Source organism: Roseovarius maritimus (assembly GCF_043355895.2).
GTDB lineage: Bacteria > Pseudomonadota > Alphaproteobacteria > Rhodobacterales > Rhodobacteraceae > Roseovarius > Roseovarius maritimus.
The window spans coordinates 55802-156126 of the sequence record NZ_JBHFPF020000008.1; the positions used below are offsets into that span (position 1 = coordinate 55802).

Consider the following 100325-nt stretch of genomic DNA (forward strand, 5'->3'; position numbering starts at 1 on the left):
GTTTCGACGTCGAGGGCGCCTGCAAGGCGTTCAAGGAGTGGAAAGGTCACAAGAAGCAGGACATCATGACCTTCCGCAATAACAGCTACAAATCGGTGATGACCGGAACCATGGCGCCCAAGCACCATACGCCGTGGAAAGACGCGATGGATGACAGTCTCGAGGTCTATCTGCAGAACTGACGCGAGGCGGATCTACATGACGGCAAAGCGCGGTGGTAATCCCACCGCGCTTTTTCATTTTCAAACCGGCCGCGCACCACGCAGTTGTTTTCGTGCGCCCCGCATTCTAAGAAAACTGTCACATCAGCCGGGTAGACACATGACCAACGACACCAAGCAGCATCTGCCCATCGACCTGCGGGTCGAGCATGACGACCACATCATCGGCTATCTCCCGGGCACCGGCTCGCGCCTGGTCGTCAGCTTGAGTAGCGTCGGCAAAAGGCGGTGGGCCTATCCGCCGTGGGAGTTCATCGGCACGGCGTCGGACGGGGGCCGCAACCACGTGCTGCTGGTCTCCGAGCGCGCTCGAACGTGGATGAATGCGCCCGGCCTTGCCGAGGCGATCGCCGCACAGATCGAGCATGTGGTGCGCGAGCACCGGATCAAGGAGGTGGTCGCGCTGGGCAACAGCATGGGCGGCTTCATGGCGCTGGTGCTGCCGCAATATACCAAGGTCGACCGCGTCGTGGCCACGTCAGCCCAGTTTTCGATGCATCCCGATATCGTCCCCGAGGACGGCCGCTGGGCCCTCTGGCGCACACGCATGCCAGCATTCCGTCACGAGACGATAGGCGCCATCGACGCGGGTGCGCGCGATCATTTCATTCTGCACGGTTCGACAAAGAACGAGAACCTGCATTGGGGCCGGTTTCCCTATGACCCGGCCCTGCACCACTACATCATTCAAGGCAAAGGCCATTCGGTGGTCATCGCCATGAAGGGGTCGGGGATCATGGGCGAGGTGCTGGGCCTTGCCATCGACGGGCATGCAGACGCCGCCGTGAAGGCGCTATCCACCAGATATCGCCCGATCAGACGCAGCGAATTGCCGCCCGAGCAGCGGATGCTGTGGCCAAGGTAAGCGCGGGCTTCGCGTAAAACCAGGACCCGCAGGCTCCGGCGCGTGCCTTGCTGCGTCATCGGTGAGCCTCTGGACACGGCACCCTGCCCGGTCAGATACTGGCCAGACGCTTGCTATGCTCGCCCACCACATCGCCATCGTTGACCAGGATCAGCGCCACGCGCCGCAATGTCGCGCGGATCCGCTCGACATGGGCGCCGGAATGGCCCAGATCGGCCAGCGCGCGATCCATAAGGGCCAGCCAATTCTCGGCATCCTCGGCGGTGATCGGGATATGCTCGTGGATCAGCTTCACGTTCATATGGCCGTGCAGCTCTTTGTAATATTGCCGCCCACCAAAGAACCCGCAGAGAAAATTGAACTGCTGTTCCCGCGTCGCCGCAAGCCCGTGGCCGTCCATATGCAGGCGCACGATCTGCGCGCCTTCGGGGCGCGCCTCGACCAGATCGTAGAAATGCTCGACTAGGCGTTTCAATGCGGCCTCGCCGCCCAGCTTGTCCAGCACTGTCTCGGTCATGATCGTGGACGCTCTTTCTTGGGATCATATGCGGCAAAGGGTACCACGGTGGCCGGCAGACGTTTTTGATGTCCGTCAAGTTTGCCGACTTCCACCTCGGTCCCGAAGTCCGCATGGGTCACATCCACCCGCGCCAGTGCGATGTTCTTGCCCAGAAGCGGCGAAATCATCGACGATGTCACCTCGCCGATCTGCGCGCGGCCGATATGGATGCAATCGCCGTGGCTGACCTGCACCTTGCTGTCGATCTCGAGGCCGACCATCTTGCGCACCGGATGCTCCTTGCGGCGGATCAGCGCGTCGCGCCCGATGAAATCATCCTCTTTCGACTTCAGCGGCACGGTAAAGCCGATGCCCGCCTCGAACGGATCGGTCTGGTCGGAAAAATCATAGCCCGCAAAGATCAGTCCGGCCTCGATACGCACCATGTCGAGCGCCGAGAGGCCCATCGGCTTCAGCCCGAATTCCTGACCCGCGTCCCAGATCGCCTTGAATATCTCGTCGCAATCCTTGGGATGGCACATTACCTCATAGCCCAACTCGCCGGTATAGCCGGTGCGGCTGACGACAAAGGCCGTGCCCGTCTCGTTATGCAGCCGCGCGGGGGTAAAGCGGAACCAGCCCAGCTGATCAAACTCGGGATTATGCGGCGCGGTCCAGACCAGCTTGCGCAGCAGATCGCGGCTGCTCGGCCCCTGAACGGCGACGTTCTGCAACTGGTCCGTGGAAGAGCGTACCAGCACCTTCAGGCCCAGCTTCTCGGCCTGCTCTCGGATCCACTCGCCGCCATAATCCGTGCCGCCGATCCAGCGGAAATTCTCCGGCCCGAGGCGGAAGACTGTGCCGTCGTCGATCATGCCGCCATGCTCGTAGCACATCGCGGTATAGACCACGCCGCCTACGGCCAGCGTCTTCATGTTGCGGGTAAAGACATACTGGCAGAGCTTCTCGGCATCCGGGCCGGTGATCTCGAACTTGCGCAAGGGGCTGAGATCCATGATCGCGCAGGCCTTGCGGCAGGCCCAGTATTCCTCGATCGGGCCGGTCTCGGCAAAGCAATCGGCCAGCCAATAGCCATTATACTCGATGAAATTGCGCGTCAGTTTGGCAAAATTGTCGTGGAATCCGGTTTCTTTGGTCATTTTCGCCTCTGAATCGGGTGTCGGACGGTAGGCTACCGACCGGCTGAATTTCTCGGTGCCGCTATAGGTGCGGATGTGAATATCGGTTGGATTCCAGCCATTGGCGGCGCTGGTGTCATCCGGGCAGGCCGAGCTGACGCAGACCAGATCGGTCAGCGCGCGCAAAAGCACGTAATCACCGGGGCGCGACCACGGCTCGTCCGTATACATGACGCCATGATCGTCGATGCTGGTGTTGAAAAAGAAGTTGATGGCCATCCAGCCGGGCCGCCCGCCGACATTGTAGCGCGCCAGCTCGCGGTTGAAATTATCCGAGCAGTTCACATGCCCCGGATAACCGATATCGTCGTAATACTTGGCCGAGCAGGCCAGCGCGAAGGCATCGTGCCGCCCGCATGTGTCCTGCACCACCTCGACCAGCGGCAGCATTTCCTGATCGTAGTATTTCGCATGCAGCCCCGGCATCGGGTAGGCATGGCTCATCAGGGTGCGTGTAGTGGTCACGTCCAGCGCGTGCTCGATCCCCTTGTCCAGCTTGGAGGCCGAGAAACACTCGAAATCGGTGCATTGGCGCCCGTCGACATCCTGGATCTGGATGTAGTCGCCCGCCTTGACGAAATAGGCCTCGGCGGTGGCGCTGTGCACCCGGATGCTTTGCAGCGGCTCGGCCAGCGGCTCGGGCAGCTCGAACTTGGCGACGCGCTTGATGACCGCGCGGTGGACCATCAACGTCAGCGGCGTTGTCGTGTCCTGCGCCTCGAGGTCCATGGCGCCGCCCGGCGCCGCGATGATCAAAACGCCGTCCCGCTCCACCGCGAAATCCTGAGTGGCCTTGGCCGGAGTGCCTGCATCCCAGAACCGATGCGCGCGCGCCTGCGACAGGTTCAGCCCGCGCGCTTCCAGACCCATGCGCAGACCGCGCAAGGACTGGTCGCTGGCGCTCAGCAGCGCCTTCAGCCCCGCCGCATCGCTATTGGACGCGCCGCCGATGATGCCGGGGTCGATCACCCCTTTCTCATCTGCCGCGACCACCTCGCAAGGCTGGCCGCCCTCATCATTGGTGATGGTGAAGCGGTCACCCGCCTCGATGCGAATCAGAATGGCGCCACTACCCTCGACGACGTAGCGTTCGGTGCCCGGCGGCATCGAGAACACGCGCGGTTCGATTATTTTACTGGGGCGCGGCGGACCGGGCTGGACCCTGGCGTAGATATCGTCGAGCATCGTCGCATCTCCCCAGAAGATGCAATGATTGCATCTGTGGAATATTTATTTACCTTCCAGAATATCGCGGAAGAGAGTTCCAAGCAACAAGAGCCTTCACCAATATGACCGATCATCAAATCAATTTTCTGGGGTGGATCCTGTTCCTGATCTCTGCGGTGGGCTTTTGCATCGCAAGTATCGGCCATTTCTGGGCCATGTTCGGCTCGGTGTTCTTCCTCGTCGCGTGCATCGTGTTCATGGTCCCCTTCTTTCGGCCGCCCAACTGATGGGCTCACTCGTCTTTGGCCTCATCGCGGCGCTCTGCTGGGGCATCCACGACATTTGCGTGCGCTATGTCTCGCAGCGGGTCGGCATCCTGCCTGCGCTGACAACGGTGCTGATCGTCGGTACGCTGGTGATGGCGCCCGCCGCGTTTCTGGTCGGAGACTGGGCCGCGATGAGTGGCACGGCGAGCGCTCTTGCCATGGCCAGCGGCATCACCTTCACGCTAGCCTATCTGGGGCTCTACAAGGCGTTCGAGATTGGCCCCGTGCGCCTTGTCGCGCCCATCATCGGCGCCTATCCGGTGCTCTCCGTCGGCTGGGCCGCTGCCTCGGGCCAGGCGGTCAGCGCGGATCAATGGCTCGCGGTGGGCGCGGTCATCGCCGGCGTCGCCATCGTGGGACTGCTGACAGACGAGGCGGCAAGCAGCGGAAACAAGAGTGCGGCAATCGTCTGGGCAGTCCTTGGCGGCGCGGCCTTCGCCGCGACCTTCGCGCTCGGCCAGGCGGCGGCACATGCGGGCAGCGAAGTGCCCGCGATCTTGGTCACGCGCATCATAGCTGTGGGGCTTGCGTTGATCCTTCTGGCGACATCGGGCGGCATCCGCTGGCCCGCGCGCGGCGCGCTGCCGCTTCTGGGCCTCATGGGGGTGCTCGACTGCATCGCGCTTGGCATCGTGATCGCGGCGGCCGGCATGGCGCGGCCCGAATTCGCCTCGGTCGCCGCCTCGACCTTCGGCATGATCACGGTGATCCTTGCTTGGGCCATCCTGCGCGAACGCATGACGCCCGGCCAGTGGGGCGGCGTCATGCTGACGTTCTCAGCCATTGGCTACTTGGCGCTATAGCGCCTTCACCGTTCCGAACTCACTCGCGCAGCAGGCACGCCAGCCCCCCTTGCATCATTGCGCCATCCTGTCTATCTAGCGAGGTGAGAGGTTGGCGCGGGCAGGCGCCTCGCCAACCCGGTCAGATCCGGAAGGAAGCAGCCGTAACGAGCCCCGCTTGGGTCGTTGTCCAGCCTCTCACCTTACACCGCCTTCTCCGTCCCGGTGCCCGGTCCAGCCCCTTGCAGGGCCCAGCGCATCTGCGCCTTCGTCTCGACGGCGCAGGGACGCACGCCGCGCAGCCGCGCCAGCGCGGCGCTGCCCGGCTCGCCCGCGTCGGTCATCAGGCGCAGCGCGGCCATCCCCGAGCGTCCGCAGCCGCCCCGGCAGTGGATAAGGACGCGCCCCCCTCCGCGTAGCGCGGACAGCGCGGCAGGCGCTGCCTTGCGCCATATAACCATCCCCGCCGCATCCGGCACGCCGAAGTCTGGAACTGGCACATGAACCCAGCGCGCGCCCATTCCGACGACGGAATGTCCCAGATCGCCCGCGCCAACGGCGACCATCTCGGGGAGCTCCGTCAGCGTGATCACCATTGAGGGCCGCCAGTCGTCCAGGTGAGTCATGTCGGCCTCGTATTCGCCACCCGCACCCGGCAGGGGCGCGGTGGCAAGGATACCGCGCAGCACCGGCAGGGCGTGAAGGACAAAGCCCGTCACCCGCCCCGCCCCTCAAAGCCGCTCGGCGCCGAACGTATCGCAGGCGGCCATCTGCCCGCGCTCGTATCCGCGGGCAAACCAGCGCGAGCGTTGCTCGGAGGTGCCATGGGTAAAGGTGTGGGGCTGTGGCACGCGGCCCGCCTGACGTTGCAGGTGATCATCCCCAATCCGGCGCGCCGCGTTCAGCGCCTCGTCCAGATCGCCCGGCTCCAGCAAATCGCCCACCGCCTGCGCCCAGACACCGCTGAGGCAATCTGCCTGAAGCTCCAGCCGCACGGTCAGCGCATTGGCGCGCGCCTCGCCGCTGGCTTGCCGGGCCTCATTGACCTGCCCCAGAATGCCCAGCTCGTTCTGGACGTGATGGGCGACCTCATGCGCGATGACATATGCCGCGGCGAAATCTCCGCGCGCGCCCAGCCGCTCGGCCAGCGTGGCAAAGAATTCGGTATCGAGATACGCCTTGCGATCCGCTGGGCAGTAAAATGGCCCCGTCGCGCCCGATGCGCCGCCGCAAGGGCTTTGCGTGACGCCGGAATAGAGAACCATGACCGGCGGGCGATACTCCTGCCCCGCCTGCCGGGGCATCAGATCGCTCCAGACCTCTTCGGTGGTGGCCAGCACCCGGGCGCTGAACTCGGCCGCGCGCTCTTCCTCGGCGCTAAGCTGACGCGGCTGCGACGATTGTACCGGACCGCCCTGCATTCCCTGCAGGAGCGGCGTCACGTCGATCCCTGCGAAATAGCCGATAGCCAGCACGACGATCAGGCCGACACCGCCGATGCCAGCGCCGCGCCCGCCGCCGCCCGAGCGGCGGCGATCCTCGATATTGCGGCTGCGGCGCAATCCTCTCAGCTTCATGGCACGGTCTCCGATCCTCTTGCGGCCCGCACCCAAGCTATAACGCCCCGCGCACCATGCGCCAGAAAAACCCGTCTCGCCAAATGGCCGCGCATGGCTTAGCGTCGTGGCGATGAGCGACAAGACCGAAAAAGCCGAACAGCGCACCGACTGGGCCGAGGACCGGACCATCATGGCAAATGAGCGCACGTTCAATTCCTGGATGGGTCTCGGCCTCGGCGCGGTCGGTGTCGCCATCGCGCTCAAGGCCGTCTTTGGCGAGTTCGAGCCGACATGGGCGGCCAAGAGCGTTGCCAGCCTCTTTCTGCTCACCGCCATCGTCATTTACTGGACCGCCGCGCGACAGGCTAACAAAACGCATGAGCGGCTGACATGCAACGACGCCGAAGTGACCGATTCCAAGAATTTCAGCCGCCTTGCCGCGCTCTTGACCCTCGCGACGCTCGGCACCGGCGCGGTCCTTTGGATGTTGTGACGCTCGGGCGGTGGACGCGGGCGCGCGCCGCGGCTACGTTGACCGCCTGACAGCAGACGATTCCAGCAGGCGCCCCACATGACCGACACCGCCCCTTCCGGCTACCGCGTTCTGGCCCGCAAATACCGGCCCGAAACCTTTGCCGATCTCGTCGGGCAGGATGCGATGGTGCGCACCCTCAAAAACGCGTTCGAGGCCGACCGCATCGCGCAGGCCTTCATCATGACGGGCATTCGCGGCACCGGCAAAACCACCACCGCGCGGATCATCGCCAAGGGGATGAATTGCATCGGCGCGGACGGAAACGGCGGGCCCACCACCGACCCCTGCGGCGTCTGCGAGCATTGCGTGGCCATCATGGAGGGCCGCCATGTCGACGTGATGGAAATGGACGCGGCCAGCCATACGGGCGTGCAGAACATCCGCGACGCCATCATCGAGACGGTCAGCTACCGCGCGGCCAGCGCGCGCTACAAGATCTTCATTATCGACGAGGTGCATATGCTCAGCACCTCGGCCTTCAACGCGCTATTGAAAACGCTTGAAGAGCCGCCGGCGCATGTCAAATTCATCTTCGCCACGACCGAGATCCGCAAGGTGCCGGTCACCGTTCTCAGCCGCTGCCAGCGCTTTGATCTGCGCCGCATCGAGCCTGAAGTGATGCTGAAGCTCATGCACCGCATCGCCGATAGCGAAGGCGCGCAGATCACCGACGATGCTCTGGCGCTGATCGTGCGCGCCGCCGAAGGCTCGGCCCGCGATGCCACCTCGCTCTTGGATCAGGCGATCAGCCATGGCGCGGGCGAGACGGGCGCCGATCAGGTGCGCGCCATGCTGGGTCTGGCTGACCGGGGCCGGGTGCTGGACCTTTTCGATCTTATCCTCAAGGGCGACGCGGCCGGCGCGCTGACCGAGTTGGGCGCGCAGTATTCCGATGGCGCCGATCCGCTGGCTGTCCTACGCGATCTGGCCGAGATCACGCATTGGACATCCGTGGTCAAGATCACCCCCGAGGCCGCCGACGATCCCACTATCGGCCCGGACGAGCGGGCGCGCGGCCTGCAAATGGCCGAGGCATTGCCTATGCGCGTGCTGACGCGCATGTGGCAGATGCTGCTGAAAGCGCTTGAAGAGGTTTCAGGCGCGCCCAACGCAATGATGGCCGCCGAAATGGCGGTGATCCGCCTGACCCATGTGGCCGATCTGCCCAGCCCGGAGGAACTCTTGCGCAAGCTGAAGGATACGCCGGTGCCAACGGACGCGCCCGGCGGTAACGCAGAGACCGGCGGCAGCGGTCACACGGCGCAGGCCAGTACCAGCGCCTATGGCGCACCGGCCAGTCAGCCGCCGCAAACGCACCAGTCGCATCAGCCCCGCGCCTCTGGCAGCAATGGCGCGGGCCAGACGCTCGCCCTCGCCTCGGACGCGGCCCTCGCCCATTACCCGAGCTTTCATCACGTGGTCGAGCTCATCCGCGCGAACCGCGACGTCAAGCTGCTGGTCGAGGTCGAGACCTGCGTCCAGCTGGCCGCCTATCAGCCCGGCCGGATCGAGTTCGTACCTACCGAGGGCGCACCGCACGACCTGGCCCAGCGCCTCGGCGCCGCGCTTCAACGCTGGACCGGCAACCGCTGGGCCGTGACGCTGGTCAACGAGGGCGGCGAGAAAACCATCGCCGCCAAGCGCGACGCCAAAGAGATGGCCCTGCGCAGCGAGGCCGAGGGGCACCCGCTCGTGCAGGCCGTCAAGGACGCCTTTCCCGGCGCTGAAATCATCGAAATCCGCACGGCCCGTCAGATTGAAAATGCGGCGATGGCCGATGCCCTGCCCGAAGTCGAGGATGAATGGGACCCGTTCGAAGAGGATTGATCACAGCCGCTGCGCTGCTCGTGCCCGGCGCGGCCCTGGCCGAGGTGTGTGACAAGGAACGCCCGGATTGGGACGGCGTGCCCGTCACGATGCTGGGTGAGGCGATCATCCTTTTCTCCACACCTGCCGCGCTCATCTTGCTTGCCGCCTCGGCCATCGCGGTCATGGCGCGCAGCCCTTGGGGCGCGCTCGTTCTCTGTGTGCTCTGGTCGGGCCTAACCATGATGGTGGCCGCCGCGGACCCGACGGGTTTGCGAGCTCAGGCCCTTGCCGAAGGATGCCTCGCCTCTCCCGCGCTCTTTATCGTGGCTGTCGCCGCGATTTGCGGCGCGATGATCCTGCATACCAGCCGCAAACCCAAAAGCGCGACCTGACCGCGCACGGCCCGGCCCCTTGTGCGATGCGGGTCGGCCCCGTATCTAACAACAAACACTTCAGCAATCGGAGACCGACATGTTCAAGGGACTGGGCCAGATGGGCGATATGGCCAAGATGATGAAGGCCGCGCAGGAAATGCAGAGCAAGATGGCCGAGCTGCAAGAGGAAATGCACACGCTCACCGTCACCGGCGAGAGCGGCGCGGGCCTCGTCAAGGCGGTCGCCACCTGCAAGGGCGAGCTCAAGAGCCTCGATATCGACCCCAGCATCTTTTCGGGCGACGACAAGGAAGTCGTCGAGGACCTGATTCTTGCCGCGATCAAGGACGCCCAAGGCAAGGCCAGCGACCGCGCTCAGGAAGAGATGAGCAAGCTGACCGAAGGCATGGGCCTGCCGGCCGACATGAAACTGCCGTTTTAGAGCGCGGCGCCGCTGCTTCATCTTGGGACAAATACTCTCGCCGAAGGCGCCCACCGTCATAGCCAGGACAATCTTGTGAGTTCGACCCGCGACATCGACAGCCTGATCGAGATGATGGCCCGGCTGCCGGGCCTCGGGCCGCGCTCGGCCCGGCGCGCGGTGCTGCACCTCATCGCCAAGCGCGAGATGAAGCTGATGCCGCTGGCGGACATGATGCAGACAGTCGCCGCCACCGCGCGCGAATGCGCGACCTGCGGCAATATCGGCACCTCCGAGATCTGCGATATCTGCATTGCGCCCAAACGCGCCAACGGTATGCTCTGCGTCGTCGAGAGCGTGTCGGACCTCTGGGCGATGGAGCGCGGCGGCAGTTATAAAGGGCGCTACCACGTTCTTGGCGGCACGCTCAGCGCGCTCGATCAGGTGGGGCCGGAACAACTGCGTATCCCGCAAATGATCCGGCGGATCGAGGAAGAGGAGATCGAAGAGGTTATCCTTGCCCTCGCCGCCACCATCGACGGGCAGACCACCGCGCATTACATCGCCGACCAGATCGAGGAGCGCGTGCGCCTCACATCGCTGGCCCAGGGCGTGCCCATCGGGGGCGAGCTCGATTATCTGGATGACGGCACGATCAGCGCGGCCCTGAGTGCCCGCAAGGATATCTGAGCGCCCTGCCTCACCCGTCCGGGATTTGAGTATTTTTCTAAAAAGATGCAGGCGGCCGCCCCTATCGGAGGACCTGATCCTCGGGCCACTGCATGCCGTATTCCAGTAGCAGATCGCGGGTCGCGCCCGGTTCAAGGTCGAACTCCCACGCCAGCACACCGGTCTGGCCGTCCACATCCACTTCGGTCGGGCGCGGCTCGGCCTGCCAGTCGATCTGCAGATCCTCCTGCTCGGAATAGGGCACCCGGTCGAGCACACGCAGCGGCCATGCTTCATCCGTCAGGTTCTCGACCTCGATCCGGGCGGTTTCGGTCAGATCGCTGGATTTGCGGATAAGGCCGCTGCCGCCCTCTTCGCGGTCCAGCGTCGTGCGCGTCAGGCGCAGGCCATCAATGGGGCCAAAAGATGCTTCGCTCGTTGCGCCCGCCGCGATCAGTTCGCCCCGCGTCTGGCCGATATAGGTGCTGCCCAAATAGTGATGCGTCTCGCCGGGCAGGATCAGCTCGCCCGTGTCATTGGTGAATTCGGCCATCAGGAACGCGCTGCTGTCATAGAGCGGCACGGCGCGCGCCTCGATCGTCGCCTCGGTTTCAAGCGTGCCGAGCGCGATGCGCAAGGCGTCCGCCCCGGATGCGACCGAGACGGGCGGCGCGTAATCATAGGTGACCGACAGACCATCGAACTCGGCGGAGGCAGTGACGATGGACGGCGCTTCGGAGGGCATCGGGGCCGCCTCGGCCATCACCATGCTGTCCATCTGGGCGCCCAGCGCCTCCTTGCGCAGCACCGGCTGGGGCGGGCCGATGCGGCGCAGGAGGGGGCCGATCTCGCTGGGCCGGGTCTGCTGGCTGGGCCGCACGGTCGACAGGGTCAGCGAAACGTCCTGCCAATTCTCGCCCGTGCTTTGGCTGAGATAAGCGCCGCGCTCGATGGTCAGCGCTCCGGTGTCGCGCGTAAGGGTCATGTCATAGACCGGCGCCCAGCCCGCATTCCAAGTCTGATATGTGACGGTCAGTGTGCCGCTGGTCTGGTCCGCCGCGGTGATCGAGACGGCCAGCATCGCGCGATCCTCATCTTCGGGCACCAGCGCGGCGAGGGCTTGGCGCGCCTCCTCCAGCGCCTCGATCTGGTCCTTGAGATCCCGCTCGGCGGCGGCGGCGGCACGGGTGGCATCATGCGCAGCCTCGCGCGCGGCCAGCGTCTGCTCACCAATCATCTGCGCCATGTCGCGCAGGGTGCCCACGTCCTGCGCCGCGATGCCGTCCCCCTGCCCCAGCTGAGCGAGGAAAGCGGTTTGCGCATTGGCCGCATCCACCGCCAGGCGCAGGCGGGCAATCTCGGCGCGCGCCGCCTCCAAGGCAATCTCGCGGCGCTCGACCTCGTCGCGGGCAGCTTCGATGGCGGCGCTTTGCGTGTCGCTGCGCGGAGGCTGGGCGGTGCGGCGCGTCGTGACGCTGCCCATCTCGGCACCCGAAACTTCAGCGCGGACGGTGGCGAGGTTGGTGTCCTGCGGCAGGTCGACAAGGATCAGCTCATGCTGACCGGCGGGCGCATCGAAGGGCACCGCGCGCCGCACCGTCGCGCCCTGCGGGTAGAGCGTGATTGCCGAGACACGGCTGGTCAGGGGAATGTCATCGGCCATCACCGTGCCCGGCAGGGCCAAAGCAAAGGTCAGGGACATAAGGGGGGCTGTCGCGCGCATGGGGCACCTCTTCGGCAATATGGCGCCAGTCTTTGGTGCGCGTGAATGGATTGCAAGCGGATCTGCCCAAGACTGCGCGGATTTACGCTATATTAAACTGTTCAGCGCCAAATAGCTGCATGATGTGGATTTATTGCTTAATGGCACTGGTGTTGCCAGCAATCACGCGCCGGGAGGCGGGATGGCCTGACATGCGGCGAACGCCAGGGGTTGCCCCCTCCCCGCGCGCTGCGATGCGCCGGGAAGGGGCTGGGCCTGTCAGCCCTTTTTCAGCACGCGCTGGCCCAGCGTCTCGGCGATCTGGACCGCGTTGAGGGCCGCGCCCTTGCGCAGGTTGTCGCTGACGCACCAGAGGTTCAGACCGTTCTCGATGGTGCTGTCCTGGCGGATGCGGCTGATGAAGGTGGCAAAATCGCCGACGCATTCGACGGGAGTGACGTAGCCGCCGTTCTCGCGCTTGTCGATCACCATGATGCCGGGCGCCTCGCGCAGGATGTCACGCGCCTCGTCCTCGTCGAGAAATTCCTCGAACTCGATGTTGATCGCCTCGGAATGGCCGACAAAAACCGGAACGCGCACGCAGGTCGCGGTGACCTTGATCGAAGGATCGACGATTTTCTTCGTCTCGGCGACCATCTTCCACTCTTCCTTGGTGTCGCCCGAGTCCATGAAGACGTCGATATGCGGGATCACGTTGAAGGCGATCTGCTTGGTAAATTTCTTGGCCGGCTTGTCGTCGGTGGGGTTGTAAATCGACTTGGTCTGATCCCAGAGCTCGTCGATGCCTTCCTTGCCGGCGCCGCTGACCGACTGGTAAGTCGAAACGACCACGCGCTTGATCCGGGCGCGGTCATGCAGCGGCTTGAGCGCCACGACCATCTGCGCGGTCGAGCAGTTGGGATTGGCGATGATGTTGCGCTTGTGCACCTGCTCGACCGCTTCGGGATTGACTTCGGGAACGACCAGCGGGATGTCGGCGTCGTAGCGATAGAGCGACGAGTTGTCGATCACGATGCAGCCGGCCTTGGCGGCCTTCGGGGCATAGATCTTGGTGGCGTCCGAGCCGATGGCGAAGAGCGCGATGTCCCAGCCGGTGAAATCGAACGCATCAAGATCCTTTGTCTTCAGCGTCTTGTCACCATAGCTGACCTCGCTGCCGATGGATTTTCGGCTGGCAAGCGCGACGACCTCGTCGGCGGGAAACTGGCGCTCGGCCAGGATGTTCAGCATTTCGCGGCCCACGTTGCCCGTGGCGCCTACGACGGCGACCCTGTAGCCCATCTGTGATAACTCCTGATGAAAATGCGATTTGGCTGGGCGCCTCATAGCCCGCATCGCCGCCATAGGAAAGGGGTCAGGCTGGCGCGTCGCGGCTGAAAAGGTAGGCAGCGGCGCCGATCAGCGACGCCGAGGCGAAGAAGGCGAAGAGCACCTGATAGGAGATGAGCGCGCCTGAGGCAGCAGTAACCTGCGCATGGATGCCGCCCGAAACCAGCTGCATGACACCGACACCCCCGATGCCGAAAAGGTTCATCAGCGTCACGCCTCGCCCCGCCAGATGCGGCGGGAAAAACCCGCGCGCATGGGCGATCATCACCGGGAAAGTGCCCCCAAAGAGGCCGATCGCCGCGCAAAGCGCGATGCCAAGCGCGGCGCTGTGACCGGCCAGCGCCGCCAGCGCCAGCGCCGACAGGCCGCACATGACGTTGCCGATCAGGATCACCCATTTATGCGTGCCGAACACACGGTCGAGCGGACCATAGACCAGCGTGCCGCAGATCATCGCGATACCCATCACCAGCGACGCCTGCCCCAGCTGCGAGGTGGTGAGGCCGAAAACATCGCTCAGATACGGCCCGATCCAGAGGCCGCGCACCGCGGCCGCCGGGGCGTAGCACGCGAACATCATCGGGATGATCGGCCAGAGCGCGCGCGTCTTGAGCAGGTCCAGAATAGACCCGCGCTGACCGCCCAGCGGCGCCTCGGGGTCGCGAACCACCAAAAACAGCGCCGCCGCGGCCCCAGCTGTCAGCGCTGCCAAGAGGACCATCGCGGCGCGCCAGCCAACGGTTTCAACCGCGAAGGCCATGGGCCAGGATGCACCAAGGTTGCCGATCGACCCGATGCCCAGCAGCAACGCGGCCATGGTGGCGAATTGGGCCGGGCTGCCTTGCCGCGCAAGGATGTAATAGGCCGAAACCAGCACCGGTGCGCAGCCTGCGCCGATCAAGGTCATCGCAATCTTGATGTGAAGGGCGCTGGCCGCCGCCGCGAAGAGCAGCGCCCCGCCAGCCCCGCCGAGCAGCAGCACAGCCGAAACCGTGCGCCGCGGGCCCAGCCGGTCCAGCGCCCAGCCGACGGGCAGTTGCGCGGCGGCAAAGGCAAGGAACCAAAGGCCGGATGCGATCGCGAGATCATCCGGCCCCGCGCCCACATCGCGCTCCAGCACGCTGCCGAGCACCGCGAGGAAAGCGCGGTAGAATTGGCTGAGCACATAGGTAAGGCACAAGAGCGAAAGACCGGCGCGCATAAGGATCCTCCGCGGCGAAGTTTGGCCTTTGGTGACATGCTGCGAAAGATGAAGCAAGCAGTGGGAAAGGAGAATGTGAGCATTTTAGAACCAACGAAGAGCGCCCGTTCAGGGCACTCAGCCGCGCGCGATCAGCACATCGACATGGGCCGCGGCGCTTGCTGCAAGAGACTCCAGATCATAACCGCCCTCAAGGCAGGAAATCTGACGGCCACCGCAATGCCTGTCGGCAAGGTCGCAAAGCTTTTCGGTGATCCAGGCAAAATCGTCGGTGCCAAGCTGAATGCTCGCCAGCGGGTCGTCCCGATGTGCGTCAAAACCGGCGGAAACGATCAGCAGCTCGGGCGCAAAGGCATCGGCCGCCGACAGGATGATGTCGGACATGGCCGCGCGGAACGCCGCGCTGCCATCGCCGGCATGCAGCGGCACGTTGACGACGTTGCCGTCCGTGCCCGTTTCGGACGGATAACCGGTGCCGGGGAAGAGCGGCATTTCGTGCGACGAAAGGTAAAGGATGCGCGGATCATCCTGAACCAGCGCCTGCGTGCCATTGCCGTGATGCACGTCGAAATCGACGATGGCGACGCGGCCCAGCCCGTGGTGGTCAATCGCGTGGCGCGCCGCCGCCGCGACATTGCCGAAGAAGCAAAAACCCATTGCTTGCTCCGCTTCGGCATGATGTCCGGGGGGACGCGTGGCGACAAAGGCGTTTCGGGCCGTGCCCTCGATCACCATGTCGACCGCGCGGATCGCTCCGCCCACACCGCGCCGCGCCGCGCGCATCGAGCCCGGCGAGACCCATGTATCGCCATCGATCGGAACGAGGCCCCGGGCCGGGATCAGCGCCTCGAGCGCGTCGATATGGCTCTGCGGATGCACGAGCCGCAGCTGGGTATCCGTGGCCAGGGGCGCCTCGAGCTGCATCAGTGCCTTTCCCTCCAGCGCGCGCAGAACGGCCTCAAGCCGCGCCACGCGTTCAGGGTGGCCGTCGGGCGTTACATGGTCGCGGCAATCGGGATGCGTGATCAGGGCGGTGGTCATACCCGCCATCATGGCCGGGCGCGCCCTTCGATGTAAACAGTATCATGAAGCGGAAAATCGGATGGCGTCATAGAGTGCGCTTGCCCGGTGATCCGGCGCATGCAAATCTGTGCGTCATGGCCACGGACCCCACCCTTCCCCCTGTCGAGCAGGCGCAGGACATCGCGCTGAGCCTCTGGTCGCAGGTGAACACATTCCTGATCGCGCTACTGCGACCGTGGAACGCCTATCAGATCGGTATCATCTTCGGTTTGATAGTGGCCGCGCATATCCTCCGTGCCGTTCTGGGGCCTCGCCTGCACGGCTGGATGCGCACGCGCGAGGGCTGGCCAAAATGGCAGATGCGCCTGCTGGTGATGACGCACAGGCGGCTACGTCTGATCTTTTTCGTCATATTGGCCGGGCTGACCTACAGCATCATGAAGGAGGTGACCTGGCCCAGCCGGTCCTACCTGATCGGCATCGCGGCCAGTCTGGGCCTTGCCTGGCTGATCATCGCCTTTGTCACACGCCTGATCGTGAACGGATTTCTGCGCGGTATCGTCCGCTACGTCGGCTGGATCTGGGCCACTTTGATCATCCTTGGCCTGACGGACGAGGCGCAGCGGCTGATGGAGAGCCTGGCCGTCAATCTGGGCGAGACACGCATCTCGGCCTGGATCGTAGCGCAGGCGATTGTCATCCTTGGCGCATTGTTTTTCGTGGCGCGCTTCGTCTCGCGCACGACCTCGGCCCGTATCGCCCGCAATGAAGAGATCTCGCCCTCGATGCAGGTGCTGGCGGTCAAGTTCCTGCAGGTGCTGCTCTACGGGGCCGCGTTCTTTATCGGGCTGCGCACCGTTGGCTTCGATCTCACCGGCCTTGCCTTCCTTTCGGGCGCGATCGGTGTCGGCCTCGGCTTTGGCCTGCAAAAGGTGGTCTCGAACCTCGTCTCGGGCATCATCATCCTGCTCGACAAGTCGATCAAGCCGGGCGATGTCATCAGCCTCGGCGAGACCTTTGGCTGGATCAATTCGCTGGGTGCGCGCTATGTCAGCGTGGTCACGCGCGACGGCAAGGAATACCTCATTCCGAACGAGGACCTGATCACCAGCCAGGTGGTCAACTGGTCGCATTCCAACGAATTCGTGCGGCTCGATATCTATTTCGGCACCGCCTATGGCGATGATCCGCACCAAGTGCGCAAGATCGCCATCGCCGCCGCCGCCTCTGTGCCCCGCGTCCTTAGCATGAAGTCGCCCGTTTGCCACATCGTCGGCTTTGGCGACAGCAGCGTCGACTATATCCTGCGCTTCTGGATCCGCGACCCCACCGAGGGGCTGACCAATATCCGCGGCAACGTCTATCTGGCCCTCTGGGACGCGTTCAAGGACAACGACATCTCGATTCCCTTCCCGCAGCGCGAGGTGCGGATGCTGAAGCAACCAGGCGAAGGCGCTGACAATCCAAGCCTAGCCGCGCTGGACTGACGGCGCATACCAGGCGCGCAGAGCATAAATTTGCGCTCAATCCGGTTGGCCCCGCATGCTTTGTTGAAACTTCGCCTCCGGATGGCTATTTTTAGGATAGGCCCGGCACCGGGGCAGGATCAGGTGCGCAGCCAGGAGGACGACGTTCTGTCCATTTCCGCCCAAGCGGCCAATGCCGCGACTACAACAACCGCAGGGACGCAGCCCGCACGATCGGACACTGCGACCAGCCAAGAGCAGCTTCAGCACATTCTCGCCTCGCTGGAGGCCGACAAGGCCGAAGATGTCGTGCAGATCGACCTGCGCGGCAAGTCCGCGATTGGCGATTACATGGTCATCTGTTCGGGCCGCTCGTCCCGCCAGGTCAGTGCCATCGCCGAGAAGCTGGTCGACAAGCTCAAGCATGATCTGGGCCGCGCCAGCCGGGTCGAAGGCCGCGAAACAGGCGACTGGGTGCTGATCGACACGGGCGATGTGATCGTTCATGTCTTTCGCCCCGAAGTGCGCGAGTTCTACCAGCTTGAGAAGATGTGGGTGCCCGCCGGCGGGCCCTCGTCCGAAGTGGCTTCGCCCACCAGCCCCGGCTGATGCGTCTGCATATCTGCGCGGTGGGCCGCATGCGTGCCGGCCCCGAGCGCGATCTTTTTGACGACTACATCACTCGCGCCGATCGCACCGGCCGCGCCTTGGGCCTTGGCCCCACAACCCTGCATGAGGTGGAGGACAAGAAAGGCGGCGGCCCCGCCGCCGAGGCCGCCCTGCTGGAGCGCGCCCTCCCCCAAGGCACCGTGCGCGTCGCGTTGGATGAGCGGGGGCAGATCGCCACTTCGCCCAAATTCGCGCGCAAACTGGCCGATTGGCGCGATGCGGGGCGCGGCGATCTGGCCTTTATCATCGGCGGCGCCGACGGGATTGACCCTGCCCTTCGCGCAACGGCGGATTTCAGCCTTTCGTTCGGCGCTATGGTCTGGCCCCATATGCTGGCCCGTGTGATGCTGGCCGAGCAGATTTACCGCGCCACGACAATCCTTGCGGGCGGGCCCTACCACCGGGCCTAGATGCTGCCTCTTTCATCCCGCGAAGCACCAATTATTCGCGCCAAAGACGCGCGGAAACGCAGGTTTAGCGCCAACACCGCGTGCAGCACTGTTCCAACCCGCCGCCATCTTGGATAGAACCCCATCAAGCGGCGCATTCCCGGAGCATGACATGACGATCCCCAAACCTGTGGTTCTGTGCATCCTCGACGGCTGGGGTCTGTCGGGTACCCAGGTCGGCAATGCCCCCGCCCTGGCGCAGACGCCCAATTTCGATGCCGCGATGGCAAGCTGCCCCCATGCGCAGTTGATCACCCATGGCCTTGATGTGGGTCTGCCCGAGGGGCAGATGGGCAATTCCGAGGTGGGCCACCTCAATATCGGCGCGGGCCGCGTGATCGAGATGGATCTGCGCCGCATCGACCGCGCGGTCGAGACAGGCACCTTCGCGGCCTTGCCCGCAGTGCGCCGTTTTGTCGAAGCGATGCGCGCCTCGGGCGGTACGGCGCATCTGATGGGCGTGCTCTCCGATGGGGGCGTCCATTCCCATATCAGCCACATGATCGCCGCCGCCAAGGCGCTGGCCGATGAGGGCATTCCAGTGGCGATCCACGCCTTTACCGACGGGCGCGACGTCGCGCAGATCTCGGCCAAATCCTATCTGGACGCGCTGCAGGAGGCCCTGCCGCCCGGCGCACGCATTGCCACAGTCTCGGGGCGCTATTATGCCATGGACCGCGACAACCGGTGGGAGCGCGTGTCGCTGGCCTATGACGCCATCGCCAAGGGTGAAGGCTACGAGGCCGAAACCGCCGCCGAGGCCATCGACAACGCCTATGGCAAGGGCCGAACCGACGAGTTCATCAAGCCGCGCGTTCTGGGCGATTACGCGGGCATGTGCGACGGCGACGGGCTGATGTGTCTCAACTTCCGCGCCGACCGCGCGCGCGAGATCCTCGCCGCCTTCGCCGATCCCGAGTTCGACAGGTTCGAAACCGGACCGCGGCCGAAATTCGCCATCGTCAGCGGCTTTACCGACTATTCCGCCCGCCACAAGACCTACATGGACTGCATCTTTCCCGACGAGACGCCGGAGAACACGCTGAGTATCTGGGTGGCCAAGCAGGGTCTGCGACAGTTCCACATCGCGGAGACCGAGAAATACCCCCATGTCACCTTCTTCCTGAACGGGGGACGCGAGGCGCCCGAGCCGGGCGAGGAGCGCTACATGGCCCCCTCGCCGCGCGTCGCCACCTACGATCTGCAGCCCGAAATGTCGGCCCCCGAGGTGACCGATCACCTGACCCGCGCAATCGAAGACGGGTATGACCTGATCATCGCCAATTACGCCAATCCCGACATGGTCGGCCATACCGGCGATCTGCCGGCCGCCATGGCCGCCTGCGAGGCCGTGGATGCCGGGCTGGGCCGTGTGATGGCGGCGCTGGAAAAGGCGGGCGGCGCGATGATCGTCACCGCCGATCACGGCAATTGCGAGACGATGATCGATCCGGCGACCGGCGCGCCGCATACCTCGCACACCACCAATCCGGTCCCCGTCATCCTGGTCGGTGGCCCAGAGGGCGCGGCGCTACGAAACGGGCGGCTCAGCGATCTGGCCCCGACTCTTCTGGCACTGATGGGCCTCGCCCCCCCGCCTGAGATGACGGGGCAATCCCTGATCGTCCCCGCGCCCGAGATGGTCCCCGAATGAGGCGCTGGGCGCTTGCTGCCGCGCTTGCGCTTGCGCCCCTCGCGGGTCTTGGGCAAAGCGGCGCCCCTTCTCCGGGGGACGAGGCGCGTGCGGCCTCCGAAATGCTGGCCGAAGCGACCCGCGCGCTGGACGACGCTGACGGCGCCGCCAGCCGGGTCAAGGCCCTCACCAAGACCGTGCGCGCCTTCGAGGCGGGTCTGCGCGCCATGCGCGTCGGCATGCGGCAGGCCGCCATCCGCACCCAGACGCTGGAGCGTGATCTGGCCTCGCGCGAGGATGAGATCGCGCAGCTTCTGGGCGTTCTCGGCTCAATCAACGCAACGCCCGCGCCTGTGACCCTGCTGCACCCATCGGGGCCGGTTGGCACGGCACGCTCCGGCATGCTTCTGGCCGATGTGACGCCCGCACTGAACGCGCGCGCCGCCGTGCTGCGCGCCGATCTTGAAGAGCTGGCTGCGCTCCGCGCGCTGCAGCAAAGCGCGGCCGACAAGCTGGAGACTGGCCTTGCCACGGCGCAGGAGGCGCGCACGCAGCTGAGCCAGGCGATTGCCGACCGGCAGGACCTGCCCCGCCGCTTTACCGAGGATCCAGTCAAGACCGCGCTGCTGATCGCCTCGGCCGAGTCGCTGAATGGCTTTGCCAGCGGGCTCAGCCAGATCGCCATGGACGAGGCGCCAGGCAGCCTGCCGGGCATCACGGACCGCAAGGGCCAGCTGCCCCTGCCTGTCGAGGGCCGCATTCTGCGGCGCGCGGGCGAAGCGGACGCGGCGGGCATCACCCGCCCCGGCATTGTGATGGCCGCCCCGCCCCGCGCGCTGGTCACCACACCCGCCGCCGCGACGCTGCGCTATCGCGGCCCCTTGCTGGACTACGGAAATGTTGCCATTCTGGAGCCGCAATCGGGAATTTTGCTGGTCTTTGCCGGAATGGACGTGGTCTATGGCGAGACGGGCCAGGTTCTGCCGGGCGGCAGCCCCGTCGGCCTGATGGGCGGTCTCGGCGCCCCGGGCGTCGCGGCCGATGACGAAATCGTGCCCGCCGAGCTGCTTGACGCAGCTACCGAGTGGACGCAAACCCTCTATATTGAGGTCAGGCAAGATGACACCGCCGTGGATCCCGCGCTGTGGTTCAAGACAGACAAGGATGAGTGATCTATGAAGAAATTCCTGATGGCCGCTGGTGCCGGCACCCTCGCCGGTGTGATCGTGACCACCCAGGTCGCGGCCCCGTTGATGGCCCAAGAGTCCGCGCGCAACACCAATGTCTATGAGCAGCTGGACCTGTTTGGCGACATTTTCGAGCGGATCCGCGCGCAATATGTCGAAGAGGTCGATGAGGGCGATCTGATTGAGGCGGCCATCAACGGCATGCTCACCTCGCTCGACCCGCATAGCAGCTATCTGCCCCCCGAGGATGCCGAGGACATGCAGGTGCAGACGCGGGGCGAGTTCGGCGGCCTCGGAATCGAGGTCACGCAGGAAGAGGGCTTCGTCAAGGTCGTCTCGCCGATCGACGGCACACCCGCCGCCAATGCAGGCGTCGAGTCGGGCGATTACATCACCCATGTCGATGGCGAGAGCGTTCTGGGCCTCAGCCTCGACGAGGCGGTGGACATGATGCGCGGCCCGGTGGGGAGTGAGATCGTCATCACTGTCGTGCGTGAGGGCGAGGCCGAGCCGTTCGACCTGTCCATCATCCGCGACACGATCAAGGTTACCGCCGTGCGCGCCCGGACCGAGCAGAAGGCTGTGGTGCTGCGCGTATCCAGCTTTAGCGACCAGACCTATCAAAACCTCGAAGACGGCCTTGCCGAAGAGATCGAGAAGGCGGGCGGCATCGACAAAATCAACGGCATCGTCATCGACCTGCGGAACAATCCCGGCGGCCTGCTGAACCAGGCGATCAAGGTATCGGACGCATTCCTCGAGAAAGGCGAAATCGTCAGCACTCGTGGCCGCGACCCGCAGGATGGCGAGCGGTTCAACGCCACCCCCGGCGATCTGGCCCAAGGCAAGCCCATCGTCGTGCTGATCAATGGCGGCTCGGCCTCGGCGTCCGAAATCGTTGCGGGCGCGCTGCAGGATCACAACCGTGCCGTTGTGGTGGGCACCAAGAGTTTTGGCAAGGGGTCGGTCCAGACGGTCATGCCCCTGCGCGGTGATGGCGCGATGCGCCTGACCACCTCGCGCTATTACACGCCCTCGGGTCGCTCGATTCAGGCGTTGGGCGTTTCGCCTGATATTCTGGTCGCCCAGCCGCGCCGCACTCCCGAGAGCGAGGACGAGGCCGAGAATGGCGCGCCGCCGCTGCTGCGGTCCGAGGCGGATCTGCGCGGTAGCCTCGACAATGACAGCCTCACCGAGGACGAGATCAAGCATATCGAGGAGACGCGCGAGCGGGCCGAGGAAAGCGCCAAGCTGCGCGAAGAGGATTACCAACTGGCCTATGCCGTTGATATTCTCAAGGGCCTGACCACGCTTAACGGCGCCAAATAATCGCGCTGACCCGGCGGCCCTCACGGAGCCGCCGGGCGCATCCGATCATCTGCCCTTCTGCACAGGAGCGCGCCCATGACCCCCGATCAGATCGCCGCCCTGCCATATCGCCCCTGCGTCGGCGTGATGCTGGCCAATGCAAGGGGCGAGGTCTTTGTCGGGCAGCGCATCGACAATGACGCGCCTGCTTGGCAGATGCCGCAAGGCGGGATCGATCCCGGCGAGGATGCCAGGGTTGCGGCCCTGCGCGAGTTGGTCGAGGAAACCGGCGTGACGCCCGATCTGGTCCGGATCGAGGCCGAAACCGCTACCATGGTGCGCTATGACCTACCCCATGATCTGGTGCCGCATATCTGGAAGGGCCGGTATCGCGGGCAGGAACAGAAATGGTTTCTCATGCGCTTTCATGGCCGGGACGACCAGATCGACATCGCTACAGATCACCCGGAATTCTCCGAGTGGCGCTGGTTGCCAGCCGCCGATCTGGCCGGTCACATCGTGCCTTTCAAACGGGCCGCCTATGCTGCGGTCCTCGATGAATTCGGGGATATCCTGTGATCCGCGCCACCTCTCTTCTCACAGTGGTGGGCCTCGCCCTTGCCGGCCCGGCCGCAGCCCTATCCTGCCTGCCCCATGATCTTGCTACGACGTTTCAGCGGATCGATGCCGCCCCCGAGACATACTTCGCGCTGCACGGCACTCTGGAGTTCGACGCGTCCCTCCTGCCCGAGGTCGACATGGCCAATCAGCAGGCCACCCCGCCCGAGACGAGGATCCCCGCGCGGATATCCGGCGAGGCGCTGGGGCGGGTCGGCTTCAACCGCCGGTTCGAGGGGCCCGTGACCCTGATCGCCAAATGCTTTGGCCCGTGGTGCGCACAGCCGCCTGCGGACGGCGATGTTCTGGCCTTCATCCGGCAGGATGACGAGAGTTTCACCCTTACCGTCGATCCCTGCGGCGGTGACGCGTTCTTCAACCCCGCGCCCCAAATGCTGGACAAGGCGCATCGCTGCTTTACCGGCGGCGACTGCGAGGCCGAGCAGCCCCAGTAACCCCATGATGAAAACCCCTCTCATGGGGACTCGGCATAAGAACAAAAAGTGAATATAACGTGACTCGCCATGCGAGATCACATCCCCTTCGCCGAGCTTTCGGCCCTCAGCAACTTCACTTTTCTCACCGGGGCCTCGCACCCCGAGGAGTATATGCAGCGCGCTGCCCTGCTGGGCCTGCCCGCCCTTGCCATCGCGGATGAGAACACCGTCGCCGGCATCGTGCGCGCCTATTCGGCGGCACGCGAGATTGCCCGCCACGTGGCCGAGCGGCGCGCGCTCGAGGCGCGAGACGGCCCCATCGGCCCGCCCGCACCGCAGCCGCGCGCGCCCGATTGGGCCAATGTGCCGCGCCTGATCCCCGCCGCCCGGCTGGTGCTGGAGGACGGACTGACCCTGACCGCCCTGCCGCAAAACCGCACCGGCTGGGCCAGCCTTTGCCGCCTGTTGACCACAGGGCGCCGGCGTGCGCCCAAGGGCGAATGCGATCTGCGTCTGGACGATCTGATTGAGGGCGCCGAGGGGCTGACGCTGCTGCTTCATGCGCCCGAGGCGGATCACACAGCATGGCGCAGGCACGCGCGCCGAATCGTGCGAGCCTTGGGAAAACATAGCTTTCTCATGATGGCGCCGCGCTATGACGGGCGCGATGCCCCGCGCTTTGACGCACAGGCGCGGCTGGCAGAGGCGCTTGGCCTAAAAACCATCGCCAGCGCCCAGCCGCGCATGCATCACGGGCGCCGCCGTCGTCTGGCCGACGTATTGACGGCGGTGCGCACGAATTGCCGCGTCGATGACCTGGGCCGCGCCGCGCTGGCCAACGGTGAATGCCGCCTACGCAGCGAGGCGGAGATGCGCCGCCTCTTCAAGGGCCATGAAGGCGCGGTGGAGCGCGCCGGCGCGCTGGCCACATCGCTGACCTTCTGCCTCAGCAGCCTGCGCTATGAATATCCCAGCGAGATCGCGGAGGGCGAGACGCCTACCGCCCGCCTGCGCCGGCTGGCCGAGGAGGGGCTGAAATGGCGCTATCCGTATGGGGCCAGCAAGCGGGTGCGCGGCCTCTTGGAGCATGAACTCGCCTTGATCGCCAAGCTGAAATACGAGCCCTATTTCCTGACCGTGCGCGATATCGTCGCCTTTGCCCGTTCGCGCGGCATCCTTTGCCAGGGGCGCGGCTCGGCGGCCAATTCGGTGGTCTGCTACTGCCTTGGCGTGACCTCGGTCAGCCCCGAGATCGGCACGATGGTCTTTGAACGCTTCGTTTCCGAGGCGAGAGACGAGCCGCCCGATATCGATGTCGATTTCGAGCATGAGCGCCGCGAGGAAGTGATCCAGCATATCTACGAGCGCTATGGCCGCCACCGCGCGGGCCTCTGCGCCACCGTGATCCATTATCGCGGCAAGCGCGCGATCCGCGAGGTGGGCCGCGCGATGGGACTGTCTCAGGACACGATCGGCGCGCTCTCCTCGCAGCTGTGGGGGTTCTTCTCGACCGGGGCGGTGGAACGCGAGAGAATGCAGGAGATCGGCCTCGACCCCGATGATGCGCGCCTCAAGCAGACCATGGCGCTGGTGCATGAGATCGAAGGCTTCCCGAGGCATCTGAGCCAGCATGTCGGCGGCTTTGTCGTGACCGAGGGCCGCCTCGATGAATTGGTGCCGGTCGAGAATGCCTCGATGGAGGGGCGCACGGTGATCTGCTGGGACAAGGACGATATCGAGGCGCTGGGCATCCTCAAGGTCGATGTGCTGGCGCTGGGCATGCTGACCTGCATCCGCAAGGCATTTGGCCTGCTTGCCCAGCATCACGGGCAGACATACGATCTGGCGACGCTGCCGCCCGAGGACAGCCGCGTCTATGACATGCTCTGCCGCGCCGACAGTATCGGCGTCTTTCAGGTGGAAAGCCGCGCGCAGATGAATTTCCTGCCGCGCATGCGCCCGCGCTGTTTCTACGATCTGGTGATCGAGGTCGCCATCATCCGCCCCGGCCCCATTCAGGGCGACATGGTGCATCCCTATATCCGCCGCCGGAACGGCGAGGAGAAGGTGACCTTTCCCTCGGACGAATTGGGCGCGGTGCTGGGCAAGACGCTGGGCGTGCCGCTCTTTCAGGAGCAGGCGATGCAGATCGCCATCGTCGGTGCTGGCTTTACCCCCGATCAGGCCGACCGGCTGCGCCGGGCGCTGGCCACCTTCAAGAAGCTGGGCAATATCAGCGAGTTTCGCACGCTATTTTTGCACGGCATGAAGACGAATGGCTACGAGGATGATTTCGCGCAGCGATGTTTTGCCCAGATCGAAGGCTTTGGCAGCTACGGTTTTCCCGAAAGCCACGCGGCCAGCTTCGCGCTGCTGGTCTACGCCTCGGCCTGGATCAAATGCCATCACCCGGCGATCTTTGCCTGCTCGCTGCTGAACGCGCAGCCGATGGGCTTCTACGCCCCCGCCCAGATCGTGCGCGACGCGCGCGAGCATGGGGTGGTGGTGCGGCCCGTCTGCATCAATTCCAGCTTCTGGGACAACACGGTCGAGCCGGATGGGATGGGCGGGCTGGCGCTGCGTCTTGGCTATCGCCAGATCAAGGGCATTGATGAGGAAAACGCCACATGGCTGAGCGCAGCGCGTGGCAACGGCTATGCCGCGCCCGGCGATGTCTGGCGGCGCGCGGGGTTGCCACCAAGCGTAATCACGCGGCTGGCCGAGGCCGATTGCTTTGCCGGCGAGGGGCTGACGCGGCGCGAGGCGCTCTGGCAGGCCAAGGCGCTGACGGCGGACCGGCCCCTGCCGCTCTTTGCCGGGGATCTGGGCGAGGAGATCCTGAACGAGCCTGCCGCCCATCTGCCTGCCATGACGCAGGGCGAGGAAATGGTGGAGGATTACGTGACCACGCGCCTCAGCCTCAAGACGCATCCGCTGGCATTGCTGAGGGCGCTATTGACGCCGGGTATGGAGATGGTGGGCGCAGACATGGCAGCCCCTGCGGGCCTTTCTGGCGGCGGAGCCTCCGGCGGGGATATTTCCAGCCAGAAGATGCACACGGGCGCGCCCCGTGCGGCGCGCACCTAGTCGAATTTGCGCAGGCGGGCGACGTAGCGGGCCATCGTGTCGATCTCGAGGTTCACGGCATCGCCCACGGCGGCGCGGCCCCAGGTCGTGACTTCCTTGGTGTGCGGGATGAAATTGATGCCGAAATTGCAGCCATCCACCTCGTTCACCGTCAGCGATGTGCCGTTCAGCGCGACCGAGCCCTTGGGCGCGATGAAGCGGGCCAACTCTTCGGGCGCGGCGAGCATGACGCGGGTGCTGTCGCCTTCGTCCTGCATGGCCGTGATGCGTGCGATCCCGTCGACATGGCCAGACACGATGTGACCGCCCAGTTCATCCCCGACCTTGAGCGCGCGCTCGAGATTGACGATGCGGTCCTCGCCCCAGTCGGACAGGTTCGTCTTGGACACTGTCTCGGCCGAGATTTCGACGTCGAACCAGTCATCCCCGGTCTCGATCACCGTCAGGCAGACACCGTCGCAGGCGATGGAGGCGCCAAGCGCGACAGTGCTCATGTCATAGCCGCAGCCGATACGGGCGCGCAGATCGCCGCGCTGCTCAAGTGCGCGAATGGTGCCTTGATCCGTGATGATGCCGGTGAACATATGCTGTCATCCCTGTCCCTGCTGCGCCCGACGTAGCCGCCCGGCGCGTATCCGGCAAGGTGGCACAGGGCATTTGTCTTATTTTCGTCCCGTTTGCAGCGTAGACTGCGACAAAAGACGAGATTTCGGTAAGTTTTTTCGAGTATGACGGATTCATGAGCAATATCACCGGCGCACGCCACGTCTTTTTGTTCCTGCAGGGGCCTCACGGGCCCTTCTTTATGCGACTGGGGCATATGTTGCGCCGCGCGGGGGCAGAGGTGTGGCGCGTCGGCTTCAACGCGGGCGACAGCGCATTCTGGCGCGACCGGGCCAGCTACCTGCCATATCGGGGCGCACCCGAAGCCTGGGGCGAAACACTGGACCGGATCCTGACCGACAAGGGGATAACCGATATCGTCCTTTATGGCGACACCCGGCCCATCCACGCCGAGGCGGTGCGGCAGGCGGGCGCGCGCGGGCTGCGCATCCATGTCTTTGAAGAAGGCTATATGCGTCCCTACTGGGTGACCTATGAGCGCGGCGGCGCCAATGGCCATTCGCGCCTGATGGAGCTAAGCGTCGAGCAGATGCGCGCGGATCTGGAGCAATCGGACATGGACACCGCCCTGCCCCCGGCCAGCTGGGGCGACATGCGCCACCACATCTTCTACGGTGCGCTCTATCATTTCTATGTGCTGCTGATGAATTCACGCTATCGCGATTTCAGGCCGCATCGCGCGCTGAGCGTGCGCAAGGAGTTCGGCCTCTACCTGAGACGTCTGCTGCTGATGCCTTTTCAAGCGATTGAGCGGCGCGTCGCGACCTGGCGCATCCGGCATGGCGGATTTCCCTATCATCTCGCGCTCTTGCAGCTGGAACATGACAGCAGCTTCCAGATGCATTCGCCCTTCGGCACAATGGCCGATTTCCTTGAAACGGTGATCACGGGTTTCGCACGCGGGGCGCCGGGCCATCATCACCTCGTCGTCAAGGCGCATCCGCTGGAGGACGGGCGCGTGCCCGTGCGCCGCGATTTGCGCCGCCTTGCCCGCGCACACGGCGTGGCAGACCGCGTCCATTATGTGCGCGGCGGCAAGCTGGCGCAGCTCTTGGACGAGGCGCGCAGTGCCGTGACGGTCAATTCCACCGCAGCGCAGCAAGTGCTTTGGCGCGGGATCCCGCTCAAGACCTTCGGTGCCGCCGTCTACGCCAAGCCCGAATTCGTCTCAACCAAACCTCTGGCCGATTTCTTTGCCGGGGCCGAGCGACCGGATCGCAAAGCCTATAATGACTACCGGCGATACCTGCTGGAAACCAGCCAGATTGCAGGCGGTTTCTATTCAGCACGGGGGCGGCGGCAACTCTTGCGACAGGCGGTCGACATGATGCTGAGCGATGACGATCCCTATGATGCGCTGCACAGCGGGACCGCGGCGCCGAGGCAACAGTTGCGCGCGGTGACATAGGCGCGCAGTGCCGTAGCGCTTTATTTTTATTTCCAATTCGTCTACCGTCCACTCAATCTACGCCGCGCAGACGGCGAAAAAAGACGATCGAGGCAGAAAATAGGTCGAGGAGACCGAGCAGTGAACATCCAGACAAGCCGATGGGCGCGGTCCATTGCCGCTGTGGCCCTTTCGATGATCGTGGCATCTTGTGGCGTTCTTCCCCAGGTGGGCCCGAATAAACGCCAGATTTACTCCGGCTCGGTGCAGCGCTCGGGCGACGCCTTTGTCGTCTCGGTCAATGACCGCGTGACCCGCGCCACCGCGTTCCAACCGGCCCTTGGCTTCAGCGAGCAGTTCCGCAATGCAGGGCAACTCGGCTCGGACACGATCCGTCCTGGCGATACGCTTGGCCTGACGATCTGGGAAAACGTCGATGACGGCCTGCTCGCGGGTGAGGCCGCGAACCAGACCATCCTCGAAGAGGTCCAGGTGGACGGTAGCGGCTTCATCTTCGTGCCCTATGCGGGCCGCATCCGCGCAGCGGGCAACACACCCGAGGCGATCCGCCGCATCATCACTTCCAAGCTGGACGAGCAGACGCCGGACCCGCAGGTGCAGGTGCGCCGCCTTGCCGGTGACGGCGCAACAGTGTCGCTGGTCGGCTCGGTCGGCGCGCAAGGCGTCTACCCGATCGAGCGGCCGACGCGTACCCTTTCGGCCATGCTTTCGGCGGCCGGCGGTATTGTGATCCCCGCAGAGGTCGCGCAGATCACCGTCCTTCGCGGCGGCCAGCGTAGCAAGGTCTGGTTTCAGGACCTCTACAAGCATCCCGAATTCGACATCGCCCTGCGCGGCGGCGATCGTATCCTGGTCGAACAGGATACACGGTCATTCACCGCGCTTGGCGCCACCGGCGCGCAATCGCGCGTGACCTTCGAGACGCAAACGCTGAGCGCGATCGAGGCGATCGCCACGGTTGGCGGTCTTCAGGCATCGGCGGCGGATCCTACCGGGGTTTTTATCCTGCGCAATGAGCCCGCCGAGATCGCCAATCAGGTGCTGGGCCGCAACGACCTCGTGGGCGAGCAGCGGATGGTCTATGTGCTGGACCTGACCAAGCCCAACGGCATGTTCATGGCCCGCGATTTCTCGGTTCGCGATCAGGATACGCTTTATGTGACCGAAGCGCCGTTCGCTCAGTGGAGCAGGGTCATCAGCGCGATCACCGGCGGCCTCGGTGTCATCGACACGGTGGATTCGGCCTCTTCGGTCCTCGGCGGCGGCAGCTAATGCGCCAAAGCTGCGGGAATGATCCCGCCGGGGCCGAGAGGCCCCGGCGGGTTTTCTATTTCAACGGCGGCTTCCTGCGCCAGCCCCGGCTGCGGAGCATCATGGCGCTGGCAGGCTATGACATGCGCGTCGGCTGGCCGCGCGCCGGGGACCACGTCGCCGTCTGGGGGCACAGCCCTTATGCAAGGCGTGGTGAGGCTGTGGCGAAGCGGACAGGAGCACGCCTCATACGGATTGAGGATGCGTGGCTCCGCTCGGTCCATTCCGGCCGCAGCGGCGGAGCGCCCCTGGGCCTCCTGATCGACACGCGCGGCGCGCATTTCGACCCGTCGCAGCCCTCGGACCTGGAAGTGCTGCTGGCCGCGCATCCGCTGGACGACACGGCCCTGATGGACCGCGCCCGCGCTGCCATTGCGCGCCTGCAAGAGGCGCATCTGAGCAAATACAACGCGCATGACCCCGCGCTGCCCTGCCCCGATCCGGGCTATGTGCTGGTCATCGACCAGACGGTGGGCGATGCTGCCGTGCGGGTCGGCGGAGCCGATGCCAACACGTTCCGCGAGATGCTGTATTACGCGCAGGAGGACAATCCCGGCGCGCGCATCATCATAAAGACCCATCCCGAAACCGCCAAGGGCCACCGTCCCGGCTATTTCGGGCCAGACGATACCGGACCGAATGTCAACCTGCTGGACTCCCCGGTCAGTCCCTGGTCGCTGCTGGAAGGGGCCATCGCCGTCTACACCGTCTCCAGCCAGCTGGGCTTCGAGGCGATCTTTGCCGGGCATCGCCCCCGCGTTTTCGGGCGTCCCTTCTATGCGGGCTGGGGCCTGACCGATGATCGCAGCCCCCTGGCCCTGCCCCGCCGGGGGCGCACCCTCAGCCGCGCTCAGATCTTTGCCGCCGCGATGATCCTCTATCCCAAATGGTATGATCCCTCCACCGATACGCTCTGCGAGATCGAGCAGGCTATCGCCACACTCGAGGCCGCAGCGCGCGAGTGGCGCGAGGACCGGCATGGCTGGCGCGCCTACGGTATGCGGCTGTGGAAACGCGCGCCCCTCCGGGCGGTGTTTGGCCGGCACGCACCGGTCAGTTTCCACGGCGCGGGCGGCAAAGCCCGCGATATGGTCTGGGCCGGCAAGGCCGAGCTTGCACCGCCGGATGCCGTCCGGGTTGAGGACGGGTTCCTGCGCTCGCGCGGGCTGGGCGCGGAACTGGTGCCGCCCCTCAGCCTCGTCCTGGACGCGCGCGGCATCTATTACGATCCGACCCGCCCCAGTGATCTTGAGGACTGGATCGCGCGCCGCGCCCAAATGCGCCCCGATCAGACCCACCGCGCCGAGGCGCTGATGGCCCGCATCACGGCGCTTGGCGTGACCAAGTACAATCTGGGCGGCACCTTGCCCGGTCTGCCCAAAGGGCACCGCATCCTAGTTCCCGGCCAAGTCGAGGATGATGCGTCGATCCGCACCGGCGCCGGACATATCTGCACCAATCTTGCCCTGCTCGCCGCGGCGCGCGCGGCAAATCCGGACGCCATCCTGCTCTACAAACCCCACCCCGATGTCGAGGCAGGGCTGCGCGCGGGCGCCATCCCGCCCGAAGAGGCGCTGAAGCTGGCCGATCTGGTCCTGCCTCACAGCGATCCCGCCGCCCTCATGGGTGCCGTAAACGAGGTCTGGACCATGACGTCGCTTCTGGGGTTCGAGGCGTTGATGCGCGGCGCGGCGGTCACCACCACGGGCGCACCGTTCTACGCAGGCTGGGGTCTGACGACCGATCTTGGCACCATCCCCGCGCGCAGGCGCGCGCGGCCCGGCCTGGCTGGCCTGGTCCATGCCGCGCTCATCGACTATCCGCGCTATTTCGACCCCAAGACCGGACTGCCCTGCCCACCCGAAGTGGCACTGGACCGCCTGGCCACTGGCAGCGTCCCGCACCCCGGCCCGGCCAATCGCCTTCTGTCAAAGCTGCAGGGTCTGTTGGCCTCGCGCGCGACGCTCTGGCGCTGAATGCAAAAGCGCCGCAGCCCCCAAGGGTCACTGCGGCGCTTTCATCGTTCTTCAAATACTGGAAATACCCGCCCGCCTCAGGCGCGCTCGGCATATTCCATCGTCTCGGTGTTGACGATGATTGCCTCGTCCTGCCCCACGAACGGGGGCACCATCACCTTGACGCCGTTGTCCAGAACTGCCGGCTTGAAGCTATTGGCCGCCGTCTGACCCTTCACCACCGGCTCCGTCTCGACCACGGTGCAGGTCACTTTCTGCGGCAGCGTCGCGTTCAGCGCCTCGGACTCGTGATACTCGATATGCACGGTCATGCCGTCCTGCAGGAACGGGCGGCGCTCGCCCAGGATTTCAGCGGGCAGTTCGATCTGCTCGTAAGTTTCGCTGTCCATGAAGACCAGCATCCCGTCCACTTCATAGAGGAACTGCTGATCCTTCTGCTCCAGCCGCACGCGCTCGACCTTGTCCGCCGAGCGGAACCGCTCGTTCAGTTTCGATCCATTGCGCAGGTTGCGCATTTCGACCTGGGCAAAGGCGCCACCCTTGCCCGGCTTGACGTGATCGACTTTCACGGCCGACCAGAGGCCGCCGTTATGCTCCAGCACGTTACCGGGGCGGATCTCGTTTCCGTTGATCTTGGGCATTGTGTCAAAATCCTGACAAAAGGTTGATAGAATTCCGACGAACTCTATATATGGCGATACACAAGGGGGCAAGCCAACGATATGTCGTATGCAGCGAGCAGAAGACATGCACCAGGCGCATAAGAGGTATGCATATCTGCTCTATCCGAATCGCATAAACTCAGCCATAAACAGCGACAACCCAAAAACACAAGACTAATAAAGGACGAACCATGAAGGATTTCGTTGACGGTGCCGCCTTCAATAACGAGCAAGGCAACCGGGCACGCAAACTTTTCGCAGCTGTCGTACTGGCTGCACTCGATGATGCAATTTCAGACGACAAGAAATATGGCAACGGCCCCGATCAGATCGCCCGCTGGGCGCGTTCGCGCGATGGCCGTGAGGTGTTGTCCTGCGCAGGTATCGACCCGAACGAGCGTGTCGTGTCGGGCCTGATGGATTTCGTCTCCAAGGGTGTGCGCACGTCGGTCGCGCTGTCGCGCGAAGAGAGCGAGCGCCGTCACGCGGCCGCCGCCGCGCAGGCCGAAGCCGCCTGAGGCCACGCCTTTTTCGTTTCGCATCCCGCATGAGGATGTACCAAGCCCTGCCGGATCCGGCAGGGCTTTGGTCGTTTTTGAGCCCAAAGGCGCTTTCGCGGCTTTCCTTGCGGCTGGTTAATGTCCTACATCTGGTCAGGCAATCAGCATAGGACAGGGAATGGCGCGCGCCATCATGATTCAGGGCACCGGCTCGAATGTCGGGAAATCCATGCTGGTCGCGGGGCTGGCACGCGCCTGCACGCGGCGCGGGCTGAACGTGGCGCCGTTCAAGCCGCAGAACATGTCGAACAACGCCGCCGTGACCGCGGATGGCGGCGAGATCGGGCGGGCGCAGGCGCTGCAGGCCCGCGCCGCCGGCAAGGCGCCGCATACCGACATGAACCCCGTCCTGCTGAAACCCGAGAGCGAGACGGGCGCGCAGGTCATCGTGCAGGGCCGCGTGCAAGGCCGTTGGCAGGCCCGCGCCTATCCCGAACGCAAGCAAAGCCTGATGCACGCCGTGCAGGAAAGCTTCTCCCGCCTATGTGCCGGAGCTGATCTGGTACTAGTCGAGGGGGCGGGCAGCCCCGCCGAGATCAACCTGCGGCAGGGCGACATCGCCAATATGGGCTTTGCCATCGCCGCAGGCGTGCCTGTTGTTCTTGTCGGCGATATCGACCGGGGCGGCGTCATCGCGCAGATCGTCGGCACGCAGGCAGTGCTGGCGCCCAAAGATGCCGCACAGATAAAGGCCTTTGCGATCAACAAATTTCGCGGCGATGCGCGCCTTTTCGATGACGGGCTGTCTGAGATTGAAACGCGCACCAAATGGCCGTCCCTTGGCGTGATCCCATGGTTCACGGATGCGTGGCGCCTGCCCGCAGAGGACGCGCAGGAGATTATCCAGCGACCGGGTGGTGATTTCATCATCGCCGTGCCCCGGCTTGGCCGGATCGCCAATTTCGATGACCTCGACCCGCTCAGCGCCGAGCCCGATGTAACCGTCCGCATCATTTCCCCCGGCCAGCCCCTGCCCGGTGATGCCGGGCTGATCGTGATCCCCGGCAGCAAATCCACCATCGCGGATCTGGCAGAGTTTCGCGCCAATGGTTGGGATATCGATCTGGCCGCCCATATCCGGCGGGGCGGTGCGGTGCTGGGTCTTTGCGGCGGGTATCAGATGCTGGGCCGCACACTTTCGGACCCCGGCGGGGTCGAGGGGCCGCAATGCACCGTGCCCGGCCTCGGCCATCTGGCGGTGGATACAGTGATGGAGCCGCACAAACGGTTATCACTCGGCACCGGGCATCATCCGGGCAGCGGGACGGGTATCACCGGCTACGAGATCCACATGGGCCAGACCACCGGTCCGGACCGCGCGCGCGCATGGCTGTCCATGTCGGGCGCGGCGGAAGGCGCCAGCAGCCGCGATGGGATGATCCGAGGCAGCTACGTGCACGGCCTGCTATCATCCGACGCCTTCCGCGCGGCCTACCTGGCTGAACTGGGCTGTGCGTCCGACCTGCAATTCGAAAGCGGCGTAGACGCAGCCCTGGACGCACTCGCCGACCATCTGGAGACGCATATGGATCTCGACCGCCTGCTATCGCTGGCCGCCGAGGTCCGATAGCTACTGCAGTTCCTGACTGGTCAATGCGCGGTGAATTTCGCGGCGAACCAGCTTGCGCACGTTGCGGGTGATCCGCTCGCCCAGCGCGCCCTGCAATTCCTGGCGCACGATATCGGCAACCAGATCGCGCAGCGCGTCTTCGTCCAGATACTCGTCACTTCCGGCGAACAGATCCGCATCCTCGTCGTCTCGCGGCGCATGGGAGCCACGCGGCGCATCAGCCTCATCGGGCTCGGCTGCGGCGAAGTTGTCGGGGATTTCTTCGGCGTCACCGTCATCTGCGTCGGCGCCGCCAGTTTCGGGGCTATCCGCTACAGGCTTGGCCGGAGTCTCTGCCGCCTTGGTTATCGCCTCTTCGATGACCCGCTTGGCATCTTTGTTTTCGGCCTCGGCGTCGTCACCGCCGGGAGCGTAATCCTCCCAAGGAAGAGGCGAGACAGGGCTGCCAGAGTTTTCATCCGACCCTGCGCCGTCGGGATCCCACTGGTCGGCCTGCCGCGCGACGACCTCTTCGAGCTCGGCGACCCGCGCCTTTAGAGCGCCCGCACGATCTTTTCTCTCGTTGTCTTTTTGATCGTTCGCGCGGTCATCTTCATCAGGATCGAGCGCTGGCACGGACCCTCCGATGCCCGCCTCATCGTCGCTTTCCACTTCGTCCGTAGCATCGTCGAGCGCGGTCAGTTCGCTGTCGAAGTCATCCACGGTCTCCGTCCGCAGCATATCGGCATCATGGGCGCCGGGCGCGTCGATCTGGTCGGTCCAGTCGTCTTCATCATCCGGCTCGGCGTGATCATCCACATCGTCGAGGCTACCTTCACCAAACAGCATATGGGCATTATCACCGGCGCCCTCATCCTTCGGCGTCGCGGGTGTCTGCGCGGCATCATCGATTCGCAAGGACGGCGTCAGGACAAGCCGTTCCGGCTCGGCAGGTTCCACGACTGGCGCCTCCGCGGCCTTCGGCGGGCGCCCATCGCTCGATACCAAGCGCCGGATCGAAGACAGCACATCCTCAATTTCAACATTCGTGACGGGATCGGACATGGTTCTATCGCCCTCGGTTCTTGCCTCACCGCTCAGCTTACCGGCGCGGCGGCTGTCGCACAACAGATAGGCGCAGTTTTACTGGTTTCCGATCTTGCGCAGCACCCGATCCAACGACTTGCCGCGCTCGCTGAGCGCGGCAGGGGCATCCTTGACGAGGTTGTAATAGGCCGACGGATCGTAGGTCTGCACAGCCAGATTGAGATCGCGCACTGTCAGCTCACCAGTAGATTCCAACACCGCATAGGCAGCAATGATCACATCGGCCTCCGCTGAAATCTGATTGGCCTGCGCGTCGAGGTACTCCTGCTCGGCATCAAGCACGTCCAGCGTCGTGCGGGCGCCCAGATTGGCCTCCTCGTTGACACCTTCGAAGGCCACGCGCCCGGCACGCACCTGCTCGATGGACGCCACGGCAGAGGCGCGCGCGGCCTCGAGCACCGCATATGCGATGCCGACGTTCTGGCGAATCCGATCGCGCGTCTGGTGGAGCACGCCCAGTTGCGCGTCGCGCTGCGCATAGGCGCTGCGCTTGTTCGAGGACAGCGCACCGCCCTGATAGATCGGCCCGCTGACCCCAATGCTGAGACTATTGCTATCTGTTTCGGTACTGCCATCCAGACGCTCGGAGACACCCACACTGGCGCCCAGCGATACGCTGGGCTTCATCGCGGCCTCGGCCACCAGCACATTCAGCTTGGCAGCCGCCACGTTGTATTGTGCGGCCAGCATGTCTGGATGATTGCGCAGTGCAACCACCTTGGCGGTATCTTCGCTGCGGGTGAGCGTCGGCACGCGCGGCGAGGTCGTCAGGTTACCGGGCTGGCGTCCGGTCACGGCGACATACTCCTCGATCGCGCGCTTCAGATCGCCCCGCGCGGTCGCCAGATTGCTGCGAGCCTGCGACAAGCGCGCCTCAGCTTGCGCAACGTCGGTACGCGTCACCTCGCCCACCTCGAAGCGGTCTTGAGCCGCCCGCAGGGATTCGCCGATCACGCGGACGTTGTTGCGGCGCAGAGCGACAAAGCGCGTGTTGCGCACCACATTCATATAGGCCTGAACCGCACGGAAAAGCACGTCCTGTTCGATGCCGACAAGAGACTGGCGCGTCGCCAGCACCAGTTCCTTGGCGGACGCGGCTCTTAGTGACGAGCGACCGAAATCATAGATCAGCCACTCGGCCGTGATCGCGGCCGTCAGACTGGTGGTGTCGGAACTGCCGTTGTTGAATGCGTCGAGCCCGGTCCCGCCCCTCACGCGGCTATAGTTTCGGGTGACGTCGGTGGACCAGGAGATGATCGGACGCAACAGCGTCACCGCAGCGGCAACATCCTCATCCGCAGCGCGCAGCAGAGCACGGTTCTGTTCCAGAAGGCCGCTGGTGTTGTAGGCCGCGGCGAGGGCGTCGGCCAGCGTCTCGGACATGGCGGCGGGCGCCGTCAGCGACAAGGCTGCCGCGATCAGCCAACCACGGACAGCGCCGCTGATCGGACCGCGCCGCTTGCGCGCTTCGGGCCGCGCCGTTTTCAGAAGGGTCATCATCGCTATCGTCCTTTCGGCCACGCCGGAGGCGCATCGCATGCGCCGAGTCGTCCAGTTAATTCGATTACAGGGTAAAGGCCGCGCGCCGCTCGAATCCCGGCAGCACGGGCGCACCCGCATTGAAGGCAAAGCGCCAGTTCATCACTCCGTTCAGCTTGTAGCCGATGCGCACCACGCCCAGCGCGCCTTCGACAAACATACAGGCTATGCGCCCGCCTTCTTTCAACTGTTCAATCAGCGTGTCAGGCAGATGTTCCACCGCGCCTTCCACGATGATCACGTCATAGGGCCCATGCTCGGAGGCGCCGCCGGCAAGCGGCGCCGCATGGGTGATGACATTGTCGGCACCATGTTCCAGCAGCAGGGCCTGCGCCTCGCCGCCCAGTGCCTCATCCTCCTCCAACGCAACGACCGCCTCCGCCATGCGCGAAATCACAGCCGAGGAATAACCGAGCGCACTGCCCACATCGAGCACCAGTTCGTCGCCACGAATGTCGAGGAAATCCAGCATCTTGGCCAGTGTGCGCGGCTCCAGAACGACGCGGGCGCCGCCCAGGTCCACGTTCTCGCCCACATAGGCGGCCTCGCGCAGGGCGCGGGGCACAAAGGCCTCGCGCGGCACACTGAGCATGGCGTCGATGATCGGAAACTTGGTCACGTCGGCTGGGCGGATCTGCGTGTCGACCATCATGGTGCGACGCGTGGCATAGTCGGTCATGGCTAAACTCTTCCGTTCAATCTGTTGCCCGGAGTTTTTGCACAGATACCCGCCTTGGGCAACGGCGCTGGGACGCGCAGGCGTTATAAAATTGGCGGATCACGCCCCTATGCAACACTTCGCAAACCGGCGCGGGCCGCATGGATCACTCCGCCGCCTCGCGCGCCCAAAGATCATCATCGCTGCTCAGAAGGTCTGCGGCTGGCCCCGACGGGGTATATTCGACCGGCGCGGCGGAAATCAGATCGCGCAATGCGGTGATATCCTGCATCTTGCAAGCGTTCAGCAATTTGTCCAACAGCAGATCCAACGCCTCGGGCGAGAGACATGTCTCGTTCGCGGTCATGATGCGCGGATGCAGGGTGCATCCCGACGCCTCCCCGATGAGCAGTTCTTCGAACAGCTTTTCGCCCGGTCGCAACCCGGTGAACTGGATGGCGATATCGCCCTCGACATGTGCCGCCCCGCCATTGCTGCCCGGCAGCACATGGTAGGGCGTCAGCCCGCTCAGACGGATGATGCTGTCGGCCAGATCGACGATCTTGATCGGCTCGCCCATGTCCAGAACAAAGACATCGCCGCCAGTCGCCATGGCGCCAGCCTGAATGACCAGTTGCGCGGCCTCGGGAATGGTCATGAAATAGCGGGTGATCTCGGGATCTGTCACCGTGACCGGCCCGCCCCGCTCAACCTGGCTTCGAAAGCGCGGAATGACCGACCCGGACGAGCCCAGCACATTGCCGAACCGCACCATCGAGAAGGTCGTGCGGTTCTGGCGACGCGCGGCGGCCTGGAATATCAGCTCGGCCAGACGTTTGGAGGCGCCCATTACGTTGGTCGGGCGCACCGCCTTGTCGGACGAGATCAGGATAACCGACTCGACCCCGGCGTCGATGGCGCTCTGCGCGACGGCGTTTGTGCCGAAAACGTTGTTGCGCACCCCTTCGACCACGTTCTGCTCGACCAGAGGCACATGCTTGTAGGCCGCCGCATGATAGATCGTTTGCACCGCGAAGCGTGCCAACGTGGCGGTCAGGCGACGAGGGTTCTGCACCGACCCCATCAACGGCACCAGCCGCACGTCCAGCTTACGCGCCTCGATGGCGTCGGTCAGCTCGTTGTTGAGGTTATAGAGCGCGAGTTCTGACAGCTCCCACAGGATCAGGACGCTGGGGCTCTGCTGGATGATCTGACGGCAAAGCTCGGACCCGATCGAGCCTCCGGCCCCGGTCACCATCACCACTTTGCCCTCGATATCGCCTTTCATCAAAGGCTCCATCGGCGGAACGGGGTCACGGCCCAGCAGATCCTCGATGGCAATGTCGTGCAGATCGCTCATCCGGGCCTTGCCCGTCACGATGTCCGACATGCCGGGAATGGTTTGCACGCGCACCGGATAAGGCTCGAGCCGCTCGACGATTTCACGGCGCTCGGCACGCGAGGCGCTAGGAAGCGCCAGCAGCACCACCTTGACCCCGTAAAGATGGATCAAACGGCCAAGACGCGCGGGATCGTGGATGCGGATGCCCCCGACCTCGGAATCGTGAAGTTCCGTGGCATCGTCCAAGAAGGCGACCACCACGAATTCGGATTGCTCACGCAGCGAGCTGAGCAGTTGGCGACCGGATTTTCCCGCGCCATAGATCAGCACCGGCTTGCGCCCCTCGGACGCGTGGCGCTGCAGCAACTCGCGCAGGGCCATACGCAAACCGCCCAGCACACACATGGCAATCAGCCCGTAGATAGGCACGGTGGTCAATGGCAACGGCACATCCAGCATCCGCAGCGATGACAGAAGCAGCGCAGCCGAAGCAAGCACCCCAAAGAGAATGGTCATCAGCAACTGGATTGACAGATATCGAACGACCGCCCGGTAAAACCCCAGCCGGATAAATACCAGAAGGCTTATAGGTACAAAGATCAGCGCCGCGAGCCACGCCCCTCCGGTGGCAATCACCGTGCCCCCGCCGGCCAGCCCGGCTGCAGCTACATAGCTGAGCGTCAGCAAAACAGCGTCCGTGATCAGCTGCAGGACCCGCTTGTGCGTGCGCTTGAGTTCCAAGAGGTGAGTTAGGGCACCGTTCAACATTCTGGGCGCAATTTCCTTGGATCGATCAGACGGCCGGGCGATCGTCAGCCTTGTTGAAGTTCGGGCGTCAACGACATGGTCTGACACGAAAAATATACTGCGCCAAATTGTCTTGTTCTTCAACCCTTGGCTGCTTTATGGGCCGGTACTTGCCTATCGAAGGGCGCTGCGCCGGCAGGACATGTCTTGCCATGCGAGAACCACGGTCTGCGCGGCCTCTGCGCGGCCTGTGAAACAGCGCAGGCAATAATCCCCGTTCGCCGCGCGCACCCACTTTTGCCCAAGCCTTCGATACCCTAAGATCACCCGCAAAAGCACAAACAAGAGCGAGGCAGGCATGACAAATTCCAACACATCGGCAGGACGCGCAGCTGCACCGGCCAGCCGCGCCGCACGCGGTCCCACGCGGCGGCACTTTGCTATCGGCCTTGGCGCGCTGGCGCTCTCGGCCTGCGGCGATATGCGCGGCCTTGGTATGGCGGGCGCCGCCGAAGCCAGCGCGCCTGATGGGCTGCCAGACGATCTGCGTCCGGTGCCCAATGCAGCCTATGATGCATGGGTCGCGGGTTTTCGCAGCCGTGCCGGGGGCTACGGCATCTCGGACACGACACTGGCCAGCGCCTTTCGTGGCACCGGCTATCTGCCTGGCGTGGTCAAGCGAGATCGCAACCAGACGGAATTCACCCGCACGCTGGAGGACTACCTTGCCATCGCCGCGTCGGATGAGCGGGTGACCAAGGGCCGCGCCGCCTTTGCACGCCACCGGGCCACGCTGAACGCGCTCGAACAGCGCTATGGCGTCGATGCCGAGATCATCACAGCGGTCTGGGGGCTTGAGAGCTTTTACGGAGAGCGACGCGGCGATGTGCCGGTGATCTCTGCCACCTCGACGCTGGCTTTTGACGGGCGGCGCGGCGCCTTCTTTGAAAAACAGTTGGTTGCGGCGCTCAAGATCATCCAGAACGGCGATATTACCGCAGACCGCATGACCGGCTCTTGGGCGGGCGCGATGGGGCATACCCAGTTCATTCCCACCTCGTATGAGGCTTTCGCGGTGGATTATACAGGCGACGGGCGGCGCGACATCTGGTCCGAGGATCCCAGCGACGCGCTGGCCTCCACCGCGGCCTACCTCGCCAAGAGCGGATGGACACGCGGCACCCCTTGGGGGCGCGAGGTCATGCCCGGCGAGACGGCATCAGGCACGGTGCTTCAGCCCCAGCCTGGCGGGCCTCGCTTTGCGGTGACCGGCAATTTCCGCGCCATAAAACGCTATAACAACTCGGATTCCTATGCGATCGGCGTCGGCCATCTGGCCGACCGGATCGGCGGCGCCGGCCCCTTGCGCAGCGCCTTTCCGCCCGATGCGAACGGCCTGACCAAGGACGATCGCGTCGCGCTGCAACAACGCCTGACCGCGCGCGGCTTTGACACGGGCGGCACCGATGGCGTGATCGGCCCCAATACCCGCAGCGCCATCAGCGCCTATCAGTCCAGCCAAGGCCTGCCCGCCACGGGCGAGCCGTCGGCAGAACTGCTGCGCAGCCTGCGCTGACGCTTCAGTACTGCGGGATCTCGCTTGGCCCGCCCGGCGGCGTTTCGCTGGGCGGCTCGAACGGATCCTCGGGCGGCAGATCCTGCGGCGTCTCCTGCGGCGGCTCGGGCCCTTTTTCGGGCGGCAGATCGTTCGGCACCTCCGACGGCGGGCGCTGCGGGTCCGGGCGGCCCGGATTGGCCGGGCCGGGATCGGGAATGCCCGGATTGCCTGGACGCGGGCCGGGGGATGCGGCGAATTGGTGTAGCATGAATGCCTCCTCGATCTCGGGCGCCGCAGGATGCGGCACGCATTTGAAAAACCCTGGCGCAGGCGGGCGGGTTCCCTGTGGTCCAGCGCCGCAAAGCGGAATCCCGCTGGCGCGCGGGATGTTGTGACTGTGCCCCCGCGACTTTGCTTGAAAGTCTGCCATCTGAAACCCCTGATCTGCCACCCAGCCTGCGCTAGTATCCCGACACGCGCCCCGGTATTCGCCGAAGACGCTGCCGGCGTGGTTTTTCATACCTCAATGATGACGGCACGCGCATTGACGCCGCGCAAGAGCGAACCCGGATCGAATCCCTGGCCGTCCCGCCGACATGGGAGGATGTCTGGATCTCGCCACTGCAGAACGGTCATCTGGTGGCCACAGCGCAGGACGCCCGCGCGCGCAAGCAATATCGCCATCGTCCCGAATGGACCGCGCTTCAGGCGGCGCAGAAATTCTCGGCCCTGCCGAATTTCGCCGAAGTCTTGTCCGCAATCCGCCGGCGCATACGCCGCGACCTGGCCGAAGAGCCGGGCAAAGAGGCCTTTGCAATCGCCGCCGCCGCGATGCTCGACCGGCTGTCGCTGCGCGTGGGCAACCCGGAATACGCGCGCAAGAATGGCAGTTACGGTGCGCTGACCCTCAAGGGGCACCATGTGCGGCTGCGGGACGGGCGGCTGAACATCTCGCATACCGGCAAGGGTGCCAAGCGGGTGCGGCGGCAACTGGCCAGCTCGCGGCTGATGAAGGCGCTTGAGGGTATTCGCGATCTGCCGGGGGCCGAGCTTCTGACCTGGCTCGACGGTGAGGGCACGCCGCGCCGCGTCACTTCGGCCTGCCCCAACAGCTATCTGGCCGAGGCGGGCGGGATCGAGACCTTGACGGCGAAGACGTTTCGCACCTGGGCGGGCACGGTCGCTGCCTTCGAGGTCGCGCTGCAGGACGAGCGTCCAACAATCAAGGCCATGGCCGAAGCCGCCGCCGAGCGTCTGCACAACACCCCCGCCATCGCGCGCAAGAGCTATATCCACCCGGACGTTCTGGACCTTGCCAAGACCGCACGCGACATGCCGCCCCGCAGCGGCACGCGCGAGCTGACCGTGACCGAACAGCGCCTTCAGGCCTTTCTGACAAGCTGGCACATCGTGCATACCGCACTGCCGCCCGAGAAAAAGGGCGCGGCCCGGTCGGCACCGCACCCCTATCGTCGGACCATCGCCCTGCCCGGCTGCCTACATCGTCACGACGACCTTCTGGTCATGCTCAGGGGCATCCAGCGTCAGGTGGTTCTCCTCAAGGATCAGGATATTCTCCTTGGCGATCACGTCGCTCTTGGTCTTGTAGCCGATGACGTCCTCGACAGGCATGTCGATATGGCGCGCCATCAACATGGTTTCCTCTGATGAGAAATTGGTCAGGCCGCGAGCGATTTCCGTACCGGAATCGTCGTAGATATGCAGAACGTCGCCCTTGGTGAAATCGCCCTGGATCGACGTCACATCGGCCCGACTGATCCCGCATTCACCCGCGACCAGCGCTTCGGCGACGGCATCCGTCACGACAAGCGAGCCCGCGACCTGCAACCTGTTGCTGAGCCAGATCTTGAGCGGCGACGCCGTCTCGCCCGAGACGAGGCAGCGGGTATGGCGCCGCTCGTTCTTGAGCGCGGAGGAAATCGGGCGCTCGATGATGCCGTCGGCGATGATCGTCTCGACCCCGGCATTCTGCGCCATGTTGGCGGCGTGCATCTTGGTCAGCATCCCGCCACTGCCCAGCTCGCTGATGCCGGTGGTGGATTCCAGATGCTCACTCACATCCTCGACCTCGTGAATGAACTCGGCATCCGGGTCTGCCGGATCGCGGTCATAAAGCCCCTCGACGCTGGTCAGGATGATCAGCGTATCGGCCTCGACCATCTGGGCGACCTTGGCGGAGAGGCGGTCATTATCGCCCACCCGAAGGTCGCGCGTTGCGATGGAATCGTTCTCATTCACGATGGGCAGGATGTTGCTTTCCAGCAGGCGCAGCATCGTGTTCTTGATGTTCAGGAAACGGCGGCGCTCTTCCATGTCGCCGACCGTGACCAGCATCTGGGCCACGTCCATGTCATGCTCGGACGCGACTTGCCGGTAGGCATTCATCAGCAGGGGTTGGCCACAGGCGGCGGCGGCCTGCTTGTCCATGATACCGGCCTCCTCGGGGCGTTTGCCAATCATGTTGAGACCCAGCGCGACCGATCCCGAAGACGTCAGGATGATGTCATGGCCCTCAGATTGAAGCTGCGCGAGGTCGCTCATCAAGCCGTTAATGAATGCATATCTCAGCGTCAGCTTCTCACTATTGGCCAACAGGCTGGATCCGATCTTGACCACGATCTTTTTTCTCTTGGACACAAGTGATCTCCAGTATTCTTTTATATTCAACGGAATAAACACCTTCCGGTGGCGCCCAAGGACGCCAACAGACAGCATTACCCCTTTCAGTGATTCGCCGTTTTATAGCACGCCCCGGATATCGGAATGCAAACAGGTCTCGGCTCGGCTCCGGGTTTCGGGCTACCTGCCGCCAGTGGAAGCGCTGCCGAAAGGCGCACCCGCATCCGTTTGGCGAAACAAACCGGGCGCGATCCAAAAGCGACGTATAAATAGCTGTAAACGGCATGATTTTGCGTTATGGAGCATCCCGAACACACAAGACGCGCTAAGGCAGACCCCTTGCGGCATGGGCCGCAACGGACCATGTCATGCGGCCCCGAGCACAAACCCCGCCGGGGTATCTCGCAGGCCTCACTGCGCGCGGCACCATGATGCGGCCCAAAAGGCCGTCGAAAGGAGACAAGATTATGAACGACATGAGCACGGACCAGACGCAGCCCAATCCCGAGATCGCCGCGCTGGTCGCGGACCTGGGACAACGCGCCAAGACTGCGGCACAGGGGCTGGCCGCCACCACGGCCGAGCAGCGCAACCAGGCGCTGACCGAGGCAGCCAAGGCGCTGCGTGCACGCGCGTCCGAACTGCTGGAGGCGAACGCCAAGGATTGTGCCAGCGTCCGGGACAGCGGAAAGGACGCCGCCTTCATCGACCGCCTGACCCTGACCGAAGAGCGTGTCGAGGGCATGGCCGATGCCATAGACGCCATCGCGGCGCAGGAGGACCCGCTTGGCCGCGTGCTTGCGACGTTCGACCGGCCCAACGGGCTGAAGATCAACCGCGTCAGCGTGCCCATCGGCGTCATCGCCATGATCTATGAATCGCGCCCCAATGTCGGATCGGATGCGGGCGCGCTCTGCGTCAAATCCGGCAATGCCGTGATCCTGCGCGGTGGCTCCGAGAGCCTGCATTCCTCGCGCGTGATCGTTTCGTGCCTGGCCGAGGGGCTGCGCGCCGCCGGACTGCCCGAGGACGCGGTGCAACTGGTCGACACGCGCGACCGCGAGGCCGTCAAGCTGCTATTGCACAGCACCGAGGCCGTCGATCTGGTCATCCCGCGCGGCGGGCGCGGATTGGTGTCGCTGGTCCAGAAGGAGGCCCGCGTGCCGACCCTTCTGCATCTGGACGGCAACAACCACACCTATGTCCATGAGAGTGCCGATATCGAAAAGGCCGTGGGCATCGTCCAGAACGCCAAGATGCGTCGGACGGGTATTTGCGGCGCCACTGAATGTGTCGTGGTCGACCGCAAGATCGCGGGAGAATTTCTGCCCCGCCTGGCCCAAACGCTCGACGATTGCGAGCTGCGCGGCGATGCCGAGGCGCAGCAGATCGTGCCGGGCATGACCGCCGCGACGGACGAGGATTGGGGCACCGAATATCTCAGCAACATCATGTCGGTGAAGGTCGTGGCCGATCTGCAGGAGGCGATCGGCTTTGTTCAGACCCATTCATCGGGCCATACGGACGCCATCGTGGCCGAGGATATGGATGTGGTGACACCCTTCATGACGGCGGTGGATTCCGCCGTTGTGATGCACAACGCATCGACCCAGTTCTCGGACGGGGGCGAGTTTGGCATGGGTGCCGAGATCGGCATCGCGACGGGCAAGATGCATGCGCGTGGCCCCGTCGGGGCCGAGCAGTTGACCAGCTTCAAATATCTGGTTTTCGGCAACGGGCAAAAGCGCCCCTGAGGCCGCTGGCCTCTGCGCGGCGCCTGCCCGGCGCCGCGCCAGTGACAGATATCAAAGGGGCCGTTTCAGCCAGCGCGCCAGAACGCCCACGATCCCTTCGCGGAACATCAGAACGCCGATGACAAAGATTACGCCCTGAATGATCGTGACCCACGCCCCGAAGGTCGCCAGGTAGTTCTGCATCGTCACGATGATGCCCGCGCCCAGCAGCGGGCCAAACACCGTGCCCATGCCGCCCAGCAAGGTCATCAGGACGACCTCGCCCGACATGGACCAGTGCACATCCGTCAGAGACGCCAGCTGGAACACCTGCGACTTGGTCGCTCCGGCCACACCGGCCATCGTCGCTGACAGCGTGAACACGATCAGCTTGTAACGGTTGACGTCATAGCCGAGTGACACGGCGCGCGGCTCGTTCTCGCGGATCGCCTTCAAGACCTGTCCGAAGGGCGAATGCACGATCCGGTAGAGCATCAGGATGCCGCCGAAGGTCACCACCAGCACGAAGAAATAAAGCGCCAGATTATCGGCCAGAGGGATCATTCCGAAGAGATCGTTACGCGGCACGCTCTGGATGCCATCCTCGCCGCCGGTGAATTCCGCCTGCAGCGCGATGAAATAGACCATCTGCGCGAAGGCCAGCGTGACCATGGCGAAATAGATGCCCTGCCTGCGGATCGCCAGCGAGCCGATCACGAATCCCAAGACGCCAGCAGCGGCAGCGCCGCAAAGCACTGACAATTCCGGCGTCAACCCCCAGACCTTGGCGGCATGGGCGGCGACGTAACTTGCCCCACCGAAATAGGCCGCATGCCCGAAGGACAGCAGTCCCCCGAAGCCCAGCAGAAGGTTGAACGCCGCCGCGAAGAGCGCAAAGCACATCACCTTCATCGCAAAGATGGGGTAGACGAAGAAGGGCAGGATGATCAGCACCGCCAGAAGGACGGCAAAGATGATCTTGTGGAGTCTCGGCATTCCGGCGGTCTGCGGCACCACATCCGCCGCTTTGGTATTGTCTGCCATCGCCATTATGCGGGCCTCCCAAACAGTCCTTCGGGTTTGATCATCAGGACGATCGCCATGATGACAAAGATCACGACAGCCGATCCCTCGGGGTAGAACACCCGCGTCAGCCCCTCGACGATGCCCAGCAAATATCCCGTCAGGATCGCCCCCATGATCGAGCCCATGCCGCCGATCACGACAACGGCGAAGACCACGATGATAAGCTGCTCACCCATCGTGGGGTTGACCGAATAGATCGGCGCGGCCAGCACGCCGGCAAAGCCCGCCAACGCCACGCCGAACCCATAGGTCAGCATGATCATCAGCGGCACGTTGACGCCGAACGCGCCCACCAGCACCGGGTTTTCAGTGGCGGCGCGCAGATAGGCGCCCAGCCGGGTCTTTTCGATCATGAACCAGGTGCCGAAGCACACCAGAACCGACGCCAAGACCACCCAGGCGCGATAGTTTGGCAGGAACATGAAGCCGAGATTCTGACCGCCCGACAGGATATCGGGAATCTGGTACGGCAATCCGGAGATGCCATAGTAATTGCGGAAAAGGCCCTGAATGATCAGCGCAAGGCCGAAGGTCAGCAGAAGGCCATAGAGGTGGTCGAGGTGATAGAGCCGCGACAGCATGGTCCGCTCCAGCAGGATGCCGAAGGCGCCCACGATCAGCGGCGCCAGAAACAGGGCGGGCCAATAGCCGATGCCCAGGTAGTTCAGCAGCATCCACGCCACGAAAGCACCCGCCATGTAAAGCGCGCCATGGGCGAAGTTGATGATGTTGAGCAGGCCAAAGATCACGGCCAGCCCCAGCGACAGCACCGCGTAGAACGAGCCGTTGATCAGGCCCAGCAAAAGCTGACCCATCAGAACCTGCGGCGGTATTCCCAGAAGTTCGAACATGATGCGGTCCCGTTGATCGGAATATTCAAGGCGAGTCCGCCCGGCGAGAACAGCCGGGCGGACGTCAGCAGTGTCTTACTGCTTGGTGAAGTCGCACTCGTCCAGCATCGGCAGGAACGCATCCTCGCCGCTGATCGAGGAGACCTGATTGTAGAGGTCCCATTCGCCTTCGGAATCGCCCGGCGCCTTGACCTCAAAGAGATACATGTCGTGGATCGCACGGCCATCACCGCGCACGGTGGTCATGCCGAAGAGCGGATCGTCAAACTCCATTTCCTTCATCTTGGAGACAACGGCCTTACCGTCCTCGGCGCTGCCTACGGCCTCAACCGCCGCAAGGTAGGCCATCGTGGCGGAATAGGCGCCCGCATGGACCATCGTCGGCTTGGAGCCCATCTCTTCCTCGAAGCGGGCCGACCATTCACGCGTGGCATCGTTCTGATCCCAGTAGAACGCCTCGGTCAGGTTGAGGCCCTGCGCGGTCTCGGTGCCCAGCGAATGCACGTCCGTGACGAACATCAAGAGCGCGGCCAGCGACTGGCCCGCCTGGGTGATGCCGAATTCCGACGCCTGTTTGATGGCGTTGACGGTATCGCCGCCGGCATTGGCGAGGCCGATCACGTCAGCGCCGCTGCCCTGAGCCTGAAGCAGGAAGGACGAGAAATCCTGCGACGGGAAGGGATGCCGCACGTTGCCGACGACTTCGCCGCCGTTTTCCTTGACGACGGCCATCGTGTTTTCTTCCAGCGAGTGACCAAAGGCGTAGTCAGCCGTCAGGAAGAACCACTTCTTGCCGCCCGCATTGGTCACGGCGCCGCCCGTGCCGTTGGCCAGCGCGGCGGTGTCGTAGGTCCAATGCACGGTTGTCGGCTGGCACTGGTCGCGTGTCAGGCTGGTCGAGCCGGCACCCGAGTCCAGCAGAACGCCGTTGGCTTCGGCGGTGATGTCGGCCACGGCCAGCGCCACGGACGACGTGGGCACATCGACGATGGCGTTCACGCCATCCACATCATACCACTGGCGCGCGATGTTCGAACCGACGTCGGGCTTGTTCTGGTGATCGGCCGAGATCACCTCGACAGTCATGCCCTTGTCAGCGGCACCGAAATCCTCGACCGCCATGCGCGTGGCCACGGCCGAACCTTCGCCCGACAGGTCCGCATAGGTGCCCGAGCGGTCATTGAGCACGCCGAGCTTGACGTTGATATCCTGCGCCAGCGCGGGCGCACCGAGCATCGCGGCCAGTGCCGCGGAGCTGATAGCTAGTTTCCTGAACATGGATTTCCTCCCTGGTTTCGGCGCTGCTTGCGCCCTTGATTGTTCTAGACGCCGAGATACTCGTGCAGTTTCTCGGTGTTCTCCTCAAGCTCGTCGTTCGCGATCATATCGACGACCTTGCCCTGATCCACCACGTAATGCCGATCCGCGACCGACGCGGCAAACCGGAAATTCTGCTCCACCAGAACGATGGTAAATCCCTCGTCTTTGAGTGCCTCGATCGTGTGACCGATCTGCTGAACGATGACCGGTGCCAGACCTTCGGTCGGCTCGTCCAGCAGCAGGAACTTGGCGCCTGTGCGAAGGATGCGGGCAATCGCCAGCATCTGCTGCTCACCGCCCGACAGCTTGGTGCCCTGACTGCTGGTGCGCCGCTCGCGCAGGTTCGGGAACAGATCATAGATCCTCTCGATGCTGAGCCCGCCATCGGCGATGCGCGGCGGCAGCATCAGGTTTTCCTCGACGCTCAGCGACGAGAAGATGCCGCGCTCTTCTGGGCAGAGCGCGAGGCCCAGCCGGGCGATATGGCGCGGCTGCATTTCGATCAACTCGGTGCCCTCGAAGGTGACCGAGCCGGTGCGCTTGCCCAGGATTCCCATGATCGCCAGCAGGGTCGATGTCTTGCCCGCCCCGTTGCGGCCCAGCAGCGTGACGACCTCGCCGCGGCGCACTTCGAAGTCGATGCCGTGCAGGACATGGCTCTCGCCATACCAGCCGTTGAGGTCGCTGACTTTCAAAAGCACATCTGCCGGATCAGTCATGGCTCGCTCCGATATAGGCTTCGATCACTTCGGGGGCTTTCGATATCTCGTCATAGGTGCCTTCGGCCAGAATTTCGCCCCGCGCCAGCACGGTAATGCGGTCCGACAGGTCGGCAACAACCGACAGGTTATGCTCGACCATCAGCACCGTGCGGTTCTGGGCGATGCGCCGGATCAGCTGCGAGATCCGCTCGACATCCTCGCGGCCCATGCCCGCCATCGGCTCGTCCAGCAACAGCATGTCGGGGCTGAGCGCCAAAGTTGTCGCAATCTCGAGCGCACGCTTGCGACCGTAGGGCAACGCGGCGGCGCGCTCATTGGTGAACTCGCTCAACCCGACCTCGTCGATATAGCCGCGCGCCTGATCGTCGAACTTCGACAGGATCTTGTCCGAGCGCCAGAAATCATAGCTTTCGCCGCGCGCCCGCTGCAACGCCACCCGCACATTCTGAAGTACCGTCAGATCCGGAAAGATCGCCGAAATCTGAAACGACCGCACCATGCCCAGCCGAGCAATCTCCGCGGGTTTCATCCTGGTGATATCGCGGCCCTCATAGACAATCGTTCCGCGGGTTGGTTGAAGAAATTTCGTCAGAAGGTTGAAAAACGTCGTCTTGCCGGCGCCATTCGGGCCAATCAACGCATGGATGGTTCCCTTTTCGACCGACAGATCGACGTTATTTACGGCAACGAAGCCTTTGAACTCCTTTGTCAATCCTTTCGCCTCAAGTGCGACTGCCATTCCACCCTCACGTCATCTTTTTATACCTCAGCCGCGTATGCATGTACGAGACTTGGCTGTTCCAGTAATGAATTGCTAACGTCTGCGGCCCAAATGTAAACCAGATTGTGCGCTCATGGGTAACGTCAGACTGTTCCCGGTGCGATGTACCTTCGCCGCCGCCGCGCCCGCTGATGCCGAGGTGAGTTGCGTGAAACTCTTGCGGTACTCATGGAAGTGACCGGCCCAAGAAACCGGATCGCGTTGCCTCCGATAATCGTGTTTGAGTCGTAACCTACGATGAACCCTTCAATCAGCGTTCCTGCAACTCTGTGGGGCGGCAAGGACACACCGCCGGTGAATGCCGCTTGGGTCTGTTCGACAACCCGATCTAAATCCCGCTCCCGAGACATTACATTGCGAAAATCCCGCTAGGCAACGCACGATATGACGCGGTTGGTTGAGATCAGTTATCTGTCAAATTTCCGCAGTAGGCCGTCTGCCTCCAAACTATAGAGGAGAAGCGTATACAGATGCATAAATACATCTAAGTGATGATTTGCAATCCGGCCGTACGAGCCTGCAAGCAATCGGAGCGTACATCGAAACCAGCAAGGCATCTGCTTTCGGCGACCGCAGCTGACAACAATACTGCAAACTATTGCACTTCGAAAAGAACACAGAAATCGCCCGGCCAATCACCGTTCAAATCAGATGTATCCTGCGCCCCCGCAGTTTCTGCACCGCATGGTTTTCAAACCAACGCAGCCACTGCACCGAACGACTTTGGGATTTCCATAGGTGTCCCGGCCAACGATGACTTCCCCCTTACCGCCGCATGTCTCACAAGGGAGGCGGCCGGTCGCATGACAACGGGCGCACCTTTGCTTCTCGGATTTGCTTCTCGGATTTCCCCTGTTTGACATTGCGGCGCTCGCTCATTGAGACATGTTCCCAAGCTGAACACGCTTCTCTGAAACCAGCATAGATTGACGCGCATGTCAGTCAAACCAAAGATGACCTTTCGTAAACTTGACTTGCTGGCCACGACAGAGATGAGGCACGTGATTTATCGGCCCTTGACCCGTGGAGGCCGCGAAACCCTCGCCTTGCCGCCAGTCGATGCGCAGCGCGCTGCCTTGCCTTAACAATGCAATGAGAAAAGCCAGAGTATCCACGTCTGGTTTTACGCAAACAACCGCCAGGGCGGGTTCGCCGAGATCTCGGCCGGCCGCAGGTCAGAATGAAGATTTCAAATATTTCAGAGCAATGACCATTAAGGCCGAGGGTGACCTCGTCAGGGATGAAGAAACCCTGGCGGCACATTCAACCAGGCCAGAGGAACTGTTGCGTGCCGGCAGCATGAGCTTTGCCGGACTGCGCACGTAAGAGGATGTGGCGAACGTGATGCCCTCTCGGACCAGAGCCGAATAATCTCTCTCGTTACGTCCGACCGCGAATGTTTGCTCCCGGAAAACCCTTCGCTCGAAAGTTGGCCCGGTGCTACCTTTCAGGATCAGGCGGCCTATTTCTCGGACGGATGCGCAAAGACACCGCAGATCCCATCCGCCATCAGGCGCCTGACGCCTGGCAAAAGCCCGACAGGCTTCATGCATGGGCCGGAGAACCCGGACGCTTGAAGGGCATCCCGAATGTCCTCCTGCACATGCCCGCCCTCGGCCGCAAAAAAGGGCAGGCAGATGGAGCGTGGCGGACAAAGGACCGTCACATCGTCCAGATACGGTGGCTGTTCCACATATCCGATATGGGTCGTGCCAAATTTGATCTCCTTCGCCAGCCGGTCCACGAACTGACATGTGTCGCGCGCCGAATTAGCGCTGCGCCCCGATCCATGAGCGGCGACGAAGAGCGTTGTCTCGGTCGCGCTCCATCTGCGGTGCTCCAGCTCGGCGCGCATTGCCTGTGCGGCGACCTTGGGCAGCTTCGGGTCCACCCCGAGCGGCGGCAGAATGACTGCAGAGGGAACATGGCTGACCCGATCGCGCAAAGCGGACTGAACGAACCAGCCGTCGGTCATGAACATCGGAAATATAACCGGATCAGGCCCCGCATCAGCGAGGGCCGATTCCAGTGCGCCGGGCTTGGCCAAGGTGGCGGTTTGAACGCACCACCCCGGCAGGTCCGGGGCCATACGCGCCAAAGCGGCCTCTGCCGGATCGGGATCGGAGGGTTGACCGTGGCTGACGATGATCGCGCAACGCTTGGTGGCTCGTGCCTTTCGAAAGGGTGATCTTGTTCTATTCATTATATTTTCCGGATGATTTGCGCATAGGCAGGTGCGTGATTTCTTCCAGTATCTTGGCGTCGCAAACGATCACTGCGCCTTCTTCCTGCCAGGTTGAGACGAGGGCACGGGCGCCGTCACGGGTGAACTCGACATGCGCCATAGTAGCGCCGGGTTCAGGGCGCATGGTCCTGACAGTCTCGAGGCTGGTATCGTCGATCACATGCATGACGCCCGTTTTCGGGCAATAGAACACGGCCGCACAAACTTAGGGTGAACTTTCATGACTTCCCAGAAAAAATCCCCTGCCCTCCCGTGACGGTGGTTTTTCAGCACGCTCCTGTCGGTCACGTCGATGACCGATGGCTTGCCTTCCCGAGGCCATGAAAGCTGTGACTGAAACGGCATCACAGTCGGTGAACGCTGTGGCACAACAAAACGGTTAGCCTCAGGCCAGCGACGACACCGGAGCGAGGGCCCTGATGGATGGCTTGCCTGAGGCGGAGTGGCTGCAGGGAGATCGGGGTTGTGATCCGGATCGGTTCCGCGATGCGCTTGTGGAAACGGCAATAACGCCCCGCATTCCAGGACGAAAGTCCCGCGATAAGCCCGTCAAACATGACAAGCGTCGCTACAGACGACGCAACCCGTATCGAGATCTTGTTTGTGGTCTGGAAGAAGGTCGAAAGCTTTCGGAGCGTTCGCGATATCATATCGTCTTGTGGTGTCCATCTGAACAGCTCGAGGATGATCGATCCGGTCATCTTGGCGAATCTTTCAGGCCCCACCGCCGCAAGTGGGTGAGAAGGCGATGCACCGATTTCCTCAGGTGCGCATCCGCGCCCCTTCGGGGTCGTAAAGCGGCTGGCCCAGCACTTCGGCATCGTAGAATGCGCCAAGGATTTCTACCTGCAGCGCCGTGCCGGGCGCCGCGTTTTCGGCCGAGACGTAGCCCATGGCGATGGACTTGCCCGTGCGGTGCCCGAACCCGCCGGACGAGACATAGCCGACGGCCTCGCCATCCTTCAGGATCGCCTCGTCATTGCTGACATCGATGCCGTCCACGTCGATGGTCATCGTGACCAATCGCTGCTGCGGCCCCGCGTCCTGTATGGCCTTTGTCGCCTGCTTGCCGACAAAGTCACGCCGCCAGTCGATGAAGCTGTCCATGCCCGACGCCACCGCATCGAAATCGGGGCGGAATTCCAGCGTCCACGCGCCCCAGCCCTTTTCCAGCCGCATCGACATGAGTGCCCGCGCGCCATACCAGCGATAGCCCAGATCAGCGCCCGCCTCCTCGATTGCCGTGGCCAGTCGCAGCAAATATTGCGGCTTGCAGTAGATTTCATATCCCAATTCACCGGAAAAACTGATGCGGTTCAGGATCACCGGTACGTCGCCGACAACTGTCTGGCGCAGATCGCGGAACTTGAACGCCTCGGCCGAGACATCCTCGCGCGTAAGGCGCGACAGCAACTCGCGCGAGCGCGGACCCGAGAGCGCGACGCCGTGCCAGTCGTCGCTCACGTTGCGGTAGCTGACATCCTCCGGCAGATCCGCCTCGAACCATCGCCGGTGCGCCTCCTGCATGGCGCCCGAGCCGAAGAGCATGAAATGCCCCTCATCGAGGCAGGCAACGGTCAGATCGCCATAGAGCTTGCCCTTGGGTGTCAGCATGGGCGTCAGGGTCAGCCGGCCCGGCTTTGGGATGTATCCGGCCAACGTCCGCTCCAGATAGGCGCGCGCGCCAGCTCCCCTGAATTCGTGCTTGGCGAAATTGGCGATCTCGATGCCGCCGACGGCCTCCTGCACTGCCTTGACCTCGCGCGCGACATAGTCGTGCGAGCGGTTGCGCTCGAACGTAGGCGTCTCATGCGCATCGTCGGGACCATCGGCGAACCACAATGCGTGCTCCAGCCCGAAACCTTGGCCCATCCGCGCGCCCCTGGCGATCAGGCGGTCATGGAGCGCGGTGGTTTTCTGCATCCGGCCCTTTGGCAGCGTCTCGTTCGGGAAGGTCATCACGAAGCGGCGCTCGTAATTCTCGGTCGATTTGATGGTGCCCCAGTCCGGTGTGGCAAACTCGCCAAAGCGCGCCACGTCCATCGCCCAGACATCGATCGACGGCTCGCCGTCGATCATCCACTCGGCCATGGTCAGGCCCACGCCGCCGCCCTGGCAGAAGCCGGCCATGACACCGACTGCGACCCAGTAATTCTTCATGCCCGGCACCGGGCCGATCATCGGGTTGCCATCGGGGCCAAAGGTGAATGGGCCGTTGATCATGTCCTTGATGCCGGCCTCGCCGATGGCGGGGATGCGCTCGAACGACATCTCCAGCCGGTCGGCGATGCGGTCAAGGTCGGGCTGCAAAAGCTCATGACCGAAATCCCAGGGGGTGCCGCCCACCTTCCACGGTGTGCCCTTCGGCTCGTAAGTGCCCAGAAGCATACCCTGCCGCTCCTGCCGGAAATAGATGTTGGCCTCGTAATCGATGCCCGCGGGCAGGCGTCCGGCCTCGCCCATGCTCTCCATCCGCTCGGCGATGAGGGGGATCTTGTCGGTGATGAGGTAGTGATGCTCCATCGGCTGCACGGGCAGGTTCAGCCCGCCCATCCGGCCCAGCTCGCGCGCCCAGAGGCCGCCGCAATTGACGACCTGCTCGGCGTTGATCTGGCCCTTGGGCGTGGTCAGATCCCACGATCCATCGGCACGCTGTGCCATCGCCGTCACCCCGCAATGGGTGAAATACTGCGCGCCATGGACGCGGGCGGCCTTGGCAAAGGCATAGGTCGCACCCGAGGGGTCGAGATCGCCGTCCTGATCGTCCCAGAGGGCGGCGTGATAATGCTTGGGGTCGATCAGCGGATGCCGCTCGGCCAGCTCTTTGGGGCTGATGAATTCCTGATTGAGCCCCATATAGCGCGCCTTCGAACGTTCGCGCTTGAGATAATCATACCACTCCTTCGTCGAGGCCGCATAGAACCCGCCGGTGATGTGCAGCCCGACGGAATGGCCCGACAGCTCTTCGATCTCTTTATAAAGATCAATGGTATAGCTTTGCAGGCGCGAGATGTTCGGATCGGACGAGATCGTGTGGATCTGCCCCGCCGCGTGCCAGCTCGACCCGGAGGTCAGCTCGCCGCGTTCCAGCAGCACCGCATCCTTCCAGCCGAATTTCGCCAGATGGAAGAGGATCGAACAGCCGACGACGCCGCCACCGATGACGACGACCTTGGCATGGGACGGCAGCGATTTGCCGGTCGCGGTTTCGTCTTTTTGGATCTCGGGCATGGGGGCCTCCTCAGTTCAGCGGCAATCGGCGGAAACGGCCGGGCATTGCGGGGTCATGGAAATGGTCAAGCGGGCCATTGTCGGCCAGATGCCGGTGCCAATGGTCCAGCGCGCCGCGGTCAAGCGTCACGCCGAGGCCGGGGCCTTCGGGCACCGCGATCACGTTGTTCTTCTGCCGGAACGGGCCGCCCTCGATCACGTCGCCGACCTGCCAGCGAAAGAGCGATTGCGACGGCTCGGTGATCCAGGGCATGGCGGCCGACATGTGCAGATAGGCGGCGGTGGCGATGCCAGCATCGCCCGAATAGCACCAGAAGCCGACATTCATTGCCTCGCAGGCTCCGATAAAACGGACAGTCCGCGCGATGCCGCCCAACACGGCAAAGTTCGTGACGATGTAATCCGGGCAGCCGAGGGCAACGGCGCGGCGAATGTCCGGCATATGCGTCGACATGCGGATCGAGGAATGTTTTCGAAGCTCTGCCATCTCCTCGAACGTCGCGACCGGGTCTTCGTAATTGCGGATGTCGTAGGGCTCGATCTCGCGAAAGATGCGGATCGCGGTGGGCAAGGACCATTGCATGTTGCTGTCCAGCCGCAGCATCGCATCCGGACCGAGAGCCGCGCGGAGCGCCTTGACCGTGTCGATTTCCAGCTTGGGATCGCCAAGGATCAGCTTGCCCTCGAACATCGTCGCGCCATGCGTCTCGCGCATCTGGGCGCAATAGTCGGCGACCGCCTCGGGCGTCATCTCGCCGCCCGCGCGAAAGCCGAAATATTCGGTAAAGGGGATCTCCTTGCGCACCGCGCCGCCGAGAAGCCGATAGAGCGGCTCGTCCGCAACTTTGCCGCGCAGATCCCAGAGGGCGATCTCGATCGCCCCGAAAGCTTTGACAACCGAGCTGTCATCGGTGTTCTGCACGATCTGCCATGGCGGCACACAAAGGCTCTCGCAGGCGGCGATGTCGAGCGGATCCGCGCCGATGAGTCGCTCGCCCATCGCGCGAATATGATGCAGCACGTCGATTGAAGGCGCCTCGCCGAGGCCGACCAGCCCCTGATCCGTCTCGACCTCGATAATGGTCTTTGACGTGCCGGGATAATGCCCGCCGGTCCACCACATCGGCTTTTCCAGCGGGATGTTGATGGGCGTGGCACGCAGGCCGGTGATCTTAATACCACGCATCCGGCAGCGCCTCCTTTCGCTTGGCAACGAAGGTCTCCAGTTCCTCGCGCAAGGCAGGCTCCATCGTCGGCGGCTCGTAGTTGCGCAGCATCTGCCGCCAGCGCCGATTGGCTCTGTCACGCATGTCTAAACTACCGCCTTCCTCCCAGCTTTCGACATTCTCGCTGTCGCTCAGTGCGGGCTCGTAGAACGCATCCTGATAATTGCGCATCGTATGCGCGCAGCCGAGAAAGTGACCGCCCGGCGCAACCTCGCCGTAAGCGTCGCGCGCCATCGCCTCGTCCGAGGTATCAAGCCCTTGGCCCAGTACCTTCTGATAGCTGCCGAGGCGGTCCGCATCCATGATCAGCTTCTCAAAGCCGGTGCAGAGACCGCCCTCAAGCCAGCCCGCGGCATGAAGGACGAAATTTGCGCCCGCCAGCATGGTGGAGTGCATTGAATCCGCGCTTTCATAGGCGGCCTGCGCATCTTCGATCTTGGAAGCGGTGAGCGAGCCGCCGCAGCGCAGCGGCAGGCTGGCCCGGCGGGCAAGCTGGCCGATCGCATAGTTCGACAGGACCGGCTCGGGCATCCCGAAGGTCGGCGCGCCGGATTTCAGCGACATCGACGACAGGAAGTTGCCCAGCACGAAGGGCGCACCGGGGTGCAGAAGCTGGACATAGGCACAGACGATCATCGCCTCGGCCATGGCCTGCGCCACCGACGCGGCGGTCGAGACCGGGCCCATCGCACCCGACAGGATGAACGGCACGACGATCAGGCCCTGACCGCGACCGCAATAGGCCCGTGCTGCCTCGGTCACGACGCGGTCGACAAGTAGCGGCGAGTTGGTGTTCACATTGCCCATTATGACGCAGTTTTCGGCCATCACATCCGCGCCAAAGACGATTTCAGCCATGGCGACGCTGTCCTCGGCGCGGCTCTTTTCGGTAATCGCGCCCAAATGCGGCTTGTCGCTGAGGGTCATGTGGGCCATCAGCATGTCGAGATGCCGCTTGCTCACCGGCTGATCGCACGGCTCGCAGGTGACAAAGCCGCCATGGTGCAGGTTGGGGTGCAGATAGGTCAGCCGCACCAGATCCTCGAAAGCCGCAAGATCGCCATAGCGCCGCCCGCCCTGCAGATCACGCACGAAGGGCGCGCCGTAGATCGGGGCGAAGACCTGATTGTTGCCGCCGATCACCACCGAGCGTTCGGGGTTGCGCGCAAGCTGGGTGAATTCGGACGGCGCCTTGGCGCACAGGGCACGGATCCAGTCCGCGGGCGCGCGCACGATGTCGCCATCAACATTTGCGCCCTCGCGCCTCCACAGCTCGAGCGCCTCGGGATCGTCGCGAAAGGCGATGCCGACATCCTGCAGGATCCAGTCGACCTGCCCCTCAAGTCGCTCGATTTGTTCGGGCGCCAGAAGGTCGAAATGCTGGATGCGGCGCCGGATATACGGCGAAGCCTGACCGCTTGCCGAGGTATCTTCCCTGTTGCGCGAGGCGCGGGTCCGACGTGACATGCAGATTTCTCCCTTCATCCTCTGGGGCAAGGATACCTACGCAGCCCGCTTCTGTGACGCTTGAAAAAAACGATGCTTTGGATAATCTGAAATTATGCAAAACCTCTGGTCCGATTTGTCCTCCCCGCGCCATCTGGTGGTCTTCGAGGCCGCCGCTCGCAGCGGATCCTTCACGCTGGCCGCGCGGGAGTTGAACGTGCAGCAACCCTCGGTGAGCGCGTCGATCAAACAACTCGAGGCCTCCCTCGGCGTGCAGCTCTTCGAGCGCAGTCATCGCAAGATAACACTGACAAATGCTGGAAGCCGTCTGTTTGCCGATGTCACGCGCGCCTTTCAGCAGCTTGCGCAGTCGGCCACGGCGATCCGGCAATTCACCAGCAATGACCATGTAACGCTCAGCGCCTCCTCGGCCTTTAACAATTACTGGCTTCTGCCGCGGCTTGCATCGTTTCAGCGGGGCAATCCCGATATCGACCTGCGCCTGCAATCCACCGACCGTGAGCCGGATCTGAATGTCGAGACGATCAGCCTCGCCGTGCGTCTGGGAGCCGGAGACTGGACGGATTGCGATTGCTGTCTGATCGCCGAGGAAGTGATCTATCCCATCGCGGCGCCGAGGGTCATGGCAGCGGCTGTGAACCTGCGCAACGTGCCAAGCCTTTTGCACCAGCGTCTGATCCATCTCGAAGAACCGATCCGCGAGCGCCCCTCGTGGCAGCAATGGTTCGAGGAATTCGGTGTCTGCGAACGCACGCCGCAAAGCGGCCTGCGTCTGAACGATTATGCGCTCGTTCTGCAGGCAGCGATGGCAGGCGAGGGGTTCGCCTTCGGCTGGCATCATCTTGTCGATCCACTGGTGAAGCAGGGGATGCTCGCGGCATGCCCTGAGTGGACGTGGAGGACAGGCAACGGATTCTATCTCGTCTGGTCGAAGTCTCGCACGCTGACACCCAAAGCAGAGATAGTGCGTGATTGGATCGCATGTGAAACCCAAATCCAGTGAACGATGCACGGCTGAATACGTTAAGCATCAACCTGCGGATTCTCCGTAAATCCGCAGGAGAGGTGGTTTAGGTCACAGCCATCGGGCGATCTCAACTGTCAGGGTTACGATAGGATGGAAAGTGTGAATTTGCCACGGCCGCAAACTGGCAAGTCAGCAGCGACGGAAGCTGACCTCGGCTTGGCGCAACATTCAAACTACCTTCGGCATCGCCTCAACACAGCATTCGCCCCTTGCTGACGGCGCTGACGTCCGAATTGCGACTTCATTCACATGGCTCATGACCCAAGCTGGGGAGTGAGGCCAGAACACCAGATGCCCACCTTGCATGCTGAAAACGGTTGCCCGACTGACAACCCTGGCCTTCGTCCTACGCGTTCCAGGCGACCGTGCCCAAGGCGCTGATCTCGTAGCCGCCATAAGCGTCGGCGCGTGCCTGGAAGGGCTTCGACGCGCAAAAGGCCATCAGGGTCTGAATTGGCGGCTCGAACCAGGCCTTCCTGTCGACGAGCAAAGCGAATTCCTCCTCGAGGATCGGCACGAAGTCGAGACCGAAGCTCCGGGCCACCGCTTCGAGACCGAAGGCCGCGTCGGCTTCGCCGCGGCGCACCGTCTCGACGGCTTCGTCTTCGGTACGCGCCACCTCGGCCATGTCGAGGCCGGACAGGCCCAGGCCCTCGCGCGCGGCCAGGTGTCGGAACAGGGTGTCGGTCCCGGACCCGGCTTGCCGGGGCACGATGCGACGGCCGGCAAGATCGCATATGCCGGCAGGCGCCGGGAGGCCCGGACGGACAACAAGACCCCGTCGCCGGGTCGCAAAGTTTACCAGCACGGCATTTTGACCGGCTGCTGATTTCGAGACTGCGGGAACGTTCCATTTTTCCGAAAGTGCGTCGTGGATATGCAGCCCCGCCGCGACGCCCTCGCCCCGCCGGAACCTCTCGAGCCCGTCGAGCGAGCCGTCATGAAATGTTGCCAGCCCGCAGCGCGACTGTCGGATCGCCCAATCGAGGAGCGGGTCGTGGCTGCCGAGCATGATGGGCGGACGCGCTGCCCTATCGGCCAATGCGTCGCCCGGGCCACCCGACTTGGCACGCTCTATCCAGGCACGGATATCGTCTGCGGGGAACAGCAGCTTTCCGGTCGCGCGAGAACACGGCACCGCGCCCGAGGCAGCAAGATCATAGACCTTGCGCTCTTTCAGGCGCAGCAGTTCAGCCAGTTCCTTGACTGTCAGGTATTCGTGGTCTGGGAGGGCGGTGTCGGTCATGGGACGGCCTCAGAGAATGTCGCGGAACACCGATACCCGCTTTTTCGCATCCGGAACATGCCTTTTCATCCTTCGGACACCGGGGCGGCCCTGGATGGCCGCCCCGGTCTGCCAGTCAGTTCGCCGGTGCGTTGGGGAAAAACAACTGCTGGTCTGCGACCATATAGCCACCAATCGCCTCTTGGCCTTCGCCAGAAATCAACCAGTCAGCAAAGGTTTGGGCCGCCTCGATATTTACGCTGGGGCAGTGGTCGGGGCTGACCGGGATCACGCCATACTGGTTGAACATGTCCTCGTCGCCCTGCACCTGGATTGTGAAGTCCTGCTTGTTGTCGAAGCTGATCCAGGTGGCGCGATCGGTCATGACATATGCGCCCATACCAATGCCCGCATTGAGGGTGGCGCCCATTCCGGACCCGGTTTCGCGATACCAGTCGCCTGACCCCTCGGTCGGTTCGACGCCGGCATCGGACCAGAGCGCGACCTCTTTCTTGTGGGTGCCCGAGTCGTCCCCGCGCGAGGCGAAAAGCGCGCCTTCTTCGGCGATCTTCGACAGCGCCTCCTGTACATCCTCCATGCCGCCGACGCCTGCCGGGTCGGCCTCGGGGCCGACGATGATGAAGTCATTATACATCAGGTCGGTCCGGCTCGTGCCGTAGCCAGCCTCAACGAAGGCCTCTTCGGCGGGCTTTGCGTGAACGAGCAGGACGTCACCGTCGCAATTCTCGGCATTCTTGATGGCCTGGCCCGTGCCCACGGCAACGACGTTGACCCGGATACCGGTCTCTTCCTCGAACATCGGCAGCAGGTAATCGTAGAGGCCGGAATTCGCGGTCGAGGTAGTCGACTGGACGATGATCGACTGGTCCTGCGCCCAGGCGACGCCCGCCAAGAGCGTGGCGATCGTGGCTGCGCCAAGTGTCTTCATCTGCATGTGGTCTCTCCCTTGGTTGGTCTGTCAGACGACGATTTTGCCGTCCAGGTAATCCCGGGCCGCCTGGCTTTGCGGCTCGGGGAAGAAGTCGGCTGCAGGGCTGTGTTCGGCGATGCGGCCCCGTTGCAAGAACAGGACGTCGTCGGCCATGCGCCGCGCCTGTCCCACGTCGTGAGTGACAAATACGATGCGTACACCGCGGTCGCGCGCGTCGCTGACGATAGCCTCGATGGCCAGCACCGAAGCCGGGTCAAGGCTGGCTGTAGGCTCGTCGAGAAACAGCACCTCAGGATCAGTCGCCAGAGCGCGGGCCAGCGCCAGCCGCTGGGCCTCGCCCCCGGACAACAAGCGCGCAGGCTGCGATGCCTTGTGACCAAGGCCGACGTGGTCGAGCAGCACGTCACGGCGGCCCACATCCTTACCGCGGGCCTTCAAAACGAAGTCGATGTTGGCCGCCACCGAGCGGCGCAGCAGCACAGGCTTCTGGAAGACCAGCGCTTGCCGCAACGTCACGGCAGTCGCGGGATGACCACCCCAATCGACCTGGCCTGCGCTTGGCTGCATCAGGCCGTGCAACAGCTTCAGTAGCAGGCTTTTTCCCGAACCATTGGGACCCATGATCATGGTGCAGCCGGTCGAGGTAAGATCGAAACTGACCCCATTCAGGACCGTCGTCTCGCCGAAACGCAGGGCGAGATCGCGCACCGCGAGAGGCAGTATCGCCGCGCTTGGCCTCCGCTGCGCCAAGGCTGGTGCCAGGCTGGTCAGCGCATCAGACATAGGCTTGCCTCGCGGCTGTCATCCGCACCGATTGCACGGCCGCGTTCACGCCAAGCGCTATGGCCAGCAGGATGATGCCAAGCGCCATTGCGAGCGCGAGGTCACCCTTCGACGTCTCCAGCGCGATTGCCGTAGTCATCACCCGCGTCAGATGATCGATGTTGCCGCCCACGATGATCACGGCGCCCACCTCGGCCACCGCGCGGCCAAAGCCGGCCAGTCCCACGGTCAGCAGCGAATATCGTGCATCCCACAGAAGCGCCTGCACGGTTTGCAGCTTCGTCAGGCAAAGTGAGAGGAACTGCTCGGAATATTCGACATGCAGGTCCTCGAGCACTTGCCGCGACAGCGCCGCGATGATGGGCGCAATCAGGATGGTCTGCGCGATGATCATCGCCGTGGGGGTGTAGAGAAGCCCAAGAAAACCCAGCGGCCCCGAGCGTGACAGCTGAAGGTAAACCAGCAGGCCCACCACCACCGGCGGCAGCCCCATCAGCGCGTTCATTACGATCAGCACGGCATTGCGACCCGAAAAGCGCCCGATGGCAACCAATGCGCCGATCGGCAAGCCGATTAGGCATGCCAGCGCCGTAGCTGTCAGGCTTACCCGCAAGGACAACAGCACGATCTCCAGCAGATCGGCATCGCCAGCGAAGACCAACTGAAGGGCAAGGCCGAATGCGTTTTCCATGCTTTGCAGAATCTCCTACAAATGCATATTTTTCAGAACAGATGCACACTAGACCTTTGATTGGTCGCAGATCAAGGCTGGTCAGTGCTGAAAAATTATTCAATATTGGATTGCTTTATGGCTGGACGGATTATTCATGCAAAATAAGACTGCAAAATTTCCTGACATTGGGATGGGTGGCGAGAATCTGCGCCAGAACGAGACGGCTGTTGAGCTCGATCCGCCGTCTGACGCCGTGCTGCGGTTCATCGGCGTGATCCGCACACCTTGGACCCAGCGCAAGGATTGTCCCCGTCAGGGCCGGCATGATGGACCCGAATGCCGGATCGAGCTGGCCCCGGCGTGGCACGCGGCGCTGAAAGGGCTCGAGGATTACGACATGATCGAAGTGCTTTACTGGCTCGACCGCAGTCGTCGCGACTTGACCCTCCAGAGCCCACGCAGCGACGGGAGCACGGTAGGCACGTTCGCCCTGCGTTCGCCAGTGCGGCCAAATCCGATCGGCACCGCGCTCGTCCAGCTGCTGCGGATCGACGCCGGCACGCTCGTGGTGCGCGGGCTCGATTGTCTCGACGGCACCCCTCTGATCGATATCAAGCCCAGCCGCTGTGCCTTCACCCCGAAAGCATCACCCAACCAGGGCGAAGGCCAAACTAACTGAGTTATCGGAGAGCTCTGTTGCACAAATCGCGTGAGGGATTCATCTCGTGAATTCAGCATGGTAGCTGGGTTTCATGCGCAGACCGATACCCCCAAGCTACAAGACCAGGAACTGGTCGGCCTCCTGCAGCGAAGCGAGGCAGCGCGCGACGAAGGCCACATCACGGGCGGTGCTTCCGAGCTGCAGCACGCGGGCCTGCTCGGCGACCTCGCGGCCAAGCCTGATCGCGGTCGCGGCAAGATCGTCGATGTTGGTGGAAAGCTGGGTGGTGTTCATAATCGGATCTCCGGAAATCGGCCCGCCGGGACGGCGAACCTTCCAGACGGCCGAACCTCCGGGGATCCGGCCGTTCGCAACTGCGGTGTCTGCTATGCGGCGTTTCCGAGCGTTAGCTTGCAACCTGCGCGACCGTCCGGTGCATCATTGATCTCAATACTGGTCAACAAGGCCGCAAGGCGATCAGCCAGCAGACAACATTCGATCACAAAGGGCGAGTCTGGCTCGATTTCGGCGAAGCGGGCCGTCTCGATGCGATCGGGGTCGCCGACATCTTGCAGCGTCAGCAGCCTGTGCAGCGCGATCAACTGACGGCGCTGTGCGCCGGTCAGGCGCCGCGCCTCGCGCACCGCTTCGATCAGCAGAAAGACCCTTGCGCTCGCCGCGGCGACACCTAGGGTAACCGCATCAGTTCACGCCCTTGTCGATCTTGTCTTGATCGCGACCCCAGCGACAGCACGATGAACCTGTGACGTGACCTGGCGCTACCTCGTCAAACCATCAGAAAAATTCCATAGAAACGTTTTGGTCTGGCTTGTCCGGGACCCATATCCCGTGGGACAGAGTCGAACCTTCGTTCGCACTCAATCGGCTGAAATATCGACGGAATCGGGCGTTTTCGCCCGATTGACCCTTTTTGCTTGCAAAATAGACATTTCAGCCCGGCCAGTGGCAAATAATTGGTAGTCAGATCATTGTCGCGACCAGCATTACTTGGCCATCGCAAATAGCTAAGTCATTGATTTTACGAGAAGCGGAACTTGGTGCGGCCACCGATTTAGCCATTTTTGAGGCATAAGACGTCCATTGTATCTGTCCGAGCATGATGACGCGCTTGGCCATGCTGCAGTCCTGTTGGCGGGTCAGCGCGGTGCACGGCTGGGCGTGTAATAGAACGACGACCGGGAGATCGACAGCAGCTTGCATTGCCTGCGGATCGACAGATCGGGATTGTCCGGCTCGATCATTTCCCGCCTCACTTGCCGGCCCACGGCTTGAGCTTTCTGGACAAAAAATCATTGGCTACAGCCAACTCCCCAATCTTGGCGTGCAGTTCCTCGACCTGCTCATCGTCAATCTCGGGTTATCGACAACGATCATTACATCGATGCAAGCTAAAGCAGATTTCTATCTCGTATCGTTCGGCGCATGTCCGAAGCGCAGGCGGAAAGACCGGGCAAAGGTGGTCGGAGAAGAAAAGCCGCAGGCCTCCGATATTTCGGTGACGGCCAGATCCGTGTCATGCAAGAGAGCCCTGCCGTGGTCTAGCCTTAGGTTTCGATAATATCTTGACGGGCCTACCTGGAACCGGGCCTTGAAAAGCCGCTCAAGTTGACGCTTGGAAGTACCTACGCGGCGCGCAATTTCCTCAGCGTCGAGAGGAGCTTCCATGAAGTCTCGCATCACTTGGATCGCCCTCATCAGGTGCCGATTTCTCGACCCGAGGAAATGGCTGATTGAGGCCCGCTGGCGGGTTTCGGGAGGTCTCGGTGCCCCGCTCAGACACATGTCGGCGACCATTCCCGCGAATGCCGGCCCATGATCCCGTGTCAGAAAACTCAGCATCATATCAGCGGCTGCCGAGCCACCTCCGCAGGTCACGATCTTTCGATCCTCCTCGAAAAGGGCGGGCGTGACATTTATTTCCGGGTAGATTTCGGAAAAGGCTGGCTGGTTTTCCCAATGCAGCGTGACTTTATGACCATGTAGCAGGCCCGCCCGCGCTAGGCTGAATGCGCCTGTGCAAATCCCTCCACAAATCCCACCGAACCGTGCATGGCGGCGCATACTCGCAAGCGTTTCGGCGCCGGCGTGAGCCGTTGGAACCAGACCGGAGCAAATGAATAATACGGAGGACAGACGTATATCACTCAGTTTGCCATCCACATTCAAAGATATTCCGCACGAGCTTTCGACAGGCTCTCCAGCCTCAGAGTACACCGACCATCGGTAAAGCGGCCTTTGAGCCAGCTGGTTGGCGATGCGCAACGGGTCGATTGCCGCCGCAAAGGCAAGAAACGTGAACCCCGGGACTAACAGGAACACGAATTCCCGTGCCTCCCGAGCGGCGCTAATCTCACAATATGCCGCGCCATTCGGGACGATGGCAGGCCGCTCAATCTTGGGTCTATTCGCCTGGTAGGACATGGCAGCTTTCCGAAGCCCAATGGACGACCAGCTTGCTTCCGGGATGCGATTCGAGCTGGGTCAACTCGTCATGGCTCTTTTGGACCTTCAATTCCTGCCCTGCCTCGGTTTCGAGAAAGACCATCGCTGTCGCACCCACGAACTCCTCGCCCACGACGGTGGCAAGGACACCCTCTTGCCCGCTATCCGCCGGGCTCAGATGCATGTTCTCGGCGCTGACGATGAAGGTCACGGCGTCGCCTTGCCCCTTGCCGTTCAACTCGGCCTCGGAAATGACGGTTGACCCGCCCTCGAAATGGACCTGCCGGCCTGCACTATCCGATGCCGCACCCTCGATGACGCCGTCAAAGATATTTGCCGAGCCCAGGAATTCGGCGACGAAGCGGTTGTGCGGCTCGCGGTAAATCTCGACCGGTGTGCCGATCTGCTCAATCCGGCCACGGCTCATGATCACCACGCGGTCGGCCATGGAAAACGCTTCGGACATCGAATGCGTGACGTAGACGAATGTGATACCCAGATCCTTTTGCAGATTGGACAGCACGGCCTGCATGCGCACTTTCAGATGCGCGTCCAGCGCCGAAAGAGGCTCGTCCAGCAGCAGGATCTTGGGCTCGGTCACCAGGGCGCGGGCAAGTGCGACGCGCTGGCGCTGGCCGCCCGAAAGCTGCGCGATGTTGCGATTGGCGAATTCCGTGATCTGCATTTTTTCCAGCCACTTATCCGCCCGCTCGGCCCGCTCGGCGCGGCCCACGCCGCGCATCTTGAGCGAGAACTCGACATTTTCGCGCACGGTCAGAAACGGGAAGAGCGCCAGGCTTTGCCACACCATCGGCGTGTCGCGGTCCCAGGTCGCCTTGCCGTTGACGCGCTCACCATCGAGATAGATGTTGCCCTGCGTCGGATCCTCGAGCCCGGCCAACATGCGCAGCGTCGTCGTCTTGCCGCAGCCTGACGATCCCATGATCGCCAGAAATTCACCGCGCCCGATTTCGAAATCGACCTTCTCGACGGCGGTGAATTCACCAAACTTCTTGATTACATTGTCGAACTTGACGATTGCTTGCGCGGTCATCGGATTATCCATTTCTCAAGACTTGTCGGAGGGCGGGCTGCGCAGCAGCAATTGCGCAAGGATGATCAGCGTCATCGAGCTGACAAAGGCAAGTGATCCGATGGCATTGATCCGCGGGCTGACCTGCCCCTGGAGAAAGCCGAGGATCTTGACCGGGAGCGTCTCATTCAGGCCCGAGACGAACCAGGCCACCGCGAATTCGTCGAAGGACACGGCCATCGTGATGAAGAGCGCAGCAAAGATGGCGGGCTTGGTAAAGGGGATGATGACGTGGCGCAGGGTGGCCCATTCATTGCCGCCAAGGTTCCAGGATGCCGCCTCCAGATCCGGGTCCATTTGCGACAGACGCAAGCGGATGATGGCCATGGCGAAGGGGCTACACATCACGCCATGCGCGATGATGACCGAGATCGTGCTGCCCGAAAGGTTGATCCGCGACAGGAAGGCCAGCATCGCAAGGCCCATGATGACGACGGGGATCGTCGGCGGTAGAAGAGCCAGAGCGACGTAGAAGGACTTGCCGATGAAGTTGAACCGAAAATCCGTGTAAGCGCCGCCAAAGCCAAGCAGCGTGGCGATCACGGCCACGCAAAGCCCGACGATCAGCGTGTTGAAGAACCCCGCCCAGACCAAGGGATCCTCCCAGATCAGGCGATACCATTCGAGCGAGAATTCCCCCAGCGGCAAGGACGGAAAGCGATCCGAGTTGAGCGAGAAGACAAAGCTGCCCGCAATCGGCGCAAAGATGAAAATCAGAAGGATCGCGATATGCAGCTTGAGCAGCGCGTTTATGATGAGATTATCCTTGCCCATTATTTTCCGCGCTCCTTGTAGGCATAGCTGATGGCGGCGAAGGCGACGCTGAGAAGGGTCACGATCATCATGATCGCCACCACAGCGGCCCGTGGCCATTGCTGCCCGGATTTGGTGATGTCGGTGATCATGATCGACAGTGTGGGCGGGTTGCCCCCGCCGAGGTAAAGCGGGCTCACGAAATCACCGAAGCTGAGAATGAATGCGAAGAGCGCGGCAATGACGAGCCCCACTTTGGCCGATGGCGCGATGACCGCAAAGACCGTGCGCAGGCGCCCGCATCGCAGGTTATGCGCCGCTTCGACCAGGTCGCGATTCACGAAATTCAGACTGAAGGTTTGAAGCAAGACCACAAGCGGCAGGCAAAGGGTGATCATCCCGACCAGCGTGCCAAAGCTGTTGTTCAGCATCGGATAGGGCCCAAGTCCGATTTGCGCCAAGGCGGCGTTGATGATGCCCGCATCAGACAAAAACACCTGAAGCGAATAGACCCGAACCAGATAGCTTGTGAAAAACGGGATGATCAGAACGAAGATCATCCAGCGCTTGGCCCGCTCGGACAGTTTGAACGATATCGCGTAGGAGGCCGGAAAGGCGATGGCGCTGGTCAGCACCGCGCTCGCTGTAGCGAGAAAGAGCGTCTGGGCGTAGGCATCCCAAAAGACGCCGCGCGTCAGGATGCGCTGCCAGTTGCCGAAATTCAAGTCGGGTTGCATTTGGAAATTCCGCACGGTCCAGAAGCTCATGGCCGTGAGGAAGAGAAGCGGCACGAGAAAAAAGGCCAGCTGCCAGATCAGAAGCGGCAAGGACATCACGAGCGAAAAGAGGCTGGGACGGTTGGTCATTTTCAGATCCGCCTGCGAGGATAATGGAGCAACCGGAGCGCAGGGAGACGCGCCCCGATTGCAAGAAAGACGCTATCAGGCGCCTTTGTAATCAGACCAGAAGTCGTTCCAGTCCTCGAGGCTCTGTTGCACCGGCAGCTGCCGGAACTGGATGCGCCCTTCGCGGATCATGTCCATCGCGTTGCGCTCACCAAGAACCATGTTCTGACGCTTTGCTTCGGCGGCATTGGTGTCGTTGAGCACCTGCCAGCCCGCCTTGGACGGAATGATCGCGGGATAGGCCGCCATGGCCGCAGATTTCGCCTGCCCCTCGGGCGAGGTGATGTACTGGATCCACTTGCGCGCCATCTCCTGATTTTGCGAGCCCTTGCCGATCGAGAAGGATTCGGTCCATTGCAACCCGCCCTCTTCGGGAATGACGCTGCGCACCGGGGCGCCGTTGCGCTCCAGCACGCCGGTGATCCAGTCGCCGATCCCTGCGAAGGCCAGCATCTGACCGCTTTCGAGCGACGAGAACGTGCCGCCATAGTCGAAAAAGCCGCCGACCTGGCCGCGCAGACCCATCGTCTTTTCCTGCACCGCATCCCACGCCGCCGCGTCGATATCATAGGGCGAGGCATTGCCAGCATAGAGGCTGATCTGGCCCAGGTTAGGCAGGTGCCAGTCGAAATGCCCCAATTTGCCGGTCACGCGCTCATCAGCATACAGGCCATAGGTCGAGGCTTCCTTCTCGGTGAACGCATCCGTATTGTAGGCGACGCCCAGAAAACCGAAGCGCGTGATGACCGAATAGAGCTTGTCGTCACTCCAATGGCCCGGAAACTTCTGGAACTCCGGGAAGAAGTCGTCGAATGCGTAATCCGCCGGATCAAGCTCTTCGATGTAACCGGCGGCGTTCAGCTGCTGCACATATTCGCCATCCGACAGGATCACGTCATAGGTGCCCGGAGGCGACTGGGCGATGAGGCCCAGCATGTTGTCACCGCCTGTGTAGTATTTCGGCGTGAATTTGACGTTGTTGGCCTCTTCGAACGCGCCGACGACATCGGGCTCGGCATGGCCGTACCATGCCAGCATCGACAGGTTCGTCGTCTGGGCCGCGGCCCGGATCGACAAAAAGGGTGTCGCAAGCGCAGCGGCGCCCGTCATTTTGAGCAGTTTGCGGCGGCTCGGCCGTGTCAGATCATGCGTCATGTCATCAATCTCCGTGTTGGAACAATCTGTGTGCGCCCGGTTGATCCGGACGCTTTTCATCATTGAGCGGCTGCAAGCGCGCCGCCTGGGTCAAATTCGGTCCTCAACGCCTCGACGATCCCGCGCGTGCAAACCTCGAGCAGAATGTCGCCCTTTTCCGCCGTCGCGTCCTTCGGAGATGACAGCGTGCCGCTGGCAGGAGTCCATTCGGGTTTGGGCGGATAGACGTCATAGGGCGGGAATGTCGCTGGCGCATGCTCGACAGCGTCCTGAAGCGACACCAGATCGGGATGGAGGCGCAGCATCAAGGAAGTTTCCAGCACGCCGCCATGTTCGATATCCCAGCCCAGAAACCCGTCCGGATAGAGCCGCTCGATCGATGCCTGGTCGACGAAATCCCAATAGGACAGGACGATGACCTTCACGTCATCAACGCCGCCCCAGCTCAGCTCGCGCAAGGCAAGGTCGATGGCTTCTGTGATAAACCATGAATTCTCGAAATGTCCGTTGACGATACACAGATTGCGCACGCCATGCCGGGCAAATTCCTTGACGACATCCTTGAGGGCGGAAACAAGGCTGGCCCCGTCGAGGCTGGTCGTGCCGGGAAAGAAGTTGCCACCGCCCGATTTTTGGTGCGATTTATAGCCGTAGGTGAAGGGCGGCGCGACCAGCGCACCGGCCTCGGCGGCAGCGCGGCGGGCAAACTCGGTCGGCAGCAGAACATCGACATGCATCGGCATGTGATGGCCATGCTGTTCCATGGACCCCAGAGGAATAAGTATCGGCACGTCCCCGTCCGCCACGCGTGACTGGTAGGCAGGCCAAGGCAGCTCGGCGGCGAAAACGGTATTTCGGTGCATCCAGTCCCTCATCGGCTCGTGAAGTTTATCTTGACCCAACGTTAGACGCCTGCGTTCAATGCAAGAAATTTATTGTAGCAATGCCAGCATAAGGATTACTCATGGCAAGCCGTTTCACGAACCTCCAGACAGACCTTCTGCGCACCTTCGTGACGGTGGTGGATCTGCGGAATTTCACGGCAACGGGCGTCGCTTTGGGGCGCACTCAGCCGGCGATCTCTTTGCAGATCAAGCGTCTCGAAGAGATGACCGAAACCAAGCTGCTGAGCTACAAGGGCAAGAAAATCAAGTTGACGCAGGACGGGCAGACTCTTCTGGGCTACGCGCGCGAGATCCTGCGCCTGAACGACCGCGCGGCAGCAAGCCTGAAGCGCGCCCGCCTCTTGGGCACGCTCAGGATCGGTCTTCCGATCGACTATTCAATCGAATACTTTCAGCACATCATCGCCCAATTCACACAAGCCAATCCGCAGATGCTCATTGATGTGCGGTGCGACCGCAGCCGCGATCTACTGACTGCCCTACATACCGATAACCTCGACATGGTGATCGCTATCACCGACATGATGCCGGCGCCGCACGTCTCGCTTTATTGGGCCGAGCGGCCGGTCTGGGCCTGTGGGCGCGACTATCAGATCGACCCCGACCGCCCCGTCAAGCTGATAGCACATCCGGAGGGGTGCTTTTACCGCAAGCGCATGCTCGACTCGCTGAACATCGAGGGGCGCGAATGGCATATCGCATTCGAAAGCCCCGGCATTTCGGCCCTGCAAAACGCAGTGATCGACGGGATGGGAGTAACCGCGCTGACGAAGAAAACACTGCTGCCGGGTATGCGGATCCTGCACCCGAAAGAAGGCTTTTCGAAATTGGCCAATATCCATGTCGGGCTGTTCTACAAGCACATCAAGATGTCGGATGCTGCGCTGAACTTGATCGAGCAGATCACCATAGGGGTGGATGCGTTTCAAAAGACGACCCGCGCGTCTCTCAGGGTTTAGCAACACCAATTCAGCATTTCCAATTCTTATAATTAGATGATACCTATTAATTTCTGAAAACCCTGATTTGCTGGTAGCGCAGAAGGTATCGCAACCAGATTGAAGGGGTATCCCAGTGCTTGATGAAATGCTGCAAGTGACCGAATGGCACAATGGCGAGAAGGAGTACTCCCCTTTCTCGGACAACGAAATGGCGCGCCGCCAGAACGAGTTGCGCGATTGGATGGGCAAGAATGATGTCGATGCGACTCTGCTCACATCGTATCACTGCATCAACTATTACTCGGGCTGGCTCTACTGCTATTTTGGCCGCAAATACGGCATGGTTATCGACCAGAAAAACGCGACGACCATCTCGGCCGGCATCGATGGTGGTCAGCCGTGGCGCCGCAGCTTCGGCAGCAACATCACCTATACCGATTGGCGCCGCGACAATTTTTACCGCGCAATCCAACAACTGACGCCGGGCGCGAAGCGGATCGGGATCGAGTTCGATCATGTCTCGCTCGACTATCGCGCGCAGCTTCAGGATGCGTTGCCGGGCGTCGAACTTGTCGATGTGAGCGGACCCTCGATGTGGATGCGCACGATTAAGTCGGCCGAAGAGATCAAGCTGATCACCGAAGGGGCCCGGATCTGCGACGTCGGCGGCTGGGCCGTGGCCGGCGCGATCAAGGCGGGCGAGCCCGAGCACGAGATCGCCATCGCCGGCACCAACGCCATGATCCGCGAGATCGCCAAATCCTTTCCGTTCGTCGAGCTGATGGATACCTGGACCTGGTTCCAATCCGGCATCAACACGGATGGCGCACATAACCCGGTCACAAATCGCAAGGTTCAATCGGGCGATATCCTAAGCCTGAACACGTTCCCCATGATCTTCGGCTATTATACGGCACTCGAGCGCACATTATTTTGCGATCACGTGGACGATGCCAGCCTCGATATCTGGGAAAAGAACGTCAAGGTGCATGAGCGAGGGCTCGAGCTGCTGAAACCTGGCGCGCGCTGCATGGATATCGCGACTGAGCTGAACGAAATGTACCGCGAGTGGGATCTGCTGAAATACCGCTCGTTCGGATATGGCCACAGCTTCGGCGTGCTGAGCCACTATTATGGGCGCGAGGCTGGCGTCGAGCTGCGCGAGGACATCGACACGGTTCTCAAGCCCGGGATGGTCGTTTCGATGGAGCCGATGGTCATGCTCCCTGAGGGCCAGCCCGGAGCCGGAGGCTACCGCGAACATGATATTCATGTCATCGAAGAGGATGGCGCACAGAATATCACGGGCTTCCCTTTCGGCCCGGAGCACAACATAATTAAGAATTGATGATCCTACCAAGCAAGAAAGGCCGGCACGTCGATGCCGGCCTTTCGCGTTTTAGTCCCTTGCGACGTAGATCCCTGCTTCAATGCCCATCTAAATGTCCACTTTTACTGTCTTGGCATCAAGAGCGAAGATCTGCAGCGAACTTCCGCTTCCCTGAAGGTTTTTCGATGCGGGCCGTGGCGCGCCGGCGGCCATCCTGCGGTGGTGGCCCGCGTTGACAAACCTCGGAAGGAGGAAGCCGCGGGGGTCTTGGATCAGGCTATGGGGAAAGTGCGCGGATGTCTGGGTCGACCGTCGGATCTGGGTGGAACTGGAGGCGTGGCTGGCGTCTGATCCATTCCCTGATTGCCCCAACGGCGTGGATAGATTGTGGGCAAATGGACCCGCGCGGTCGGGCCGGTGACGGCAGGCGCAATCCGGGTTGGCCGGGTCTGCAGGGAGCATCCGGTGCCATTCTGTAAAAGAGGGTCGCTGGCAGGAGATTTATCATGCGGCCTGCTCCCTGGGTGGGACGCGCGACATCGGTTTTTGCCCGCGTCGGAAGATCTCGATGATGCGCATGGGGCCGCCGCAGCAGGGGCATGGCTCGCGCAGGGTTAGCGGGGTTGCCTCGGCTTCTGGTTCAGGCGTGGTGGCTTGTTCGGGGCATTGGATGCAAAGCAACGCGCGGATCTTCGTGAGGTTGGCCTTGCGGGTCGAGCTGGCCAGCAGGCCGTAGTGCCGGATGCGGTGGAAGCCGTCAGGGAGGACGTGGATCAGGAAGCGGCGGATAAACTCGGGGGTGGCCAGCCGCATCACCTTCTGGCGATCCCCGTGCTTGATGCGGTAGTCCTTCCAGCGGAAGGCCACGGTATTGGCATCGGCGCTGACCAGGCGGGCGTTCGAGATCGCCACCCGGTGGGTATAGCGGCTCAGGTAGGCCAGCACCGCTTCGGGGCCACCGAAGGGCGGCTTGGCATAAACCACCCATTCGGATTTGCGGAACGGGGCGAGCCAGGCCAAAAAGGCATCGGCCTCAGCCAGATCTTCGAGATCGCCGAAGAGGGCGAGTTTGCCCGCGCGGTGCAGGTCCATCAGCCCCTCCAGAAAGAGGCGCCGGAACAGCCGTGACAGCACCCGCACATGCAGGAAGAAGCCGGGGCGGCAGGCGATCCAGCGACGCCCGCCCGGCGACAGGCCGCCACCGGGAACGATCATGTGGACATGCGGGTGGTGGGTCAGCGCCGATCCCCAGGTGTGCAGGACGCCGGTCATGCCGACCCGCGCGCCCATGCGCTTGGGATCGGCGGCGATGGTCATCACCGTTTGCGCCGAAGATTTGAACAATAGCCCATAGACGGCCCGCTTGTTCCAATAGGCGATCCGGGCAATCTCTGCTGGCAGCGTGAAGACGACATGGAAGTATTCAACCGGCAACAGATCCTCGGCGCGCGCCTCCATCCAGTCGCGTGCCGCTGGCCCCTGACACTTCGGGCAGTGCCGGTTCTTGCAGGAATTATAGGCGATGTGGTGGTGGCCGCATTTGGTGCAGCCCGCCACATGCCCGCCGAGCGCTTCGGTCCGACAGGCTTCGATTGCCGACATCACCTTGAGCTGGGCAAGGCTGACATGCCCCGCATTGTCCCGCCGCCACGCGGGGCCGTGGGCGCGAAAGATGTCAGCGATCTCCAGCTTGGGCCGAGCCACGGCCTCCGAGCGTTATGCCAACCCTCGTCGGAGGGTCTCGTCTTGCAACAGCTTGATCTGCTCATAGGGACTGACCGTGCTGCGGATCGTCTTGGTGGCCACGTGGGCGTAGCGCGCCGTCGTGGTCAGCTTGGCATGCCCGAGCAAAACCTGGATGACCCGGACATCCGTGTTTGCCTCCAAAAGATGCGTCGCGAAGCTGTGGCGGAGCGTGTGCAGCGTTGCAGCCTTCTTGATGCCGGCCATGCGTCGCCCGGCAGGGTATTGCGCAGCAATGTCCCGAGAGGGAGCTTGGCCGAGGTGAACGCCCGGTTCAACTGTCGCGGCGACAGCGGGTTGATCTTGGGTTTGCCCGGGAAAAGCCAGCCTTCAGGGCTGACTCGCGCCAATACTCGCGCAACAACGCAAGCAGGTTGGGCGACAGCATCGCCTTGCGATCTCGCCCGCCCTTGCCGTCATCGACGTGGATCAGCATCCGATCGCTGTCGATGTCGGTGACCTTGAGGTGGCATACCTCCGAGGCGCGCAGACCCGCGCCATAGCTGATGCCGAGAGCCGCGCGATATTTGAGCCCTGGGCCCGGGACGGCGGACAACAGATCGGCGACCTCCTCGACGCTGAGGATTATGGGCAATTTGCGGGGCTTGCGGTGAAACTGCATGAACCGCTTCATGTCTTCGCGTCCGCAGGTGACACCGAAAAAGAAGCGAAGCGAGATAATACGCACATTGAACGTGCTGGCCGACACCCCGTCCTCGGTCATCTTGAGCTGATACGAGCGCAATTCCTCTGGCGTGGCCGTGTCAGGCGGCCGCCCTAGAAACGCCGCGAAATGCTTCACGTTGCGGATATGGGCCTTCTGGGTCTTCTCGGCCAAACCCCGAATGTTCATATCCTCGATCATCCGCTGGCGCAGCGGTGTTACTCTCTCCTCTGTCATGGAAGCCTCCTGTCTATCGATTGAGAAGGCCCCAATCGTCAGGCAGGTCAGGAAGATCGCAAAATGCGTATCGTTACGGGCGGTTCACACCATCAGCCAAGAACGCCAATGCCGCGGAGCGGCTTAGTCCTCCCGCCGATTCTGTGGAAAAAGCGACTATTCGCGAGCGCAGGAATCCGACGCTCAAGAGATGCGCGCACGCCTTTCATCTCAGGCTTTGCGCGTTTGCTGTGGTGCAGGAAAGATCTTCGCCAGCTCCTGAGGTTCTGGGCGTTGGCGGCGAGGGGGAATTCGTCGTTTGCGCCGCATGGGCCGCGCAATCGGAGCCTTCCGAGGCCGAGGATGCGCTTGAGGTGCGCGAAGAGCATCTCAACCTTCCCCCGGAGCCTCATCGAGGCCTCATATTGCCTGGTCTTCGCGATATCGCGGGCGACCTGGCGAGCGTCTTCGTGTTCTTCGCACGTGATCGATCTGACATCTGCATTCGGGCAGCATTTCTGTTTCGATGGGCATGCCTGACAGGTAAGTCGCAAGGCGTGGTATTTGGCGCGCCCTTTGCCGGTTGGCCCCCGCGTCAGGTCGGGGCAGTTCCGGCGGAATTGCTTCAGTGTTTGGCCTTCGGGGCAAATGTATTGATCGTTCTCGGCGTTCCATTCGAAGTCCCCCCGGCTCCGGGTGCCGTCGATACGGTTGGATTTGTCGAAGACGGGAATATGCGGGCGATCTTGCGATCGACCAGCCAGCCCAGCATCGGTCCGGTGCCGTAGGCGGTATTTGCGATCAGGCGCTCGGGATGCAGGTCGAACCTGGCATTCACCCGATCCAGCATGGTTTTGGTCGATCCGACTTCGGCCTGCCGGATCGAAAGGGTCGCCTCATCTGCTGGTCGACGATCTGCGCACGCAGGTCTATCAGCCAGAGGTTTTCGAACAGATGGGCATCCGTCTGGCCGAGAAGCGACTGGTCGTCGTCAAACCCACTTTTCATTTCTACGCCCCATTCCGCGCGATTGCATCGCGTGTGATTTAGGCGGCCACACCGGGTGCCGCCTCGCCATATTTCCGGAACTTCGAGTATCGTCGAGGGGGCGCAGGACTTTACCCGTTTGCGGGAGACCCTGTCGGCTATCCGCAAGGTATGCTTGCGAATGGCGCGGCCTGACCGGTGCACGAGGAATTATCCCTTGCCCGTAAGGTAGTGATACTCGGCAAGCGACAGGTCATGGTGTATATCCGCGGATTGATGAAATCGACCGACCGAGGATCTTACGGGCCGGATTTGACATCGTGGAGGTGAGATTCAAAGAGGCCGGGATCCGTTGGGCACCTTCCACAATCCAATGCCAAGTGACGGTCCCCATCTACGCCGTAATCAACTTTATCACCGGCAATCGAAGAGAGCGCCAGGAGAAGAATGTGCGCAGCAGATATCTTTCTCCCGCTCAGCTCGAGGCTTTGATCCAAGTCGCAATGGCGCCAGAAGCGGCGCATGTCTATGACAATGACCATCGTCTCTTGAAGATCATCGTCTTCATGGGCGCAACGGGTTGCGGGCCCGGGGAAACCTCTGCAGTCAAGGTCGCGGACTTCAACTGGTCAACAAACGAGGTCTGGATTCCGGCCATAGAGGATGGTGCGAGCAAGACACTCTCTCGGGCCCGGTGGGTCTACCTGCCGGATAGGGCCATCGAGTTGATCGGCGAGATACCGAAGACTGGGCACGCGTTCCTGTCGTCTCGCGGCAACCCGTTCAAACTGAGGGACCATGGCGGCGGGCAGATCGCGAAGCAATTCCGCAAGCTCTGTAAGGCGGCTGGTTTACCCAAAAACGTGGTCTGCTACACGCTTCGTCACACTTGGGCGACGTTCCATTCGGCCCAGGTCGCCCACCACGACCTTCTTCTCGACCGGGGCGGATCGGCGAAGGCCGACACCGCCCGCGACTACCGCCAAGCTCATCCGGCAGACCTGGTCGAGCAACTCTACGCCTGTGGCTGGGGACTATGGGCAAGATCCGGTCAACACGCAAAAATTCATGCAGAAAGCGTGAGGAAATAAATATGTTACGGGAAATGTCCGCTCTCTTAGCAGGGGAGCGCCTTCGACCACTTGGCCACGTCTCCGCTGGCCCGCTTAGGGATGTCTTCCCGCAGAAACAAGGTGACACTTCAGGGAAATCGAACCGGCTGGGCCTTGCCTGGTTTTTGCGCTTAGAGGGATCAGTCGAACTGGAAAAGTTGCTTACTTTCAGCGAGACGCAGTGCCAATCCGGTGAAACCTTGAACAGTTTAGAGCATCATTCCGACTCTGGGGCGGCGCCGATGACGCCGCTGATAAGATTGGTGGCCAGCAGGCTATGAGAGGTCAGTTTATCGGGATCAAGACGAAGGGGCTGGATTGTGGCGGGGGCCTTGGCCATTGCGGCAGCACGGGCGCAATGGGATATCCTGCGCCTCTTCCACCGATAAGGCCGCAAAGCGCAGTCCGGCACCCGGGTAATGCGGCCCAACGCCGGCAGGTCGGCCGCGATGACGCCGGCGATCTTGGAGTAACCACCCGTCGTTTGGTGATCGGCCAGAAGGACGATGGGCTACCCGTCGCTGGGTGACGGTATGGCGCCCGTTGCAACGCCGTCCGAGACGATGTCTTATCCGTTCGGTGGGACAGACCCGAGCCGCTCAGGCGCTGGCCCATTCGGTCGGCCTTGGCGGTCACGCAGAACTCTGCCTGCAGAAACTCGGCTACGGCATCGTGGGTGAAATGATCGCCTTGCGGGCCGGGAACGACGCGAATGGTTTCCGGCACACCCACCGCACAGGCCATCGTCTGAATCGCGCCGATCTGGTAGATCAGCAGCTTTTCGATCTCATCGGGGTCGTCCTCGGCAGACCGGCTTCGGCCGAACCACCACCGTTCCAGATAAACGGGATGCGCGCCTGCACTCACGCTGTTGGCTTTGGCAAGTCTGAGCCTGCGGTGCATGACAAGCGGATCGCCAGCGTGGAATCCGCAGGCAATATTGGCCGATGTGACGATGTCGAACATCGCCGCATCATGGCCGATCGTCCAGGCCCCCAAGCTTTCGCCAAGACGGCAAACAAATCCATCTGCCGCATGATCCCCTGTCTACGCCGCCTACCCAATTACGATAAGGGGCTACAGGCCTCAGGGCCAAAGAAAAGGCCCGCAGTCTGGCTCACGTCCCCGACCGTTCTTCTGCCGGTCCCGGCCAATGGCCGAATACTGCGAAACGCACCTGCTTCGCGCAACAAACAAACGCTTTTGGTTGACTGATAAGACACTTCGCTGTTTAAGGCCGGGACCCGTGCGGCCGACGTGGATTGCACGAGCCTTGCAGGGGAGAGCACACCGAAATGATGCGATTCATCGCCGGAATTGCCGCGCTGATATGCTGGATCAACTGGCTTGTCGGGCAGGTCTTTGCCTGGCTGAGCCTGGGCATCGTGCTGGTCTGCTTTACCGTGGTCGTGCAGCGCTATGTCTTTGCCATCAGCTATGTCTGGATGCAGGATCTATATATCTGGCTGAGCGGCGCGATGTTCACCGCCGTCGCGGGATTCGCGCTGATGCGGGACGACCATGTGCGCGTCGACATCTTCTACCGTCCGGCATCGGTGCGCAAACGCGCGATGGTCGATCTGATTGGCGCACTTATCTTTCTGCTGCCCTTCACCGGCATTGTCTATGTTTACTCCATGCCCTTCGTGCTGCGCGCCTGGTCCTATACCGAGGCGTCGGCGAATGTGGGCGGCATGCCCGGCCTTTACATCCTCAAGTCGTTCATCATCGCCTTTGCGGTCCTTCTGGCACTGCAGGGCATCGCGATGATCTGCCGGTCGATCCTGGTGCTGGGCGGGCGGCGCGATCTGGTGCCAAGCGTCATTCAATACCCCGTCGGCGCGGATGACGCAGCCGCTGCTGCAATCGAGGGATCGCACTGATGGACCCCATCCTGATCGGCGAAATCCTCGCCGGCCTCATGTTCTTCGGCATCATCGGATTTCTGCTGATGGGCTTTCCGGTGGCCTTCACGCTGGCGGGCGTGTCGCTGATGTTCGGCGGCGTCGGCTATATGCTGGGCGTGTTCGACCCCTCTAATTTCGGCGCGCTGCCGAACCGCTATATCGGCTTCATGACCAACGAAGTGCTGGTCGCCGTGCCCCTCTTCATCTTCATGGGCGTCATGCTTGAGCGATCGCGCATCGCCGAGCAGCTTCTGATGACCATGGGCAAGCTTTTCGGCAATCTGCGGGGCGGGCTTGGCATTTCGGTCATCCTGGTCGGCGCGATGCTGGCGGCCTCGACCGGTGTCGTGGGCGCCACGGTGGTGACGATGGGCCTCATCTCGCTGCCCGCGATGCTGCGCGCGGGGTACGACCCCAAGCTGTCGACCGGTGTCATCTGCGCGTCCGGCACGCTGGGCCAGATCGTGCCGCCCTCGACCGTCCTCATCTTCATGGGCGACATGCTGTCGGGCATCAACAGCCAGGTCCAGATGGCCAAGGGCAATTACGCGCCCATGCCCGTCTCGGTGGGCGATCTCTTTGCCGGCGCGCTGCTGCCAGGCTTCCTGCTGGTGGGACTCTACCTCGCCTACACGATCTTCAAGGCGATCACTGATCCCGCCTCCTGCCCCGCGACGCCCGTCCCCGAGGCCGAGCGCGGCGATCTCATGCGCGAGGTTCTTTCGGCCCTCCTGCCCCCGATGCTGCTGATCCTGGCTGTCCTAGGCTCGATCCTCGGCGGCATCGCCACCCCGACCGAGGCCGCATCGGTGGGCGCCGTAGGCGCGATGGTGCTGGCGGCGCTGCGCTGGCGCCTGTCGCTGACCATCCTGCGCGAGACGGTCATCGCCACGGCGACGATCACCTCGATGGTCTTCGTCGTCCTTCTGGGCGCGTCGGTCTTCTCGGTCGTTTTCCGTCTGATGGGCGGCGACAACCTGGTGCATGAATTCCTCAGCACCTTGCCCGGCGGCACCCTGACCGCAGTGGCGATGGTCATGGCCATCATGTTCCTGCTGGGTTTCATCCTCGACACGTTCGAGATCATCTTCATCGTGATCCCGATCACCGCGCCGGTGCTGCTGATGATGGACGTGGACCCCGTCTGGCTTGGCGTGATCGTGGGCGTGAACTTGCAAACCTCGTTCCTGACCCCGCCCTTCGGCTTTGCACTTTTCTACCTGCGCGGGGTGTCCCCGCCCGAGCTGCCCACCTCGGCCATCTACAAGGGCATCCTGCCCTTTGTGGTGCTGCAAATCCTGGCCATCGCGATCCTTTTTGCCTTCCCCGGCATCGTCACATGGCTGCCCAAGCTGATTGCGGGCTAGACAGGCCAGACCGCACATGAGCAACATCTGAAAAGACCCAGCATCTTTACCGGGTCTTTTTTGACTCCTACGGTGAAGGGCTGGTTTGAGTCCAGAATCACCGATGCTGCGCAACGTTTGAATGTCTGATTCTGACGCGAGTAGAGTTTGTTGCGAACGGTGGTCTTATCTTTTCTTTACCAATTGTGAATAGAACCTGTCTCGCACGCACTCGGAGGCTCCATGCAACACAGTTTCAGCGATTTCCTCCGGCATGGTGGCGACAGCCAGTACAGAATAGCGCAGCGACATGGTCGTCTGGTTGGCTTTCGCTTGGGATTGTCGCTCAAATCCACTTTCCCAAACTATTCCGCTTTGCGGGTCGATTTCAGCGAACGCGTCGATCAGGTGACTGCTGAAAACACCCTGATGCTGCTGAACGCGCTGACGCCGCCTGACTCGGTGCCAACTTTTTCGGCATCCGATTTGCGAGATGTGTCCGATGCAAAGACGGAAGCGCTCAACGCATGGGACGCTCGGCTTGAGAACATATACAGCGAATATCAAAATCATCCGCAACGGCTTAGGCCGCTTCGAACGGCCATGGAAGAACGCCTTGTGCGCGCCTTTGCAGGACTGATCAATCAACTCCGGCAGGACGACCTTGGTATTGAGAGGTATGTTTGGCGCTCGCAGGGCGATCCCAAGGTGCGCGATAGCCATGCAGAATATGACGACCAGGTGTTTCGTTGGGATGATCCCCCGGCGGGCGGGCATCCTGGCGAGGCGCATAACTGTAGGTGTTATGCGGAACCGATTGCGTCAGCACCTCAAAACAACGTAATTCCAGCCGGCTCCGATCGCGGCGTTCCCCCGCAAGACCTTTCAATTCATGAAATAGGCGGGGGCCATACCATTGCCCTGCATGTCGGGAAGAGCGAAGCCTTCCTAATCGGATCGGTCAGCACTCCACGTGGAAGAACACTTTTCGTCAGCCAGTATCGTTGGCGGCACGGGCCTTTCCCGTCACTTGAAGCGGCCGAAAAGTTGACGAACTCTAATCTTGCGAGAAACTTGGACGTTGTGAACGAAGTGGCCAGTGGGAGCGTGCGTCGAGCCTTCATAACAAGTGATTTTGGATCAATAACAGGCTTTGAAGCATACAGAACCACTCAACGTGCTTCATCCCCGATACGGCTCCGGCGAACATTTGGAGTGGGAACCGTTATCGAGCACGCCCCAGACATGCCGGATGGGTTTATCATTATCACATCCTATCCAAGGATTGACTGACATGACGCCTCCGAAATCATTCTACGACTTCACCCTGCAATTTCATCAAGACCTAGATGTCGTCCATCCTGGTTGGGCCGAAACCCCAGACGGGCGCAACCAAATCTATGAAGACTTTCGGCAAGGTTACGGTGATCAAGCCGTACGGGAGCTGGCCACATTCTGCGAAAAACTCTTAGCTGACAACGAGATTGATCTTGGCTCGCTTTGGTTCAAAGAATCCAAGGCCGATTGGGTTATTCAAGATGAGGGCGTTCGTTTCCTATTTCGAGACTTTTTGGGCTGGGCGGCTTCACTATCTTAGGCCGCTTTTCAACGCGGAAACTCTCATAGCCGACATTGGGGCAAACGCAGCGAATTCACACTTTGTCCCGCTTAGCCGCCACCCATCGGGTAAGCGCCAGCACCTCCACGAGCAATTTGCAGTTGGGCAGGGCCTCAGCCCTGATACCTGTCTCCTACCCCAGCAAAAAAAAGGCCCGGCATCGCTGCCGAGCCTTGCGTTTTTGTTAGGCGATCACAGGTCGAAATAGCTCTTGCGGGCCTGCTGATACGGCATGTCGATCTGCTCGGTCCGCGAGCGCACCAGCGCAAGCGCGCTTAGGAAGCTCTCGGTGGTTTTCTTGACGAGGGGGTCGTCGCTCGCCCGCAGGTCTTCGATCACTTCCTTGGCGGCGTTGGCGCCCGCCTCCATGATGTCGTCGGGGAACTGGTGCACCTGCACGCCATGTTCGTCGATCAGCGTTTTCAGCGCGCGCGGGTCGTTGGCGATGAAATCGGACGAGACCATCTCGTATTCCGCCTGCGCCACATCGCGCACCAGCGCCTGCAGGTCTTCGGGCAGCTCTTGGTATTTGGCCTTGTCGACGACCACCTCCGTGGCAAGCCCCGGCTCGACAAAGCTGGAGAGGTAGTAGTGCTTGGCCACCTGGTGAAAGCCGAGCGCCAGATCGTTGTAGGGTCCGACAAATTCAGCGGCATCGAGCGTGCCCGACTGCAACGCCTGAAAAATTTCGCCAGCGGCCATGTTGGTCACGGTCGCGCCCAGTTTCTCCCAGACGCGGCCGCCCAGGCCCGGCGTGCGGAAACGCTTGCCTTTGATCGAATCGAGGCCGGTCAGCTCTTCGCGGAACCAACCGCCGGTCTGGTTGCCGGTATTGCCCGACAAGAAGCCCTGAACGCCGAACTGGTCATAGATCTCGTCCCAGATTTCCTGCCCGCCCATGAAACGGACCCAAGCGGTCAGCTCGGCCGTGGTCATGCCGTAGGGCACACCGGTAAAGAAGCTGAGCGCGGGCGATTTGTTCTGCCAGTAATAGGCGGCGCCGTGGCTCATCTCGGCGGTGCCGTCGATGACGGCGTCAAGGCTCTGAAGGGGCGGGACCAGCTCGCCGGCGGAATAGACCTGAACGGTCAGGCGGCCACCCGACGCGGCGGTGATACGGTCGGCAAGACGCTGTGCCCCAACGCCCAGACCGGGAAAATTCTTGGGCCATGTGGTGACCATGCGCCACGTGATATTGCCCTGTGCGATGGCCGGTGCGGCCAGTGCGGTCGCGGCGGTGCCAAGTGCACCAGCGCGGATAAACGAACGACGATCCATTAAGGTAACCTCCCAGTTATGTAGGATCCTGCAACGCGGACTGCTCGAACGCCCCCCGCCCCGCTATGGTGCCGCGAATTAAGCAGCGCCCGCCGGTAATGTCCATGATTACATGGGACGCGAAAGTGCATCTGCCTTCTCGCTCGCCGGGTCAGGCGCGCGTCAGCACCGCACGCGGCCGCGCCCGGTAGAGCGCCGAGGTGATCAGCCCCGCCAGCACCGCCTTGATCGCGTCGCCCGGGATGAAAGCCGTGACCAATAGCGCCGCCTCGCCCAGCGTCTTGCCCAGCACCTGCGCCAGTCCGATGATGCCGAACGCGTAAAGGACAAGTCCGCCCACCGCCGCCGCGACGCCTGCCGAGACGGCAAGCGGCACGCTACGCCAGCTTTGTGTGATCAGGCCCGCAAAGAACGCCGCGACCGGGAAGGCGATGAAAAAGCCCCCCGTGGGCGATACGATCACGCCAAGGCCGCCCCGTCCGCCTGACAGAAGCGGCAGACCAAGGCAGACCAACAGCATGAAAAGCAGCACCGCCAGCGTGCCTCGCTTTGCGCCCAGAACCGTGCCGCACAGCATCACGCCCAGAGACTGCGCCGTGATCGGCACGCCGAAGGGCAGCGTCACTTGCGGGATGATCCCCAGCGCGGCGATCAGTGCGGAGAAGAGGGCGACGAGGGCGATGTTGCGTTCCATGGGCTTGGCTCCTGATGGGCGGTTCGGGCATAGCTGCGCCAGAATGACGCGGCGTGGCAACCAAAAACTTGCGTCGCCCCAACTCGGGCTAGACGCCGCCGCGTGCCTTCAGCGCATCGGCAACCCGCTCGGCATCGTCGATGGCGCAGAGGGCAAAGGGCGTCACGATGCGCCATCCCGGCCTGCGAGCCGAGCGCGCGCGCCATGCAAGCCGTAATGCCGCGCCCTTGTCGGCCAGCATGGGCGTGAAACGGATGACCAGCGCGATACCCAGCTCCAGCGCGCGGGTCTCAACCCCGAACCGGCGCAGCGGTGCGGCCAGCCAGCGCACCACGGCGATCATGTCCGACAGCCGCGTCGTTATGGTCACAAGGTTGGCCAGGCCTACGGCGGTCAGCAGACGAAGCGCGATCACCGCGCCCTGCACCGGCGTCGCTGTCACCGCGTGCCAGATCAGGATGATGGCGAGGAAGGGCCAGAGCACCCGTAGCCGCACCATGCCGCTGCGGAAAAACACCGCGCCCGGCGCAGCATAAAGCGCCAGCATCCCAACAAAGGCCGCCGCGTGGCCCGGCGCGCTGCCCATCGCGAAAAGCACCATCGTTGCCGCGCAAAGCGCCGCCAGCTTGGCCCCCGCGGGCCAATGATGCGCGCGGGTCTCAACCGGCGAGGTCAGCGATATCATCCAGACCTCCCAAACGCTTCATCTCAGCGCGGAACTGGGCAAGCACGGCCTCCGGCGCACCGTCCTGCGCGATCCGCCCCTCGGCGATCCATAGCACGCGGTCATAGTCTGCCAGCACCTCGGGGTCGTGCGAGATATGGATCAGCTGCGCCTCGGCGCGGTCCAGATAACGCATCAGCTGTATCCGCGTGGGGATGTCGAGGCCGGACAGAGGCTCGTCCAGCACGATCAGCGCAGGGCGCATGGCGAGGATCGACATGAGGCAGACCAGCTGCTTTTGCCCCTGGCTGAGCGGATGAATGGCCGCGCCCGCCCAATGCGCCTTGCCGAACTCGGCGAGGATGGCGCGCACACCCTTGGCCGCGTCGGCCTTGGACTGGCCCAGCTGGCGCAGGCCGAAGGCGATCTCCTCATCCACAGTCGGAAAGATGATCTGGTGATCGGGGTTCTGAAAAAGGATGCCGACCGTGCGGATGGCCGCGCGCCGATCGCGCGCCACATCGACGCCGTAGATGCGCAGCGTGCCTTCATCCTGAGCCTCCAGCCCGGCAATCACCCGCGCCAGCGTGCTCTTGCCCGATCCGTTCCGCCCGACAATGCCGATCCGCGCCTCATCGGCGCGCAGGCTGATCCCGTGCAGGATGGTCCGCCCCTCCAGCGTCAGTGAAACGTTCTGCATGTCGAGCGAAGGGGTCACCGCGCGGCCTTTCCTGCTAAGCGCATGACTTAGCCGGGCCGGGACCGGGAAAACAAGGCTTGAGGTGCGCGCGGGGCACGGGCAAGGTGCGCGCCAGATCACCACCGCCGACAGGAGTGCCCAATGGACCGCGCCGATATCGTGCATGAAAACTTTCGCGCGCGCGCTGCGTCGGGCGATCTGCCCGAGGGCAGAGACCCCGCCGCAGCGCTGGAGCCCGCCGAGGCCATTCGCCTTTTCCGTGCGCAATGCCTCTCCCGCGCTCTCGACCGCACCAGTCGCGCGATGCAGAAGGCGGGCCAAGGGTTTTACACAATCGGATCAAGCGGGCATGAAGGGATGGCGGCGGTCGCCCACGCTCTGCGGCCCGATGACATCGCCTTTCTGCACTACCGGGATGCCGCGTTTCAGATCGCGCGCGCGGACCAGGTGCCCGGCCAGTCGATCCTCTGGGACATGCTGCTGAGTTTTGCCTGCTCGTCCGAGGATCCGGTATCGGGCGGGCGCCACAAGGTGCTGGGATCACGCGCGCTGATGATCCCGCCGCAGACCTCGACCATCGCATCGCACCTGCCCAAAGCGCTCGGTGCGGCCTATGGAATCGCTCTTGCCCGCCGGCGCCCGCCCGAGCACCGCACCCTGCCGCAGGACGGCATCGCGGTGGCGACATTCGGGGATGCCTCGCTGAACCATTCGACCGCGCAGGGCGCGATCAACACCGCAGGATGGACCAGCGTGCAGTCGGTGCCCCTGCCCCTCCTCATGGTGTGCGAGGATAACGGCATCGGCATCTCGACCCCGACGCCCAAAGGCTGGGTCGCGGCCAGTATGCGGCATCGCCCCGGCATCAAGTATTTCACCGCCAACGCGCTCGATCTCTACGAAACGGCACAGGTCGCCGCCGAGGCCGCGCACTATGTCCGCCGCCACCGCAAGCCCGCGTTCCTGCACCTGACCATGGTGCGCCTTTACGGCCATGCAGGGGCGGACCTGCCCACCACCTATATGCTAAAGGAGCGCGTCGAGGCCGAGGAGGCGAACGATCCGCTGCTGCATTCCGTGCGCCTGCTGGATGCCGCTGGTGCGCTGGCGCGCGAGGACGCGCTGGCGATCTATGACGAAACCTGCGAGCGCGTGTCGCGCGTCGCGGATGAGGTGACGACGCGCCCGCATCTGAAGACGGCCAAGGACGTGATGGCCAGCATCATCCCGCCCCGCCGTCTCTGCAAGCCCACCAACGGGCCCAGCCCGGAGGAGCGCGAGACCGCCTTCGGCAGTGACATGAAACAGATGGACCAGCCCCAACCGATGAGTCGCCTGATCAACTGGGCGCTGACGGATCTCATGGCCACCCATGGCGAGATCGCCGTGATGGGCGAGGATGTGGGCCGCAAGGGCGGCGTTTACGGCGTCACACAGCGCCTGCAACAACGCTTTGGCACCGACCGCGTGATCGACACTATTCTGGACGAGCAGAGCATCCTCGGCCTTGCCATCGGCATGGCGCATAACGGTTTTGTTCCCATCCCCGAGATCCAGTTCCTGGCCTATCTGCATAATGCCGAGGACCAGCTGAGGGGAGAGGCCGCGACGCTGCCCTTCTTCAGCTGCGGCCAGTTCACCAACCCGATGGTGCTGCGCATCGCCGGGCTTGGCTATCAAAAGGGGTTTGGCGGGCATTTCCACAACGACAACTCGCTGGCCGTGCTGCGCGACATCCCGGGCCTGATCGTCGCCTGTCCGTCGAACGGGCCGGATGCGGCAAAGATGCTGCGCGAATGCGTGCGGCTGGCGCGCGAGGAACAGCGCGTTGTGGTCTTTGTCGAGCCCATCGCGCTCTACCCAATGCGCGATCTTCATGGGCAGGGCGATGGCGGCTGGATGGGCACCTATCCCGCCCCGGACGAGCGCATCCGGCTGGGCGAGGTCGGCGTGCATGGCGAGGGCCGCGATCTGGCCATCGTGACCTATGGCAACGGGTATTATCTGTCGCGGCAGGCACAAGCCGCGCTGGAGGCCGAGGGGATCAACGCGCGCGTCATCGACATGCGTTGGATCGCACCCTTGCCCGAGAAAGCGCTGCTCGAGGCAGTGCGCGGGTGCCAATCGGTGCTGGTCGTCGATGAGTGCCGCCGCACTGGCGGGCAGGCCGAGGCATTGATGGCGCTCATGGTCGAGCGGGCCGAACTGCCCGTGACGCGCCTGACAGCCGAGGACAGCTTTATCGCCACCGGGCCGGCTTATGGGGCCACCATGCCCTCGGTCGATAGTATCATTGCCGCCGCCAAGGAGGCCTGCGAATGAGTTGCCGTGCCGTTCTGATCTGTCCCGGCCGGGGCACCTACAACAAATCCGAACTGGGCTATCTGGCCCGCCACCATGCGGGCGCGCCTTTGCTGGAGACCTTCGACGATCTGCGCCGCGCCGAGGGCCAGACATCCCTGAGCGAACTGGACGGCGCGGAGCGGTTCTCGACCGAGACGCACGGTACGGGTGATGTCGCGTCACCGCTGATCTTCGCCTGCTCCTACCTTGATCGCGCCGCGCTGGCCGAGGATATCGAGCTGGTCGCCGTCACCGGCAATTCGATGGGCTGGTATACCGCGCTGGCCGCTGCGGGTGCGCTGGATGCCGAGGGTGGATTGCAGGTGGTCAGCACGATGGGCCGCCTCATGCACGAGGCCGCAATCGGCGGGCAGCTAGTTTATCCTTGCACCGGCCCAGACTGGCGCCCCGATCCCGCGCGGCGCGCGGGCCTGATGCAGACCGTGCGCCAGATCGACGGTCATGCCGGGGTGCTGCGCCTTTCGATCGACCTTGGCGGGATGCTGGTGCTGGCGGGCGACGAGGCCGGGCTGGCCGAGTTCGAGGCCTCGGTGCCGAAACTCGACAACCTCTTTCCCATGCGCCTGCCGCATCACGCGGCGTTCCATACCGATCTGCAGGCCCCTGTCGCCGAGGCCGGGCGCGATGCGCTGCCCGCCGCGCTCTTTGGTCAACCCGAATTGCCGATGGTCGACGGGCGCGGCGGCATTTGGTGGCCGGGCGCCAGCGATCTGGGCGCGCTTTATGATTACACGCTGGGTGCGCAAGTCACCGAGACCTACGACTTCGCCCGCGCCATCCGCACCGCCGCACGCGAATTCGCGCCCGAGATGTTCATCGTCACCGGACCGGGCAACACCCTTGGCGGGTCAGTCGCGCAGTCGCTGATCGCTTGCGACTGGCAGGGAATGGCGGACAAGGCCGCGTTTCAGCAGCGGCAGGAGGATACCCCCTTGCTGGTCTCGATGGGGCTGGACGACCAGCGCGCCATCGTCACCGGGTAGGCACGGCTCAGGCCAAAGATGGCAGCCATAACACGATGGCCGGGAACGCGACCAGGAGGGCGATGGTGATGCCATCGGCTATGAAGAAGGGCGTCACGCCCTTGAAGACGTCCTGCACGCTGAGATCCGGCCGCACGCCCGCCACGACAAAGCAGTTCAGCCCGATGGGCGGCGTAATCAGGCAGAACTCGGCCATCTTGACCACGAGGATCCCGAACCAGATCGCGCACATTGGTCCCGACATGCCGAATGTGCTCTCCGCCGCGCTGACGAACTCGCCCCCGTTGAGGGCCATGACCGCCGGATAGACCACCGGCAGCGTCAGGAGCAGCATCCCGATGGCGTCCATGAACATGCCCAGAACGGCATAGGCCAGAAGGATGCAGACAAGGATCAGCATGGGCGACACGGTCAGCGAGGTGATCCAGTCCGAAAACGCGCCCGGCAGATCGGCAAAGCCGAGGAAGCGCACATAGATCAGCACGCCCCAGATGATGGTAAAGATCATCACGCTCAGCTTGGCGGTTTCCAGAAGGGCCGATTTCAGCTCGGCCCAGCGCATCCCACGCCAGAGCGCCATCAGGAAGACGACGAAGGCGCCGATGGCTCCGCCCTCGGTCGGGGTGCCCCAGGCGTCGCCGCCGAAGGGATTATAGACGAATAGGACGATGGTCGCGACGACGAAGAGGATGGGCAGCGCGGGCGGCAGGCTCTCGAACCTCTGGCGCCAGGTAAAGCCGCGCACCGGTGGGCCAAACCCCTTGATGCTGAGCGCCATGCCGACGATCAGCACCGCATAAACGATGGCCGAAAAGACGCCGGGAAGGAAGCCGGCAAGCAACAGCTTGCCCACATCCTGCTCGACGATGATGGCATAGATGACAAGGATGGCCGAGGGCGGGATCAGCGAGGCCAGCGTGCCGCCTGCCGCCACGACGCCAGCGGCAAAGCGTTTGTCATAGCCGATCTTCAGCATCTCGGGAATGGCGATGCGCGCGAACACGGCCGCCGTGGCCACCGATGCGCCGCTGACGGCGGCAAAGCCCGCAGTGGCAAAGATAGTCGAGACGGCAAGGCCGCCCGGCACCCATGCGATCCAGCGCTTGGCCGCCTCGAACAGCGCCTTGGTCAGGCCCGCGTAATAGGCCAGATAGCCGATGAGGATAAAGGTAGGGATCAAGCTGAGCGCCTGATTGGCGACCTTGGAATGCGGCACCTGCCCCGCCGTCTTGACGCCGACGGTCAGCGCCCAGAGAAATTCGTCGCCCGCGTAGCCTTTCTTCGACCAGAATATCCAGACGAGACCGACAAGCCCGGCCATCGCCGCAGCAAAGGCAACGCGCATACCCAAGACGACCAGCACCAGCATCATACCGGAAACGATCAGGCCAATATCAATCGGCTCCATCAGACGGCCCCTCTCGCATGGCGCGCGCTCATGCGTCGCGCCCGGTCAATTGCTCGGCTTCCATGCGGGCCTGGGTGGCGGCGTCGATCACCAGCGGCACGGCGACAGGCGCATCGGTGCCCGAGATCAGCGCGCGCAGGTACCCTATCGCCTGCAGCACCAGCCGCACAGCCAGCACCGAAAACGCGACGGGCGCCAGCAGCTTGGCCGGCCAGAGCGGTAGCGCGATATCCATGCTGCTGTCGCGGCTCCAAAGAGGCGCGCCAAAATCGAAGCTGCGCGAGAAATGGGCCCAACTGCCCCAGATCAGCAGCACGACCAGCGCGAGGATGACAAGCGTCGTGATCAACTCGACCAGCCACAGCACGCGGCCCCCGAGGGCGCCGACGACAATATCCATGCGGATATGCCCACCGTCGCGCTGCGCATAGGAGATGCCCATGAAGGCGATCAACGGCATCGCCTGCTCGATCCAGTCGACATAACCGGGCAGCGGCTGGTTCAGGAAATTGCGGCCCGAGACCGAGACAACGGCCAGCAGCATCAGCGAGAAGACGGCCAGACCGCTGATCAGCGCCAGCACCCTTTCCACGCGGTAAAGCCCGCGATCGAGGCGGCTGAGTAGACTGTCATCGGTCAGAACCGAGGCGGCACCGGCCATAGCTGTCTCCTGTCATGACTTGGGCTGTGGCAAAACCGGGGCGGCGGGCCCGCCGCCCCGGTGGGTGTCACGCTTGAAGGCTCAGTTGCCCTTCAACTCTTCCAGCTTGCCGGTGGTGAAGTCATAAAGCTCCTGCGCGGGCAGACCGCGGGCGCTCATATCCTCGACCCACGCGGTGGCGGCGGGGCCTGCGACGGCCTCGCGGAAAGACGCGATCCCCTCATCCGAGAAGGTGACCCGCTCGATCCCGCGCTCATCCAAGGCAGGGCCCCATTTGCCCATCGTGTTGGTTTCGTAGTTCTCGACGTAGTAATCCAGCGCCTCGTCGATCGAGCCCAACAGCGCCTCACGCTCTTCGTCGGTCAGATCGTTCAGGGCGTCGGTATTGGCGACGACAGGGCAGTTGACGGTGCCGGGGTTCAGGTTGGTGGTCCACCATTTGCCATTCTCGATGGTGCCGAAGGACATATGCGCGTGCGGCGCAAAGGCGACGGCGGTAACAACGCCGCTATCCATCGCCTGACGCACTTCGCTGGCCGACATCGAGGCGGGCACAGCGCCCACCGCCTCCATGGCCTCGCCGATGCCGCCCGTGGCGCGCACGGCGAGACCCTCGAAATCGTCAAGGCTCTGCGGCGCATCGCCAAGGCCGACGAGGTTGTATTGCGGCATGGGGGACGGCATCAGCAGCGTCGCGTTCCAGCGCGCCAGATCCTCCTGCACGGCGGGCTGGTCATAGAGTGCCATCGACAACTCGCGCTCCTGCTCCAGCGTCTCGACGCCGAGGAAGGGCAGTTCCAGTACGGTCAGGGTGGGGTTCTTGTCGCGGTGATAGCCTGCGCAGAACTGGGCCATCTCGAACGCGCCGATGGAGATGCCGTCAAGGTTTTCGCGGTTCTTGCTGAGACCGCCATAGCTGATGTTCAGGGTGAACTCGCCACCCGTCTTTTCGCTGACCAGCTCGGCCAGCTTCTCGACATGCTCGGTAAAGGCGCGGCGCTTGCCCCAGAGCGAAACGTTCCACTCGGTCGCAGCGGCCTGGCTGGCGAAACTCGCCGCGATGCCTGCCACGACGGCGCTTTTCAAAAAGGTCTGCATATGTCTTCTCCCTGTCGTTTCTTGTTTGGCCGGCGGCCATTCATTCTTTGGAATGTCGGACGACATTATAGAAATCGCCCGCGCGATCAACCGGCGCGCGCCGATTGCCCCCTCACACCCCCGATTGGTCAAAGGCGCGGCATGCGAAAGGTAAAGACCGTGCCGCTTTCGTCCGAGTTCATGGTAAGATCGCCGCCATGCCCGCGAGCGATCTCGCGCGCGATAAAGAGGCCGAGACCCAGCCCCTGCTGCGACTGTTTGACATTGCCCCGCGCGAAGGGCTGAAACAGCATCCGCCTGACCTCCTTCGGAATGGGCGCGCCCAGATTGGTAACCCACAAGTAGAACGAGCCGTCGCGATCCTGCGCCGAGACGGTGACGGACGCGCCCTCCTCCCCATGCGTGACGGCATTGGCCAGTAGGTTCGAGATCAACTGGGCGATGCGGCCCACATCGCATCGGATCGGATCGCAGAAATCATACTCGGTCACGATCCGCGTATCTGGATAGGCCAACTGAATTTCCTGCACCACCTGCTCGAGGATGGGCTGCACATCGTAGTCCTTGATCCGTTCGATATTCAGACCGCCGCCCAGCCGCGCGCGGGCGAAGTCCATCACGTCGTCGATCAGGCGTGCGATACGGTTGCTCGACCCCTTGATCGATTCGGTCATCTCCCGCACCTGCGGGTCCTCAGAACAGCGATCGATCGCCCGCGCCGCCGCGTTGATCGCCGCCAGCGGATTGCGCACATCATGGCCCAGAACGGCGATGAACTGCTCGCGCAGCGCCGCCTCATCCTCGCGCGTTTTCAGCGCCGCCTCGTTTTCTTTTTCGGTCGTGATACAGCGCCCCGAGCACAAGATATGCTCTCCTTCGGGCACGGCATTCCATGAAATCCAGTGATAGGAGCCATCCTTGCCCCTATATCGATTGACAAAATTCAGCGCGACCTCGCCGCGCATCAATTTATCGAAAACACCGTTCGTGTGGTCCAGATCCTCGGGGTGGATAAAATAGGAATACTTCTGCTCAGCGATGTCCTTCCGTGTGTAGCCAAGCAAGCGCAACCACGCGGGGTTGGTATCGATGAAGTGCCCCCGGTTATCGACGACCCCAAGCAGATCAGGTGTCACAAGCCAAGTTCGGCTACCGCTTTCTCTATGTGTCACGCCGCAGATATTTCCCGGTAAGGTTTAGTCGATGATAGCCTGCGGGGGGCAGGCTGTCATCACTCTTGACCCGGCGCTGCTTTGCGGCGGCTCAGCGCCCTTTCCAGACCGGATCACGCTTTTCCGCGAAGGCGCGCGCGCCTTCCAGCTGATCCTCCGACGAATAGAGACGGTCGACAGTGGGATATTGCCGCCGCGCGATCTTGTTCATCACGGTCTGAAAATCACTGCCTTCCGCGTCGCGCACGATCTCTTTCAGGGCGGCATAGACCAGCGGCGGCCCGCCCGCCAGACGGTCGGCCAGCGCGCGCGCCTCTACCATCAGGTCGGCTGCCGGGTGAACGTGATTGATCAGCCCCCAGCGCGCCGCCTCTTCGGCGTCGATCCAACGCCCGGTCAGCAGCATCTCCATCGCGATATGATAGGGAATGCGCTTGGGAAGCTTGGCACTGGCAGCGTCCGCCACTGTACCGGAATTGATTTCCGGCAGCGCGAATTGCGCATGATCGGCGGCCAGAATGATATCGGCGCCCAGCGCCAGCTCAAGCCCGCCGCCACAGCAGATGCCGTTGACCGCTGCGACGATCGGCTTGTTCAGATCCCGCAGCTCCTGGATGCCGCCAAAGCCGCCGACGCCGTAATCGCCATCGACCGCATCGCCATCCGCGGCCGCTTTGAGGTCCCAGCCAGGGCAAAAGAACTTTTCTCCACCGCCAGTGATGATCGCGACGCGCAAGTTGTCATCATCGCGGAAATCGCGAAACACCTCGCCCATGAGGCGGCTGGTTTGCAGGTCGATCGCGTTGGCCTTGGGCCGGTCCAGCGTCACTTCCAGGACATGGCCTCTTGTTTCGGTCTTTATCGGGCTATCGGTCATGGCTTGTCTCCTGTTCTGATGAGCGCATCCGCCGCAACGGCGCGCGTAGGGGTGCAGATCAGCGGGTTGATCTCGACTTCCTGCACCCGGCTTGCATTCTCCTTGACATAATCCTGCACCGCGCGCACGGCGGCGACAATCGCGGCGCGCGATGCCGCAGGCTGTCCGCGATACCCCGCCAAGAGCGGCGCGATGCGCAGACTGTCAATCGCGTCGGTGATGTCGGCCTCGCTGACCGGCAGGATCAGCGAGGCGCTATCCTGCAGGATTTCGGTCAGCACGCCGCCCGCCGCCAAGGTCAGGACAAAGCCATGCGCTGGATCGCGGACAACCCCGATGAGCAGTTCGGCAACGCCGCCGGTGATCATCTCTTCCAGCAAGTAGGCGGGCGCACTCATGCGCTCCGCCGCATCAATGACAGCCTCTGACGAGGCTAGGTTCAGCGCCACGGCGCCCGCCTCCGTCTTGTGCGCAAACCCCTCGCCCTTGAGTACTAGGGGCAACGCCATGGAATGCGCCGCTCGCTCCAGATCCGCCGCCAGGGCGCGCATCGACTGCGGCACATCCGCCCCATGTGCGGCCAGCGCAGCCTTGCTCTCCGCCTCGCTCAGGACCCGGGCTTCGCCCTCTGGTCCGGGCACCAGAATTGGCGCAGAAGGCGCTCGATAGCGGCCCAATCTGGCGGCTGTCTCGATCGCGGTCATTGCCTCGTCGATCCCCAGCAGCGGGATCATTCCCGCCTCGATGATGCGCTGCGCCATGCGCTCGCTCAGATTCTCTGGCAGGCTTGCGACAATGGCCAAAGGCTTGCCGGATGCGCGCACGGCAGCGCCGCCCGCGGCAATGGTGCAGTCCCAGGCCGCATCGCTGCACCTGTCGGTGCGCGGGTAGTCGACGACAAGACAGCCGAGGGCAATATCGCCCGACAGCGCCGCGCTAAACGCCTCGGTCATCCTGGGCACGTCATCCCAGATGAAGGTGTGGTAGTCCAGCGGATTGGCCAGTGCCACCATCGGCCCCAAAGCGGCGCGCAGCGCGCTACGCTGCTCCGCGTCCAGCGGCGGATAGATGACGCCCCGGCCCACGGCGGCATCCGCCATCAGGCTTGCCTCACCGCCAGAACAGGACATCGAAATCACTCGGTCCGACTCCAGCGGCCCGGCCAGATGAAGGAGTTTCAGCGTCTCGACCAGCGCAGGCAGCGTTGCCACCTGTGCCACGCCGAGCCGCGCCAGCAGGGCGCGGGCGCCCGCGTCGCTGCCTGCCAGCGAGGCGGTATGCGATACAGCCGCCGCTCGAGCCTGCTCGGACTTGCCGGCTTTCAGCGCGACGATCGGCTTGCCGAGCGCGCGGGCGCGATCCGTCAGCGCCTCGAAGGCACGCAAATCGCCGACACCCTCGATATGCAGGCCCAGCGCCGTGACGCGGCTATCCTCCAGCAGCGCCGTTCCAATCTCTGCCAGCCCCGTCTGTGCCTGGTTTCCAGCAGTCGCGACATAGGCGAGCGGCAGTCCGCGCGCCTGCATGGTCAGGTTGATCGCGATGTTCGAGCTTTGGGTGATCAGCGCGACACCCCGCTCGCACCGCTGGCCGCCATGCTGGTCCGGCCAGAGAAGCGCTCCGTCGAGATAATTGATGAAGCCGTAGCAATTCGGGCCGATGATCGGCATGGCGCCCGCCGCCTGCAAAAGCTGATCCTGCAGCGCATCACCATCACCGGTCTCGGCCTGCGCCTCGCGAAAGCCGCTGGCAAAACACACCGCTCCGCCCGCGCCCATCGCGGCGAGGCTTGCTACCGTGTCAATCGTCGCGCCCCGATTGACACCGATAAAAGTCGCATCAGGCGCTTTCGGCAGATCGTCGACCGCCGAATAGGCGTGCAGGCCGCCGACCTCAGCGCGTTTTGGATGTACCGGCCAGATCGGGCCGTCAAACCCCATGCGGCGGCATTGTTCAATGACGGATGCGCACCACACCCCGCCACCAACGACGGCGATGGATCTGGGGCGAATAAGACGGGAAAGGTCGCGCGTCATGTTGCCTGCTACTCCAAAAAAGATTTTGTGCCTCCGGCGGGGATATTGTCAACGAGATTTTCTTTGGCTGGAGCAGATGGTTACGGGAAAATGCGTTACTTGCATCTACCAACCGATCCACCAACAAAATGGCCAATTTTTTCAGGGCACGACACAGCTCAGGTTTCGTGTGAGAGCTTGTGGACGCCGACTGTGGTAGCATCTCAAAGACTATCTTCTGACTTTGCAAAGGTCCAGAGGTCCTAGCCTAAGGTCGACGTGTTGTTCGGCCTCGGTGCACCGGGGGAGTGCCGCCAACGCATCTTCAGGCAACGAGAGATTGCGGCTGGAACTTGAACGCCACCGGACCCGAAGCGGCTGGCCAGATAACATTGCAACAGCCGCCAACAGTCACAGGAGGCGTGAGTGGTCGATAGATCTGTTAGCCTTTTACTGTTCGGACGCAGCATTGTTTGAAGCCGGCCCCGGAAAAAAACGCGTTTACGCTGCTTAAATTCTTGCCGCTCACCTTCCCTGAACCTGAAGGAGAGTGAAGCGATGCGAAACACAGACTACACCAATCTTGGGCAGAAAGATCGGGATAACACAAAGGACCAAATCGCACGTCTCTCGCTCGCGGGATTGCAAAGATCGACATACGCAGGTGTCTTCGAGGCGGTGCCGTCGCAGAGGCAGACTTGCTGGACCTGCGATCTCATCTTGGATGGTTACAATCGTCGGTTAAACATCACCATCAATCGCAAGGCGGACCCAACACCTGCCGGCGACGCAGTGTGGCGCTACCGAGGTCGGTTGACCGGATTGCACCCCTTATTCCAGCGCCGTGCCTTCGACCTGACGGCCCAACCGGGAACCGGCTCCGCTCTTCGATTGATTGGCCGGCTGGACCTTCGTGTTGCCGTCCTGTGCGTCAGCGTTCTGCCCTGCGTGGGGGCGGATGGAGAGAGGCGAATATTATGCCTCTTGGAGGTTCAGCGCACATCTCTCGGTCATTAGACGTAGCAATACTCACCCTCAAACTCGGGGTGATCACTACACCCCCCGGTCGACAATCGAGGTTCGCAACCGCCAGAAGCTGGTTCTGCCATCACTCGAACGGGATACTGAAGTTTTCAACGCAATTTTTCAAAAATGAGACCATTTCCATGACGCTTTCTGACCGCCACCCGTCCCATGCGGACGACCTCATTCCAATGAACTGCAAAGGTAGTCCATCCGGTCATGAGGATGCCCCCATCTCCATTCAAATGAGCATCCATGCCTTCAAACTTGCGTCCCATTCGAATGCCGCGTTCAGCATCGAAGATCTGATTGAAAGCGGAACCTGGCAAAAATACGAGCGCCGGGCTGCTGCTCTCGCGCGCGCCCATCCCAGAGGGGATCCCTTCAAGGTCTTCCTCTCGCGCCTTGAAGTTGACGATTGGGCCACCTCCAACGCCAGGCAAGCCGATCGCTCTGCGCTGGTTCGCCTTGCCGCCCGCGACGTTCTGGAACTGATGCCAATTTATTGGCGGGAGACCTTGAACCGGATCGAGAGCGCAGAAGAGCAGAAAGAGTGTCTAGGCAGTCTGCGTCCTCATCTGTTCCCCTCGGTCAAACAGCAGATGAAGGACGCAGTCCGGCCGCTCTCTGGGGTGGAGAGAGCTCAGTTGGCGTCCGCGGTTCACTTTTTGATCGAAGTGCCTCCAGATCCGTTCCATGACCAAGCCCGCACCCGAAAACGAGAGGACAAGACCGCGCCAGACACCAGGCGCCGGCGGGATCGGTCGGCTCAGTCAACTTTATCGGCGCTCGGCCATCACGAACGCCGGAAGCGTGACGCTTTTCCCAATTATGATTGGCGCAGCCACTTGTGGACCTCTTCAATCGCAAGGGACCGACATCTGGACATCACGCGGCAGGCGATCTTGGCGACCATGATGCTCACTGGTGCGCGGCCGGCAGAGTTTTCGGAGGATTACGGCGTCGATATTCGTCTTATTGAAGTGGAAGGTGCGGACCGGCTGATCTTCCTGATAAAAGGTGCAAAGTGCATGACACAGCTTCATGAGGCTTTGCCAGCCAAGGGGCAATCGGTCCGTGAGATTGAGATCGCATGCGAGGCGCCTGAGGCAAGATGGCTTCGAGAAACGCTTCGAGATAAAGGCAATCTGCACCTGACCGTGTCGAGCCCGGGCAAGGACGCCAATGGAATTCCGCTGCCGGCGTCGGAAAGGCATCGCCGGGTTTCGGTCAGCCTTGGGAAACTTGTGACCCGATTGGGCAAACTGGCGTTCCCCAGCCTTCGGCATAACCTGACACCTTACGTGTTCCGGCATGCGGTGGCCGCCGACATGAAGAACTCAGACCGGTTCGATTCCGAGATGATCGCCAGCGCCCTCGGCCACCAAACTACTCGAACGCAACGGTCATATGGTCTCAAGAGCAGTGGCCGCAATCTATCTCTGGATCGGATAGAAGCCATAACCCGTGTCTCTGCGGTGAGCCCTGTTCGGGACTGTGGAAGATTGGAAGAGCGGTTTGGATCTGACGCAGGGTAATCACCCATGTTGGGCAGCTATCACCCAACCGAGCTCATCGGGTAAAAGGGCGGAGAGCGGACTTCCTCTGCGGCTGCGCTATTCCTGCTTTTCACCTTGAAGAGCTGACCTTCGACCATTCGACTCCTTATGCATAAATTGGAGGGGGCGCCAAGCGGCTCTGCCATCTCAACGCAATGACGGTGACAGCTTTCTCGCACTACGGTTTTGAGTGATCGGCTTCATTCTCTCCCTCTACTTCGATGGTCCCTTCGTCTGCCTTGGGCTTAACGTCGCGGCGCTCTCGTGGTAACGATGCAACGAAATCTTTGGAAAGGTATTCCTTCATATGGTCGCGCAGCATATCCATCTTGAGGCGTGTGCGGAGCGCATAGATTTCCTCGTCGGGTAGGTCTTCTAGCCCTTCCTCGGATGCCTTAGGCTCCAGACTCATTGATTTTCATAGCCAGAAGATGACGGTTGCGGCGAGAGCGACAGCGGACAGGAAGACCT

90 protein-coding genes, 1 other RNA gene and 4 pseudogenes (1 of these 95 cut by a window edge) are annotated in these 100325 nt (G+C 62.8%); 40 read left to right on the forward strand and 55 right to left on the reverse strand.

From position 1 onward, the window contains the following. On the forward strand, window positions 1–182 hold the final stretch of the coding sequence (locus ACEWPM_RS14370) for an NAD(P)-binding domain-containing protein (protein WP_393962988.1). It extends 1153 nt beyond the left edge of the window; 182 of the gene's 1335 nt are visible here — the last part of the coding sequence; its start codon lies off the left edge, out of view; the stop codon is at window positions 180–182. 139 nt (window positions 183–321) lie between these two features. Next, window positions 322–1086: an alpha/beta fold hydrolase domain-containing protein gene (locus tag ACEWPM_RS14375; RefSeq protein ID WP_393962989.1), complete on the forward strand. Its 765-nt coding sequence runs from the start codon at window positions 322–324 to the stop codon at window positions 1084–1086. Between the two features lie 91 nt (window positions 1087–1177). Here the strand turns inward: ACEWPM_RS14375 and ACEWPM_RS14380 are convergent, their stop codons facing one another. Next, window positions 1178–1603 (reverse strand): group II truncated hemoglobin, encoded by a 426-nt coding sequence (locus ACEWPM_RS14380; protein ID WP_393962990.1) that lies wholly within the window; start codon window positions 1601–1603, stop codon window positions 1178–1180. Continuing rightward, complete coding sequence (locus ACEWPM_RS14385) at window positions 1600–3969, reverse strand: trimethylamine N-oxide demethylase (protein ID WP_393962991.1); 2370 nt, start codon at window positions 3967–3969, stop codon at window positions 1600–1602. Before ACEWPM_RS14385 ends, ACEWPM_RS14380 begins: the two co-directional genes overlap by 4 nt. 104 nt (window positions 3970–4073) lie before the next feature. On the opposite strand from ACEWPM_RS14385, the gene ACEWPM_RS14390 reads away from it, so the two are divergent. The 3 genes from ACEWPM_RS14390 to ffs all read left to right on the forward strand — a co-directional run bounded on the left by ACEWPM_RS14390 (window position 4074) and on the right by ffs (window position 5263). Next, a complete protein-coding gene (locus ACEWPM_RS14390) occupies window positions 4074–4238 on the forward strand; it encodes a cytochrome oxidase subunit III (protein ID WP_393962992.1) in 165 nt (54 codons plus the stop codon). Continuing rightward, window positions 4238–5080, forward strand: coding sequence for an EamA family transporter (locus tag ACEWPM_RS14395; protein WP_393962993.1), 843 nt, complete (start codon window positions 4238–4240; stop codon window positions 5078–5080). The genes ACEWPM_RS14390 and ACEWPM_RS14395 overlap by 1 nt, the downstream gene beginning before the upstream one ends. An 84-nt stretch (window positions 5081–5164) precedes the next feature. Next, window positions 5165–5263, forward strand: an RNA gene (gene ffs / locus ACEWPM_RS14400) — signal recognition particle sRNA small type. Here the strand turns inward: ffs and ACEWPM_RS14405 are convergent. Together ACEWPM_RS14405 and ypfJ are read right to left on the reverse strand one after the other, a co-directional pair. Next, complete coding sequence (locus ACEWPM_RS14405) at window positions 5263–5778, reverse strand: protein-tyrosine phosphatase family protein (protein ID WP_393962994.1); 516 nt, start codon at window positions 5776–5778, stop codon at window positions 5263–5265. The two genes, ffs and ACEWPM_RS14405, sit on opposite strands and share 1 nt — an antisense overlap. A gap of 12 nt (window positions 5779–5790) precedes the next feature. Continuing rightward, window positions 5791–6636 (reverse strand): KPN_02809 family neutral zinc metallopeptidase, encoded by an 846-nt coding sequence (gene ypfJ / locus ACEWPM_RS14410; protein ID WP_393962995.1) that lies wholly within the window; start codon window positions 6634–6636, stop codon window positions 5791–5793. Window positions 6637–6748: 112 nt separating this feature from the next. On the opposite strand from ypfJ, the gene ACEWPM_RS14415 reads away from it, so the two are divergent. The 5 genes from ACEWPM_RS14415 to recR all read left to right on the forward strand — a co-directional run bounded on the left by ACEWPM_RS14415 (window position 6749) and on the right by recR (window position 10447). Next, window positions 6749–7111, forward strand: coding sequence for a DUF202 domain-containing protein (locus ACEWPM_RS14415; RefSeq protein WP_393962996.1), 363 nt, complete (start codon window positions 6749–6751; stop codon window positions 7109–7111). A gap of 78 nt (window positions 7112–7189) precedes the next feature. Then, a complete protein-coding gene (locus tag ACEWPM_RS14420) occupies window positions 7190–8980 on the forward strand; it encodes a DNA polymerase III subunit gamma/tau (RefSeq protein ID WP_393962997.1) in 1791 nt (596 codons plus the stop codon). Next, window positions 8977–9354 carry a hypothetical protein gene (locus ACEWPM_RS14425; protein WP_393962998.1) on the forward strand — a complete coding sequence of 126 codons (378 nt, stop codon included), beginning with the start codon at window positions 8977–8979 and terminating at the stop codon, window positions 9352–9354. The genes ACEWPM_RS14420 and ACEWPM_RS14425 overlap by 4 nt, the downstream gene beginning before the upstream one ends. A gap of 79 nt (window positions 9355–9433) precedes the next feature. Further along, complete coding sequence (locus ACEWPM_RS14430) at window positions 9434–9778, forward strand: YbaB/EbfC family nucleoid-associated protein (RefSeq protein ID WP_393962999.1); 345 nt, start codon at window positions 9434–9436, stop codon at window positions 9776–9778. Window positions 9779–9853: 75 nt separating this feature from the next. Next, entirely contained in the window at window positions 9854–10447 is a 594-nt protein-coding gene (gene recR, locus ACEWPM_RS14435) for a recombination mediator RecR (RefSeq protein WP_393963000.1), read from the forward strand. Between the two features lie 61 nt (window positions 10448–10508). Here recR and ACEWPM_RS14440 read toward each other — a convergent pair whose 3' ends face one another. The 4 genes from ACEWPM_RS14440 to ACEWPM_RS14455 form a co-directional block, all read right to left on the reverse strand. Further along, entirely contained in the window at window positions 10509–12149 is a 1641-nt protein-coding gene (locus ACEWPM_RS14440; RefSeq protein ID WP_393963001.1) for a DUF4139 domain-containing protein, read from the reverse strand. Between the two features lie 258 nt (window positions 12150–12407). Next, the gene (locus ACEWPM_RS14445) at window positions 12408–13430 is read right to left on the reverse strand and encodes an aspartate-semialdehyde dehydrogenase (protein ID WP_393963002.1); all 1023 of its coding nucleotides are present in this window, start codon (window positions 13428–13430) and stop codon (window positions 12408–12410) included. Window positions 13431–13503: 73 nt separating this feature from the next. Further along, entirely contained in the window at window positions 13504–14679 is a 1176-nt protein-coding gene (locus ACEWPM_RS14450; protein WP_393963003.1) for an MFS transporter, read from the reverse strand. Between the two features lie 117 nt (window positions 14680–14796). Continuing rightward, complete coding sequence (locus tag ACEWPM_RS14455) at window positions 14797–15720, reverse strand: histone deacetylase family protein (protein ID WP_393963004.1); 924 nt, start codon at window positions 15718–15720, stop codon at window positions 14797–14799. Window positions 15721–15836: 116 nt separating this feature from the next. Between ACEWPM_RS14455 and ACEWPM_RS14460 the strand changes: the two genes are divergently transcribed. The 9 genes from ACEWPM_RS14460 to ACEWPM_RS14500 all read left to right on the forward strand — a co-directional run bounded on the left by ACEWPM_RS14460 (window position 15837) and on the right by ACEWPM_RS14500 (window position 26556). Further along, window positions 15837–17189 (forward strand): mechanosensitive ion channel family protein, encoded by a 1353-nt coding sequence (locus ACEWPM_RS14460; protein WP_393963005.1) that lies wholly within the window; start codon window positions 15837–15839, stop codon window positions 17187–17189. A 123-nt stretch (window positions 17190–17312) separates the two neighbouring features. Next, window positions 17313–17777, forward strand: coding sequence for a ribosome silencing factor (gene rsfS, locus ACEWPM_RS14465; protein WP_393963006.1), 465 nt, complete (start codon window positions 17313–17315; stop codon window positions 17775–17777). Next, a complete protein-coding gene (rlmH, locus tag ACEWPM_RS14470) occupies window positions 17777–18247 on the forward strand; it encodes a 23S rRNA (pseudouridine(1915)-N(3))-methyltransferase RlmH (RefSeq protein ID WP_393963007.1) in 471 nt (156 codons plus the stop codon). Before rsfS ends, rlmH begins: the two co-directional genes overlap by 1 nt. A 151-nt stretch (window positions 18248–18398) precedes the next feature. Continuing rightward, on the forward strand, window positions 18399–19940 hold the full coding sequence (gpmI, locus tag ACEWPM_RS14475) for a 2,3-bisphosphoglycerate-independent phosphoglycerate mutase (RefSeq protein ID WP_393963008.1): 1542 nt from the start codon (window positions 18399–18401) through the stop codon (window positions 19938–19940). Beyond that, window positions 19937–21091, forward strand: a complete 1155-nt coding sequence (locus ACEWPM_RS14480) for a murein hydrolase activator EnvC family protein (RefSeq protein WP_393963009.1) — start codon at window positions 19937–19939, stop codon at window positions 21089–21091. The genes gpmI and ACEWPM_RS14480 overlap by 4 nt, the downstream gene beginning before the upstream one ends. A gap of 3 nt (window positions 21092–21094) precedes the next feature. Beyond that, window positions 21095–22435, forward strand: a complete 1341-nt coding sequence (locus ACEWPM_RS14485) for a S41 family peptidase (protein ID WP_393963010.1) — start codon at window positions 21095–21097, stop codon at window positions 22433–22435. A 75-nt stretch (window positions 22436–22510) separates the two neighbouring features. Beyond that, window positions 22511–22993 carry an RNA pyrophosphohydrolase gene (locus tag ACEWPM_RS14490; RefSeq protein ID WP_393963011.1) on the forward strand — a complete coding sequence of 161 codons (483 nt, stop codon included), beginning with the start codon at window positions 22511–22513 and terminating at the stop codon, window positions 22991–22993. After that, window positions 22990–23487 carry a hypothetical protein gene (locus ACEWPM_RS14495; RefSeq protein ID WP_393963012.1) on the forward strand — a complete coding sequence of 166 codons (498 nt, stop codon included), beginning with the start codon at window positions 22990–22992 and terminating at the stop codon, window positions 23485–23487. Before ACEWPM_RS14490 ends, ACEWPM_RS14495 begins: the two co-directional genes overlap by 4 nt. 69 nt (window positions 23488–23556) lie before the next feature. After that, entirely contained in the window at window positions 23557–26556 is a 3000-nt protein-coding gene (locus tag ACEWPM_RS14500; RefSeq protein ID WP_393963013.1) for an error-prone DNA polymerase, read from the forward strand. Here ACEWPM_RS14500 and ACEWPM_RS14505 read toward each other — a convergent pair. Continuing rightward, window positions 26553–27140 (reverse strand): riboflavin synthase, encoded by a 588-nt coding sequence (locus ACEWPM_RS14505; RefSeq protein ID WP_393963014.1) that lies wholly within the window; start codon window positions 27138–27140, stop codon window positions 26553–26555. The two genes, ACEWPM_RS14500 and ACEWPM_RS14505, sit on opposite strands and share 4 nt — an antisense overlap. A 155-nt stretch (window positions 27141–27295) precedes the next feature. Here ACEWPM_RS14505 and ACEWPM_RS14510 point away from each other — a divergent pair, with 155 nt between their 5' ends. From ACEWPM_RS14510 to ACEWPM_RS14520, 3 genes are all read left to right on the forward strand, one after another. Further along, the gene (locus ACEWPM_RS14510; protein ID WP_393963015.1) at window positions 27296–28588 is read left to right on the forward strand and encodes a capsule biosynthesis protein; all 1293 of its coding nucleotides are present in this window, start codon (window positions 27296–27298) and stop codon (window positions 28586–28588) included. 174 nt (window positions 28589–28762) lie between these two features. Continuing rightward, window positions 28763–29860, forward strand: coding sequence for a polysaccharide biosynthesis/export family protein (locus ACEWPM_RS14515; RefSeq protein ID WP_393963072.1), 1098 nt, complete (start codon window positions 28763–28765; stop codon window positions 29858–29860). Then, entirely contained in the window at window positions 29860–31875 is a 2016-nt protein-coding gene (locus ACEWPM_RS14520; RefSeq protein WP_393963016.1) for a capsular polysaccharide biosynthesis protein, read from the forward strand. The genes ACEWPM_RS14515 and ACEWPM_RS14520 overlap by 1 nt, the downstream gene beginning before the upstream one ends. Window positions 31876–31952: 77 nt before the next feature. Here the strand turns inward: ACEWPM_RS14520 and efp are convergent, their stop codons facing one another. Continuing rightward, the gene (gene efp, locus ACEWPM_RS14525; RefSeq protein ID WP_393963017.1) at window positions 31953–32516 is read right to left on the reverse strand and encodes an elongation factor P; all 564 of its coding nucleotides are present in this window, start codon (window positions 32514–32516) and stop codon (window positions 31953–31955) included. 212 nt (window positions 32517–32728) lie between these two features. Between efp and ACEWPM_RS14530 the strand changes: the two genes are divergently transcribed. Both ACEWPM_RS14530 and ACEWPM_RS14535 read left to right on the forward strand, forming a co-directional pair. Then, a complete protein-coding gene (locus ACEWPM_RS14530; RefSeq protein WP_393963018.1) occupies window positions 32729–33055 on the forward strand; it encodes a DUF6280 family protein in 327 nt (108 codons plus the stop codon). A 160-nt stretch (window positions 33056–33215) separates the two neighbouring features. Continuing rightward, window positions 33216–34667 carry a cobyric acid synthase gene (locus ACEWPM_RS14535; protein WP_393963019.1) on the forward strand — a complete coding sequence of 484 codons (1452 nt, stop codon included), beginning with the start codon at window positions 33216–33218 and terminating at the stop codon, window positions 34665–34667. Here ACEWPM_RS14535 and ACEWPM_RS14540 read toward each other — a convergent pair whose 3' ends face one another. The 4 genes from ACEWPM_RS14540 to ACEWPM_RS14555 all read right to left on the reverse strand — a co-directional run bounded on the left by ACEWPM_RS14540 (window position 34668) and on the right by ACEWPM_RS14555 (window position 40060). Next, the gene (locus ACEWPM_RS14540; protein ID WP_393963020.1) at window positions 34668–35711 is read right to left on the reverse strand and encodes a hypothetical protein; all 1044 of its coding nucleotides are present in this window, start codon (window positions 35709–35711) and stop codon (window positions 34668–34670) included. Between the two features lie 78 nt (window positions 35712–35789). Then, the gene (locus ACEWPM_RS14545) at window positions 35790–37253 is read right to left on the reverse strand and encodes a TolC family outer membrane protein (RefSeq protein ID WP_393963021.1); all 1464 of its coding nucleotides are present in this window, start codon (window positions 37251–37253) and stop codon (window positions 35790–35792) included. A gap of 64 nt (window positions 37254–37317) precedes the next feature. After that, entirely contained in the window at window positions 37318–37971 is a 654-nt protein-coding gene (locus tag ACEWPM_RS14550; RefSeq protein ID WP_393963022.1) for a protein-L-isoaspartate O-methyltransferase family protein, read from the reverse strand. Between the two features lie 145 nt (window positions 37972–38116). Beyond that, window positions 38117–40060, reverse strand: coding sequence for a polysaccharide biosynthesis protein (locus tag ACEWPM_RS14555; RefSeq protein WP_393963023.1), 1944 nt, complete (start codon window positions 40058–40060; stop codon window positions 38117–38119). Window positions 40061–40520: 460 nt separating this feature from the next. Here ACEWPM_RS14555 and ACEWPM_RS14560 point away from each other — a divergent pair, with 460 nt between their 5' ends. Beyond that, window positions 40521–41615 (forward strand): lytic murein transglycosylase, encoded by a 1095-nt coding sequence (locus tag ACEWPM_RS14560; protein WP_393963073.1) that lies wholly within the window; start codon window positions 40521–40523, stop codon window positions 41613–41615. 4 nt (window positions 41616–41619) lie between these two features. On the opposite strand, the gene ACEWPM_RS14565 is transcribed toward ACEWPM_RS14560, so the two are convergent. Next, window positions 41620–41865: a hypothetical protein gene (locus tag ACEWPM_RS14565; protein WP_393963024.1), complete on the reverse strand. Its 246-nt coding sequence runs from the start codon at window positions 41863–41865 to the stop codon at window positions 41620–41622. Window positions 41866–42083: 218 nt separating this feature from the next. Between ACEWPM_RS14565 and ACEWPM_RS14570 the strand changes: the two are divergent. Continuing rightward, window positions 42084–42797 (forward strand): annotated as a pseudogene (locus ACEWPM_RS14570) (DNA topoisomerase IB); the annotation flags it as partial. A gap of 297 nt (window positions 42798–43094) precedes the next feature. Here the strand turns inward: ACEWPM_RS14570 and proB are convergent. Then, window positions 43095–44255 carry a glutamate 5-kinase gene (gene proB / locus ACEWPM_RS14575; RefSeq protein ID WP_393963025.1) on the reverse strand — a complete coding sequence of 387 codons (1161 nt, stop codon included), beginning with the start codon at window positions 44253–44255 and terminating at the stop codon, window positions 43095–43097. A 449-nt stretch (window positions 44256–44704) separates the two neighbouring features. On the opposite strand from proB, the gene ACEWPM_RS14580 reads away from it, so the two are divergent. Continuing rightward, entirely contained in the window at window positions 44705–45991 is a 1287-nt protein-coding gene (locus tag ACEWPM_RS14580; RefSeq protein WP_393963026.1) for a glutamate-5-semialdehyde dehydrogenase, read from the forward strand. Window positions 45992–46042: 51 nt separating this feature from the next. On the opposite strand, the gene ACEWPM_RS14585 is transcribed toward ACEWPM_RS14580, so the two are convergent. The 10 genes from ACEWPM_RS14585 to ACEWPM_RS14630 all read right to left on the reverse strand — a co-directional run bounded on the left by ACEWPM_RS14585 (window position 46043) and on the right by ACEWPM_RS14630 (window position 58899). Then, window positions 46043–47020, reverse strand: coding sequence for a branched-chain amino acid ABC transporter permease (locus tag ACEWPM_RS14585; protein ID WP_393963027.1), 978 nt, complete (start codon window positions 47018–47020; stop codon window positions 46043–46045). Continuing rightward, the gene (locus tag ACEWPM_RS14590; RefSeq protein ID WP_393963028.1) at window positions 47020–47907 is read right to left on the reverse strand and encodes a branched-chain amino acid ABC transporter permease; all 888 of its coding nucleotides are present in this window, start codon (window positions 47905–47907) and stop codon (window positions 47020–47022) included. Before ACEWPM_RS14590 ends, ACEWPM_RS14585 begins: the two co-directional genes overlap by 1 nt. Before the next feature lie 75 nt (window positions 47908–47982). Then, the gene (locus tag ACEWPM_RS14595) at window positions 47983–49185 is read right to left on the reverse strand and encodes an ABC transporter substrate-binding protein (protein ID WP_393963029.1); all 1203 of its coding nucleotides are present in this window, start codon (window positions 49183–49185) and stop codon (window positions 47983–47985) included. 44 nt (window positions 49186–49229) lie between these two features. Further along, window positions 49230–49946, reverse strand: coding sequence for an ABC transporter ATP-binding protein (locus tag ACEWPM_RS14600; RefSeq protein ID WP_393963030.1), 717 nt, complete (start codon window positions 49944–49946; stop codon window positions 49230–49232). Next, on the reverse strand, window positions 49939–50688 hold the full coding sequence (locus tag ACEWPM_RS14605) for an ABC transporter ATP-binding protein (protein ID WP_393963031.1): 750 nt from the start codon (window positions 50686–50688) through the stop codon (window positions 49939–49941). The genes ACEWPM_RS14600 and ACEWPM_RS14605 overlap by 8 nt, the downstream gene beginning before the upstream one ends. Before the next feature lie 1504 nt (window positions 50689–52192). Further along, window positions 52193–52933, reverse strand: coding sequence for a CbiX/SirB N-terminal domain-containing protein (locus ACEWPM_RS14610; protein ID WP_393963032.1), 741 nt, complete (start codon window positions 52931–52933; stop codon window positions 52193–52195). After that, on the reverse strand, window positions 52926–53135 hold the full coding sequence (locus ACEWPM_RS14615) for a cytochrome D1 domain-containing protein (protein ID WP_393963033.1): 210 nt from the start codon (window positions 53133–53135) through the stop codon (window positions 52926–52928). Before ACEWPM_RS14615 ends, ACEWPM_RS14610 begins: the two co-directional genes overlap by 8 nt. A gap of 602 nt (window positions 53136–53737) precedes the next feature. Continuing rightward, window positions 53738–56206, reverse strand: coding sequence for a GcvT family protein (locus ACEWPM_RS14620; protein WP_393963034.1), 2469 nt, complete (start codon window positions 56204–56206; stop codon window positions 53738–53740). A gap of 10 nt (window positions 56207–56216) precedes the next feature. Beyond that, window positions 56217–57392: a mandelate racemase/muconate lactonizing enzyme family protein gene (locus ACEWPM_RS14625; RefSeq protein ID WP_393963035.1), complete on the reverse strand. Its 1176-nt coding sequence runs from the start codon at window positions 57390–57392 to the stop codon at window positions 56217–56219. Next, window positions 57379–58899 carry a trimethylamine methyltransferase family protein gene (locus tag ACEWPM_RS14630; RefSeq protein ID WP_393963036.1) on the reverse strand — a complete coding sequence of 507 codons (1521 nt, stop codon included), beginning with the start codon at window positions 58897–58899 and terminating at the stop codon, window positions 57379–57381. Before ACEWPM_RS14630 ends, ACEWPM_RS14625 begins: the two co-directional genes overlap by 14 nt. Window positions 58900–58993: 94 nt before the next feature. Here ACEWPM_RS14630 and ACEWPM_RS14635 point away from each other — a divergent pair, with 94 nt between their 5' ends. Continuing rightward, a complete protein-coding gene (locus ACEWPM_RS14635; RefSeq protein WP_393963037.1) occupies window positions 58994–59902 on the forward strand; it encodes a LysR substrate-binding domain-containing protein in 909 nt (302 codons plus the stop codon). Between the two features lie 370 nt (window positions 59903–60272). Here ACEWPM_RS14635 and ACEWPM_RS14640 read toward each other — a convergent pair whose 3' ends face one another. The 4 genes from ACEWPM_RS14640 to ACEWPM_RS14655 all read right to left on the reverse strand — a co-directional run bounded on the left by ACEWPM_RS14640 (window position 60273) and on the right by ACEWPM_RS14655 (window position 63577). Further along, window positions 60273–61172, reverse strand: a complete 900-nt coding sequence (locus tag ACEWPM_RS14640; protein ID WP_393963038.1) for a substrate-binding domain-containing protein — start codon at window positions 61170–61172, stop codon at window positions 60273–60275. A 115-nt stretch (window positions 61173–61287) separates the two neighbouring features. Continuing rightward, entirely contained in the window at window positions 61288–62100 is an 813-nt protein-coding gene (locus tag ACEWPM_RS14645; protein ID WP_393963074.1) for an ABC transporter substrate-binding protein, read from the reverse strand. Between the two features lie 30 nt (window positions 62101–62130). After that, window positions 62131–62886, reverse strand: coding sequence for an ATP-binding cassette domain-containing protein (locus ACEWPM_RS14650; RefSeq protein ID WP_393963039.1), 756 nt, complete (start codon window positions 62884–62886; stop codon window positions 62131–62133). Next, on the reverse strand, window positions 62879–63577 hold the full coding sequence (locus ACEWPM_RS14655; protein WP_393963040.1) for an ABC transporter permease: 699 nt from the start codon (window positions 63575–63577) through the stop codon (window positions 62879–62881). The genes ACEWPM_RS14650 and ACEWPM_RS14655 overlap by 8 nt, the downstream gene beginning before the upstream one ends. Window positions 63578–63713: 136 nt before the next feature. On the opposite strand from ACEWPM_RS14655, the gene tsaA reads away from it, so the two are divergent. Then, window positions 63714–64238 (forward strand): tRNA (N6-threonylcarbamoyladenosine(37)-N6)-methyltransferase TrmO, encoded by a 525-nt coding sequence (gene tsaA, locus ACEWPM_RS14660; RefSeq protein ID WP_393963041.1) that lies wholly within the window; start codon window positions 63714–63716, stop codon window positions 64236–64238. A 96-nt stretch (window positions 64239–64334) separates the two neighbouring features. On the opposite strand, the gene ACEWPM_RS14665 is transcribed toward tsaA, so the two are convergent. The 9 genes from ACEWPM_RS14665 to ACEWPM_RS14705 all read right to left on the reverse strand — a co-directional run bounded on the left by ACEWPM_RS14665 (window position 64335) and on the right by ACEWPM_RS14705 (window position 71452). Further along, window positions 64335–64514, reverse strand: coding sequence for a hypothetical protein (locus ACEWPM_RS14665; protein WP_393963042.1), 180 nt, complete (start codon window positions 64512–64514; stop codon window positions 64335–64337). A 92-nt stretch (window positions 64515–64606) separates the two neighbouring features. After that, a complete protein-coding gene (locus ACEWPM_RS14670; protein WP_393963043.1) occupies window positions 64607–64864 on the reverse strand; it encodes a hypothetical protein in 258 nt (85 codons plus the stop codon). 337 nt (window positions 64865–65201) lie between these two features. Beyond that, complete coding sequence (locus ACEWPM_RS14675) at window positions 65202–65357, reverse strand: hypothetical protein (RefSeq protein ID WP_393963044.1); 156 nt, start codon at window positions 65355–65357, stop codon at window positions 65202–65204. 285 nt (window positions 65358–65642) lie between these two features. Further along, window positions 65643–66662, reverse strand: a complete 1020-nt coding sequence (locus ACEWPM_RS14680) for a GlxA family transcriptional regulator (RefSeq protein WP_393963045.1) — start codon at window positions 66660–66662, stop codon at window positions 65643–65645. Beyond that, entirely contained in the window at window positions 66643–67737 is a 1095-nt protein-coding gene (locus ACEWPM_RS14685) for an ABC transporter ATP-binding protein (RefSeq protein ID WP_393963046.1), read from the reverse strand. The genes ACEWPM_RS14680 and ACEWPM_RS14685 overlap by 20 nt, the downstream gene beginning before the upstream one ends. A 15-nt stretch (window positions 67738–67752) precedes the next feature. Further along, the gene (locus tag ACEWPM_RS14690; RefSeq protein ID WP_393963047.1) at window positions 67753–68550 is read right to left on the reverse strand and encodes an ABC transporter permease; all 798 of its coding nucleotides are present in this window, start codon (window positions 68548–68550) and stop codon (window positions 67753–67755) included. After that, window positions 68550–69395 (reverse strand): ABC transporter permease, encoded by an 846-nt coding sequence (locus ACEWPM_RS14695; protein WP_393963048.1) that lies wholly within the window; start codon window positions 69393–69395, stop codon window positions 68550–68552. The genes ACEWPM_RS14690 and ACEWPM_RS14695 overlap by 1 nt, the downstream gene beginning before the upstream one ends. Window positions 69396–69470: 75 nt before the next feature. Then, on the reverse strand, window positions 69471–70589 hold the full coding sequence (locus tag ACEWPM_RS14700) for a polyamine ABC transporter substrate-binding protein (RefSeq protein ID WP_393963049.1): 1119 nt from the start codon (window positions 70587–70589) through the stop codon (window positions 69471–69473). Between the two features lie 59 nt (window positions 70590–70648). Further along, window positions 70649–71452 (reverse strand): creatininase, encoded by an 804-nt coding sequence (locus tag ACEWPM_RS14705; RefSeq protein ID WP_393963050.1) that lies wholly within the window; start codon window positions 71450–71452, stop codon window positions 70649–70651. A gap of 101 nt (window positions 71453–71553) precedes the next feature. Between ACEWPM_RS14705 and ACEWPM_RS14710 the strand changes: the two genes are divergently transcribed. Together ACEWPM_RS14710 and ACEWPM_RS14715 are read left to right on the forward strand one after the other, a co-directional pair. Next, window positions 71554–72453: a LysR substrate-binding domain-containing protein gene (locus ACEWPM_RS14710; protein ID WP_393963051.1), complete on the forward strand. Its 900-nt coding sequence runs from the start codon at window positions 71554–71556 to the stop codon at window positions 72451–72453. Window positions 72454–72568: 115 nt separating this feature from the next. Beyond that, window positions 72569–73783: a M24 family metallopeptidase gene (locus ACEWPM_RS14715; RefSeq protein WP_393963052.1), complete on the forward strand. Its 1215-nt coding sequence runs from the start codon at window positions 72569–72571 to the stop codon at window positions 73781–73783. Between the two features lie 486 nt (window positions 73784–74269). Here ACEWPM_RS14715 and ACEWPM_RS14720 read toward each other — a convergent pair whose 3' ends face one another. The 3 genes and pseudogenes from ACEWPM_RS14720 to ACEWPM_RS14730 form a co-directional block, all read right to left on the reverse strand. Further along, window positions 74270–75469: an IS91 family transposase gene (locus tag ACEWPM_RS14720; protein ID WP_393963053.1), complete on the reverse strand. Its 1200-nt coding sequence runs from the start codon at window positions 75467–75469 to the stop codon at window positions 74270–74272. 12 nt (window positions 75470–75481) lie between these two features. Further along, window positions 75482–76409: pseudogene (locus ACEWPM_RS14725) on the reverse strand (tyrosine-type recombinase/integrase). Window positions 76410–76619: 210 nt separating this feature from the next. Then, window positions 76620–77286: pseudogene (locus tag ACEWPM_RS14730) on the reverse strand (transposase); the annotation flags it as partial. Between ACEWPM_RS14730 and ACEWPM_RS14735 the strand changes: the two are divergent. Beyond that, window positions 77184–77438, forward strand: a complete 255-nt coding sequence (locus ACEWPM_RS14735) for an MlrC C-terminal domain-containing protein (protein ID WP_393963054.1) — start codon at window positions 77184–77186, stop codon at window positions 77436–77438. The pseudogene ACEWPM_RS14730 and the gene ACEWPM_RS14735 overlap by 103 nt on opposite strands. A 257-nt stretch (window positions 77439–77695) precedes the next feature. Then, window positions 77696–78466, forward strand: a complete 771-nt coding sequence (locus tag ACEWPM_RS14740) for a tyrosine-type recombinase/integrase (protein ID WP_393963055.1) — start codon at window positions 77696–77698, stop codon at window positions 78464–78466. Window positions 78467–78704: 238 nt separating this feature from the next. On the opposite strand, the gene ACEWPM_RS14745 is transcribed toward ACEWPM_RS14740, so the two are convergent. Next, a complete protein-coding gene (locus ACEWPM_RS14745) occupies window positions 78705–78995 on the reverse strand; it encodes a hypothetical protein (protein WP_393963075.1) in 291 nt (96 codons plus the stop codon). A 68-nt stretch (window positions 78996–79063) separates the two neighbouring features. Then, a pseudogene (locus tag ACEWPM_RS14750) lies at window positions 79064–79492 on the reverse strand (LamB/YcsF family protein); the annotation flags it as partial. A gap of 293 nt (window positions 79493–79785) precedes the next feature. Here ACEWPM_RS14750 and ACEWPM_RS14755 point away from each other — a divergent pair. From ACEWPM_RS14755 to ACEWPM_RS14770, 4 genes are all read left to right on the forward strand, one after another. After that, window positions 79786–80370 (forward strand): TRAP transporter small permease subunit, encoded by a 585-nt coding sequence (locus ACEWPM_RS14755; protein ID WP_393963076.1) that lies wholly within the window; start codon window positions 79786–79788, stop codon window positions 80368–80370. After that, a complete protein-coding gene (locus ACEWPM_RS14760) occupies window positions 80370–81761 on the forward strand; it encodes a TRAP transporter large permease (RefSeq protein ID WP_393963056.1) in 1392 nt (463 codons plus the stop codon). The genes ACEWPM_RS14755 and ACEWPM_RS14760 overlap by 1 nt, the downstream gene beginning before the upstream one ends. A 222-nt stretch (window positions 81762–81983) precedes the next feature. Next, complete coding sequence (locus ACEWPM_RS14765; protein WP_393963057.1) at window positions 81984–83033, forward strand: phage minor head protein; 1050 nt, start codon at window positions 81984–81986, stop codon at window positions 83031–83033. A gap of 1 nt (window position 83034) precedes the next feature. Then, window positions 83035–83337: a hypothetical protein gene (locus ACEWPM_RS14770; protein ID WP_393963058.1), complete on the forward strand. Its 303-nt coding sequence runs from the start codon at window positions 83035–83037 to the stop codon at window positions 83335–83337. Between the two features lie 213 nt (window positions 83338–83550). On the opposite strand, the gene ACEWPM_RS14775 is transcribed toward ACEWPM_RS14770, so the two are convergent. The 4 genes from ACEWPM_RS14775 to ACEWPM_RS14790 form a co-directional block, all read right to left on the reverse strand. Beyond that, the gene (locus ACEWPM_RS14775) at window positions 83551–84636 is read right to left on the reverse strand and encodes a TRAP transporter substrate-binding protein (protein ID WP_393963059.1); all 1086 of its coding nucleotides are present in this window, start codon (window positions 84634–84636) and stop codon (window positions 83551–83553) included. A 151-nt stretch (window positions 84637–84787) separates the two neighbouring features. Continuing rightward, a complete protein-coding gene (locus ACEWPM_RS14780; protein ID WP_393963060.1) occupies window positions 84788–85330 on the reverse strand; it encodes a biotin transporter BioY in 543 nt (180 codons plus the stop codon). Window positions 85331–85418: 88 nt separating this feature from the next. Next, on the reverse strand, window positions 85419–86015 hold the full coding sequence (locus ACEWPM_RS14785; protein ID WP_393963061.1) for an energy-coupling factor transporter transmembrane component T family protein: 597 nt from the start codon (window positions 86013–86015) through the stop codon (window positions 85419–85421). Beyond that, entirely contained in the window at window positions 85990–86694 is a 705-nt protein-coding gene (locus tag ACEWPM_RS14790) for an energy-coupling factor ABC transporter ATP-binding protein (RefSeq protein WP_393963077.1), read from the reverse strand. Before ACEWPM_RS14790 ends, ACEWPM_RS14785 begins: the two co-directional genes overlap by 26 nt. Before the next feature lie 141 nt (window positions 86695–86835). Here ACEWPM_RS14790 and ACEWPM_RS14795 point away from each other — a divergent pair, with 141 nt between their 5' ends. Then, window positions 86836–89016: a thiamine pyrophosphate-dependent enzyme gene (locus tag ACEWPM_RS14795; protein WP_393963062.1), complete on the forward strand. Its 2181-nt coding sequence runs from the start codon at window positions 86836–86838 to the stop codon at window positions 89014–89016. Next, complete coding sequence (locus ACEWPM_RS14800) at window positions 89013–90041, forward strand: ACP S-malonyltransferase (RefSeq protein WP_393963063.1); 1029 nt, start codon at window positions 89013–89015, stop codon at window positions 90039–90041. The genes ACEWPM_RS14795 and ACEWPM_RS14800 overlap by 4 nt, the downstream gene beginning before the upstream one ends. 7 nt (window positions 90042–90048) lie before the next feature. On the opposite strand, the gene ACEWPM_RS14805 is transcribed toward ACEWPM_RS14800, so the two are convergent. The 6 genes from ACEWPM_RS14805 to ACEWPM_RS14830 form a co-directional block, all read right to left on the reverse strand. Next, entirely contained in the window at window positions 90049–91449 is a 1401-nt protein-coding gene (locus tag ACEWPM_RS14805) for a TRAP transporter large permease (RefSeq protein WP_393963064.1), read from the reverse strand. Window positions 91450–91477: 28 nt separating this feature from the next. Further along, window positions 91478–92110, reverse strand: a complete 633-nt coding sequence (locus ACEWPM_RS14810; RefSeq protein ID WP_393963065.1) for a TRAP transporter small permease subunit — start codon at window positions 92108–92110, stop codon at window positions 91478–91480. A gap of 81 nt (window positions 92111–92191) precedes the next feature. After that, a complete protein-coding gene (locus ACEWPM_RS14815) occupies window positions 92192–93208 on the reverse strand; it encodes a C4-dicarboxylate TRAP transporter substrate-binding protein (RefSeq protein WP_393963066.1) in 1017 nt (338 codons plus the stop codon). A gap of 128 nt (window positions 93209–93336) precedes the next feature. Then, on the reverse strand, window positions 93337–94344 hold the full coding sequence (locus ACEWPM_RS14820; RefSeq protein WP_393963067.1) for a PAS domain-containing sensor histidine kinase: 1008 nt from the start codon (window positions 94342–94344) through the stop codon (window positions 93337–93339). Between the two features lie 127 nt (window positions 94345–94471). Then, window positions 94472–95257, reverse strand: a complete 786-nt coding sequence (locus ACEWPM_RS14825; protein WP_393963068.1) for a carnitinyl-CoA dehydratase — start codon at window positions 95255–95257, stop codon at window positions 94472–94474. After that, window positions 95254–97293, reverse strand: a complete 2040-nt coding sequence (locus ACEWPM_RS14830; RefSeq protein WP_393963069.1) for an acetate--CoA ligase family protein — start codon at window positions 97291–97293, stop codon at window positions 95254–95256. The genes ACEWPM_RS14825 and ACEWPM_RS14830 overlap by 4 nt, the downstream gene beginning before the upstream one ends. Window positions 97294–98438: 1145 nt before the next feature. On the opposite strand from ACEWPM_RS14830, the gene ACEWPM_RS14835 reads away from it, so the two are divergent. Beyond that, window positions 98439–99833: a site-specific integrase gene (locus ACEWPM_RS14835; protein WP_076530836.1), complete on the forward strand. Its 1395-nt coding sequence runs from the start codon at window positions 98439–98441 to the stop codon at window positions 99831–99833. A 199-nt stretch (window positions 99834–100032) separates the two neighbouring features. Here the strand turns inward: ACEWPM_RS14835 and ACEWPM_RS14840 are convergent, their stop codons facing one another. Then, on the reverse strand, window positions 100033–100266 hold the full coding sequence (locus ACEWPM_RS14840) for a hypothetical protein (protein WP_393963070.1): 234 nt from the start codon (window positions 100264–100266) through the stop codon (window positions 100033–100035). Window positions 100267–100325: the final 59 nt, after the last annotated feature.

Coding starts and splice junctions, on each gene's coding strand:
- ACEWPM_RS14375 (WP_393962989.1), top strand. CDS start 322: ATGACCAACGACACCAAGCAGCATCTGCCCATCGACCTGCGGGTCGAG.
- ACEWPM_RS14380 (WP_393962990.1), bottom strand. CDS start 1,603: ATGACCGAGACAGTGCTGGACAAGCTGGGCGGCGAGGCCGCATTGAAA.
- ACEWPM_RS14385 (WP_393962991.1), bottom strand. CDS start 3,969: ATGCTCGACGATATCTACGCCAGGGTCCAGCCCGGTCCGCCGCGCCCC.
- ACEWPM_RS14390 (WP_393962992.1), top strand. CDS start 4,074: ATGACCGATCATCAAATCAATTTTCTGGGGTGGATCCTGTTCCTGATC.
- ACEWPM_RS14395 (WP_393962993.1), top strand. CDS start 4,238: ATGGGCTCACTCGTCTTTGGCCTCATCGCGGCGCTCTGCTGGGGCATC.
- ypfJ (WP_393962995.1), bottom strand. CDS start 6,636: ATGAAGCTGAGAGGATTGCGCCGCAGCCGCAATATCGAGGATCGCCGC.
- ACEWPM_RS14415 (WP_393962996.1), top strand. CDS start 6,749: ATGAGCGACAAGACCGAAAAAGCCGAACAGCGCACCGACTGGGCCGAG.
- ACEWPM_RS14420 (WP_393962997.1), top strand. CDS start 7,190: ATGACCGACACCGCCCCTTCCGGCTACCGCGTTCTGGCCCGCAAATAC.
- ACEWPM_RS14430 (WP_393962999.1), top strand. CDS start 9,434: ATGTTCAAGGGACTGGGCCAGATGGGCGATATGGCCAAGATGATGAAG.
- ACEWPM_RS14440 (WP_393963001.1), bottom strand. CDS start 12,149: ATGCGCGCGACAGCCCCCCTTATGTCCCTGACCTTTGCTTTGGCCCTG.
- ACEWPM_RS14445 (WP_393963002.1), bottom strand. CDS start 13,430: ATGGGCTACAGGGTCGCCGTCGTAGGCGCCACGGGCAACGTGGGCCGC.
- ACEWPM_RS14450 (WP_393963003.1), bottom strand. CDS start 14,679: ATGCGCGCCGGTCTTTCGCTCTTGTGCCTTACCTATGTGCTCAGCCAA.
- ACEWPM_RS14455 (WP_393963004.1), bottom strand. CDS start 15,720: ATGACCACCGCCCTGATCACGCATCCCGATTGCCGCGACCATGTAACG.
- ACEWPM_RS14460 (WP_393963005.1), top strand. CDS start 15,837: ATGGCCACGGACCCCACCCTTCCCCCTGTCGAGCAGGCGCAGGACATC.
- rlmH (WP_393963007.1), top strand. CDS start 17,777: ATGCGTCTGCATATCTGCGCGGTGGGCCGCATGCGTGCCGGCCCCGAG.
- gpmI (WP_393963008.1), top strand. CDS start 18,399: ATGACGATCCCCAAACCTGTGGTTCTGTGCATCCTCGACGGCTGGGGT.
- ACEWPM_RS14480 (WP_393963009.1), top strand. CDS start 19,937: ATGAGGCGCTGGGCGCTTGCTGCCGCGCTTGCGCTTGCGCCCCTCGCG.
- ACEWPM_RS14485 (WP_393963010.1), top strand. CDS start 21,095: ATGAAGAAATTCCTGATGGCCGCTGGTGCCGGCACCCTCGCCGGTGTG.
- ACEWPM_RS14490 (WP_393963011.1), top strand. CDS start 22,511: ATGACCCCCGATCAGATCGCCGCCCTGCCATATCGCCCCTGCGTCGGC.
- ACEWPM_RS14500 (WP_393963013.1), top strand. CDS start 23,557: ATGCGAGATCACATCCCCTTCGCCGAGCTTTCGGCCCTCAGCAACTTC.
- ACEWPM_RS14505 (WP_393963014.1), bottom strand. CDS start 27,140: ATGTTCACCGGCATCATCACGGATCAAGGCACCATTCGCGCACTTGAG.
- ACEWPM_RS14510 (WP_393963015.1), top strand. CDS start 27,296: ATGAGCAATATCACCGGCGCACGCCACGTCTTTTTGTTCCTGCAGGGG.
- ACEWPM_RS14515 (WP_393963072.1), top strand. CDS start 28,763: ATGATCGTGGCATCTTGTGGCGTTCTTCCCCAGGTGGGCCCGAATAAA.
- ACEWPM_RS14520 (WP_393963016.1), top strand. CDS start 29,860: ATGCGCCAAAGCTGCGGGAATGATCCCGCCGGGGCCGAGAGGCCCCGG.
- efp (WP_393963017.1), bottom strand. CDS start 32,516: ATGCCCAAGATCAACGGAAACGAGATCCGCCCCGGTAACGTGCTGGAG.
- ACEWPM_RS14530 (WP_393963018.1), top strand. CDS start 32,729: ATGAAGGATTTCGTTGACGGTGCCGCCTTCAATAACGAGCAAGGCAAC.
- ACEWPM_RS14535 (WP_393963019.1), top strand. CDS start 33,216: ATGGCGCGCGCCATCATGATTCAGGGCACCGGCTCGAATGTCGGGAAA.
- ACEWPM_RS14540 (WP_393963020.1), bottom strand. CDS start 35,711: ATGTCCGATCCCGTCACGAATGTTGAAATTGAGGATGTGCTGTCTTCG.
- ACEWPM_RS14545 (WP_393963021.1), bottom strand. CDS start 37,253: ATGATGACCCTTCTGAAAACGGCGCGGCCCGAAGCGCGCAAGCGGCGC.
- ACEWPM_RS14550 (WP_393963022.1), bottom strand. CDS start 37,971: ATGACCGACTATGCCACGCGTCGCACCATGATGGTCGACACGCAGATC.
- ACEWPM_RS14555 (WP_393963023.1), bottom strand. CDS start 40,060: ATGTTGAACGGTGCCCTAACTCACCTCTTGGAACTCAAGCGCACGCAC.
- ACEWPM_RS14560 (WP_393963073.1), top strand. CDS start 40,521: ATGCGCGGCCTTGGTATGGCGGGCGCCGCCGAAGCCAGCGCGCCTGAT.
- ACEWPM_RS14565 (WP_393963024.1), bottom strand. CDS start 41,865: ATGCTACACCAATTCGCCGCATCCCCCGGCCCGCGTCCAGGCAATCCG.
- ACEWPM_RS14580 (WP_393963026.1), top strand. CDS start 44,705: ATGAACGACATGAGCACGGACCAGACGCAGCCCAATCCCGAGATCGCC.
- ACEWPM_RS14585 (WP_393963027.1), bottom strand. CDS start 47,020: ATGGCGATGGCAGACAATACCAAAGCGGCGGATGTGGTGCCGCAGACC.
- ACEWPM_RS14590 (WP_393963028.1), bottom strand. CDS start 47,907: ATGTTCGAACTTCTGGGAATACCGCCGCAGGTTCTGATGGGTCAGCTT.
- ACEWPM_RS14595 (WP_393963029.1), bottom strand. CDS start 49,185: ATGTTCAGGAAACTAGCTATCAGCTCCGCGGCACTGGCCGCGATGCTC.
- ACEWPM_RS14600 (WP_393963030.1), bottom strand. CDS start 49,946: ATGACTGATCCGGCAGATGTGCTTTTGAAAGTCAGCGACCTCAACGGC.
- ACEWPM_RS14605 (WP_393963031.1), bottom strand. CDS start 50,688: ATGGCAGTCGCACTTGAGGCGAAAGGATTGACAAAGGAGTTCAAAGGC.
- ACEWPM_RS14610 (WP_393963032.1), bottom strand. CDS start 52,933: ATGAATAGAACAAGATCACCCTTTCGAAAGGCACGAGCCACCAAGCGT.
- ACEWPM_RS14620 (WP_393963034.1), bottom strand. CDS start 56,206: ATGCCCGAGATCCAAAAAGACGAAACCGCGACCGGCAAATCGCTGCCG.
- ACEWPM_RS14625 (WP_393963035.1), bottom strand. CDS start 57,392: ATGCGTGGTATTAAGATCACCGGCCTGCGTGCCACGCCCATCAACATC.
- ACEWPM_RS14630 (WP_393963036.1), bottom strand. CDS start 58,899: ATGTCACGTCGGACCCGCGCCTCGCGCAACAGGGAAGATACCTCGGCA.
- ACEWPM_RS14635 (WP_393963037.1), top strand. CDS start 58,994: ATGCAAAACCTCTGGTCCGATTTGTCCTCCCCGCGCCATCTGGTGGTC.
- ACEWPM_RS14640 (WP_393963038.1), bottom strand. CDS start 61,172: ATGACCGACACCGCCCTCCCAGACCACGAATACCTGACAGTCAAGGAA.
- ACEWPM_RS14645 (WP_393963074.1), bottom strand. CDS start 62,100: ATGAAGACACTTGGCGCAGCCACGATCGCCACGCTCTTGGCGGGCGTC.
- ACEWPM_RS14650 (WP_393963039.1), bottom strand. CDS start 62,886: ATGTCTGATGCGCTGACCAGCCTGGCACCAGCCTTGGCGCAGCGGAGG.
- ACEWPM_RS14655 (WP_393963040.1), bottom strand. CDS start 63,577: ATGGAAAACGCATTCGGCCTTGCCCTTCAGTTGGTCTTCGCTGGCGAT.
- tsaA (WP_393963041.1), top strand. CDS start 63,714: ATGCAAAATAAGACTGCAAAATTTCCTGACATTGGGATGGGTGGCGAG.
- ACEWPM_RS14665 (WP_393963042.1), bottom strand. CDS start 64,514: ATGAACACCACCCAGCTTTCCACCAACATCGACGATCTTGCCGCGACC.
- ACEWPM_RS14675 (WP_393963044.1), bottom strand. CDS start 65,357: ATGGCCAAGCGCGTCATCATGCTCGGACAGATACAATGGACGTCTTAT.
- ACEWPM_RS14680 (WP_393963045.1), bottom strand. CDS start 66,662: ATGTCCTACCAGGCGAATAGACCCAAGATTGAGCGGCCTGCCATCGTC.
- ACEWPM_RS14685 (WP_393963046.1), bottom strand. CDS start 67,737: ATGACCGCGCAAGCAATCGTCAAGTTCGACAATGTAATCAAGAAGTTT.
- ACEWPM_RS14690 (WP_393963047.1), bottom strand. CDS start 68,550: ATGGGCAAGGATAATCTCATCATAAACGCGCTGCTCAAGCTGCATATC.
- ACEWPM_RS14695 (WP_393963048.1), bottom strand. CDS start 69,395: ATGACCAACCGTCCCAGCCTCTTTTCGCTCGTGATGTCCTTGCCGCTT.
- ACEWPM_RS14700 (WP_393963049.1), bottom strand. CDS start 70,589: ATGACGCATGATCTGACACGGCCGAGCCGCCGCAAACTGCTCAAAATG.
- ACEWPM_RS14705 (WP_393963050.1), bottom strand. CDS start 71,452: ATGCACCGAAATACCGTTTTCGCCGCCGAGCTGCCTTGGCCTGCCTAC.
- ACEWPM_RS14710 (WP_393963051.1), top strand. CDS start 71,554: ATGGCAAGCCGTTTCACGAACCTCCAGACAGACCTTCTGCGCACCTTC.
- ACEWPM_RS14755 (WP_393963076.1), top strand. CDS start 79,786: ATGCGATTCATCGCCGGAATTGCCGCGCTGATATGCTGGATCAACTGG.
- ACEWPM_RS14760 (WP_393963056.1), top strand. CDS start 80,370: ATGGACCCCATCCTGATCGGCGAAATCCTCGCCGGCCTCATGTTCTTC.
- ACEWPM_RS14765 (WP_393963057.1), top strand. CDS start 81,984: ATGCAACACAGTTTCAGCGATTTCCTCCGGCATGGTGGCGACAGCCAG.
- ACEWPM_RS14770 (WP_393963058.1), top strand. CDS start 83,035: ATGACGCCTCCGAAATCATTCTACGACTTCACCCTGCAATTTCATCAA.
- ACEWPM_RS14775 (WP_393963059.1), bottom strand. CDS start 84,636: ATGGATCGTCGTTCGTTTATCCGCGCTGGTGCACTTGGCACCGCCGCG.
- ACEWPM_RS14780 (WP_393963060.1), bottom strand. CDS start 85,330: ATGGAACGCAACATCGCCCTCGTCGCCCTCTTCTCCGCACTGATCGCC.
- ACEWPM_RS14785 (WP_393963061.1), bottom strand. CDS start 86,015: ATGATATCGCTGACCTCGCCGGTTGAGACCCGCGCGCATCATTGGCCC.
- ACEWPM_RS14790 (WP_393963077.1), bottom strand. CDS start 86,694: ATGCAGAACGTTTCACTGACGCTGGAGGGGCGGACCATCCTGCACGGG.
- ACEWPM_RS14795 (WP_393963062.1), top strand. CDS start 86,836: ATGGACCGCGCCGATATCGTGCATGAAAACTTTCGCGCGCGCGCTGCG.
- ACEWPM_RS14800 (WP_393963063.1), top strand. CDS start 89,013: ATGAGTTGCCGTGCCGTTCTGATCTGTCCCGGCCGGGGCACCTACAAC.
- ACEWPM_RS14805 (WP_393963064.1), bottom strand. CDS start 91,449: ATGGAGCCGATTGATATTGGCCTGATCGTTTCCGGTATGATGCTGGTG.
- ACEWPM_RS14810 (WP_393963065.1), bottom strand. CDS start 92,110: ATGGCCGGTGCCGCCTCGGTTCTGACCGATGACAGTCTACTCAGCCGC.
- ACEWPM_RS14815 (WP_393963066.1), bottom strand. CDS start 93,208: ATGCAGACCTTTTTGAAAAGCGCCGTCGTGGCAGGCATCGCGGCGAGT.
- ACEWPM_RS14825 (WP_393963068.1), bottom strand. CDS start 95,257: ATGACCGATAGCCCGATAAAGACCGAAACAAGAGGCCATGTCCTGGAA.
- ACEWPM_RS14830 (WP_393963069.1), bottom strand. CDS start 97,293: ATGACGCGCGACCTTTCCCGTCTTATTCGCCCCAGATCCATCGCCGTC.
- ACEWPM_RS14835 (WP_076530836.1), top strand. CDS start 98,439: ATGACGCTTTCTGACCGCCACCCGTCCCATGCGGACGACCTCATTCCA.
- ACEWPM_RS14840 (WP_393963070.1), bottom strand. CDS start 100,266: ATGAGTCTGGAGCCTAAGGCATCCGAGGAAGGGCTAGAAGACCTACCC.